Origin of the sequence: Streptomyces sp. NRRL F-2580, assembly GCF_000720115.1 — a bacterium.
Classification (GTDB): domain Bacteria; phylum Actinomycetota; class Actinomycetes; order Streptomycetales; family Streptomycetaceae; genus Streptomyces.
In genome coordinates this window covers 57378-167440 of the sequence record NZ_JOIR01000017.1, presented here as the reverse complement: position 1 = coordinate 167440, position 110063 = coordinate 57378, and the positions used below count along the sequence as shown (strand labels likewise).

The window sequence follows — 110063 nt, the reverse complement described above, 5'->3', positions numbered from 1 at the left end:
CGCCGACAGCCACTGCAGTCTCAGCTGCTCCGGCCCGCCGGGGCGACCCAGTTCACCTGCCCGCCGGTTCGCGGCGGGCAGGTGCAGCGCCGTCACCTTCGCCACCGTCGCCACCGCCCCCGCGATGCCCACGACGGCGCCTGCCGTCAGGGCCGTGCCGGCCGCGACGCCGAACGACAGGTCCGCCCCGACGGCGGCGGCCGCGGCGACCGCCGTCACGAGCGCCGCCGTCGAGGTGTTGCCGCGCCGGAAGGCCTCACCGAGCGACTCGTCTCCGGCCGCCGCCTCGTCCAGGGCCCGTACGTACGCCTCGTACTCGGGGGCCGCACTCGCGGCGAGCGCGTCCAGGGCCTCCTTGCCCCGCGCCAGCAGCGCCGCTCTGTCCACCGCCGCACCCGCCGCCTGCCCAGCCGCCTCGTCCACGGCCCGCCCCAGCAACTGCTCGGCCTCACCTCGATGGCTGTCCCGCATGGGCATCCCCCTCAGAGAGCTCCGGTCGAGTCGATCCCCAAGTGTCGTGCGTGAGGGACACGAACGCGAGGGAATCTGAGCGAGATCAGAGCTAACTGGAGTGAAAGAGACCGCAATTGACGAATGCCGAGGAGACCCGGGGAGGGCTCGTGCACTCGTACGCTGACCCGATGACAAGACGCTGGGGAACCCTGGCGCTGTGCGCTGCCGCGCTGCTGCCGGTGACGACCGGATGCCTGTCGGCGCAGCCGAAGCCGGCGCCGGGACCGGTGGACGGCTTCGCGCTCCGCTACGAACAACCGGCCGCCGCGGACCGCGCCGCACACCGCTTCCTACGGGACCGGGCCGTCGCCGACCCCGTACTCGCGGACCTCAACGCCTACCTCACCCTCCCCTACGGCGTCGCCGTCGTCGCCCGCTCCTGCTCCGGCCAGGGCACCGGCTACGACCCCGCCGCCCACCGCATCGAGCTCTGCTACGACGACCTGGCCGAGGAACGCGCACTGTTCGAACAGGCGGGCTCCCCCGCATCGGACGACCAACTCGCCGACGTCGTACGCGAGACGCTCTACCACGAGGCCGGCCACGCGCTCGTGGACGCGCTGGACCTCCCGGACAACGGCGCCCGCACCGAGGAGGACGCCGCCGACGACTTCGCCCGGCTGATGCTGCTGCGCGCCCGCCCGGAGGGCGAGGAGACCCTCCTCACCGCCGCCCGCGCCTACGACCTCGCGGCCGCCGCCGACCCCGAGCCGGACCCCGAGGACGAACACGCCCCGAACACCACCCGCGCGGAATCCCACCGCTGCGCCGTCCACGCCGAGGCCCCCACCCGCCACCCGACCCTCGCCACCCCGGCCCGCACCCCCTGCGCCACCACCTGGCCCCACACCCGCGACGCCTGGCTGAAGGACCTGCGACCCCTGCTCAGGGCGTAACCCGACCGCACATTCGCGAGTTGTGGCGAACATCGCAACAACTCTCGACAGGGAACAGCGCCATGAACGACATACCGATCGCCTCGTACGCCAGGACATCGCAGGACACGCCTCAACGCGACGCACGCGGCGTGCGCCACCAGCACCGCATCAACGAACGCACGGCCCGCGAGCACGGCTGCGTCGTGGTCGCCACGTACACGGACAACGCGCGCAACGCGACCAGGGACGACCGGGAGCGGCCCGGCTTCGACCACCTCCTCGCCGACCTCCACCGGGGCCACGCCTTCGCCGCGGGGCCGCTGCGAGGCGTCGTGGCCGTCGCGGACGACCGCCTGTACCGCAGGCCGGAGGACTTCATCCGCTTTGCACACAGGCGGTCACCCAGATCATCACGTCTCCCAGGGTGTGCGGCTTCCGCGCAAACCGAGGGCAGCTGCTGATCGACCCTGACACGGAGAGTCCGCTGGTTGGTACCTGGCACACCATCGTCACGCCTGAGCAGTGGAGAGAGGTCTGTGCGACCTTTTCGGCCGGAAGCCTCTCCATGCACGGGGGGCCGCGGATGCGGGCGGTGTGCCATCAGCGGTCCCCTCGTGGAGGCCGCAGTCGAAAGACTGCTGTTTCCCGGCGAAGGGCAGGGCCTCGTCCGGCTGCCGGAACCGATGCGCTTGCGGTGGCAGAGGGGCGAAATGGGATGCGAAGAAAAGCGGAAGGTAATCGCTTCGGTCTTCGCTCATCTGACCATCAGGCCGGGAAAGAAGGGTCGCCAGGGCTGGGACTACTCCCGCGTGACCCCGGTGTGGAAGTGGGCCGATCGAATCAAGGCCGAACCGGTGGCCTGACGGCCCCGGTAGCGAGCCGCGCGCTGGGCGGTGCGGCAGGATGGGATCATGCCGAATCGCCTCGCGAACGAGACCTCGCCGTACCTGCTCCAGCACGCCGACAACCCCGTCGACTGGTGGCCGTGGTCGCCCGAGGCCTTTGCCGAGGCGCGGGAGCGGGGGGTGCCCGTCCTGCTCAGCGTCGGCTACAGCAGCTGCCACTGGTGCCATGTGATGGCGCACGAGTCCTTCGACGACGAACTGGCCGCCGCCTACATGAACGAGCACTTCGTCAACATCAAGGTGGACCGCGAGGAGCGGCCCGATGTCGACGCCGTCTACATGGAGGCCGTGCAGGCCGCCACCGGGCAGGGTGGGTGGCCCATGACCGTCTTCCTCACCGCCGACGCCGAGCCGTTCTACTTCGGGACCTACTTCCCGCCCGAGCCCCGGCACGGGATGCCCTCCTTCATGCAGGTACTCGAAGGCGTGCGGACCGCGTGGGTGGGGCGGCGCGAGGAGGTTGCCGATGTCGCGCAGAAGATCGTACGAGACCTGGCCGGGCGGCAGTTGGACTACGGGCTGGCCGGCAGCCCCGGGCCCGAGGAGCTGGCGCAGGCGCTGCTCGGGCTGACGCGGGAGTACGACGCCGTGCGCGGCGGCTTCGGCGGGGCGCCGAAGTTCCCGCCGTCCATGGTGCTGGAGTTCCTGCTGCGCCATCACGCCCGTACCGGGTCCGAGGGCGCGCTGCAGATGGCCGCCGACACGTGCGAGGCCATGGCGCGGGGCGGGATCTACGACCAGCTCGGCGGCGGGTTCGCGCGGTACTCCGTGGACCGGGAGTGGGTCGTCCCGCACTTCGAGAAGATGCTGTACGACAACGCCCTGCTCTGCCGGGTCTACGCGCACTTGTGGCGGGCCACCGGGTCGGACCTCGCGCGCCGGGTCGCCCTGGAGACCGCCGACTTCATGGTCCGCGAACTGCGCACCGACCACGGCGGTTTCGCCTCCGCGCTCGACGCCGACAGCGAGGACCCGGTCAGCGGCGCGCACGTGGAGGGCGCGTACTACGCCTGGACGCCGGCGCAGTTGCGGGAGGTGCTGGGGGAGGACGACGCGGACCTGGCCGCCGCCTACTTCGGGGTGACGGAGGAGGGCACCTTCGAGCACGGGAAGTCCGTGCTGCAACTGCCCCAGGACGGACCCGTGGTGGAGGCGGGCAGGCTCGCCGGCATCAAGGAGCGGCTGCTGGCCGAGCGGGGCGGGCGGCCGGCGCCCGGCCGCGACGACAAGATCGTCGCCGCGTGGAACGGGCTGGCGATCGCGGCGCTCGCCGAGTGCGGGGCGTACTTCGAGCGGCCGGACCTGGTGGAGCGGGCGACCGAGGCCGCCGATCTGCTGGTGCGCGTGCACATGGACGGCAAGGCCCGGCTCGCCCGGACCAGCAAGGACGGTCAGGTCGGGTCGAACGCGGGGGTGCTGGAGGACTACGGCGACGTCGCAGAGGGCTTCCTCGCGCTGGCGTCCGTGACGGGCGAGGGCGTCTGGCTGGAGTTCGCCGGGTTCCTGGTCGACCTGGTCCTGGACCAGTTCACCGCCGAGGACGGATCCTTGTACGACACGGCGCACGACGCGGAGCGGCTCATCCGGCGGCCGCAGGATCCGACCGACACGGCCGCCCCGTCCGGCTGGACGGCCGCCGCCGGCGCGCTGCTCTCGTACGCCGCGCACACCGGGTCGCAGGCGCACCGGACGGCGGCCGAGCGGGCACTCGGGGTGGTGCACGCGCTCGGTCCGCGCGTGCCGCGTTTCATCGGGCACGGGCTGTCGGTCGCCGAGGCGCTGCTGGACGGGCCGCGCGAGGTGGCGGTCGTCGGCCGTCCGGAGGATCCCTCGCTGGCGGAGCTGCACCGGACGGCGTTGCTGGGGACGGCTCCTGGTGCGGTGGTGGCGGTGGGTCTGCCGCGTGCTGCGGACGGCAGCGGCGGTGAGTTCCCCCTTCTTGCCGAGCGCACACTCGTACGCGACCTTCCGACGGCGTATGTCTGTCGACATTTCGTCTGCGCGCGGCCTACGACGGAACCGGTCGAGCTGGGCGAGCAGTTGGGCACGGTTCGTCCCTGAACCGGTCGGAGTACCGTCAATTCCGGTTGCCGTACACCAGTTCAGAAACGTGTCATTTATCTGCGCTGCTCCTGACTGTCATGTTCACTGCCTAGTCTCGTGTCGTTGGTGAGTCGCTCCGTTCGGGAGTCACCGGGATGGCGCACTGGGGGGTGCGCGCAAGGGGGAAGCGGGAGCAGCGGGCCGGGGGGCCCGTCGTGCGCTCCCGGGGGGTTCGCTGATCGCTGCCGGGGGGCGGCGGGTCTGTGGGGGACGTTTTGTACACATCTGTGTTCATTGTTGTCATTTCGCTGGCGCTCTTCTGGATGGCCGCGTTCACGCTCTGGTGGCAGATGCACGCGTGGCGGACCCCCGAGGTGCTCGCCTCCACCCGCTTCGACCGTCCCGACGGGGAGGGTCGCCTGGCCTTCTCGCTGCTGCTGCCCGCCCGCCACGAGCAGGCGGTGCTGGAGCACACCATCGACAGGCTCCTGGAGTCGAGCCACACCGACTACGAGATCATCGTGATCGTCGGGCACGACGACCCCGAGACCGCCGCCGTCGCCGAACGGGCCGCCGCCCGCGAGCCGGCCCGCGTACGGGTCGTCGTCGATCACCACGAGACGAAGAACAAGCCGAAGGCCCTCAACACCGCCCTGCCGTCCTGCCGTGGTGACATCGTCGGAGTCTTCGACGCCGAGGACCAGGTCCACCCCCAGCTGCTCGCCCACGTCGACCACGCCTTCCGCTCCACCGGAGCCGACGTGGTCCAGGGCGGGGTCCAGCTCATCAACTTCCACTCCAGCTGGTACAGCCTGCGCAACTGCCTGGAGTACTTCTTCTGGTTCCGCTCCCGGCTGCACCTGCACGCCGAGAAGGGCTTCATCCCGCTCGGCGGCAACACCGTCTTCGTGCGCACCGAGGTGCTGCGCGAGGCCGGCGGCTGGGACCAGGACTGCCTCGCCGAGGACTGCGACCTCGGGGTGCGGCTGTCGTCGGTCGGCAAGAAGGTGGTCGTCGCGTACGACTCCGACATGGTCACCCGCGAGGAGACGCCCGGCTCGCTGGTCAGCCTGCTCAAGCAGCGCACCCGCTGGAACCAGGGGTTCCTCCAGGTGTACCGGAAGAAGGACTGGCAGCAGCTGCCGGGGCGGGGCCAGCGCTGGCTGGCCCGCTACACGTTGATGACGCCGTTCATGCAGGCCGCGTCGGGTGTGATCATCCCGCTCAACTTCGCCGTCGCGGTCTTCCTCGACGTACCGGTCGGCATCGCGATCATCACCTTCCTCCCCATGATCACGGCGATGGTGACCTTCGTCTTCGAGATCGTCGGCCTGCACGACTTCGGCCGGCAGTACGGCCTGCCCGTCCGCTTCGTGCACTACGTCAAGCTCGTCGTCGGCGGCCCGTTCTACCAGGTGATGCTCGCGGGCGCCGCGATCCGCGCGGTCTGGCGCGAGCAGCGCGGCCGCAACGAGTGGGAGCTGACGAGCCACACCGGCGCCCACCTGACGAGTGCGACCGCCGGCGCCGCAGGCCCCGCGACCGCGACCGCCGCAAGCCCCGCGAGCGCCGCAAGCGCCACGACCGCCGCAAGCCCCGCGAGCGCCACGACCGCCACCGCCGCAGTCGCCGCCTCCGCCTCCGCCTCCGCCTCCGCCGCGATCCGAGAGGACAGCCGCCAGTGACCGCCACCCTGCCCACGGCCACTGATCCCCAGCCCGAGACCCTCACCGTCCCCGCCCAGCGCAGCCCCGTCGGGGGACTCGGCGTCCGCCCCGCCGCCCCCGGCCGGCCGCTCGTGCGGTTCCGCTCCTCCCGCCCCGACCTGCTGCTGTGCGGGGCGCTGCTGCTCGTGATCCTGCTCGTCCAGGGCTGGAACATCACCCACTTCCCGACGCTGAGCGACGACGAGGGCACCTACCTCGCCCAGGCGTGGGCCGTCCAGCAGGGCGACGGCCTCGCCCACTACACGTACTGGTACGACCATCCGCCGCTCGGCTGGATCCAGGTCGCGGGCCTGACGTACCTGCCGTCCCTCTTCGTGCCCGACTGGATGACCGTCGCGCCGATGCGGTTCTCGATGCTCGCCGTCTCCGCCGCCAGTTCCGTGCTGATGTACGTCCTCGCGCGCCGGCTGTGGCTGCCGCGCTGGGCGGCCGGGCTGGCGATGGCGCTCTTCGGGCTGTCCCCGCTCTCCGTCGTCCTCCAGCGCGAGATCTTCCTCGACAACCTCGCCGTGATGTGGATGCTGCTGGCCTTCTGCCTCGCCGCGTCACCGAGCCGGCACCTGTGGCACCACTTCGGGTCCGGGCTGGCGGCCGCCACCGCCGTCCTGACCAAGGAGACGATGCTGGTGGTGCTCCCGGCGCTGCTGGTGACGATGTGGCGCCACAGTCACCGCGACACCCGCAAGTTCGCCGTCACCGGAGCCGTCACCGCCTGCGCGCTGATCGGGCTCTCGTACCCGCTGTACGCCCTCCTCAACAGCGAGCTGCTGCCCGGCACCGGCCACGTCTCGCTCGTCGACGGCATCACCTACCAGATGAGCCGCCCGGGCTCCGGTTTCATCCTCACCCCCGGCTCCGGCTCGAACGGCGTCCTGCGGTCCTGGCTCTACTACGACACGGTCCTGCCGCTCGGCGGCCTGGCCGGCGCCCTCCTGCTGCTCGCCACCGTCCGCTGGTCGGTCAGCGCCCGCGCGCTCGCCGGGCCCGCGCTGGCCGCCGTGATCCTCGGGCTCGTCGCGATGCGGCCCTCCGGCTACCTCCCGGCGATGTACGTGATCCAGGCCCTGCCGTTCCTGGCCCTGGTCCTCGCGGGCGGCGCCGCCAGCATCACGCACGCCGTGCTGCGCCGCCGCCGCTCGGCCGGGGAGCGCAGGCAGCTGGTGTGGGCGCGCCGGGTCCTGCTCTGCGTACTGGCGGCGTCCGCCGCGGTGTACGTCCTGCCGCGCTGGTACGACGGCAACCGCACCGCCCTCACCGCCGACGCCAACGCCCCGTACCGGCAGGCCGCGGCCTGGCTCGGCAGCGAGGTCGCCGAGCCGGCGGCCACCCGCGTCCTGCTCGACGACGCGCTGTGGCTGGACGCCGTCCACCGCGGCTTCGAGCCGGGGCTCGGCGCCATCTGGTTCTACAAGGCCGACCTCGACCCCGCCGTCACCAAGACACTGCCGGGCGGCTGGCGCGACATCGACTACGTGGTCTCCTCGCCCACGGTGCGCCGCGACGCGGTGGACCTGCCCACGGTGAAGGCCGCGCTGGAGCATTCGAGCGTGGTGGCCGTCTTCGGGTCGGGCGAGGACCGCATCGAGATCCGCCGGACCGACCGCGCCGACCGCACGAGTGGGAGCTGAGTCACCATGAGCGAGGACCTGTGGTCCCTCCATGCCCCGATCGATGCGGAGCTTGCCGCTCCGCAGGCCCTGACCGGCAGCGTCACCCTCATCGTCCCCACCTTCAACGAGGCGGGGAACGTAGCCGAGTTGCTGCGCCGGCTCGGTGACGCGCTCCCCGACCACCTGCCCTGCGCCGTGCTGTTCGTGGACGACTCCACGGACGACACCCCCGCCGCCATCGAGAAGGCCGCCGCCGACCATCCGTTCCCGGTCTCCGTCCTGCACCGGGAGGTGGCCGAGGGAGGCCTCGGCGGGGCCGTCGTCGAAGGGATGAAGCGGGCGGACACCGACTGGATCGTGGTCATGGACGCCGACCTCCAGCACCCGCCCCACCTGGTACCCGAGCTCGTCGGCGAGGGCGAGCGCACCGGCGCCGACCTCGTCGTCGCCTCCCGCTACCTCAGCGGCGGCAGCCGGGCCGGTCTCGCAGGGAGCTACCGGATCGCCGTCTCGCGCGGTGCGACCTGGCTGACCAAGGGGCTCTTCCCGCGCGCCCTGCGCGGCCTCAGCGACCCGATGAGCGGCTTCTTCGCCATGCGCCGCTCGGCCGTCACCGCCGAGGCCCTCCAACCCCTCGGCTACAAGATCCTGCTGGAGCTGGCGGTGCGCTGCCGCCCGGCCAAGGTCGCCGAGATCCCGTTCGTGTTCCAGGACCGCTTCTCGGGGGAGTCCAAGTCCACCGCCCGCGAGGGCATGCGCTTCCTCGCCCACCTGGCCTCGCTGCGCTCCGCGACCCCGCTGGCCCGCATGATCGGTTTCGGGCTGATCGGGCTCTCCGGTTTCGTCCCGAACCTGGCCGCGCTCCGGCTGCTCACGCACGCCGGGATGCACTACCTCCCCGCCGAGATCGTCGCCAACCAGGCGGGGGTGCTGTGGAACTTCCTCCTCATCGAGACCCTGCTCTTCCGTGACCGGCGCCGGCACCGCCACTGGGCGGACCGGGTGGGGCGGTTCGCCCTGCTGGCCAATGCCGATCTGTTGCTGCGCATCCCGTTGATCGCGGTGTTCGTCGCGCGGTTCGGGATGGAGGTGCTGCCGGCCACCGCGCTCGCGCTGGTCACCACCTTCGTCCTGCGGTTCGCGGCCACCGAGGCCCTCGTCTATCTGCCGCGCAGGTCGCGCGGTTCGCGCGGTTCGCGCACGTCACGCCAGTCCCGCACCCCCGGCGCCCCGGCCAAGGCGGGCCGCCACTCCAGGAGTTGAGCCGCACAGAAGGGATCCTTTCGATGCGTCTGACGATCCGGCGGAGGTCCGGGCGGCGGGCCGCCCTGCTCGCCGTCGGGGCGATGACCGCGGGCCTGCTGCTCACCGCACCGCAGCAGGCCACGGCCGGTCCGCCCAACCTGCTCTCCAACCCCGGCTTCGAGACGGCCGGCCCGGCCGGCGCCGACATGCCGTCCTGCTGGTCCAAGTCCGGCTGGGGCGACAACGACTTCTCCTTCGCCACCGTGGCCGAGGCGCACACCGGCACCAAGGCGATGAAGGTCTCCCTCACGCGCCGCGTGGACGGCGACCGCAAGGCCCTGGTCACCGAGAACAGCACCTGCGCCCCGACCGTCACCCCGGGGAAGCAGTACGACCTGTCCGCCTGGTACAAGTCGGACACCCCGGACGTGTCGGTGACGGTGTTCCGCCGTGACACGACGGCCGGCTGGCAGTACTGGACCGATCTGCAGAATCCGCCGGTCAGCGCCGCCTGGGCGCGTACGGAGGTCCGTACGCCGGCCGTGCCGCCCAACACCGACAAGATCGCGTGGGGGCTGTCGGTCTACGGGGTGGGCACGCTCACCACCGACGACTACGCGCTGGAGGAGGTGGGCGCGGCGCCGCCGCAGCCGGTCTGCTCGGGTACGGCGGAGGAGTGCGCCAAGGGCAAGTGGGAGGTGATCCCGGCCAAGAACCCGGTGCGTTCGATGCACGCCGTCGTCCTGAAGAACGGCAAGGTGCTGCTGATCGCCGGGTCGGGCAACGACATCGCCCAGTTCAACGCGGGCACCTTCACCTCGGCCGTCTACAACCCGGCGAACGGCACCTTCAAGACGATCCCGACGCCGGTGGACATGTTCTGCGCGGGCCATGTGCAGCTGTCGGACGGCCGGGTGCTGGTGATGAGCGGCAACAAGGGGTACCCGTCCGCCGACGGCAAGATCGGCTACCAGGGGCTGAAGGACAGCTACGTCTTCGATCCGGCGACCGAGGCCTACACGAGGACGAACGACATGAACGGCGGGCACTGGTACCCGTCGGCGACGGTCCTCGGCAACGGCGACGTGATCTCCTTCGGCGGGCTGAAGGAGGACTCCACGGGCAACGTGACCGCCGAGAAGTTCTCGGCGGCGCAGAACAAGTGGCTGCCGATGAACGAGGTCAACCAGACCTGGTCGTACTGGGGCCTGTACCCGTCGATGATCCTCATGCAGGACGGGCGGCTCTTCTACTCGGGCAGCCACACCTTCGGCAACGGCACCCAGGGCACCGGCGCCTCGATCTACGACTACGACGCCAACACCATCACCGACGTGCCGGGCCTGCGGAACAAGGACCAGCGCGACGAGTCGGCGAGCGTGCTGCTGCCCCCGGCGCAGGACCAGCGGATCCTGACCATCGGCGGCGGCAACAACGAGACCAACCCGGCCGCGAACCGGATCACCGACGTCATCGACCTGAAGAAGCCGAGCCCCGGCTACACGGCCGGCCCCGACCTCCCGCAGGGACTGGTCGACACGGGCACGGGCAAGCGGCCGCAGACCGGCGCCGAGGGCAAGATGTACGTGTCGGCGGTGCTGCTCCCGGACGGCAAGGTGCTGGAGACCGGCGGCGGGCTGCACGACCGGGCCGACCCGGTCTTCGAGGCCTCCTTCTTCGACCCGGCGACCAACACCTACCAACCGGGCCTCGCCACCGACCCGATCCCGCGGACCTACCACTCGGCGTCGTTCCTGATGCCGGACGGCCGGGTCATGTCGGTCGGCGACAACCCGGGCAACGGCACCTACAACCACAACGTGTCGATCTACACCCCGCCCTACCTGTTCAAGGGCGCCCGCCCGCAGATCACCTCGGTGATCGACACGCAGTGGGTGTACGGGGACACGCAGCGGATCACCGTCAACCGCCCCGTCGCCAAGGCGGAGCTGATCCGTCCGGCGGCGGTCACCCACTCCTCGGACCCCAACCAGCGGTTCGTGGACCTGCCGATGACCGTCAACGGGAACGACATCGACCTCAACGTGACGAGCAACCCGAACCTGGCGCCGCCCGGCTGGTACATGCTCTTCGCGGTCGACGCGAACGGCGTCCCGTCCCTCGCCACCTGGGTGCACCTGGGCGGTCCGTCGGCCCTGGCGGCCACCCAGGATCAGCCGTCCGCGCACGAGCACTCCTTCGCGGACAAGCTCGGGCCGGCCAAACAGACTGTGCCCGATGAAGAGGGGGCCAAGCGGGACTCCGTACCCGTCGCGCCCGGCGTGGCGGGCTGCGACCGGCACTACGGGACGGTCAACGTGTGCGTGCCGACCCGCTTCCCGGGCGAGGTGAAGGAGACGGCCAAGGCCCGCTGTGACTGGCTGGCCTCCCACCAGTACCCGAAGCGGCTGAAGGTCAACGGCAGCGACCCGCTGCGCCTCGACCCCGACCGCGACGGCTACGCCTGCTGAACCCAGCGGGAAGGGGCCCGGCCGCACGCTCGCGGCCGGGCCCCTTCCCCGGGCTCAGTGCGAGTAGGCGGCGAGCGAGATGCCGACGTAGTGGGCGACGAAGGCGGCCAGGGTCAGCGAGTGGAAGACCTCGTGGAAGCCGAAGAAGCGGGGGGAGGGGTTGGGCCGCTTCATGCCGTAGATGACCCCGCCCACGCTGTAGAGGAGGCCGCCGACGATCACCAGGACCAGGACGGCGATGCCGCCGGTGCGCATGAAGTCGGGCAGGAAGAAGACCGCCGCCCAGCCCATGGCGATGTAGCAGGGGGTGTAGAGCCAGCGCGGGGCGCCGACCCAGAAGACGCGGAAGGCGATGCCGGCGGCGGCCGCGATCCACACCGCCCACAGCAGGGTCCGTCCCGTGGAGGGCGGGAGCAGCAGGACGGTCAGCGGGGTGTAAGTGCCCGCGATGATCAGGAAGATGTTGGCGTGGTCGAGCCGGCGCAGGATGGCCTCGCCGCGCGGCCCCCAGGTGCCGCGGTGGTAGACCGCGCTGACGCCGAAGAGCAGGCAGGCCGTGAGGACGTAGACCCCGCAGGCCACCCGTGCCCGGGTCGAGTCGGTGAAGGCCATCAGCACCAGACCGGCGACGACCACGGCGGGGAACATCCCGAGGTGCAGCCAGCCGCGCAGCAGCGGCTTTTCCTCCAGGGCGGTCTCGGCCGCCTCCAGGGCCTCGACTACCGGTGTGGCCGCGGCGGCCGGGACGGCGGCGGGGTCAGAAGTCATGGGCGCCATGCTACCTACGGGTCCGTAGGTTTCCTTCAGTCGTCTTTACGGAAGATTGACGGACGTGGCAATGCTCACGTGAGAGGCCCTCTGGACATATGCGCACATCCACCGGATGATCAGATGAGTGCGGTCGGCACCGGATGAGCGGAGCGCGAAGCGTCCGGGTCGCAGCCCCCACGGGGCAAACACCAAACACACCCCTCAACAAGGAGCAATCGTGGCGCGCGACAACGCGGCTCCCACCATCCCGACGACTCACCAGGAGCTGATCTCCTGGGTGGACGAGATCGCAGCCCTCACCCAGCCGGACCGCGTCGTCTGGTGTGACGGCTCCGAGGCCGAGTACGAGCGCCTGTGCGAGGAGCTCGTCAGCAAGGGCACGTTCAAGAAGCTCGACGAGACGAAGCGCCCGAACTCGTACTACGCCGCCTCCGACCCCTCCGACGTCGCGCGCGTCGAGGACCGGACCTTCATCTGCTCCGAGAAGGAGGAGGACGCGGGCCCGACCAACCACTGGAAGGCTCCTTCCGAGATGAAGGAGCTCTTCGCGGGGGAGCAGGGCATCTTCCGCGGCTCCATGAAGGGCCGGACGATGTACGTCGTCCCCTTCTGCATGGGCCCCCTCGGCTCCGAGCTCTCCGCGATCGGCGTCGAGATCACCGACTCCGCCTACGTCGCGGTCGCCATGCGCACCATGACCCGCATGGGCAAGGCCGTCCTCGACGAGCTCGGCACCGACGGCTTCTTCGTCAAGGCCGTCCACACCCTCGGCGCTCCGCTCGCCGAGGGCCAGGCGGACGTGCCGTGGCCGTGCAACACCACCAAGTACATCTCGCACTTCCCGGAGACCCGCGAGATCTGGTCCTACGGATCCGGCTACGGCGGCAACGCCCTGCTCGGCAAGAAGTGCTACGCCCTGCGCATCGCGTCCGTCATGGCCCGCGACGAGGGCTGGCTCGCCGAGCACATGCTGATCCTCAAGCTCACCCCGCCGCAGGGTGAGGCTGCATCTCCGACGTACCTTGCCGCCGCGTTCCCGAGCGCCTGCGGCAAGACCAACCTGGCCATGCTGGAGCCGACCATCCCCGGCTGGACCGTCGAGACCATCGGCGACGACATCGCCTGGATGCGCTTCGGTGAGGACGGCCGCCTCTACGCGATCAACCCCGAGGCCGGCTTCTTCGGCGTCGCGCCCGGCACCGGCGAGCACACCAACGCCAACGCCATGAAGACCATGTACGCGAACACCGTCTTCACCAACGTCGCGCTCACCGACGACGGCGACGTGTGGTGGGAGGGCATGACCGAAGAGGCGCCCAAGCACCTCATCGACTGGAAGGGCAACGACTGGACTCCGGACTCCGAGACCCCGGCTGCCCACCCCAACGCCCGCTTCGCCGTCCCCGCCTCCCAGTGCCCGACGATCGCCCCCGAGTGGGAGGACCCCAAGGGCGTCCCGATCTCCGCGATCCTCTTCGGCGGCCGCCGCGCCTCCGCCGTGCCGCTGGTCACCGAGTCCTTCGACTGGAACCACGGCGTCTTCATCGGCTCGAACATCGCCTCCGAGAAGACCGCCGCCGCCGAGGGCAAGGTCGGCGAGCTGCGCCGCGACCCCTTCGCCATGCTGCCGTTCTGCGGCTACAACATGGGTGACTACATGGCCCACTGGGTCAAGGTGGCCGCGGACAAGGACCAGGCGAAGCTCCCGAAGATCTACTACGTGAACTGGTTCCGCAAGAACGACGCGGGCAAGTTCGTGTGGCCCGGCTTCGGCGAGAACAGCCGCGTCCTGAAGTGGATCGTCGAGCGCCTCGACGGCACCGCCGAGGGCGTCGAGACCCCCATCGGCATCCTGCCGACCAAGGACTCCCTCGACCTCGACGGCCTGGACCTGCCGGCCGCGGACCTCGACTTCCTCCTCACGGTCGACAAGGAGGTCTGGCGCGAGGAGGCCGCCCTGGTCCCCGAGCACCTGAACACCTACGGCGACCACACGCCGAAGGAGCTGTGGGACCAGTACCACGCCCTCGTGGAGCGCCTGGGCTGATCCAGGACGCGCCCTGAAGAAGGGCCAATGAACGTGGGAGCCCCCGACCAAGCGGCGCCCACCGCTGTGGGAGCCCCCGACCAAGCGGTTCCCACCGCTGCACCGGCCTGTCTTCAGGAGCGTCCGCGCTCCTCCAGATAGGCCGTGTGCGTCTGCTGACGGCGGGCCTCTGCTTCGCGGAGGTCCGCCGTCCGTACAGCTCCAGCAGCCCGCCCGCCGGCTCCCGGCCGCCGCCGGCAGCTCCACCTCGGCCAGGTACTCCCGCAGCCGAGCGAAGTCCCCGCGCAGTAGGTCGAGTTCCTCGCTCGGGTCGGACGGCGGCGGCGCCACCCGCTCCGGCGGGGCGATCAGCGCGCCCGCCCCGTACAGCCCGGCCACCACCACCGGCCAGTACGCGCCCGCCACCCCGGCGAGGGTCAGGCCGAGGCCCACTGGTAGCCACGGATCTCCTCGAAGGCTCCGGTCGGCGAACCTCCCCCAGCTACCGCTGGGGGGACCCCCACGCCGGTGGCGTCGAAGAGCCGCCCGCCGGTCAGTTCGGTGATGTGGGCGAGCTCCTTGCGGTCCGAGTCCCCGAAGAGCACCGCGAAGACCGGCGTCTGCCGCTGCGCCTCGGGCAGGGCCGCGTAGAAGGAGTCGAAGTGCTTGGCCCCGACGCCCTCGGTGTTCTCCCCGTCCGTCATCAGCACGATCGAGGTGAACGCGTCCGCGCCGCCCTTGCCGAGGTGCTGGTAGGCCGCCTCCAGGCTGCCGTAGACCGCCGTACCGCCGTCCGGCTCCAGCGATTCGGACTTCTCCGAGCCGATGACGCCACGCACGGTCTTCGTTGCCGTGGTTTCTGGGTGATCCTGCCCCTGGAAGGCGACGACGTAGAGCACGCCGCCGATCAGGAGGAGGCCCAGGACGATTCCCAGGATGCGTCTCACGGGTGCAGCGTGCTCGCGGAAACCCGCATTCCGCGGCGAGTTGCATGAACGTCAGGTGTCCAGGCGGTCCCACTTCGAAATGCTGTGTGAGCTCTCGGGTGCTGGTGGGCGGGGCGGCCGCCCGGGAGGATCGGGGCATGGGCGTGAGCGCGTTGAAGTGGCAGGGCTGGCTGGTCGGTCTGGTGACGCTGGCCGGACTGCTGGTGTTCGCCCCGCTGGGCCTGTACGTGTGGGCGAGCGGCGGCGAACCTCCCGGGGCGCCGCCCAGGGCGGCCCTGGAGGACGTACGGGTCACCGGGTGCCGAATCGATCCGGCGAGCCGGCGGGTGGTGGCCGCGGTGGAGGCGGCCGGGCGGGCCGAGGGCGTCGGCGCGTACATCGTCACGGTGGAGTTCCGCGACGGCGCCGAACCGGCCCCGGAGCGCCGGGCCGCACAGGCCCTGTTGAGGATCCCGGGCGTGGCCCCGGGCGCGACCGAGCACGGTGAGACGGTCGGTCCGGTGTGGCCGGTGGCGACGGTGCCGTGGTGCGGGGTCGCGGGAGCGGAGTTCGAGCGGACGCCCGACACGCCCTGAGGCGTCCGGGCCCGCGTCACCGGCCCGCGCCGTGCGGCGCGGGCCGGTGTGCGCTCAACGGGTCACTTCACCTTGACGACGACGGTGCTGCACACCTTGTCGGCGAAGGTCTGCTTCTTGGCGTCCCACAGCGGCCACAGCCAGCCGAGGTAGCAGGGGATGCCGTCCAGGATGTGCGCCAGCTTGCGCACGAAGGCCATGCCGAAGCCGAGGGTCGCGCCGTCGGCCTCCTTGTGGAGGCTGATGCCGACGACCTTCTTGCCGATCGTCTGGCCGGTGGTGCCCTCCTTGTAGATCTGGAAGAAGAACATGCCGAGGGCGTACAGCATGCCGATGAGGCCGAGCACGCCGGCCGCCGCGGAGTCGGAGTCCCCGCCGCTGATGGCCGCGCCGATGCCGGCCAGCGCGTACATCGGGCCGGCGATGATCAGGGCGTCGAGCAGGTACGCGCCGACGCGCAGGCCCCAGTGGGCCAGCGGCGGCATGCCCGCACCCGGCATACCGGGCATGCCCGGCATCCCCGGCTGCTGCGGGTAGCCGTAGGCCGGCGGCGGCGCCTGCTGCGGGTAGCCGTACTGCGGGGCCCCACCCTGCGGGGGCTGCTGCGGGTAACCGTACTGCGGCGGCACGCCCTGCGGGGCCTGCTGCGGGTAGCCGGGCTGGCCCTGCGGGGGCTGCTGGCCGTAGGGGTTGTTCGGGTCGCCGAAGCTCATCGGTGAAGTCTCTCCAGGCTGCTGAAACGGGGACGAAGCGGCGTGGAGGAGATGGACTTGTGAGCGGCCTCCCCCGTGCTGCCGCGAACTTTCAGCCCTCATCGTGTTCGGAGCACCGGGTTCTGTCCAATTCCCGCCCCTGTCACGGGCCGCGGAACCTGCGGCGGAACCTGCCGTGGGGCGTGCCGCGCGAGCGCGGTCGACACCGGAACGTGGCACCCGGTCCGGAGCCTCCGCGGCCCCGGACCGGGGCCGTCTAGAGGGCGCCGGCCAGGTCCGAGGACTTCAGGGCGGCGGTGTGCGCGTCCATGCGCTCGGCGGCGAGGATCGCGGCGGTGGTGTCGGCGCGGGACGCGGCGACGAGGAGCGCGCGGGCGGCGAGGTCGTGCGCGCGCTGGTGCAGCGCGGCGGTGTCCCCGGCCGTGCGCTGCGGCGCACGTGCGGGCTGGGACCCGCGCAGCCGGGCCACCTGGACGGCGATCTCGGCGGCGACCCCGTCGAGCCCGAGCTCGTCGGTGACGGCGAGCAGGGCCGCGAGGTGGCCGGCGAGCTGGATGTCCAGCGCTTCGCCGCGGCTGCTGTGCGGATAGTCGGACGGCGCGGCGCCCACGCGGTGGACGACCGACTTGGTGCGGATCGGCTCGTACATGAGGTGGCCTCCTGCGTGGTCAGGAGACCATCCTACATTGGATTGGTTCTAAAGTTGAGCTGAATCCTGTTGTTGGCCGTGCGTGTCCACCGCTACAGCTGGCTGTAGCCGTCGAGGAAGTTGCCGATCCGCGTCACCGCGTCGGCCAGATCGGTGGCGTTCGGCAGGGTCACGATCCGGAAGTGGTCGGGCTCGGGCCAGTTGAAGCCCGTACCGTGCACGACCATGATCTTCTCGGCCCGCAGCAGGTCGAGGACCATCTGCCGGTCGTCCTTGATCTTGTAGACCGAGGGGTCCAGCCGCGGGAAGGCGTACAGGGCGCCCTTCGGCTTCACGCAGGTGACGCCCGGGATCTGGGTGAGCATGTCGTACGCGACGTTGCGCTGCTCCAGGATCCGCCCGCCGGGCAGGACCAGGTCCTCGATCGACTGCCGGCCGCCGAGCGCGGTGGCCACGGCGTGCTGCGAGGGCATGTTCGCGCACAGGCGCATGTTGGCAAGGATCGTGAGGCCCTCGATGTAGCAGGTGGCGTGCTTCTTCGGGCCGCAGACCGCCATCCAGCCGGCCCGGTAGCCGGCGACGCGGTAGTTCTTCGAGAGGCCGTTGAAGGTCAGCGTCAGCAGGTCGGGGGCGATGGCGGCCGTGTTGTGGTGCACGGCGCCGTCGTAGAGGATCCGGTCGTAGATCTCGTCCGAACAGACGACCAGGTTGTGGCGGCGGGCGATGTCCGTCAGCCCCCGCAGCATCTCCTCGTCGTAGACCGCGCCCGTGGGATTGTTCGGGTTGATGATCACGATCGCCTTGGTGCGGTCGGTGACCTTGCGCTCGATGTCGGCGAGGTCCGGCATCCAGTCGGCCTGCTCGTCGCAGCGGTAGTGCACGGCCGTACCGCCGGCGAGGGAGACGGACGCGGTCCACAGCGGGTAGTCCGGTGCCGGGACCAGCACCTCGTCACCGTCGTCGAGCAGCGCCTGCATCGACATCTGGATCAGCTCGGAGACGCCGTTGCCGAGGTAGATGTCCTCGACGTCCAGGTCGATGCCCTTGGTCTGGTAGTGCTGCATGACCGCGCGGCGCGCGGAGAGCAGCCCCTTCGCGTCCCCGTAACCGTGGGCGTTGCCCAGGTTGCGGAGCATGTCCTCAAGGATCTCCGGCGGGCAGTCGAAGCCGAAGGCCGCGGGGTTGCCGGTGTTGAGCTTGAGGATGCGATGACCTGCTGCTTCGAGCCGCATGGCCTCTTCGAGCACGGGGCCGCGGATCTCGTAGCAGACATTGGCGAGTTTGGTTGACTGGATCACCTGCATGACGGGAGCTTACGGGCCCGGGTGCGGGCTTGACGTGCCTTTTCGAAGACAGGCCCGAAGAGCGAAATGTCCCATTTCGGGTAATGGGTGGGTGGTCGTGCGGTCCCCCCTTGGAATCCGGGGCCGCGCGCGGTTCCGACCTGCGGAATGGGTGGGGGCGGGGCCGGCGAAAAAGCGGGATGTTGCGCTCGTCACCTCGGTGGACGGGTGAGGACCGAGGGTGACGGAGCGCTCCGGCCGAGCGTCCCGGGTGAGAACGTCGGCCGAGCACCTCGGCCGAGCGTGTCGGCTGAGTACGTCGGCTGAGTACGCGCACTCATGCGGCGGGGCGGGGCGCCGTGGAGGCTGGGCGCATGAACCAGGGCGAGTGGAAGCCGCCGGACTACCGCCGGGGCACGGAGAGGGTCGGCACGGTGATCGTGGCCGCCGCGGGCGTCCTCATGGCGGCGGGGGCGATCTTCGTGGCGCTTCTCTTCTTCCTGGTGTTCCTGAACAACGGCTACTGAGGGGCGCGTGCAGTGGAGTTCGTAGTCGGTGACATGGCGATCACCACGGTCGGCACGGACGGCGACGACCGGGCGATCGAGTTCCTGGTCAGGCCGGAAGGAGCCGCGGAGGAAGGGCACTTCGCGATCTTCCGTGAGCACGATGAGGGCTGGGAGTCCGCCCGCATCACCATCGCCCCGGAGTCGGCCGCGATCCCGGTGGCGGCGGTCGAATGGGCGGTGGAGTTCGCACGCGAGTACCTGTGAGGGGTGGCGGGGTCGCGGGGCGGCGTGGCCGGGTGGGGGGCTCCCGCCCGGCCGCCCCGCGTTGTCAGTGCCCTCGCCTACCGTTCGGGACATGAAGCCGCTACGGATCATCGCCGGGGACGCGACGAGTCCCCAGGCCAAGGGGCCCAAGATCATCGCCCACCTCTGCAACGACCTCGGCGGGTGGGGGAAGGGCTTCGTGCTGGCCGTCTCGAAGCGGTGGCCCGAGCCGGAGGCCGCGTACCGGGGCTGGCACCGGGGGCGCAGCGGAAACGACTTCGGGCTGGGCGCCGTGCAGGTGGTGCGGGTCAAACCCGACACCTGGGTGGCCAACATGGTCGGGCAGCGCGGGATACGCACCGGGAGCGGAGGGCCGCCGATCCGCTACGACGCCGTGGAGCGCTGCCTCGGCGCGCTGGCCGGGCACGCCGTGGAGCTGGGCGCCGGCGTCCACATGCCGCGCATCGGGTGCGGGCTCGCGGGGGGCACGTGGTCACGCATCGAGCCGCTGATCACCCACGCGCTGTGCGCGCGGGACGTGGAAGTGACGGTTTACGACCATGCGTGAGCCCGAGGTGCCCGGGGGCGGGTCCTGGGCGGGCGCGGGTGCGGTCCACGAGGATCTGCTCGTGGCGAAGGCGCTGGTCTACGACCGCTGCGGGTTCGCGTGCTCCCGGCCGGTCGCCGAGGCGGAGAGCGCCGAGTACGGGGCGTACGCGTTCACGCTGGACGGCCTGTGCGTCACCTTCCGCGCGGCCAGGACCACCCCGACGAAGGCCGGGCAGTTCGTCACGGTGTGGAAGCGGTCCGAAGAGGGGCCGATCAGGCCCTTCGACGTGGCGGACCCCGTCGACCTCCTCGTCGTCAGCACCCGGGACGCGGACGGCTTCGGGCAGTTCGTCTTCTCGCGCGAGGTGCTCCGCCGGCGCGGCGTCCTGTCCGTGGACGGGGCGGGCGGCAAGCGCGCCTTCCGGGTCTACCCGCCATGGTCCGCGGTGGAGAGCCGGCAGGCCCGGGCGACGCAGGCGTGGCAGGCCGACTGCTTCCTGTCCGTGGGCAGCGGCGCCGAGGTCGACCTCACCCGGGCCCGGACCCTCCTTCACCCGTAGAAGGGGGGTGTCGGGGGCGGGGGCGGACGGTGGGGGCGTGGCACGATCGGCGGCATGCAGTACCGGTACGCCACCGAGGCCGACGCGCCCGCCATGGCCGAGCTCTTCGCCGCCAACCACCACGACGCCCTGACGGAGCGGCAGCGGGCGGAGCAGGGATTCGTGCAGGGCCGCTTCGACGTCGGCGCCCTGGGGGCGATGGCCCGGGCCGGGGAGCTGCTGGTCGCGGACGACCGCGGCCGGGTCGCCGGCCTGCTCGCCCTGTCGGTGGCGGCGGACCTGGCAGATCCCCCGCCGGCGGTCACGGGCCTGCTCCGCGCGCAGGACACCCTGGAGTGGGACGGACACCCCCTCGGCGAGGCGCGGTGGCTGCTCTACGGGCCGGTCGTGGTCGACGCCGCGTACCGGGGGCGCGGCGTGGCCCGGGCACTGTTCACCATGGCCGTGGCGGCGGCCTCGGAACGGGCCGACGCGGTCGTGGCGTTCATCGAGTCCGGCAACGTGCCGTCGTGGAAGGTGCACGTCGACGGCTTCGGCATGGTCCCGCTGGGCGAGTACGTCGCGGACGGACGCACGTACCACGCCGTCGCCGCGCCGACCACCTAGCCGCCGGTTGGGCCGGGGTCGACAGGGCGTCGAACGCAAGGTGCCTCGGCCCTCCGACCCCCCGACACGTTCGGCGCCCGAGGAGACGCCCCGGCGCGCGCCCGGCCCCGGCACAACCGGCCCCCTCGTGCCCGGCCCGAGCGGCGCAGCCAACCCGCCCGAGCGGCGCAGCCAACCCGCGCCACGCCGAGCGATCTTGGAGGAACGCGCTACCCCTCCAGGATCACCAGCGGGATCTCGCGGGGCCGGGCGGCCCTCTGGTCGTCCTCGAACGGCGGCCAGAGGGCCGTCATCATGTCCCAGTACATCTCCCGCTCCTCCGGCGTGGCCGTGCGCGCCGTCGCCTTGACGGTGGCCGCGCCGACCTGGAGGCGGACCTCCGGGTGTGCCGTGAGGTTCAGGTACCAGTGGGGGTGGTCCGGGGCGCCGTGGCCGGCGGCCAGGACGACGAAACGGCCCGCGTCCTCGCCGTAGATCAGCGGGGTCCGGACGGTGCGGCCGGTGTGGCGGTCCACCGTGGTGAGCAGCAGGGTGGGGACCCCGTGCCACAGGTGCCCGTCGGCGCCCGCGGTGGTCACGTACGCGCGGACGTGGTCGAGCCGTGGGCCGGGTCGCGGGTCCGTGGGGTGTTCCCAATCGACATCGAGTGCGTGCATTTACCTGTCCTTAGGGTCGTGGCCCCCTGGCGGCTAACGAGCATTAACGATTCTGGATGCGCACGACCCGTAGCGCACCCCTTCAGGTCTGGACCAAGCTCGTCGCATGGATCTGGAGCTGAGGCACCTCAAGATCGTCAGGGCCGTCGCCGACGCCGGGAGTCTGACCCGGGCCGCCACCGCCCTCGGCCTCGCGCAGCCCGCACTCAGCACGCAGCTGAAGCGGATCGAGCGTGCGCTGGGCGGGACGCTGTTCGTGCGCGGGCGGGAGGGCGTACGGGCCACCCCGCTCGGGGAGCTCGTACTGGGGCGAGCCGGGGGCCTGCGGCCCGCTCTGCCGTGGTCGGCGGCCAGGTCCACTGCCCGGCCGCGGCTTCTGCCGGGGCTCCGCCCCGGACCCCGCGCCTCAAACGCCGGCGGGGCTGGATGGTGCGGCGGGGGTGAAAGGCCGGGGCTCCGCCCCGGATGGTGTGGTGGGAGTGGGATGGTGCGAGGGGCGTGCGGACGCCCCCGGCGGGGCCGGGGGTGTCGGGGCAGCCTTGGGCGCGGATTGCCTACGGCAGGTAGTGACGCGGATTGCCTACGGCAGGTAGCGCTCGATGACCTGCGGGCCCTCCTTCTCCATCAGCTCGCGTGCCTTCGCGACCCGCTCCGGAGTCGGGTCGTGGCCGGTCACCATCACGAGGTCCTCGGGGTCGTACGGCCGTTCCCCGCCCGTGAAGAGCCGGTCCGACCGTGTGGGCTGCTCGTCGGGTTCACTGACCATCGCGTACCTCCTACGGTTTCCCCTTCCCCTGGCCCCATGGTCCGACCCCCGGCCCATGAACGCACTTCGGCGCCCTCGCCGCCGCCGGCATGACACCGGGGGAGGGGCCAACAGGCGGTTCCCGCACGGTCTGCGCCGAGCCGGGCGACTCCGGCGGCTCCCACCTCTCCGGGAGCCAGGCCCAGGGCGTGGCCTCGGGCGGCTCCGGCAACTGCTCCAGCGGCGGGACCACCTTCTTCCAGCCGCTGAACCCGATCCTGTCGGCGTACGGACTCACCCTCAAGGTCACCGGCAGCGACCCGGGCCCGGGCCCGGGCCCCGGCCCCGGCGAGCCCGAGCCGGGCGGCGCCTGGAAGGCGGGCACCGTCTACGCGGCCGGCGCCACCGTCACCCACGGCGGCGCGAGCTGCCGCTGCCTCCAGGGACACCAGGCGCAGCCCGGCTGGGAGCCGCCGAACGTCCCGGCCCTCTGGCAGCGTCTGTAGCGGAACCGGAGAATGCCGGTGCCGTGGCTGCCAAGGGGGAGTCACGGCACCTCCGCGTGCCCGGGTTCAGACGAGGACCGCGGCCAGCGTGCCGAGGGCGCCGAGTACGGTCAGCAGGCCGCAGATCGCGAGGTTCACCGCCCGGTGCTCCCAGAAGACGGCGACGAACTCCCGGATGGTGGCGCTCGGCCAGTAGTACTTCGCGGTCGGCGAGCCCACCACCTGCCCGTTGACGCCGGTCTTGCGCGCCAGCATCGCCGCCCGGAAGGCGTGGAAGTTATTGGTGACCACCACGCACCGGTAGGCCGGATCGTGCGCCTCCATGAGCTCCCGGCTGAAGCGCATGTTCTCCTCGGTCGTCGTGGACCGGTCCTCCAGCACGACGTGCTCCGCCGGCACGCCCTCCGCGATCAGCCAGTCCGCCATCGCCCGCGCCTCGGCGACCTTCTCGTCCGAGCCCTTGCCGCCCGAGACGAGCAGCACCGGCGGCCGGCCGCCCCGGGCCAGCTGGCCCTCGTAGATCTGCTGTCCCTTGCGCAGGCGCGACGCCAGCAGCGGCGGCACGCGGTCCCCGCCGACCAGGCCCGAGCCCAGCATGACCACGTGGTCGACGTCGCCGCGCACCTTGATCCGCCCGTAGAGGAAGGCGTAGCCGAGGAAGCAGAAGAAGACGAAGGAGACGTAGCCGGCCACCACGGTGAGCGTTCCGGCGATGCCGCCCAGCACGGGGGAGCCGACCACGGCGACGAGGACCAGCAGCGCGATCAGCGCGAAGATCGCGAGGCCCGCGAGCATCGACAGCAGGTTGGCCGGCCGCAGGCCCTCCTTGCGGACCATGGTCACGCCGTTGCGGACGAGGAAGACGCCCAGCGCCACGACGGCGAACGCGGGTGAGGCGAAGGCGAGCACGGCGACCGTGACGGCCGCCCAGGTGGGCAGCTTGCCCACTTGGAGGAAGAGCGCGGAGCAGGCGCTGAGGAAGGTCAGCCCCAGGAGCACGGCGTTGCTGAAGCGGCGCCGGTCCCGCCGGACGCTCGTGCAGAACGCGAGGAACAGCAGTGCGGCGAGGGCGAAGGCGACCATGCCGCCCATCGTAGGCGTCCGCTCTACCGAAGATCCCGGGCGGTGCGGCGCACGGAACGCCCGGCCAGCACGTCCGTCCGGCGTCCGTCGCGCAGGACGAAACGCCCGTCGATCAGGACGTGCGGTATGCCCGTCGGCAGCACCCGCGGCCGCTCGTACGTGGACCCGGCCGCGACCGTGCCGGGGTCGAAGAGGACGAGGTCGGCGCGGTACCCCACGCAAACCAGGCCGCGGTCGGGCAGGCGCAGGCGCGCCGCGGGGCGGCCGGCCAGGTGCGCCACGCACTCCTCCAGGGAGAGCAGGCCGAGTTCGCGGACGTAGTGGCCGAGGTAGTGCGGGAAGGTGCCGTAGGCGCGCGGGTGCGGTTTCGCGCCCTGGAGGATGCCGTCGGAACCACCGGTGTGGACGCGGTGGCGCATGATCGCCCGGACGTTCTCCTCGTGGCCGACGTGCTGGAGGACGGTCGGCGCGAGACGGTCGTCCAGCAGCAGCCGGCGGGCGGTCTCCCAGCCGTCCAGGCGCCTGCCGACGTACCCGGCGAGGGCGGGATCGGCGACGCCCGAGATCTCGACCGTCGACCAGTCGACGGGGACCCCGTGGCAGCCGTCCGCGCCCTCCACCTCCAGCGCGTGGCGGATCCGCCCGGCCTGGGCGTCGTCGCGCAGGCGGGCCAGGACCGCCTCCGGTCCGCCCTCGTTCGCCCAACTGGGCAGGAGGGCGGCGAGGGTGGTGCAGCCGGGGGTGTACGGGTAGCTGTCGAGGGTGATGTCGGCGCCCTCGGCCAGGGCCGCGTCGAGCAGGGCGAGCAGCTCGGGCGCACGGCCCTCGTTCTCGCCGAAGTTCATGGTGGCGTGGGCCAGGTGCAGGGCGCAGCCGGCCTCCCGGGCCAGCGCGACCATCTCCGCGTACGCGGCGAGCGCGCCGTGGCCGTACGAGCGGTGGTGCGGGCAGTAGTAGCCCCCGTACTCCGCCACCACCCGGCACAGTTCGGTCAGTTCGGAGCCGGAGGCGTACATGCCGGGGGTGTAGGTGAGGCCGGAGGACATGCCGACGGCGCCCTCGGCCAGGCCGTCGACGACGAGCTGCCGCATCCGGTCCAGCTCGGCCGCGGTCGCGGGGCGGTCCTCCCAGCCCAGGGCGTGGGCGCGGACGGTGCCCTGCGGGACGAGGTAGGCGGCGTTCACGGCGATGCCGTGGCCGCCGTGGGCCCGGTCCAGGCGGTCGAGGTAGCCGCCGACCGTGCGCCAGTCGAAGTCGATGTCGTCCCCGGGGCCGTTCCATCCCGCGATGGCGGCCCGCACCTCGCCCAGGGTCCGTTCGTCGGCCGGCGCGTACGACAGGCCGTCCTGGCCGAGGACTTCGAGGGTCACGCCCTGGGCGGCCTTCGCGCTGTGGTCCGGATCGCGGAGCAGGGCGAGGTCGCTGTGGGCGTGCATGTCGACGAAGCCGGGCGCGAGGGCCAGGCCGTGCGCGTCGAGGGTCCGGCGGCCCCCGGGGAGCGAGCCGATCTCGGCGATCCGGCCCTCGTGGACGCCGACGTCCGCCGTGTACGAGGGCCCGCCCGTGCCGTCGACGACGCGGGCCCCCCGGATGACCAGGTCCACCGATCCGTTCCTAGAAGAAGGTGCGGACGTAGTCGGTGACGGCGCCGTCGGCCTCCACGACCGGGATCAGCGGCCACTTCTCGAAGATCGTGCAGGGGTGGGACATGCCGAGGGCCACCCAGTCGCCGACCTGCACGTCGTCCGCCGAGTCGGTCTCCAGCCAGGCGTGCTGGTCGGACAGTTTGACCACGCGGATGCCGGTGGCGGGGCGTTCGACGCCGGTGAGAGCGTCGCGGACCAGCTCGGCCTCGGGCAGACCCAGGTCGTAGGCGATGTCGCGCTTGCCCGCGTTGACGAAGGCCTGGGTGGGGGAGGGACGGGAGACGACCTGGGTCCACAGCCGGAACGCGGGGCGCAGGCCGCCCTCTTCGGGGTGGCGGTTGAAGGGGGTGAGGCGGGTGTACCAGCCGTGGTCGTGGGAGACGTACGCGCCGGAACGGAGCAGCTTCAGGGTGGGGCGGGACAGCTCCGGGAGCGCGGCGAAGACGTCGGCGACGGCGTCGAACCAGGCGGAGCCGCCGGCGCTGACGACGATCTCCTCCAGGTCGGCGGCGAACCGGCCCGCCTTGTCGAACTCGACGGCCAGGGCGGTGAGCCGGCGCAGGTACGCGTGGACGCGGTCCGGGTCGGCCTCGGGCACCTCGGCCTCGTAGCCGCCCATGCCGACCAGCCGCAGGGTGGCGGTGGCGGCGACCGCGTCGGCGACGGCGCGGCAGTCCTCTTCGGTACGGGCCCCGGTGCGGGCGCCCTCGCCGGCGCCGAGCTCGACGACGACGTCGACGACGGCCGGGGCGTCGCGCAGGGCCCGGTCCATGAGGTGGACCCCGCGCACGGAGTCGACGTAGCAGACGAAGCGGAAGTCGGGGTCGGCGGCGAGCTCGCCCGCGACCCAGCGCAGGGCGGCCGGATCGACGAGCTCGTTGGCGAGGAAGATCCGCTGGATGCCGAAGGCGCGGTAGACGCGCGCCTGGTGGGGAACGGCCGCGGTGATGCCCCACGCGCCGTGGTCCAGCTGCCGGCGGAAGAGCTGCGGGGCCATGCAGGTCTTGCCGTGCGGGGCGAAGGCGAGGTCGTGCCGGGCGGCGTAGGCGCCGAGCACGGCGAGGTTGTGCTCCAGCGCGTCGGCGTCGAGGGTCAGGACGGGCGTGGTGAAGCCGCCGGTGTGGAGGTCCCGTCGCTGGGCGGCGAGCTGCCCGACGGTGAGGCCCTGCGTCTGGGCGTCCGGCGGGAGCCCCTTGAACCGGTGGTCGACGAGCTCGTCGGCGAGGTCCTGGACGGGGTCGCTGGCGCTGGCCATGCGGGTGCCTCCCGGGGGGTTGCGTGGTGTGCAACGGTCGTTGCGTATGCCGCTGCATGCTGTCTAACATCCCGGGTGACGGCGGGTCAACGCGCGGCGCGGCGCCGCCGCTGGGGCTCCGCCCCGGACCCCGCGCCTCGAACGCCGGCCGGGCTGGATCTGCGCCGGCGCGCGCTTTCGGGTGCGGCGCAGCCCGGAGCCCGGCGGAGCCGGGTTGGTCTGGACGCGTACGGAAGGGGACGAGCAAATGAGCCAGTCCGTGGCACGGGCACTCGCGGTCCTGCCGCTGCTCGCGAAGGGCCCCGCCCCCCTGGGGGCGGTCGCGGACGAACTCGGCGTACACAAGAGCACCGCCCTGCGCCTCCTGCGCACGCTGGACGAGCACGGCTTCGTCTACCGCCAGCCCGACGGCCGCTACCGACTGGGGTCGAAGCTCTTCGCGCTCGCCGCCGAGGCCGTCGAGAACCTCGACGTCCGGGAGATCGCGCACCCCCACCTCGTCGAGCTCAACCGGGCCACCGGCCACACCGTTCACCTCGCCCTCCACCAGGACGACGAGGTCGTGTACGTCGACAAGGTCGACAGCCGCTACCCCGTCCGCATGTACTCCCGCATCGGCAGGCCCGTCCCCCTCACGGTCGCCGCCGTCGCCAAGCTGCTCCTCGCCGACCTGCCCGAGGCCGAGCGCCGGGCCCTCGCCGAGCGGATCGAGTACCCCCGCTACACCCCCCGCTCCACCCCGGACGCCGCCGCCTTCCTCCGCGAGCTGGACCAAGTGCGCGAGCAGGGCTGGGCCACCGACCTCGGCGGGCACGAGGAGTCCCTCAACTGCCTCGGCGCGCCCGTGCACGGGCCGGACGGGCGGGTCGTCGCCGCGCTGTCCGTCTCCGCGCCCGGCGTGGTCGTCTCCGCCGAGGGGCTCCTCGAACTGCTGCCGCAGGTACTCCGTACCGCCGTCGCCATCAGCCAGGACTACTCAGGAGCACAGGAGAGAACGTGACCGCGAAGACCGCCATCACCCTCGACACCCACACCGTCCCGCCCGCGAGGTTCTCGCACGGCGTGCGCAAGGGGAACATCCTCCAGGTCGCCGGCCAGGTCGGCTTCCTCCCGCACGTCGACGGGCAGCCGCCCACCCCCGCCGGGCCGACGCTGCGCGAGCAGACCCTCCAGACGCTGGAGAACGTCCGCTCCGTCCTGGAGGCGGGCGGCGCGAGCTGGGACGACGTGATGATGATCCGCGTCTACCTCACCGACACCGGGCACTTCGCCGAGATGAACGGCATCTACAACGCCTACTTCGAGGAGCAGGGCCTGAAGGAGGTTCCCGCCGCCCGCACCACCGTCTACGTGGGCCTTCCGGCGGGGCTGCTCGTCGAGATCGACGCCCTCGCCGTCCTCGGCTGAGCCGCGGCCGGACACGCGGCCGGCACGCGGGCGGGGCGCCCCCCTGGCGGCGGGGCGCCCCGTTCACACGCGCGCTACGAGCAGTACTGCGCTTCCTTGCCGATCGAGCGGTACATGCAGTCCGCGTTCTCCAGCAGCTGGAGCACGGCGTCCTTGTTCCGCGCGGTCTCGCGGTCGATCACCTCGTCCGGCGGGTAGAAGCCGCCCCCGCCGCTCTCCGGGTACATCTCGAAGGTGTAGGCGAAGATCTTCTGGTTGCCCCACAGCCAGTCGTCGATCGTGCCGTCGGTGATGTACAGGTCGCTCGACTGCTCCGGCGTGTAGCCGTTGCTCGCCGCCATGCTCGTGCCGATCTTCTTGTAGACGGCGAGGTCGTCGGCGGTCAGGCCCGGAGCGGTGTCGTTGTAGGTCCAGCCGAAGGGCCACAGGACCAGTTCGCTGTACGTGTGGAAGTCGATCGCGGCCGTGATCTGCTGCTTGCCGCCGATCACCCGGCTGCGGACGAAGTCCGAGACGACCTTCACCTCGGGCGCCGACTCGGCGGCCGCGCCACGGTAGGTCTCGGAGCTCTTGCTGCTGCTGGAGCCGCCACAGCAGCCCCACTTGTAGTTCCAGTTCCGGTTCTCGTCCGTGCCGACGTACGAGGATCCGCTGTTGGGCTGGCGGTTCTTGCGCCAGGAGCGGTAGGAGCCGGTGGCGATGTCGTACTCGCCGCCGTCCGGGTTGAGGTCCGGGACGATCCAGATCTCGCGGCTGTTGACGGCGTTGGTGACCCGGGAGTCGGTGCCGTACTTGGAGCCGAACTCCTTGAGCAGGTAGAGCGCCATCTCGACGGTCAGGTGCTCACGGGCGTGCTGGTGGTGGGTGAAGAGCACCTCGGGCTCGGCCTCGTCGGTCGCGACGTTGTCGCTGATCTTGATGGCGATGAGGTCCCGGCCCTGGTACGACTTCCCGATCACCCGCTTGCTCATGATGCCCGGGTACTGGGCGATGCGCTGGTCGATCTCCGTGTTCATCTCGGCGTAGTTGTGGTACTTCGAGTCCGCCGAGGGGAAGTCCATCGGGCTGGCCGCGATGCCGGGCACGGAGCGGTCCGGCGGGCCGGGCAGCGCGGTCAGCCGGTAACCGAGCGCGCGCAGGTTCTTCGCCTGCATGGTGTCCGCGCTGACCACGACCGTGTGGTCGTCCACCTCGTCGATCGAGACGCCCGTACGGAGCAGGGCGGTGCGGTCGGCCGGGGTGGAGGGGCCGTGGATCCGGTACTGGACGATGGCCTCGTCCTGGGTGGCGGTGGACGGGGTGGGCGGTGGCGATGCCGTCGCGCTCATGCCGTAGGCGGGTGCGCCCAGCGCGAGCGCCAGTAGGGCCGCCGTGACGGCGGCCCTCCGGCGGGTGTGGAGCCGCATGCGTTCTCCTGGGTGGGAGTGGGGGGTAGCCGTGCGGACGCGCACAGCGTGCTCTCATGGCATGTCCCGGTCAAGGACCCGCCGTGCGGGCCGTACCGATCCGGCCACCCCCAGACGTACCGCCTACGGGAGCCCGTGGACCTTGGGACCCACCGAGTTCGACCAAGCACTACCCGCCTTGGCGTCCCAGTTGGTCGACCAGGTCATCGCACCGCGCAGCCCCGGGTAGGTCTTCGACGGCTTGAAGGACCCGCAGTTCGTCCCCCTGGCCAGGCAGTCCAGGGCGTTGTTGACGATGGTCGGGGAGACGTAGCCGCTGCCCGCGCCGCTCGGCGAGGCGGGGACGCCGATGCCCACCTGGGAGGGGTCGAGGCCGCCCTCCAGCTGGATGCAGGCGAGCGCGGTGAGGAAGTCCACCGAGCCCTGGGAGTAGACCTTGCCGTCGCAGCCGTTCATCGAGCCGCTGTTGTAGTACTGCATGTTGACGACGGTGAGGATGTCCTTGATGCCCAGCGCCGTCTTGAAGTAGCCGCCCTGCGTGGACTGCATGTCGATGGTCTGCGGGGCCATGGTGATGACCAGCGACGGGCCGGCCTTCGCGGACAGCGAGCGCAGCGCCTGCGTCATGTAGGTCGGGTTGAGGCCGTTCTCCAGGTCGATGTCGATGCCGGTGAAGCCGTACTCCTGCATCAGGGCGTACGCGGAGTTCGCGAGGTTGTTCGCGGAGGCCGAGTCGTTGACCGAGATGGTCCCCTTCTCGCCGCCGATGGAGAGGATGACCGACTTGCCGGCCGCCTTCTTCGCGGCGACGTCGGCCTTGAACTGGGCGACCGTGTAACCGCCGAGGCCGGCCGAGTCGAGGTTGAAGGCGATGGCGCCGGGCGTGGTGGTCGCGTCGGCGAAGGAGACGGCGATGATGTCGTACTGCGCGGAGACGTCGGAGATCTTCTGGACGGTCGCGCCGTTGTTGAAATTCTGCCAGTAGCCGGTCAGGGCGTGCTTGGGGACGGCCGGCCCGGGACCCGGCCCGGGGCCGGTGCCGGTCGTGGTGCCGGTGACCGGAGCGGACTTGGCGCCCTCGCCCGCGGCGTTGTACGCGCTCACCTGGAAGGAGTACGAGGTCGAGGCGGCGAGCCCGGTGATCTGGGTCGAGGCGCCGGAGGTGACGGTCTGGACGCGGACGCCGTCCTGATACACGTAGTAGCCGGCGGCCCCGCCGACCGCGTTCCACGAAAGGGTGAGAGCGCTCGCGCTCTGGCCGGAAACCGCGGTCCCCGCGGGGGCTCCCGGGACGCTCGGACCGGGGTCCGTGCCGCCGCCGCCGTCCGGTCCGAAGACGCTGAACTCGTCGACGACGTAGGCCGGCTGGCCGTACCAGCCGTGCGTGTAGACCGTGACCTGGGTGGTGCTCGGCCCGGTGGTGAAGGTGGTGGAGAGCTTCTGCCAGCCGGCGCCCGATCCGGGGGTCCAGGTGGACACGTCCTGGGTGCCGGTCCCGGTCGCGCCGAGGTAGACGTAGCTGCCCTGGACCTGCGTGCTGAGCGTGTAGGTCGAGTTCGGCTTGACTGTGACGGTCTGACTACAGCGGGCGTTGTCCTGTCCGGCCGGGGTGCCCTTGAGGGCGCCGGCTCCGGCGTACACGGGCGAGGAGACGGAGGCGCCGGTTCCGCCGGTGCAGGACCAGTTGGCGAGGCCCGACTCGAAGCCGCCGTTGCGGGCGACGTTGACGTCCGCGGCCTGTGCGGTACCGGCGGCGAGGGCCGTCAGGCCGCCCGCGGCGAGGGTGGCGGCGAGCGGGAGGACGAGGGAGCGTATGCGGTTCACGTGGGCTCCGGTGGGGGGAGGAAGGTGGTGAAGGGAGAGGGGGACCGGGTGGGGTGGGTCCGAACTCAAGGCGTGCGCTGCCAAGTTGGTCCAGACCAATCCTCGTGTCAAGAGTCTTTGCGATGTGGCTTGAAATGACTGAAGGGCCGATCCCTGTTGTCCGGGTTTCCCGCCACCTGTGACAGAGGGCGGCCGCACGGGAATCGGCAAGGCCCTGCCCCGCCTGGGGTGACGCGGATATGGTGCTGAGGCAAGGGGGAAGCTCGTCGATCGTTTGCGGTCGCGCAGTGCGTGCGCGTGCGCGGCGTCTTCGCGTCCGGCGCGCGACGGGCCCGTGGCACACGGGTGAACGTGGGGGAACGGGGGAATTCACGTGCCGACCGCCATCGCTGTCACCAGCGCCGATCTGGTACTTCCGGCCCCTGACCGGCACACGCCCGGGGCCGCCGTGCTGCACCCGCCCGAGCAGCTCGACCTGGAGGGCGCGCTCGCCGAGACCGGCGCGCTGCTGGAGCGGCACGGCCATCTCGTGGCCCTCGTGCCGCCCTGGCTCCCGCGCGCCACCGTCCAGCGGCTGCACACCGTACGCGCCATCCTGGAGACCGACCGGATCGCGCTCCTCGGCATCGATCTGCCGCCGCTGGGAACGGCTCTGCTGGTCCGTCAGCTGCGCCAGCTCAGTGTCTGCGACTTCAGCCCCGGGATCATCGCCTCCGCGGCCCGGCTGCTGTCCCACTACGTCTACGCGGGCGCCCTGCTGGGCTCGGTCGCCAAGCTCGACCGGGTCCGGGTCCCGGTCGGGCTGGGGGCGCACGCCAGGTCCTGGTCGCCGAGCGCTCAGTTCGCCGTACTGGCCCACCCGACGCCGCACCTGGCCAAGCTCGGGGCCGCCGGGGCGCAGGCCTCGGCCGCGGTGCCCGCCGGACCCGGCTTCGCCACGCAGCTCACCTTCGCCCGCGGCCAGCTCACCTCCGACTGGGTCACGGCCGAACTCGCCCCCGCCTGGCAGGTGCAGGGCGTCATGGAGAACCCGCTGCCGGCCGGCTCGCCCGGCTGGTGGGGCACCCAGAAGCTCGTCGAGTTCGCCGCCGGCATCCCGGACCTGTCCGTGCTCTACCAGCTGGTCGCCTCGGTCCGCCGCGAGCAGTGCCGCTGGTGCGGCCTCGAACTCATCGGCGACCGCTGCGGCTTCTGCGCCGCCCCGCTCACGGCCGCGCCCGCCGCGCCACCGCCCCCGGCGAGCACCGCCCGATCCAGACCCTGACCGACCGACTCCTGCGAACGAACGAAGAACGGCGAGGTAGGAAGACCGATGAACTCACGCCAGCGCCGCGGCGTCATCCTGCTGCTCCTGTCGGTCCTGTGTGCCCTGGGGGCCTTCGCCGGAGTCCTCGTGGTGATCGGCGACGTCAACTCCAAGGTCGGTGCCGAGGTCGTGGCGTACCGCGCCAAGGGCGACATAGCACCGTACAGCCCGCTCGCCGCCGGGCAGTTCGAGGAAGTGCGGATCCCCAAGCGCTGGTTGTCCGAGACCGCCGTCACCGACCTCGGCGCGCTCAAGGACAAGATCGCCCTCACCACCCTGAAGAAGGGCTCGCTGCTCCAGGCGGACATGTTCGTCGACCGTCCACAGCTCCAGCCCGGCGAGCAGGAGATCGCCATCATGATCGACGCGGCGACGGGCGTGGCCGGCAAGATCACCTCCGGCGCCAAGGTCAACATCATCGCCACCTTCAAGGGCGCCAAGGACACCGACCCCTCGCGGTCGGTGATCATCGTCGCCAACGCCCGCGTCCTGGGCGTCGGCCGGCTCACCGCCCTCGAAGCCAAGGACAGCGACCGCAAGGGCCCCGCCGAGGCGGTCCCGATCACCTTCGCCCTGAACACCAAGGACACCCAGCGCGTCGCGTACGCCGAGTCCTTCGCGGAACACGTACGCCTGGCCCTGGTGGCCCCCGGCACCGACTCGGCACCCGCCCCGGGCGACCGTACGTACACCCTCGACGGGGACAAGTGAGGCATCACGGATGACCACCCGAATCCTCCCCGCGGTCGGCGACCCGGACGCCGCGCGTGCCCTTTCCACCCTCCTCAGCCAGCTCCCGTCGGCGGAGCCGGCCGCACCGGTCCCCGATTCGACCTCGCTGCTGGACACGCTCGCCCGGCTGGCCGTCGACTCCATCGACGAACTGCCCGAGGTCGTCCTCGTCCACGAGCGCATCGGCCCGGTGCCCGCCCTGGAGCTGATCCGCGAAGTCGCCCTGCGCTTCCCGGCGGTGGGCGTCGTCCTGGTCTCCTCCGACGCCGGCCCGGCGCTCTTCTCCGCCGCCATGGACTCGGGCGCGCGCGGCCTGATCGGCCTCCCGCTCTCCTACGAGGAACTCGCCGCCCGCGTCCAGGCCGCCGCCCAGTGGTCCGTGGGCGTACGCCGCCACCTCGGCAAGGGCTCGGCCGCCGACGTGTTCACGGGGCCGGGCGGCCGCGTGGTCACGGTCACCGGAGCCAAGGGCGGGGTCGGCACCACCTTCACCGCCGTCCAGTTCGCGCTGGCCGCGGCCGCCTCGGGACGGCGTACGGCACTGGTCGACATGGACCTCCAGGCGGGGGACGTGGGCTCGTACCTCGACGTGCAGTTCCGCCGCTCGATCGCCGACCTCGCCGGGATCCAGGACATCTCCCCGCGGGTCCTCCAGGACGCCGTGTACGACGACCGCACGGGCCTGGCGCTGCTGCTGGCCCCGGCCGACGGGGAGCGGGGCGAGGAGGTCGACGACCGCGCCGCCCGGCACATCGTCGGGGCCCTGCGCAGCCGCTACGAACTCGTCGTCATCGACTGCGGCACCCAGGTGACCGGCGCGAACGCCGCCGCGGTGGAGATGGCGGACATGGCGGTGCTGGTCACCACCCCGGACGTGGTCGCGGTACGGGCGGCGAAGCGGATGGTCCGGATGTGGGAACGCCTCCAGGTGCGCAAGGCGGAGGACACCGCGATGGTCGTCAACCGCTGGAGCAAGCACACGGAGATCCAGCCCGCCCTGATCGAGAAGATCACCAAGACCCGCGCCACCCGCACCCCGGTCCCGGCCGCCTTCAAGGAACTCCAGGCGGTGGTGGACGCGGGCCGGGTCCAGGACCTCGACAACCGCTCGACGGTCAAGCAGGCCCTGTGGACGCTGGCGGGCGAACTCGGCCTCCTCGCGGCCCCGGACACCGCCGCGGCCCCCGCCGCCCCGGGCGCGGCGGTCGCCGTACGCGCCGCCGGCGCCGTGTCCCGCCTGCGCCGCGGCCGGGAGGGCTGACGGATGGCCGCCCGGAGAGGGGACCGGGGCCAGGTGGCGATCGAGTTCGTCGGCATGGTCCCGCTGATCCTGCTGCTCGTGGCGGCGGTGTGGGAGTGCGTCCTGATCGGCTACGCGTTCTCCCTGGCGGGCAACGCGGCGGACGAGGGGGCGCGGGCGGGGGCGGTGACGGGGGACGCGGCCTGCCAGGCGGCGGCGAAGGAGCACATCGGGGACGCGTGGAATCTCAAGGTGAAGTGCGGGAAGTCCGGGGACATCTACCAGGTGAAGGTCACCCTGGGGATCCCGGTCCTCTTCCCGGGCCTCGACTTCGGCGAGATCGACGGCACCGGCGGCGCGGCGTTGGAGAAGGAGGCGAAGTGACGTGAGGCGGCGCATCCGTTCCGACCGGGGGCAAGTGGCCCTGGAGTACATCGGCTTCGTGCCCATCCTGCTGTTCGTCGCACTGTGCGCGATCCAGCTCGGCTGGGTCGCGTACGTCCACGAGCAGGCGGACACCGCCGCCCGTACGGCGGCGCGCGTGGAGGCCCAGCACCCGGGACGGGGGGAGGCCGCCGGATACGCCGCCATCCGCGAAGGGCTCCCGGCGACCGTCAGCGTGCCCGGAGGGGGCGACGCGGTCACCGCGACCGTGACCATCCGCATCAACTCGATCATCCCCGGGCTGTCTCTCGAACCGGCCAGGGCAACGGCTGTCATGCCCAACGACGACCCGAAGGTGACCGGACCATGAGCCTGCGTTCCCGGGTCAACACCCCCGACGACCGGCACAGCCCCCGCGAGGACGGCCGACTGGTCTCCTCCTACCGCGCCAAGCTGCTGGAGGAGATCGACCTCGCCGAGATGTCCGCGCTCGCACCCGCCGAGCGCCGGGCGCGCCTGGAGCGCGTACTCGGCCACATCATCAGCCGCGAAGGCCCCGTACTCTCCACCGTCGAGCGCGCGCAGCTGATCCGCCGGGTCGTCGACGAGGCTCTCGGCCTCGGTGTGCTCGAACCGCTCCTCGAAGACGCCTCGATCTCCGAGATCATGGTCAACGGCCCCGACCAGATCTTCGTCGAGCGCGCCGGCCGCGTGGAGCAGCTCCCGCTCCGCTTCGCCTCGCACGAGCAGCTGATGCAGACCATCGAGCGCATCGTCTCCACCGTCAACCGCCGCGTGGACGAGGCCAATCCGATGGTCGACGCGCGCCTGCCCAGCGGCGAACGCGTCAACGTCATCATCCCGCCGCTCTCCCTGACCGGCGCGACCCTCACGATCCGGCGCTTCCCGCGGGCCTTCACCCTGCACGAGATGATCGCGCTCGGCTCCCTCGACGAGCAGATGCTGCTCCTGCTGTCCGGGCTCGTCGCCGCCAAGATGAACCTGATCGTCTCCGGCGCCACCGGCACGGGCAAGACCACCCTCCTCAACGCCCTCTCCGGCCTGATCCCGGAGGGCGAGCGCATCATCACCATCGAGGACTCGGCCGAACTCCAGCTCCAGCAGGCGCACGTGATCCGCCTCGAATCCCGCCCGCCGAACGTGGAGGGCAAGGGGCAGATCACCATCCGCGACCTCGTACGCAACTCCCTTCGCATGCGCCCCGACCGCATCATCGTCGGCGAGGTCCGCGGCGGCGAGACCCTCGACATGCTCCAGGCGATGTCCACCGGCCACGACGGCTCCCTCGCCACCGTCCACGCCAACAGCTCCTCGGACGCGCTCATGCGCCTGCAGACCCTCGCCTCCATGTCGGAGGTGGAGATCCCCTTCGAGGCCCTCCAGGACCAGATCAACAGCGCCGTCAACGTCATCGTCCAGCTGACCCGCTTCGGCGACGGCTCACGCCGCATCACGGAGATCTCCATCCTGGAATCCCACGGCCGCGAACCCTTCCGGATCACCACCGTCTGCCGCTTCGCGGCCCAGCCGATGGCGGCGGACGGGCGCGTGCACGGCTACTTCGAGTACTACCCGCTGCCGCGCCGGATCGCCGAGCGGCTCTACATGAACAACCAGCCCATCCCGCAGGCCTTCGGGGTCGCCCTGCCGGACGACCCCCTCACCACCCCGCACATCACCCGGACCGCCCTGTGAACCCACTGATCCTCCTCACCCTCGGCGCCACCCTGCTCGCGTGCGTGCTCGTCGTCGCGGGCCTCCAGGCGTACGTCGCCGGGCGCGCCCAGCGCGCCGCCCTGATCGAGCGCCTCTCGTCGAGCGGAATGCCGGAGCCCCTCGGGCGGCGGCGCCGCTTCCGGGGCGTCGACCGGCGGCTGCGCAAGACCACGCTGGGCCGCCGCATCGAGCTGAAGCTGGCGACCACCGGCCTGGACCTCACCCCGGGCGAGTTCTTCGTCTACATGCTGGGTTCGATCGCGGGCGTCTGGCTCATCGCGTCCGCCCTCCTCGCGCCGTTCTTCGGTCCGGTGGCGGGCGTGATCGGCGTCTGGGCGGCGAACGCCTTCCTCAACTGGCAGCGGGCGCGGCGCACGGAACGGTTCATCAACCAGCTCCCCGACCTGGCCCGGATCCTCGCCAACGCCACCCAGGCCGGGCTGGCCCTGCGTACGGCCATCGGCATCGCGGCCGAGGAGCTGGAGGCTCCGGCGGGCGAGGAACTCGCGCGCGTCGCCGACCGCCTCGCCGTGGGCCACTCCATCGAGGAGTCCCTCGGCGAACTCACCGAGCGCCTGCCCTCCCGCGAACTGGTCGTCCTCGTCTCCACCCTCGTCCTGTCCGCCCGCGCGGGCGGCGCCATCGTGGACAGCCTGCGCAACCTGACGGTGACGCTGGAACAGCGCAAGGAGACCCGCCGTGAGATCCGTACCCAGCTGTCCCAGGTGACGGTGACGGCGTACCTCGTCCCGTCCATCGGACTCGGCTCGCTGCTGCTCGTCGACATGATGATGCCGGGCGCGCTGGACCGGATGACGGGCGCGTTCCTCGGCCAGACGGCCGTACTCGTCGCCCTCGGCCTCTTCGCCCTGGGCTTCATCCTCATCCGCCGCCTGTCGAAGATCGACGTGTGAGGGGGCGGACGGGACGATGATCGGACTTCTGCTCGCACTGGCCGTGGCCCTGTCGGTCCTCGGCGCGTTCCACGGCATCCGCCTCTACCGAGCGGACGTGAAACTGCCCACGGACCTCGCGCTCGCCCTGGAGGTGGGCGCGACCCGCACGACGGCGGTCGGCTCCCTCGTCGACCGCATGGGCATCCGCTGGGCCCCGCTGGTACTGAGCGCGATGGGCCCGGCCCGGGTCGCCCGCAAGCGCCGCCAGATCGACATGGCGGGCAACCCGGCCGGCCTCACGATCGACCGGTACGCGGCCCGGCGGGCGGTGTACGGGGCCCTGGGCGCCCTCGGCGCCTTCTCCATGCTGATCAACGGCCAGCTGGTCGCCGCCCTGCTCATGGTGGCCTTCGGGCTCTTCTGGATCGAGGCCGGCCTGTGGTCGGCGATCAGGGTCCGCCGCGACCACATCGAGCGGACCCTGCCCGACTTCCTCGACGTGCTCGCCGTGGTGGTGAGCGCCGGGCTGGGCTTCCGGCAGGCGCTGGACCGGGTGGCGGACAAGTACGAGGGGCCGTGGGCGGACGAGATCCGCATCACGCTCCAGCAGATGGACATGGGCGTCAGCCGCCGCCAGGCCTTCGACGAACTGCGCCGCCGCAACGACAGCGAACAGGTCGCGCAGTTCGTGACGGCCCTCCAGCAGGGCGAGGAGCTCGGCTCCCCGATCGTCGACACCCTGATCGCGATCGCCGAGGACATGCGCCGTACGGACGCCCAGAACGCCCGCCGCCGGGCGGCCCGGGCCGTCCCCAAGGCGACGTTCGCCGTGACCATGTTCATGCTCCCCGGCACGCTGATCCTGCTGGTCTGCGGCTTCGTCTACGGCGCGAACGTCGACTTCGGCGCGCTGTTCGGGGGTGGCTGAGCCATGGCACGGCTGAGCGTGCTCATCGCCGACGGCAACCCGGTCGTCAGGGCGGGCCTGGCGGCGATCCTGAGCGCGGCCGGGGACCTCGACGTGACGGCGCAGGCGCAGGACGGCCGCGAGGCACTGAGCCTGACCCGCCGGCACGCCCCGGACGTGATCCTGCTGGACGTCCGGATGCCGGGCGTGGACGGGATCTCGGCGCTGCCGCACCTGGTGCAGCTGGCTCCCGTACTGATGCTGACGTACAGCAGGGAAGCCGACATCATCTGCGAGGCGCTGTCGTTGGGCGCCGGCGGCTACCTCGTACACGGCGAGTTCACGACGGACGAGCTGCTGAGGGCGGTACGGGACGCCCCACTGGGCCGCCCCCACTTCACCCCGACGGCGGCGAGCGCCCTGCTCGCGGAGCTCCGGGCCTCTTCGCATCCGCAACGAGCTGTGGCACAGTCTTCTGAGCGGATGCACAACTCTGTTGTCTTCGGGCTGAGTTCCCGGGAGGTGGAGATCATGGATCTGATCGCGTCCGGGATGAGCAACCAGCAGATCGCCGCCGCCTGCTTCATCAGCGAGAAGACGGTCAAGAACCACATCAACCGCATCTTCGCGAAGCTCCAGAGCGCCACGCGCAGCGAGGCGATAGCCCGCTGGCTGGGAACCGCCCGTCCAGGAGTGACCGGTCATGGGTAGACAGAGTGCGCAGTGGGTCCGTAATTGGGTCCCGGGACCCTTGGTTACGACTGGTGACTCGCCGTACCGTCCGCAGATCGACACCGGTACCGGCCCGGGAGGGAACCCCCATGTCACAGAACACGCTGCTGAAGGCCGCCGTGGAGGCACGGATCAGGGTGAACGGCTGGGCGGACACGGCCGTAACAAGCCTCCGCCAGCGCCACGCCAACCCCGACCGCGGCCAGACGGCCTTCGAATACCTGGGCATCATCTTGGTGGTCATCGTGATCATCGGTGCGATGATCGGTACTGGCATCGGGACATTGATCGTCGACAAGATCAAGACCCAGGTCGGGCTGATCAAGGCCGGCTGACCGGGGCAGTGGGCGCCGACGGGTCCAACGACCGAGGGCAGGCCTTCCCCATCTATGTCGTGCTCGTGGCTGGCGTGCTCTTCGCCGCGTTCGCGTTCTTCGTTGTCGGTCAAGCCGCAGTCACCCGCAGCGATGCGCAAGGTGCGGCTGACGCCGCTGCGTTGGCGGCGGCCCGAGAGGCCAGGGACTCCGCCTTCACTGATCTTGATCTTGTCGCCTTGAAGTCGGCGGACTGGGAGAAGCTCCTGAGGGGTGACCTCCTCAGTGGCAGAGGCGCCTGCGCTGCGGCGGCGAGCTTCGCGGCCAAGAACGATGCCGTGTCCGAATGTGAGCCGTCCCTTCCCCGCTTCACCGTCATGGTGACGACCAACAGGACGGTAGGAGGGTCTGTGATCCCAGGGACCGGAGGCATGAAGGGCACCGCCAGTGCCACGGCCCTGATCGAACCTCGCTGCACTTTGGGGACAGACCCTGCGCCCAATGTGACGAACCCACCCGGCGGCGATAGCACGCCAAAGCCAGACCAGCTCAAGTTTCAGTGCAAGGGGGGCGAGTCCGTCCAGCTTGACCCGCTGAAGCCTGGCTCCCTGCGCGCGCTGGCGCGAAGCTTGTTCAGCGTGCGTTTGGTCGACTGACAGCGAACCGAGAGACAAGGAAGCGGCGTAGATGAGCATTCGGCACACGGTGAGGGTCCGCGGGGGAGCCGTCGCAGCAGTTGCGGCGGTCTTGGCGCTCGCGCTGGCCGGCTGTGGCGGCGGCAACGAGAAGCCGAAGGCGAAGGAGTCGCCCAACTCGTCGGCGTCTCAGCCCCCGAACGGCTCCTCCGCCTCGGCGCCGGCAAGCAACCCGAGTGCCGCACCGACCCAGATCCTCGCCACGGTCAACGGCGAGAGCGGGGTGGTCCTGACGATCAACTCGGTGACCCGTGACGGGGGAGGATTCGTGACGATCAATGGGCAGATCAAGAACACATCCAGCCAACAGTTCGTCAAGACCGCGGCTTGGCGCGGGAGCGAGCGTGACCTCACTGGAAGCGGTGAGTCGGTGGCTGGTGCGACCCTTGTCGACAAGGCGGGGAAGAAGCGCTACTACGTGTTGCGCGACACGGACGGTCGATGCCTCTGCACCACAGGAGTGGCGGCGATTGACGCGGGTGCGACCGTACCCTTCTTCGCGCAATTCCCGGCGCCGCCGACGACCACCACTGACGTGGAGTTCAGTCTCCCTACTTTTGCTTCGGCCGTCGTCAAGATTACCGGGTGACTCGTGATCACACACCATCGCACCGTCGCCGCAACGGCCGTAGCCGGTCTCGTCATAGCCGGCGCGAACCTGATCGGGGCAAGCGCCGCGTACGCCGATGACGTGAAGCCATCCGTCCCTCCCGGCACCGAGCCGTCCGCGTCCGCCCCCGTGGCCATCGACTCCAACGCCCCCGGGCTCAAGATCCCGCAGGGTGGGACGCTCGCCCCCGTCAAGGTGCTGGACATCGCCGAGGTCGTCGAAGACCTCGGCGGGGAGCAGCGGCGGCAGGAGACGAACCAGACCGTCATGATGGCGCTGCAGTCCGAGGTGCTGTTCCCGGAGAACAGCGCCGTCTTCAACGCCCAGGCCGCCGCCCGGATCCAGGCCATCGCCGCCGAGATCAACACGCAGAAGGCCACCCGCGTACGGGTATTCGGCTTCACCGACGACCAGGGCAGCTACGAGCACGGCAAGGAGCTGTCCAAGCAGCGCGCCGACGCCGTGCAGGCCGAGCTCTCCAAGACCGTCACCAATCCCGCCGTCGTCTTCGACGTCCGCGGGTACAGCGAGGACTACCCGATCGCCGACAACAGCACCGAGGAAGGCCGCAAGAAGAACCGCCGCGTCGAGATCACCTTCCCCCGCAGCGCCGGCGGCGGCTAAGGGGCGGGCGGCATCCCGGCGTCCCTCCGTCCGCCCATTCCCTGTCGAACGTCACTCGTCCGCCCCCGCGGTATGCCTGGTCGGAGCGCCGCGCCGGAGGCGGCCGCGGGCGGCTTCCGCGATCGTTCCGAGCAGGAGCGACTGGGCCAGTACGCACAGCGCGAGCTCGGTGAGGAAGAGCCAGGTCTCGGGCTGTCCTTCCCCGCGGAACGCTCCCTCGACCAGCGCCACGAAGAAGAACAACGGGAACGCGAACAGGGCCGGCAGCACCCATATGAACCCGGGGCCCGGGGCGAACAGGGTCACTGCCGTCGCGATCGCGACCGCGACGCCGACGAGCCCGAGGTAGATCGCCGAGGCGGGGTTGGCGAAGGTCAGGCGGACGAGCGTGCGAGCGGTCATCGGTTCTCCCCGGGACGTGTGGGCTGCACCCATGGTCGGGAGGATCCGGGGGCCTGTCGTGAGTACACGTACCCAGGTCGGTGCGTGCGGAGCCGGGCCGGCGCGGCCCCCGCCCGGCGCGGCCCACCGTCGGGGCCGTTCCGGCGCGGGGGCCGCGGCGCGCGGGGCGCCCGGCCCGGCGCGCGATCAGTCGAACTGGCCAGGCTGGTAGTCGCCCGCCGGCTGCTGGACGATCACGTTCATGCGGTTGTACGTGTTGATCAGCGCGATGAGCGAGACCAGCGCGGCCAGCTGGTCCTCGTCGTAGTACTTCGCCGCGTCAGCCCAGGCCTCGTCCGTGACGCCGCCGGCCGCGTCGGCGATGCGTGTGCCCTGCTCGGTCAGCTCCAGGGCCGCCCGCTCGGCGTCGCTGAACACCTTCGCCTCACGCCAGGCCGCGACCAGGTTGAGTCGGATCGGGTCCTCCCCGGCGTGCGAGGCGTCCTTGAAGTGCATGTCGGTGCAGAATCCACAGCCGTTGATCTGGCTGGCCCGGAGCTTCACCAGCTCCTGCGTGGCGTGCGGCAGGGTCGAGTCCGAGATGACCTTGCCCGCGGAGTTGATGTACCGGGCAAACTTGGTCGCGACCGCGTTGCCGAAGAAGTTGAGACGCGCTTCCATCGTTCTCTCCTTGCCGTGTCGACCGTTACACAGCTTTGACGGAAAACGCGGCCCGGATGTGACAGCCTCGCGAACCAAGTGGATATGACCTGAGTCACACGGTCAGGAGGAGTTCCGCGATCTCCCGGGCCCGGTGAGCCGGCTCCGGGCCCGGGCTCAGTGCGGCCACCGCCGTCGCCCCCTCCGTCAGGATCAGGAGCTGGTCGGCGAGGGCCGGGTCGGCGGCTAGATCGGCCAGCAGGGCGCGGAGTTCCGCCTTGTGGACCCGCACGATCTCCGGCGCCGCCGCGCCCAGCTCCCCGTACGCGTTGAGGAACGCGCAGCCCCGGAAGTCGGGCTCGGTGAACCAGTCCGCCAGCCAGTCGAACACCGCCAGCACCCGCGCCCGAGGCTCCGCCGGTGCGAGCGCCGCCGTGCGCAGGGAGTCCAGCCAGCGCTGGTCGCGGCGTTCCAGATAGGCCGTGACCAAGGAGTCCTTCGCCGGGAAGAGCCGATACAGGCGCTTGAGGGGGACCCCGGAGGCGGTGCGGACGCGGTCCATGCCGACGGCCTGGATGCCGTGCCGGTAGAACAGCTCCTCCGCCGCGTCGAGCAGCCGGGTCCGTGCCTCTTCGTCGTCCATGAGGGCAGGGTAGCCCGTCTCCCCTTGTGGTGAGAACGATCGTTCTCGTAGAGTGGAGAACGATCGTTCTCCCTCATTCCACCCCAGAGGATCCGCCATGACGCGTCCGCCCCTGCCTCCCTTCACCGAAGAGTCCGCCCGGGCCAAGGTCCAGGCCGCCGAGGACGCCTGGAACAGCCGCGACCCCGAGCGCGTCGCCCTCGCGTACACGGAGGACTCGGTCTGGCGCAACCGCGACCGGTTCCTCGTCGGCCGCACCGAGATCCGCTCGTTCCTCGCCGACAAGTGGGAGCGCGAGCTCGACTACCGCCTGCGCAAGGAGCTGTGGGCCTTCACCGGCAACCGCATCTCGGTCCGCTTCGAGTACGAGTGGCACGACGCCACCGGCCAGTGGTGGCGCAGCCACGGCAACGAGCAGTGGGAGTTCGCCCCCGACGGCCTGATGAGCCGCCGCGAGGCCAGCATCAACGACGTCCCGATCACGACCGAGGACCGCCGCCTGCTCTGACCCGGCCACCCCCGGCGCCCGGGCCCGGTGAGTGCTCCGGCTCAGGCGCCGGGGGCGGACCTGAGTACGCCCGCCCCTTGCCGGCCCCAGCCCTGGCTGCTACGTCATCGCAGGTCAATCCCCGTGTCGCCGCCCTCTGAGCTTGCGTTCGAGAGCCCGGTATTGGTTTCGTACGAGGCGTAGGCGCGGGGAGCGCCCAGGGGGAGCGGCACAGCACATGAGTACACAGACGGATCTGCCGGCGCGCTGGCAGCAGTTGTTCGGCGAACCGGCGGCGATGCGGCTCGCGTCGGCGGACGCCCCGGGCGGTGGCAACGGTGGCGGCGGCAACGGTGGCGGTGGCAACGGTGGCGGCGGCGAGGATCTGGCCCACTCCGGCGGGCCCTGGTCCAAGGCCTCTGTCGCGGCCGGTGAGTTGCGCGTCACCACCGCGGAGGGCCTGGGCAAGATGGCGGCCGCTCACGAAGGCGTCGAGGCCGGTACGGCGGGACTCTCCGCCACCGCCGCGCTGGCCGCGGTCCGTGCTTCCTGGGAGAGGCGGGTGGCCGCCGTGCGTGACGAGTGCGGGTCGGTGCAGTCCGCCCTGCTGAACGTCGCGCGGGAGATCGGCGAGATCGACGAGAACAACAAGCTCAGGTTCTCGCACCTCGTCACGCACCAGGGTGCGTCGAAGTGACCTTGACCTGGCAGCAGTTGCGTGATGTGAAGACCCAGGAGTTCACCGAGGCGGCAGCGGCGTGGGCCGATGTCAGCACCCGGGCGGACGCGGGGCGCGACCGGATCAGCGTAGGGATGATCAAGTCGCTGGAAGACCAGAAGGGCGTGTCGGCGACGGCGGCGCGCGACCGGCTGAAGCGGGTCGACCGGAACTGCGACTTCATCCACACCGAATGCGGCCTCGTCCGCACCACGCTGAACTCTCTGGCCCACGAACTCGCCGAGGAGCAGGTGCGCCTCAAGGCGGCGCTGGAGGACGCGTCGGCCCGCGGCTTCACCGTGCATCCGGACGGATCGGTCCAGTACCCGCCCGGGGGCGAGGGCTTCCTGACCAAGGAACCCGCGCCAGGCGGCTCCGTACGGGGCGTCGACAAGCCGCTGTACCTCCAGGGCGCGCCCACCCACCCGCTGGGCAAGGCGCCGTTCCCCACCAACGCGAACCCCAACCACGGCCTCGCCCAGGAGATCGCCACCCGCATCCTGGACGCGCTGAAGGCAGCCCAGGACGTGGACTCCCGCTTCACCCGGGCGCTCAATCGCCTCAAGGCCCCGGAAGGGCTCGACGTCACGGAGGCCACCTGGGCCGACGCGGCGGGCGACGCGGCGGTCGTCCGGAAGGAGGCGGGGGACTACCTGCGCGACACCATCCCGGAGGCCAGCTCCCCGGCGGACCGGCACAGCTGGTGGCAGGGCCTGAGCGACGACCAGCGGGCCGAGCTCCTGGCCACCTATCCCGATGTGATCGGCAACCTGGACGGCGTCCCGTCCGAGGTCCGGGACGAGGCGAACCGGGACAACCTGCAGCTGCTGATCGGCAAGCTGTCGGAGCAGAGCGACGAGAAGTCCCAGACCCAGCTGGCGGGCATGCGCTCGATCGACGACCAGCTGCGGAACCCGGCGCCCAAGGACCCGCCGATGTACCTGCTGGGCATCGGCGACCAGGGCGGCGGCCGGGCCATCGTGGCCTTCGGCAATCCTGACACGTCGCGCAACGTCTCCGCGTACGTGCCCGGGCTGGGCACGGCACTGGACGCGGAGTTCGCCCGGAACGACCTCAAGCGCGCCCGCGACACGGCCATGGGAGCCCGGATACACGATGAAAGCTCCGCATCGATCGTCTGGCTCGGCTACGACGCGCCGCAGCTTCCGGCCGCGGAAGTCATCGACAATGCGGACGTGATGTTCAAGGAGCACGCCGAGAAGGGCGCGCCCGCGTACAACCAGTTCATGGCGGGGATCAGCGCCACCAACCAGAATCCCGACCCTCACGTCACGGCCATCGGCCACTCGTACGGATCGCTGACCTTGGGGCAGGCGGCGCTGCAGAGCGGTGGGATCCCGGGCGTCGACGACATCGTGCTGTTGGGCAGCCCCGGCACAGGTGCCCAGTGTGCCGACCAACTGGGTGTGGGCAAGGAGCACGTGTTCGTGGGGGCTTCCGACCACGACCCCGTGTCCATGGCCCCGAACAAGGTGGAGTCCGGGGCGATGTTGGTGGGTGCCGGAGCGGGTGCCCTTGCCGGTGGGGCGGCGGGGTCGGTCCTCGGGCCGGTCGGTGCGGCGGGTGGAGCGCTCATCGGAGGCGCCTTCGGCGGTGTCCACGGTTTCCTCGTGGGCGATGCCGTCACCGATGACAGCCAGAACTACTTCGGCACCGATCCGGCACGCAAGGAATTCGGCGCCAAGCGCTTCCTGGTCGATGATGGGCCCCTCCCCGTCATCGAAGGCAGCGGCCCCATGGACGCGCATTCCAATTACTTCAACCCGAACAGAGACCGTGTGTCCGCTGACAACATCGCGCTGATCGTCTCAGGCAAGTCCGACGCAATCGTGATCGAGGAACATCGATGAGACCCGGCCGGCGACACCCCCACATCACGCGAGCCCAACGCTCGGCAGCCTGTCTGTTGGCGCTCGCCGCCCTCGCCGGCGGCTGCGGGCTGAGCAGTGGCGGACAGGCGGACAGGAAGAGCACCATGAACATGCAAGAGGGCGCCGAGCGCGCCGATACCATCCTTCAGGACACGCTCGCCGCTGTGCAGCCCGAACTGAAGTGGAACCACGGCCCAAGCAGTGACGCCGGCTGCACCAAGGGCGTGGCCGGCGCAGCCACGGGTACAGGGTCGGTCAAGCGGATCATCACCATCATGACCATCGTCTCCGAGCAGCGCCGCGGCGCGCTCCTGGGAGTGATCGAACGTGACTGGAAGAGCCGCGGCTACAAGATCACAAGCGTCCGGAACAGCGCGGAGGCACCTGCCGTCTACGCCGAGACCCCGGAGGGCTACGTCCTCAACGTGAAGGTCGGCGGCAAGGGGCAGTTCTTCCTGGAAGCCGGCACCCCTTGCCTGACCGATTCCTCCGTCGGGCAACCCACCGGCAAGCCCAACACCCCGGACCGGAGTGGGGAGTTTCCGCAGCGTCCGGACGTTCAGGACGAGTTCTGGTCCGCCACCACGCCGGCGCCGGCGGGCAGTTGATCCTGCGCGGGCGACTCTCCGCGCAACGGGGAGAGTGCCGCCGGAGCCGGCAGGCGACGATCCCCGCGGGCGGTCAGCGGGGTGCCTGCCAGGTAGCGGGCGCAGTCGTCGCCGTCGGCCACCGGGCCGGCGCCGGGCCTGTCGGCCAGTTCGGCGCGCGGCAGGCCGAGTGCGGCGTAGGCGGACTGCGTGTGGCCCCGGCACCGGTGCCCAGCGCGCCGAACAGCTGGGGGTGCCCAAGGACCACGTGTTCGTCGGCCCTGCTGACAACGACCCCGTGTCCCAGGCCCCGAACAAGGTGGAGTCCGGGGCGATGCTGGTGGGTGGCGGAGCGGGTGCCGTCTCCGGCGGCGTGGCAGGATCGGTCCTCGGGCCGGTCGGTACCGTGGGCGGAGCGCTCATCGGAGGCATTGTCGGCGGCGCCCACGGTTTCCTCGTGGCCGATGCCGTCACCGATGACAGCCAGAACTACTTCGGTACGGATCCGTCCCACAGGGACTTCGGTGCCAATCGGTTCAAGGTGGACGACGGGCCCAGGCCCATCGTCGGGGGCGACGGCCCCATGGACGCCCACTCGAACTACTTCAACCCCACGAAGGACAGAGAGTCCGCGACCAACATCGCGCTGATCGTCGCGGGGCATGCCCAGGACATCAGCACCGAGGAACCCCGATGAAGCCGCCCCGCACCGCAGGCGCACTCCTCGCACTGGCAGCTCTCGTTGCCGGCTGCGGCCCGGGTGCCGACGACGGATCAGACAAGAGGAACGACACCGTGCAGCTGCAGCAGGGCGCCGAGCGCGCCGACGCCATCCTTCAGGAGACCCTGGCCGCCGTGCAGCCGGAACTGAAGTGGAACCACGGTCCGTCCTCGGACGCCGGTTGCACGAACGCCCTGGGCAATGCGACGGGCATGGCGGCCGCCGACCGGTCGATCGCCGTCCTGACCATCGTTTCCGAACAGCGCCGGGGTGCCCTGTTGGGCGTCATCGAGCGGGCCTGGAGGGAGCGCGGCTACAAGATCACCAGCGTGCGCAAGAGTCCGACGTTCCCCGGCATCTACGCCAGTACTCCCGACGGCTACAGCCTGGAGGTCAAGGTCGCCGGCGAGGGCCAGTTCTTCCTCGGGGCGTCCACGCCGTGCCTGGAGGACACCGGCATTCAGCAGCCCGCCTCCAAGCCCAACACCCCGGACCGGAGCGGGGAGTTTCCGCAGCGTCCGGACGTTCAGGACGAGTTCTGGTCCGCCACCACGCCTGCGCCGGCGGGCAGTTGATCCTGCGCGGGTGACTCTCCGCGCAGCGGGGAGGGTGCCGCCGGAGCCGGCAGGCGCGGATCCCCGCGGCCGGTCAGCGGGGTGCCCGCCGGGTAGCGGGCGCAGTCGGCGTGCGCGGCGACCTCGAGGCGGTCGCCCGGGTACGTCGTGAGCGAGAGGGTCCGTCCGGTGCCGGGCAGTTCGAGGCGCAACTCGGCCTGAGCGAGTCGGGGGGCGGTCTCGTAGGCGGTGACCTTCCAGCCCTGCCGGGTCAGGGCCTTCCGTGCCCGCTCGAGCGCGGGCCCCGCCTCGGCGCGTGGGACGCCCCCCAGTCCCCACGTGTCGCTCACCGCGACGACGCCGGGGGCTTGCGGCGGGTAGGCGATTGCGCGCCCGGACCAGTGGCGCATGCCCCGGAGATGGCAGTCGTCGCCCTCGGCCACCAGGCCGGCGCCCGGCCAGTCGGCCAGTTCGGCGCGCGGCAGGCCGAGTGCGGCGTAGGCGGACTGCGTGTGGTCCTCCAGCTCCCGCGCCGTCGCGGCGGGATCGGCGACCGGATACGGGGTTCCGTCCCAGATCGGGGTGAACCACCGGGCGAATCCCACCGCGGCGCCCACCACGACGGCCAGGGCCAGCCCGGCAGCCGACGCCGCGACGATCTTCCGGCGCCGTGTGGAGGCGGACGCGGGGTCGGGGCCGACGGTGGAGCCGGCGGTGGGGTCGTGGGGTCGCTGCGTCATGGCGACAGCTTCCGCCGGACGTCGGGGGAGCGCATGAGTAGCCGTACTCAACCGCCGCCTCGGCCCTGCCCAGGTGCTCGCCGCGCAGCGCGGAATGCGAACCGCGCTGCCACCGGGTTGGTCGTTACGCCTGGTGGTGGGCCTGGGTGATGAGGTCCGTGGCGACCTCCAGGGCCGCCAGGCGGGTCTCCTCCGGGTCGCCCTCCACGTGCTGGAGGAACATCATCCCGGCGTGCAGCGTGAACAGCGCGCTGACGCAGCGGACCTGGTCCGTCAGCGGCCCGTCCTGCGTGCGCAGCAGCTCCACCAGGCGGAAGAGCCGTGCCTTCACCGTCTCGCCGATGCTCAGCTCGCGCGTGGTCGCCTGGTTCTCCTGCATGAACCGGTACAGCGCCGCGCCCGCCGCCATCGCCTCGCTGTAGCGCCGCAGCACCTCGCGCTTGGTCTCCAGGGTGCGCGGCTGCTCCTCGGCCCACGTGATCAGCTCGTCGATGGGCCGGGTCAGGTCCTCGAAGAGGCTGATGATGATGTCTTCCTTGGTCTTGAAGTGGTAGTACAGCGCCGCCTTCGTGACCTCCAGCCGCTCCGCGATCTCGCGCAGCGACGTCTTCTCGTACCCCTGCTCGACGAAGAGCTCCAGTGCGACGTCCTGGATGCGCTGACGCGTGTCGCCACGGCGGCGCTGCGGACTGCTGCTGGACATGACTCTCCCCAATTACTTACTTGACGCCCGGCTAGTTACGGGTCTACCGTCCCCAGTGTAGTGAACTAGCCGGGCGGCAAGTAAGTGCCGGTGCGGGACGAAGTGCGAGTAGTAGGGCCAGGGGAGTGGACATGGTGGACACAGTCAAGCCTGCGGGGACTTCGGAGGAGGTGAAGCCGCGCAGCGTACGGGTCGTCCTCATGGCGCTCATGATCGCGATGCTGCTGGCGATGCTCGACAACATGATCATCGGTACCGCGATGCCCACGATCGTCGGCGAGCTCGGCGGCCTGGAGCACCTCTCCTGGGTGGTCACCGCGTACACGCTGGCCACCGCGGCCTCCACTCCCATCTGGGGCAAGATCGGCGACATGTACGGGCGGAAGGGTTCCTTCCTCACCTCGATCGTCATCTTCCTGATCGGCTCCGCGCTCAGCGGCATGGCCCAGGACATGGGCCAGCTGATCGGCTTCCGCGCGATCCAGGGCCTCGGCGCCGGCGGTCTGATGGTCGGCGTCATGGCGATCATCGGCGACCTGATCCCGCCCCGTGAGCGCGGCAAGTACCAGGGCATGATGGCCGGCGTGATGGCCCTCGCCATGATCGGCGGCCCGCTCGTCGGCGGCACCATCACCGACCACATGGGCTGGCGCTGGTCCTTCTACATCAACCTGCCGCTCGGCGCCGTGGCGCTCGCCATGGTGACGGCGGTGCTGCACCTGCCGAAGAAGACGGAGCCGGGGGTCCGCCCGAAGATCGACTACCTCGGCGCGGCCCTGCTGACCATCGCCATCACCTCGACCGTGCTCGTCACCACCTGGGGCGGTACCGAGTACGCCTGGGGCTCCGGCCAGGTCATCGGCCTGATCGTCGTCGGCGTGCTGTCGACCGCCGCCTTCCTCTACGCCGAGACCAAGGCCGAAGAGCCGGTCATGCCGCTGCACATCTTCCGCAGCCGCAACTTCACCCTCATGTCGGTGATCGGCTTCCTGGTCGGCTTCGCGATGTTCGGCGGCGTGCTGTACCTGCCGCTGTTCCAGCAGTCGGTCCAGGGCGCTTCTGCCACCAACTCGGGCCTGCTGCTCCTGCCGATGCTGCTCTCGATGATGGTCGTCTCGCTGATCGCGGGCCGCGTCACCACCAGCAGCGGCAAGTACAAGATCTTCCCGATCATCGGCGGAGCGCTGATGGTCGTCGGGATGTTCCTGCTCGCGACGATGGACACCGACACCACCCGCCTGGTGTCCGGGCTCTACATGGCCGTCCTCGGCGCCGGGCTCGGCTTCCTGATGCAGATCACCATGCTGGTCGCGCAGAACAGCGTCGAGATGAAGGACATGGGCGTCGCGTCGTCCTCGGCGACCCTCTTCCGTACGCTCGGCGGCTCCTTCGGCGTGGCGCTGATGGGTTCCCTCTTCACCAGCCGGGTCACGGACACCATGGCCGAGCGGCTGGGGCCGGAGGCGGCCGGGGCCGCGGGGTCCGCGCAGCTGGACGCGGCGAGCCTGGCCAAGCTGCCGGAGGTCGTGCGGGACGCCTACCAGGGGCGGGCGCGCGCCGGGGCGTCTCCTCGGGCGCCGAACGTGTCGAGGGGTCGGAGAGCGCAGCCTCGTTGCGTTCGGCACCCTGCGGGGATCACCCCGGCACACACCCGCCCCCGTCCCAACCGGCCCGGCTGCCCCGATCCCTCGGCCTCGCCGCACAAATTCAGCCCCGCCGGCGTTTGAGGCGCGGGGTCCGGGGCGGAGCCCCGATCTTTGAGCCGCACTTTCCGACCCGGGCGCACCGCCCCAGCCTCGCACTGCCGTGGGCCTGACGGTGGTTGGGGAACGGGGCTAAAGTCCCATCAGTCACTTTGGTGCCATTACATGGAATTTAAGGCCCAATTGACTGGAACTCCTCGGCGGAGCCGCACGTCCTGATCCACAGAACGCTCGCACAGTGGATGGGGAGTGGACACTTCATGAGGTTCATGGCGGGAGAGAGCAAGCAGGGCATTCGGGCAGGTGCGGTCGTCATGGCCTCGGCCGCCGCCGTCGCGGCGACCGTGTGGGGGGTGGCGACCCTGGTGGAGCCGGGCAAGGCGGCCACGCAGCAGAACGTGTCCCGGTCGACGGACCCCGCCGGCGGCGCCGGGTCGCAGCCGCAGGGGATACCCGAGGGCATCGCCCACGGGTCGGAGGCCGGGGAGAACGCCGTCAACATCACCATCGACGACGGCCCCGACCCCCGTTGGACCCCGAAGGTGCTGGAGGTCCTCCAACGGCACGACGTCAAGGCGACCTTCTGCATGGTCGGCCCGCAGGCCAAGGCCCACCCCGGCCTCGTCAAGAAGGTGGTCGCGGCCGGCCACCGGCTCTGCGACCACACCATGGACCACGACACCGCCATGGACAAGAAGTCCGTCGCCTACCAGGAGCGGCAGATCCTGGACGCGAAGGAGCTGATCGAGGAAGCCGCGGGCAGCGGCGCGAAGGTGGAGTACTACCGGGCCCCCGGCGGCGCGTTCACCCCCGACAGCCGGCGCATCGCCGCCGCGCACGGGATGCGGCCGCTCGGCTGGAACGTCGACACGAAGGACTTCGGCAAGCCCGGCACGGCCGCCGTCGTCGACGCCGTGAAGCGTGAGATCGGCAACGGCCCGACGGTCCTCTTCCACGACGGCGGAGGCAACCGCGCGCAGACCGTCGATGCCCTCGACCAGGTGCTGGACTGGCTCAAGGAGCAGGGCCGCCCCACCGGTTTCCCGGTCCGCACCACCCCCTGACACGCCGTCCGCCCGGCGAACGGGTGACGGTCGACCGTGCGCAGCCAGCCGCGTTGTTCCCTGGTCGGAACACTCGTACGCACCACCAGGAGGCTCCTGTGGCCATCGCCCCCGGCAAACTGTCCGACCCCTCGGTCGGCGCCCTCGTCGCCGCCGTCAACGCGCACGACAAGGACGCCTTCCTCGCGGTCCTCACCGCCGACGCGACCATGTCCGACGACGGCTCCGACCGCGACCTGCACGAGTGGATCGACCGGGAGATCTTCGACGCCGGCGGCCACATGGACGTCCAGTCCGAGTCCGACGGCGGCCGCACCCTGCTCGTCAACTACCGCAACGACACCTGGGGCGAGATGCGCACCACCTGGCGCTTCGTCATCGCCCCCGGCGGCGGCCGGATCAGCCGCATCGAGACCGGTCAGGCCTGAGGCCGGGCCGGCCGCCGCGTACGGCGAAGGCGCCACGGCGCTCCCGTCCGGGTGAAAGGGCACCCGGCGTCGTTCCGGCCCGCCGGAGGGTCCCGTTGGGCCGGGCATGAAGCGCACCCGCATCGCAGCCCTCGTCCTCGCCACCGCCGCGGCGGCCCTCGCCCCCGTCCTCGGCCAGCCGGCCACCGCCGCGCAGGCGCCGTACCTCCAGGACCCGGCAGGTGGCGAGAAGGACATGAAGTCGATGTGGACCAAGGACGAGGTGCACAAGGTGGAGGGGCAGTTCCGCCTCTACCCGGGGGTCCGGTACAAGACGGTCAGCCGCCCCGGCCACCCCGACGCGCCGGACTACGAGCGCCGGGTCGGCGACCCGAAGACGCTGGCGTGGCTGCCCTCGTACGAGTTCGCCTGGTCGGTGTCGGACTCGACGGTGGTGAAGAAGGCGGTGACGGTCAAGGAGGGCGCGCACCCGATCGTCGTGCGCGCCGTGCTGCGGACGGCCAAGGGGGCCGAGGTGGCGCAGGTGCGCAAGGAGCTGACGGAGAAGCCGGCGACCGGGCGCGAGAAGGTCGCGGGCGGCAAGCGGATCGCCTGTGACACCGGTGAGTACACGGTGGAGTGGTCGGTGACGCGCTCGGGCTACGGGACGCTCACGGGCACGCTGCGCTGGAACTCCAGCTGCGAGCAGTACCGGACGGCGTTCGCCGCGCACCACGGACAGCAGCGCTGACGAGTGGGGTCCGGCCGCCCCGCGCACCTTGTGGGTGCTCGGCGGGCGACTGGGCCGCGGCCTTGGATCAAGTGCCGTAGTGGCCATGGTGCCGCACGGGGTGCTCTGCGGCAGAGGCGAAAGTCCCGTGTCGAGGGTCTTTTCAGTTCTTCTTGGCGGCCTGGTTCGCCTGAGCGGCGATGTCCTCGAGGACGCCCTTCGGGTCGCCGTTCGGTTCCACGGCGCGGCCGATGTTGCGCTTGATGGTGTCGCTGACCGTCAGCCAGGTCGGATCGTTCACCGGGTAGAGCTGGGCGCCGCGCAGCGCGTCCAGGAACTGCTGGTCGTTCTTGTCCAGGCCGCCGCCGGCCGGGGTGCGCGACGCGGTGACGGTGGAGGGCAGCAGGTGGTAGCGGTCGGCGAATTCGGTCAGGTTCTTGTCCTGGTAGAGGAAGTCCAGGAACTTGGCGATCTCCTCGCGCTTCCCGTTCTGCTTGAAGGCCATCATCCAGTCGGCCACGCCGACGGCCGGCGGGTTCTCCCCGACGCCGAGGTCGTCCGAGACGGGCATGGCGGTGGTGCCGACGGTGATGCCCTTGGCGCGCGCCTCGTGGGCGAGCGACGGGTAGCCGTTGAGCATGCCGACCTCGCCGCGCAGGAAGGCGGCGAAGGCGTCGGCGCGGTTGAGCTTGGAGGGCGAGATCGGGCCGGTGAGACCGGGGGCGACCAGCTGGTCCTTGACCCAGCCCCACGTCTTGATGTTCTGATCGGAGGCCAGGGCATAGTTGCCGGCGCTGTCGGCGTAGCCGCCGCCGTTGCTCAGCTCCCAGATCATCGCCTCGGCGTGCGCCTCCTCCGGGCCGAGGGGCAGGGCGTACGGGTACGCCACGCCCTTCTCCTTGAGTGCCTTCGCGGCGGCCTTGAGGTCGGACCAGGTCTTCGGGGGCTCCTTGATGCCGGCCTTGGTGAAGAGCGCCTGGTTGTAGAAGAGGAGGCGGCTGCTCGCCACGAAGGGCAGGCCGTAGAGGGTGTTGCCGACGGAGCCGGCGTCGGCGAGCGGCTGGAGGAAATTCGCCTCGGCGGTGACCGAGAGGAGTTCGTTCGCGGGATAGAGCTGACCCTGGGCCGCGAAGTCCGAGTAAGAGCCCATGAGTGCGACATCCGGCGCCTTGCCGGCCTTGACCATACGGGAGACCTCGCGGTCGATGTCGGCCCACGGAAGGAGCGTGACGTCGACCTTGATTCCGGGGTTGGCCTCGGTGAAATCGGCCGTCATCTTGTCCCAGTAGGGCTTGGAACTGGTGGCCGGGCTGTCGCCGTATTCGGCGGCGACCAGATGCAGCGTACCGCCGTCACCTGCACTGTCTCCGGAGCCACCACATCCGGCCAGCGGCATCAACAGGCCGAGCACGACCGTGGTGGCGGTCGTGCCGAAGATTCTTCGTCGCACGGGTGTATTCCCCTGATTTTCTTTTGGATCGCGTTGTTACTTATGAGTTGCTCCGGGCTGAGGTGTATCTGGATGTGCCCGTTGGCCGGAATTCTCTCCCGACGAAGGGGTGGTTGATTGCATTGGGGGCGCAGTTGTGGTCAATGCTCCAAGTGTGGCTTTTCCGGCTGGTGTTTTCCGATATGTGATCGGCAGATCGGACGCGCGTAGACCTGCCGAAAAGCCCGTTTCCGGTCACGGAAACGGGCTGGGGTCGGGCGAGGGCCTCGACGGGCCCCGCGGCTCAGTCGGCGAACTCGCCGGCGTACGGGTCGGGCTCGCCCGTCTCCGGGTTGCGGCCCTCCTGCCAGCGCCGCTGGGCCTTGCGCCAGTGCACGAAGCTGAGGTGGCCGCCGTCCCAGAAGGTGATGCTGACGGGGCTCACGTCGAACTCGTCGGAGCAGAGCCGGTAGAGGAACTCGGCCATGCCGTACGGATACACCGCGAAGGAGTCGGCGGAGTGCCGCCCGCAGACCAGGACCGGCCACCGGTCCGGGTCGGGGTCGGAGGTGAGCCAGCACAGGATGTCCGAGCCGCCGGTGACGCCCCAGGCGATGATCGCCTCCGGGTCCACGTCGAAGGCGGCGCGGCCGCCTTCCGTCTCCCAGGCCTGCCGGGCGTTCTCGGTCTCCTCGGCCATCTCCGCCGGGTCCCACTGGAGCCCCGGCTTGGGCAGCGGCAGCAGGATGCTCGCCTCGCCGTTGATGGAACCCGCGCCGAAGCGGCCCATGAACGCGATGAAGTCGGCCGGGAACCGTGTCCCCCAGGCGGCCTCGGCCGCCTGCCAGTCGATGTCCTCGTCGGCGCCGTGCGTCGCCGGCATGATCTGCTCCAGCGCCTTGATCCGCGCGTTCTCCGTCATGCCGCTCCCCTGATGCCCCAGCTCAACCGCCCCAACCTACTGCCGCGGAGGGGTGCCGCCTAGCCGCGCGTGAGACGCCCCGGTACGTCCACCTTGACGGCGGTCCCGGGGCGCAGCCCCCAGCCGGCCATGGCTCCGGCCGCCGCCTCCAGGACGTGCCGGGAGCGGGGGCGGGGCAGCCCGAGGCGGCCCGGGGGCATGGTGACCACGGTCAGCACGCGGAGGTTCCGGTCGAGGTACGCCACGTCGATCGCGAACCGCATCCGGAAGGTGTGCACGCTCGCGGCGGGGGTCAGCAGCAGCGCGCCCTCGATCCCGTCCCGGCCGAGCAGGCCGCGGGTGCGGGCGCCGTACGAGGCGGCGACCTCCAGGGGGATGCGGGCCGCGCCGATGTGCAGGGTGCCGGGGCCGTCCTGCCAGTTCGCCATGCCGGCCAGCCTAGGGGGGTGCCGCCGCGCGGGGCATCCCCGCCCCGCCCTTCCTCCGTTCCCCGGGGCTCCGCCCCAGACCCCGCGCCTCAAGCGCCGGCGGGGCTGTCTTTCAGCCCCGGAAGCCCCGCGCGGCGGGACGCGGCGGCGCTACCGTCGGTCGCATGGGTGCCGCCTTGATCGTTCTCGCCGCCGGCTACGGCGCCACCGCGGGGTGGCTGCTGCCGCGTGCCGTGTACCGGCTCTCCGTCGCGCCGGGGGAGCCCTGGCGGGAGGGCTGCCCCCGGGGGCACCGGGTGCGGGGCTGGCTCGGCGCGGCCCGCTGCCCCGTTCCCGCGGCCGCGGGAAGGGCCCCGCACCGCTACGGGCGCCGCGCCGCCCCCCTCGCCGCCCTCGTCGGGGCGCTCTGCGCCGTGCTCGGGGCGGCCGTCGGGGCGCGGCCCGAGGTGGTGGTCTTCGCGGGGCTCGCCCCGGTGGTCGTGCTGCTCGCCCTCGTGGACCGCGCCGTGCACCGGCTGCCCGACGTACTGACCCTGCCGCTCGCGGCCGGGGCGGTGGCCCTGCTCGGGGCGGCCGCCCCGCTGCCGCGCGCCGGAGGCGACTGGCGGCTCGCGCTGCTGGGCGGCGGCGCGCTCGGAGCCGCGTACCTGTTGCTCCACCTGATCAACCCGGCCGGGATGGGCTTCGGCGACGTCAAGCTGGCGCTCTCGCTGGGGGTCGCTCTTGGGTGGTACGGGTGGGGGGTATGGGCGGCGGGGGCCTTCCTGGGCCTCCTCTACGGGGCCCTGTACGGCCTCACCCTGCTGCTGCGCGGCTCCGCGACACGCGAGCAGGCCTTCGCCTTCGGCCCCTTCATGGCGGCCGGAGCATTCACCGGAGTGCTGCTGGGTGGTTTCGGAGCGTAATCGTGGCGCGCCGATGCACGCAGCATGCTTTACGAAGGGTTATGGTGGAACCCCCCCCTCGGGCCGGTCCGTATCCCCCCCACGGACCGGCCCGTTTTTCGTTTCACCGCCCTCCCATCGGGCGGCGAGACGAACGCACAGGTCAGCCGCGCTGGGCCCAGATGTTGGTGCCGGGGGTGGACACCGCGAAGGAGTCGATCTCCTTCAACTCGGCCTCGGAGAGCGGCGCGGACGCCAGCGCGGCCACGTTCTCCTCCAGCTGCCTCACGCTGGAAGCGCCGATCAGGGCCGACGTCATGCGGTCGTCGCGCAGCACCCACTTGAGCGCCAGCTGGGCCAGCGACTGGCCGCGGCGGGACGCGATCTCGTTCAGGCCGACGAGCCGCCGGAGCACCTCGTCCGACAGCAGGTCCGGGTTGAGGGACTTGCCCTGCGCGGCGCGCGAGTCCGCCGGGATGCCCTTCAGGTACTTGGCCGTCAGCAACCCCTGCGCGAGCGGCGCGAAGGAGATGCAGCCCATGCCGGCGTCCTCCAGGGTGTCCAGCAGCCCGTCCTCCTCCGTCCAGCGGTTGATCATGGAGTACGAGGGCTGGTGGATGAGGGGGCGCACGCCCATGCCGCGCAGGATGCGCACGGCCTCGGCCGTCTGCTCCGCCGTGTACGAGGAGACGCCCACGTACAGCGCCTTGCCCTGCTGAACCGCGGACGCGAGGGCGCCCATGGTCTCCTCCAGCGGGGTCTCCGGGTCGAAGCGGTGCGAGTAGAAGATGTCGACGTAGTCCACGCCCATCCGCTTCAGCGAGGCGTCGAGCGAGCCGAGCAGGTACTTGCGGCTGCCCCACTCGCCGTACGGCCCCTCGTGCATGAAGTAGCCGGCCTTGGTGGAGAGGATCAGCTGGTCGCGGTAGGACGCGAAGTCCTGCGCGAAGATCTTCCCGAAGTTGAGCTCGGCCGAGCCGGGCGGCGGTCCGTAGTTGTTCGCCAGGTCGAAGTGGGTGACGCCGAGGTCGAAGGCCCGGCGCAGGATCGCCCGCTGGGACTCCAGGGACTTGTCGTCGCCGAAGTTGTGCCAGAGGCCGAGGGAGATCGCGGGGAGCTTGAGGCCGCTGTGGCCGGTGCGCCGGTACTCCATGGAGTCGTAGCGCGAGGGCTCTGCCCGATAGGGATTGGTATCAGTCACGTTGTCCTCCCTATCACGGACTTGTGACAGACCGAGTTGGGTACCCCATCCCGCCGCGCAGTAATGTGGCCGCCTCGGGGGAGACCGCAAATGGCACGGGGGCATTGCACGGAGGGGCTGGAAGATCGTGAAGCTGCGCGACCTGGTGTACAGGCTCTACGCACGCCGGGTGGAAGGCCGCCTCGACCATGACGCGGCGCCCAAGCACATCGGCGTCATCCTGGACGGAAACCGTCGCTGGGCGAAGGCGTCCGGAGGTACGACGGAACAGGGCCACCAGGCCGGAGCCGACAAGATCTCCGAGATGCTCGGCTGGTGCACCGAGACGGACGTCGAGGTCGTCACCCTGTGGATGCTGTCCACGGACAACCTGGACCGGCCCGAGGTCGAGCTCCGACCGCTGCTCAACATCATCGAGAACACGGTCCGGGGCCTCGCCGCGGACGGCCGCTGGCGCGTCCACCACGTCGGCAACCTCGACATCCTGCCCGCCGGGACCCAGAGCGTCCTGAAGGAGGCCGAGGAGGCCACCCACGGCGTCGACGGGATACTCGTCAACGTCGCAGTCGGCTACGGCGGTCGACAGGAGATCGCCGACGCGGTGCGCTCGCTGCTCCTGGAGCACGCGCAGAAGGGCACCTCGTTCGAGGAGCTCGCCGAGATCCTCGACATCGACCACATCGCCGAGCACCTCTACACGCGCGGCCAGCCCGACCCGGACCTCGTGATCCGCACCAGCGGCGAGCAGCGGCTGTCCGGATTCATGCTGTGGCAGAGCGCGCATTCCGAGTACTACTTCTGCGAAGTCTTCTGGCCGGCCTTCCGCAAGGTCGACTTCCTGCGGGCCCTGCGCGACTACGCGGCCCGTCACCGGCGCTACGGCACCTGACCCGCGCGGGGGCCGGCAGGCCCCCGCAGGTCCCCTCGGCCCCTTCCCTCGAACCCTTCACCAGGGATTCACCGAGCGTCCGTCATATGCCATGGCATGGCCTGGCCTGATCGGGGAATATCCCTTTCAGGTCGATGCCCGATCCACGGGTGTCGAGTCTCAGCGGACGGCATGGGGTCGTCCGCCCGGGAGGCCCTTTGCACCAGGACGCACGTGCGATGCGCACGGACGGAGTGGGAGGGCCGGAAATCGGCCCCGGCATGGGTGCCGATGACCGGTCCGGTCTTCATGGCCCGACCTCTTCCGAGGGGGTACGTCCTTCCGTGGTGACCAGCACAAAGCGCCGCCTGCCCGACAGGCGGACCTACGTCCTCGACACCAGCGTCCTGCTGGCAGACCCCAACGCGATCTCCCGCTTCGACGAGCACGAGGTCGTGCTCCCGATCGTGGTGATCACCGAGCTGGAGGCAAAGAGGCACCATCCCGAACTCGGCTACTTCGCGCGCCAGGCCCTGCGCCTGCTCGACGACTTCCGGGTTCGCAACGGTCGCCTCGACGCCGCCATCCCGCTGGGCGATCTGGGCGGCACCCTGCGTGTCGAGCTCAACCACTCCGACCCGGGTGTCCTGCCCGCCGGCTTCCGACTGGGGGACAACGACTCGCGGATCCTCGCCGTCGCCCGCAATCTGCAGGCCGAGGGCTACGACGTCACGGTGGTCTCGAAGGATCTTCCCCTGCGCATCAAGGCCTCCTCCGTGGGGCTGATCGCCGAGGAGTACCGGGCGGAGCTCGCGATCACCGATGCCGGCTGGACGGGCATGACCGAGGTCGCCCTCTCCGGGGAGCAGGTGGACCTCCTCTACTCGGAGGAGCGGCTCTACGTGCCGGAGGCCGCCGAGCTGCCCGTGCACACCGGACTGGTCCTGCAGTCCGAGCGCGGCAAGGCGCTCGGCCGGGTCACCGCGGACGGCAACGTGAAGCTCGTACGGGGCGACCGCGAGGCCTTCGGGCTGCACGGCCGCAGCGCCGAGCAGCGCATCGCGCTGGACCTCCTCCTCGACCCCGAGATCGGGATCATCTCGATGGGCGGGCGGGCCGGCACCGGAAAGTCCGCGCTGGCGCTGTGCGCCGGCCTGGAGGCGGTGCTGGAGCGGAGGCAGCATCAGAAGGTGATGGTCTTCCGGCCGCTGTACGCGGTAGGCGGCCAGGACCTCGGCTACCTGCCCGGGGACGCCGCCGAGAAGATGAGCCCCTGGGCCCAGGCGGTCTTCGACACCCTCTCGGCGGTCGCCGGGCGGGAGGTCATCGAGGAGGTGCTGAACCGCGGGATGCTGGAGGTCCTGCCGCTCACCCACATCCGCGGCCGTTCGCTGCACGACGCCTTCGTGATCGTGGACGAGGCGCAGTCGCTGGAGCGGAACGTCCTGCTGACCGTTCTGTCCCGAATCGGCGCGAATTCGCGGGTCGTTCTGACCCACGACGTGGCCCAGCGGGACAACCTTCGGGTCGGCCGGTACGACGGAGTCGTCGCCGTGGTCGAGAAGTTGAAGGGGCATCCGCTCTTCGCGCACATCACGCTCGCGAGGTCCGAGCGCTCCCCGATCGCCGCACTGGTCACTGAGATGCTCGAAACCCTCTGACCTTGACGGCCTCCGTCGGGGCAGTCGAAACGGTCAAAAACCTCATAGCGGGAAGGTGAGTTGGCGCCGCCCGGCAAAGGCCCGAGAGCCTAGCCGGGCGGCGTCGCGCTGCACAGGCCTTTGGCGAAACGGAGGGCGACATGCCAGGTGTGACCTTTCCCACGCAACGGAGAATTGCCTTGCGGTGTCGCGTTCCGGCAGAGTCTGGTTTCCGTCAGGCCCCGCATACGGCGCACTCCCCCAGACTTCGTCCGGGGGCCCCAGTACCTCCCGTGAGGTACGCGCAGCACCACAACTCCACAGTCGAATGCCGTATGCCGCCCGGAGTTACACGGAGCAGCCCCCGCGAGGGAGTTGCCCACGGGCCCGCGCCTCCAGTGACCGTAGAACCACGGAGGCCAGCGTCGAGGGGCACTTTTGCGCCCGCGCGGTCACTGCGGACGCTGCTGGAAGGACACCGTGTGAGCCGGATCTCGGTCCGGGGGTTCGCCGTGGCTTCGGCCACCGCGGTCACCACCGTCGGCGCAGTCGTGGGCGTTGCCACTGGCGACCCCACGAACGATCTCGAGACGACCGCTTCCGGCGCGACTCTCCTTGCCGAAATCCCGGTCGGCGACCAGGCGGAGGTCCAGAGCGCGTCCCTGACGCAGCAGGCCGACACCATCGCCCACGCCGCCGACGCCGATGCCAAGCGCTCGGCCGAGGAGAGCGCCCGCCTCCAGGCCGCCGAGGACGCCAAGGCCAAGAAGGCCGAGGCGCAGAAGGCCGCTGACGAGAAGGCGAAGAAGGAGCGCGACGCGAAGGCAGAGGTCGCCAGCCGCTCCGCCGCCCGCGACGCCGGCGACTTCGCCCCCCAGAGCTCCTACACGGTCGCTCAGGTCAAGGCCATCGCCCAGCAGATGGTCCCGGCCGGACAGTTCCAGTGCTTCTCGAACATCATCAACCAGGAATCCACCTGGAACTACAAGGCCGTGAACTCGTCCTCGGGCGCCTACGGTCTGGTCCAGGCGCTGCCCGGTTCGAAGATGGCCTCGGCCGGCGCGGACTGGCGCACCAACCCCGCCACGCAGATCAAGTGGGGCCTGAACTACATGAACGTCCGCTACGGCAGCCCCTGTGCCGCGTGGACGTACCACCAGGCCAACGGCTGGTACTAGAGCGCGCTCGACCTCCAGGAGCCCCGCACCGTCCTACGGTGCGGGGCTCCTCGCGTGTACGGTCTTCGAGGCGTGCCCGAACACGGGGGCGGGGGAAGGAAGCGACATGGCGAAGCGGGAAGGCTGGCTCGGCCGGCTGGGGAACAGGCTGAACCGGATGGAGGCGCGGCTCAACGAGCTGCGCGCCGAGGTCGAGGCCGAGACCGGTGGGGACCCCCGTGCTCCCGCCGCGGCCGCCCCTGCGCCGGCGGCTCCCGAACCGTCCGCCGACGCGACGGCCGCGCCCGTACCGCCCGTCGCCCCGCCCGCCCACGCTCGGCACCCGGCCGCGCCGGCCGTCCCCGAGCGCCCCGACCCGGCGAGCGTGGTCCCCTGGGGGATGCGCGTCGCCGCCGAGGCCAGCTGGCGGCTGCTGCTCCTCGCCGGGATGCTCTGGGTGCTGATGAAGGTGATCAGCGAAGTCCGGCTGGTCGTCCTCGCCTTCGCCGCCGCCATGCTCGTCACCGCGATGCTCCAGCCCTTCGTCGTCCGCCTGCGCAGGCTGGGCCTGCCGCGGGGGCTGGCCACGGCCGTCACGGCGATCCTCGGCTTCGTGGTCATCGGGCTCGTCGGCTGGTTCGTGGTCTGGCAGGTCATGGAGAACCTCGACGACCTGTCCGACCGGGTCCGCGACGGCATCAACGAGCTCAAGCTCTGGGCACTGGACAGTCCGTTCCACGTGACCGAGAAGCAGATCAACGACATCGCGAAGAACCTCAGCGAGACCATCGGCACGAACACCGAGCAGATCACCTCCGCCGGCCTGCAGGGCGTGACCGTCCTCGTCGAGGTCCTCACGGGCATACTGCTCGCGATGTTCTCGACGCTCTTCCTGCTCTACGACGGCAAGCGCATCTGGAACTGGGCACTGGGCCTCGTCCCGAACGCCGCCCGGGCCGGGGTCGCCGGGGCCGGTCCGCGGGCCTGGCGCACGCTGACCGCGTATGTGCGCGGCACGGTCATCGTCGCGCTCATCGACGCCATCTTCATCGGCCTCGGCATCTACTTCCTGGACGTGCCGATGGCGGTGCCGCTGGCCGTCTTCATCTTCCTCTTCGCCTTCATCCCGCTGGTCGGCGCGGTGGTCTCGGGTGCCCTCGCGGTGGTCGTGGCGCTCGTGACCCAGGGCGTGTGGACCGCCCTGATGGTGCTGCTGGTGGTACTGGCGGTGCAGCAGATCGAGGGGCACGTGCTGCAGCCCTTCATCCTCGGCCGCGCGGTACGGGTGCACCCGCTCGCGGTGGTGCTGTCGGTGGCCGCCGGCGGCATGGTCGCGGGCATCGGCGGTGCGGTGGTCGCCGTTCCGCTGGTGGCGGTCACCAACACGGTGGTGGGATACCTGAGGGCGTACTCGCGCGAGCACAGCCATCACGGAGCCGGCATGGCCGGTCCGGCCCCGCACGGCTCGACGGCCCTGGGCGTCGTACCCGACAGCGAGGACGGCAGGCCCTAGCCCGGACCGGTCGCAGACTGCGATGATCAAGGGCGGGTGCATGCCGGTGGCGGCGCCCAGGACTTGGGACTGCGGGGGGCAGGCATGATCACCGAGCCGGAGCTGGACGGGGCGTGGGACACGGCGCAGGCGGCGGAGGTGGCCGAGCCGCTCGCGCCGCGCGAGCGGGCGGCGGCCGCCGCCACCTCACGGCCGTGGCTGTGGGCGCTGGGCGGGGTGGTGGTGGCGTCGGCGGTGTGGGCCGGCGGGCTGTACGCCCTCGGGGACCGGATGGCGGCGCCGGCGCTCTCGTACCGGGTGACGAAGAACCTGTGCGCGGACTTCAAGGCCCAGTCGCTGAGCGGCATCACCGGAGACCTTCACAAGAGACCGGTGAACAAGGAGGTCAGCCACCCGGCTGTGGACGGGGCGACGTGCGTCCTGAACAACGTCCCCGACTACCCGGGGGACTTCTCCGTGTACGTGAACACCGAGCTGCACAAGAAGACCGACCCCGCGACGGAGTTCGGCGTACCGTCGGTCGACGACCTCGCCAATGTCGGCGACCCGCGGACCGAAGAGGTGCCGGACCTCGGCGAGCGTGCCGTGATGACGGCGTGGGCCGGTGACCAAGGGCTGAACCTCAAGGTGCTGGACGGCGGGGCGGTGTTCAGCATCCGGGTGTTCGCCACCACCTTCGCGGAGAAGGACGGCCGGCCCGCCACGGACGCCAACGCGGTCCAGGCGGCCATGGTCCAGGACATGCGCGAGCTCATGGCGGCGCTCAAGGACTAGGCCGTCTCTTTCGGATCTGGCCTGACCCGCGCCGCCTGGCACCGCACCTCGCCGTGTTGTCGGGGCACCCAAGTACGTCCAGTACTCGGGCGCCCCTCCGCCTTGCGATGCACGGCGCCAGACGACGCGGGCTTAACCGGCAAGATCCAAAAGAGACGACCTAGGGGGCGGGGATGATCACGGAGCCCGAGCTGGACGGGGAGTGGGAGCCGGTGCGGCCGGCCGAGGTCGCGCAGGACACGGCGGTGCGCGAGGCGCGGGGGCCGCGCCGGCCGTGGTGGTGGGTGGCGGCGACGGCCGTGGCCACTTCCGCGCTGTGGGCGGGCGGGCTGTACGCATACGGGGACCGGCTGAGCGAGCCGGAGATCCGCTACCGGGTCACGGACGACCTGTGCGGCCGGTTCACGGCGCCGGCCCTGGCCGGGGCGCTGGGCGGGTTCACGGATTCCGACCCGGAGCGGGGCGGCGGCCGGCATCCGGCCATGGACTGGGCGTCCTGCAGCCGCAACGGTGACCGTTCGGCCACCGTCGGGGGGTTCTTCGTGTCCGCCGTGGTCGAACTGCACAAGAAGACCGATCCGACGCCCGAGTTCGCGCTCGGCTCCCGGTACGACCGGAGCGGCGCCGACGGCGCCGGCCAGTGGGAGCCGGTCCCGGGCCTGGGGGAGCAGGCTCTCGTCAGCACCCCCGGTGGTGGCGAGGGGGTCCGGGTGAGGGTCCGTGACGGCGGCGCGGTGTTCCTCCTCGACGTGATGTTCTTCGACAGGTTCGAGGACGGAACCGATCCTCGGTCGAGCCTTTCCGCGCGGCCCGACCGGGAGGGTCTGGTGGCGGCGGCGGTCGAGGACGTGCGGGCGCTGATGGCCGCCCTGCGGAAGTGAACGCGCGGGGCCCCCGCGGCCGGAGACGGCTGCGGGGGCCCTGACGGTCGTACGCGTGACTACTCGGCGGCGAGGGCGGCCTCGGCGTCGAGGGTGACCGCGACGGCCTGGATCACCGAGGCGATCTTGAAGGCCTCCTGGATCGTCTCGCGGTCGACGCCGGCCTTGCGCAGGACCTGCTCGTGCGAGTCCAGGCACTGGCCGCAGCCGTTGATCGCGGAGACGGCGAGCGACCACAGCTCGAAGTCGACCTTCTCCACGCCCGGGTTGCCGATGACGTTCATCCGCAGGCCCGCGCGCAGCGTGCCGTACTCCGGGTCGGAGAGCAGGTGCCGCGTGCGGTAGAAGACGTTGTTCATCGCCATGACCGCGGCGGCGGACTTGGCGGCGGTGTACGCCTCCGGCGAGAGGTTCGCCTTCGCCTCGGGCTCCAGCTCACGCAGGACGCGCGGGGAGCGGGCGGCGATCGCGCAGGACAGGACGGTGCCCCACAGCTGCTGCTGCGGGAGGTCGCTGTTGCCGATGACCGAACCGAGGTTCAGCTTCAGGTCCTTGGCGAAGTCCGGTACGGCCGACTTCAGGGAGTCCAGGGACATCCGTCACTCACCGGCCAGCAGCGCGCCGGCGTCGATGGTGGCCTCGCCCTTGTTCCAGTTGCAGGGGCACAGCTCGTCGGTCTGCAGGGCGTCGAGGACCCGCAGGACCTCCTTGGGGTTACGGCCCACGGAACCGGCGGTCACCATCGAGAACTGGATCTCGTTGTTCGGGTCCACGATGAAGACGGCGCGCATCGGCAGGCCGTCCTCGCCGAGGATGCCCAGCTCGGCCGACAGCTCGCGCTTGATGTCGGACATCATCGGGAAGGGCAGGTCACGCAGGTCGGCGTGGTCCTTGCGCCAGGCGTGGTGCACGTACTCGGAGTCCAGGGAGAAGCCGAGGACCTGCGCGTCGCGGTCGGCGAACTCGTCGTTCAGCTTGCCGAAGGCGGCGATCTCGGTCGGGCACACGAAGGTGAAGTCGAGCGGCCAGGCGAAGACGACCTTCCACTTGCCCTCGTAGGTCTTGTGGTCGATCTGCGCGAACTCGGCGCCGGCCTCGAGCGAGACGCAGGCGGTCAGGTCGAAGGCCGGGAACTTGTCACCAACAGTGAGCACGCGATCTCCTTGAAACATGGAAAATGGCCCCTTTTGGGGGTTTTCCGTTGGGGTTGGACGTATCTCACATGCTGACACACCTGCATTGATTGCGGAAATAGCTAGTCTTGAGGCGGGTGATCGGAGGTACCTATCAGTGGCCGTGGGTAACAGGGGAGCGAAACAGCCGACCCTCGCACAGTTGCGCGCCTTCGCGGCGGTCGCCGAGCACCTGCACTTCCGGGACGCCGCCGCGGCCATCGGGATGAGCCAGCCGGCGCTCTCCGGAGCCGTCTCCGCGCTGGAGGAGGCCCTCGGCGTGCAGCTGCTGGAGCGCACCACCCGCAAGGTGCTGCTCTCCCCGGCCGGCGAGCGGATCGCGGCCCGCGCCCAGCTGGTCCTCGACGCGATGGGCGGGCTGCTGGAGGAGGCCGAGGCGGTACGGGCCCCCTTCACCGGGACCCTGCGGTTCGGAGTGATCCCCACGGTGGCCCCGTACCTCCTGCCGACCGTGCTCGGGCTCTTCCACCGGCGCTACCCCCGGATGGACCTCCAGGTGCACGAGGAGCAGACCGCCACGCTGCTGGAGGGTCTGGCCACCGGACGGCTGGACCTGCTCCTGCTGGCGGTGCCGCTCGGGGTCCCCGGGGTCACGGAACTGCCCGTCTTCGACGAGGACTTCGTACTGCTCGCCCCCAGGGAGCACGCGCTGGCCGGGCGCCGGGACATCCCGCTGGAGGAACTGCGGGGACTGCAGCTGCTGTTGCTCGACGAAGGGCACTGCCTGCGCGACCAGGCCCTCGACATCTGCCGGGAGGCGGGACGCACCACCGGGGCGGACGTCACGACGACCGCCGCGGGGCTCTCCACCCTCGTCCAGCTGGTCGCCGGCGGGCTGGGCGTGACGCTGTTGCCGCGCACCGCGCTGCGGCTGGAGACCGCCCGCAACGAGTACCTGTCCACCGGGTACTTCGCCGAGCCCGCTCCCTCGCGGCGGATCGCCCTGGCCATGCGCACCGGGACGGCCCGCCAGGAGGAGTTCCGGGCGATCGCCGCCGCACTGCGCGAAGCCGTACGCCCGCTCCCGGTGTGGCCCACCGACTAGGGGATCGGGGGCGTCGCGGGGAACGGGCGTACGGCTTCGCGCAGTGCGGCGCTCACTCCGTGCGCAGGCCGTCCGGGCGCATCAGGCGCAGCAGCGGCGGCAGGCTGAGCAGGGTCACCACGACCACCACGCCCGCGCCGGCCGCGGTCATCCCGAGCACCGACGCCCAGTCGATCCGGACCGGCGTGGCGGCCATGCTCATCAGGACGGTGCCCAGCCCCACGCCCGCCCCGGTGGCCAGCACCAGACCCAGCGCGATCGGCACGGCCGTCTGCCACAGCACCGACAGGCTCAGCGTGGAGCGCTTGGTGCCGAAGGCGACCAGGGACGAGAGCAGCCGCCGGCGCTCGCGCAACTGCTCCAGCTGGGAGACGAGCAGGCTTCCGCCGATCAGGACCAGCACGGCGGTGGCGCCGAAGAACAACCCCGTGCGGATCGAGGAGTAGCCGGCGGCCTGGGTGGTGTCCCGCAGCGTCATCGCCGTGACGAACGGGTCCGCCTTGAAGACGGCGTTGCGCGCGCGGTCCAGGGCGTCGTCCCCGGATTCGTCGACCTGGACGAAGATCCGCGTGTCCGGGAAGTCGCCGATCTCCTTCGGCGCCGCCGACGGGGTCACCAGCAGGCCGCTGCGCAGCTGCCCGGTGGGGTCCTCCCGGCTGGGGACCGTACGGGCGTCCGCGGGGACCTTCCACTTCGCCGGAGCGGGCCGGTCGGCCGTCCCGGAGTCGGATCCGACCCCGTCCCCGTACCCCCGGACGTTCCCGACGAACACCTCGTCGCCGGGCTTCGCCGTGGCCCCGTAGACGGCCTCCGAGGGGGAGCCGGTCAGGACGAAGGAGTCGCCCTCCTCGCAGGAGTCGAGCGTCGCGACCTCGCCCAGTGCGTCGCAGGTGCCGATGGTCACTTGGACCGTCTCCTCCGCGGGCACCCGGTGGGCGGCCTGAGCGGAGGTCAGGGGGACGGCGCGGGTGACGCCCTGCACGGCGGAGATCCGCTGCGCGAGGTCGTCCATGCGCGTCTGCGACTCGCGGTTCACCATGACCGCTACGGCGGCCCTGCCGGGGTCCTGGCCGGTGGACTTGGTGTAGTCGCCCTCGACGCTCGCGAAGAGCATCTGGAGGGCGATGGCGCCCGCGACGGCCACGGCGATGCCGTTGACGAGGCGGGCCGCGGCGCCGCTGTTGACCTGGAGCCGGCGCACGGCCAGCTGCCAGGAGACCGGGCCGGCGGACATCTTCGCGACGAAACGTTCCAGCAGCCAGGGGAGCAGCACGGTGATCCCGACCAGCAGCAGCACCACCCCTCCGGAGACCTGCCACTGGTTGAACCGGCCGTGGTCGTTGCCGCGGCCGCCCATGGGCACGAGCAGGCCGAGCCCGACCAGCGGGAGCAGCAGCCGCCACCAGATCCCCCGCCGCGCGGGCTTGGCCGTACGGACGACGCCCAGCGGCTCGATGACCACACCGCGCAGCGCGAACAGCGTGACGGCCACCGCCGCCGCGGGCACCGCGAGGGCGACCAGGACGGCGAGCCAGGGCGCCGGGTCGAGGTCGGCGGGGAAGACGCTGCGCTGCCGGAGGCTGATGCTGCCGACCAGGGAGCGGCCGACGGCGAAGAAGCCGGTGCCCAGCACCAGTCCGACCAGGGAGCCGGCCAGTGCCTCGCCGGCCGCGATCCGGCGCACCATCCTGCTGTCCGCGCCGACCAGCCGCAGCGCGGCGAGCCGCCGGTCGCGCCGCTCCCCGCCGAAGCGGACGGCGGTGGCGATGAACACGGCGACGGGCATCAGCAGGGCGACGAACGTCAGCACGACCATCAGCATGAGCACGGGGTCGAGGCCGTCGCGCTGCGCGTCGTAGCCGAAGCCGGTGACGCGCTCGACGCGGTAGTCCTCGGGGCCGTTCTTCCGGAGGGTGTCGCTGCCCAGGTAGAAGAGGAGTTCGCCGGGGCCGACCAGCCCCGGGTCGCCGACGATCTCACTGACCCGCGCGTCGAGCCGCTCGCGCAGCAGGGCGCCGTCGGAGGACTTCAGCAACGCGTCGAGGGCGGGGGAGAGGGCCATCTCGCCCGGGCCGGGGATCCGCTCCAGACCGGGCGGCAGCGGGGCGTCCGGGCCCTCGGCCCGCACCACGTGCCCCTCGATGTCCTTGTGGTGGTACGTCTGCCCGATGCGGGCGATCAGCAGGGTGTCGGGCCCGGGGGCGTCGGCCCGCTCGGAGCTCATCGTCGACCGTGCGTCGCCGCGCTCGTACCGCGCGGCGAGGGCGCCTGGGATCGCGGTGCTGATCAGCAGCAGCGCGACGCCGAGACCGACACCGACACCGGTGAGCAGGGTGCGGATCCATCCCTCGCGGCCGCCGCCGAAGGCGAAGCGGGTGCCCATGCCGAGATCGCGGGCCCAGACCCGGAGCCGGCTCATACGATCCGCTCCATGTCGCGGGACTTCCCGTCGCGCACGACGATCTCACGGTCGGAGTAGGCGGCCACGCGCGTCTCGTGCGTGACGAGCACGACGGCGGTGTTCGCGGACCGGGCGGCCTCCGTGAGCAGCTGCATGACGAGTTCGCCGTTGAGGGAGTCGAGGGCCCCGGTGGGCTCGTCGGCGAAGATCACCCGCGGGCGGGTCACCAGGGCGCGGGCGACGGCCACGCGCTGCCCCTGGCCGCCGGATATCTCGCCGGGCCGCTTGGCCCCGAGGTCCTCCACCTGGAGCTGCTCCATCCAGTGCAGGGCGGTGCGTTCGGCCTCCTTGCGCTTGACGCCGGTCAGGCGCAGCGGCAGGGCGACGTTCTCCACGCAGGTCAACTCCGGTACGAGCTGGCCGAACTGGAAGACGAAGCCGAACTCGGTGCGGCGCAGCTCGCTGCGCTCGGCGTCGTTCATGGTGGTGAGCTCGCGGCCGGCGTAGGTGATGGAGCCGGCATCGGGAGGGACGATGCCCGCGAGGCAGTGCAGCAGCGTCGACTTGCCGGAGCCGGAGGGGCCCATGACGGCGACGACCTCGCCGGGGTGGATGGAGAACTCGGCGCCGTCGAGGGCCTTGGTGGTCCCGAACGCCTTGCGCAGGTCCGTCGCGGCGAGGAGGGATCCGGCCGGGGGCATCATCGGCGGACCTCCCGCGCGAGCTGGTCGAGGCGGGCCGCGGTGAGCTCCAGCCACCGCAGGTCCGCCTCCAGGTGGAAGAGGGCGTGGTCGCAGACGAGCTGGTCGGCCATGTCGCCCTTGCGCTTGCGCTGGGTGAGGATGCGCATGAGGCGCAGGTGCTCGGCGCGCTGGGTGTCCAGCAGCTCGTCGGCGCGGCGGCCGGTGAGCAGGGCGAGGACGACCTTGGTGTAGAGGGTCGAGTGGAGGTAGGGCTCGGGCTTCTCGGGTTGGGAGAGCCAGGCCTCGACGTCGGTGATGCCGGCGTCGGTGATGGCGTACCGCTTGCGTTCGGGACCGCCGCCGCTCTCCACGCCGTCGACCTCGACGAGGCCGTTCTTCAGGAGGCGGGACATGGTCGAGTAGACCTGCCCGTAGGCGAGGGGGCGGTCGTGGCCGAACTTCTCGTCGAAGGCGCGCTTGAGGTCGTAGCCGTGGCGCGGGCCGGCCTCAAGGAGGCCCAGGAGCGTGTGACCGATGGACATGGCCGCGACTCTACACCGTGTGTATACGCGCAGTGTATAGAGGGCGGGAAAGAAGGGGCCGGACCGCGGGGAGAGCGGTCCGGCCCCGGTGCGCGGTCAGTCCGTGGACTTCGGGGGGCGCCCGCGGCGGGGGATGGGGCCGGGGCTGGAGGGGAGGCGGCCGGCCTCGGCGAGGGCGCGGCGGAGCAGGAACTCGATCTGCGCGTTCGCGCTGCGCAGCTCCTCGCCGGCCCAGCGGGCCAGCGCCTCGTACACCTGCGGATCGAGCCGCAGCAGCACCTGCTTGCGCGCCTGCCGGCCCGCCGGGCTCTGCTCGCCGCCGGGGGTCACTGGTAGAGGGTTCCCGTGTTGACCACCGGCTGGGCCGCGCGGTCGCCGCAGAGGACGACCATCAGGTTCGAGACCATGGCGGCCTTGCGCTCCGGGTCCAGGTCCACGATGTCCTCCTCCGCCAGGCGGGTCAGGGCGAGCTCGACCATGCCCACCGCGCCCTCCACGATCTGCTTGCGGGCCGCCACGACGGCGCCCGCCTGCTGGCGCTGGAGCATCGCGGAGGCGATCTCCGGAGCGTACGCGAGATGCGTGAAGCGGGACTCGATGATGTGCACCCCGGCCGCCTCGACGCGCGCGTGCAGTTCGACCGCCAGCTTCTCCGTGATCTCCTCGGCGTTCCCGCGCAGCGACAGGCCGCCCTCGTCGTGGGAGTCGTAGGGGTACTCGATGGCGATGTGCCGGACCGCCGCCTCGGTCTGGGTCTCGACGAACTCCGTGAAGTCCTCGACCTCGAAGGTGGCCCGCGCGGTGTCCTCGACGCGCCACACGACGACCGCCGCCAGCTCGATCGGGTTGCCGTAGGCGTCGTTGACCTTCAGGACGGCCGTCTCGTGGTTGCGCACCCGGGTGGAGATCTTCTCGCGCGAGGTGAGCGGGTTGACCCAGCGCAGTCCGTCGGTGCGGATCGTGCCCCGGTAGCGGCCGAACAGCTGCACGACCCGGGCCTCGCCCGGCGCCACCGTGTTCAGGCCGCTCATCGCTGTCACGGAGCCGAGGATCGTGAGCACGCCGAGGGCGATGAGCGCCGCCTTGGCCGCGACGGCCGTCGCCACCGCGCCCGCCGCGATGAGGCCGCCGCCCGCCAACAGGCCTGCCAGGCCGAGGAGTAGGGCCAGACCGCCGCCCACGCTGCGCGCGGTGAACTCCCGTACCCCGTCCGGGTTGGCGATTTGGTTCGTCATCTTTTGCCCCGTTTCTCTGGTCACGGCCGCTCGGACCGCCTAGCAAAGTGATATCACTTTTTTGCGTTGCGGCAACCCTTCGGCTTAGGTGAGCGTCGGTTCCAGTGATGTGGGTGCTGATTCTCACGTCCGAATTGACCGGTATTGGTCACGGTTGACCATCCTTTGTCACAGCCTGCGGTGTTAGCTTTCTGAGCTGACGTCGGGGGGGTAATCGAGCGGAGCGGGAGCGATGGGCCGAGCAGAAGTGCGTAAGGCGCAGCAGCGCGGTGCGGGGCGTGCGCCGAGCAGACGCGCAGGCGGCGGCAAGGGCGAGGGCGGCGCCGGCAAACGCAGCGGCATACGTCGCTTCTTCACGTGGAAGAAGATCCTCGGGACGTTCCTCGGGGGCATCCTCCTCCTCATGGCCGCGGCGATCGTCCTCTACTTCTCGGTGGACGAACCCAGCGACCCCAACAAGCAGGCCACGCTCCAGAGCAACACCTACCGGTACTCCGACGGCTCGATCATGGCCCGCACCGGTGACACGAACCGCGAGATCGTGCCGATCGACAAGATCCCCGAGGACGTCCGCACCGCCTTCATCGCGATCGAGAACAAGTCCTTCTACAGCGACCGCGGCATCGACGTCATGGGCGTGGCCCGGGGCCTGTTCAACACGGTCACCGGCAAGGGCAAGGCCGGTGGCTCGACGATCACCCAGCAGTACGTCAAGAACTACTACCTGACGCAGGACCAGTCGGCGACGCGCAAGCTCCGGGAGCTGGTGATCTCCCTCAAGGTCGACCAGCGCATGGAGAAGGACGACGTCCTCGTCGGCTACCTGAACACGAACTTCTACGGCCGCAACGCGTACGGGATCCAGGCCGCGGCCCAGGCCTTCTACGGGGTCGACGTCGACAAGCTCACGCTGGAGCAGGGCGCCTACCTCGCCGCCGTCATCCAGGCCCCCAGCCAGTACGACCTGGCGACGGCCGGCCCGAACGGCACCCGGCTGGTCAACATCCGCTTCAACGCCGTCCTCGACAACATGGTCGAGATGGGCAAGCTGGACCCGGCCAAGCGCAAGACCATGACCCTCCCGCCGCCGATCAAGCCCAAGCCCCGCCCGGGCATGGACGGCCAGAAGGGCTACCTGGTCCAGGCCGCCAACGACGAGCTGAACAAGCAGCACATCGAGGACGCCGAGATTGCGGCCGGCGGCTGGAGCATCACGCTCAACGTCGACAAGGCGAAGCAGGCGGCGCTGGAGAAGGCCGTCGACGACGAGCTGGAGTCCAAGCTCGACCGCAAGGACCCCAAGGGCCGCCCCCAGGACCAGAGCGTCCAGGCAGGCGCGACCTCCGTCGACGCGAAGACCGGAGCGATCGTCGCCATGTACGGCGGCCAGGGCCTGACGGAGAAGTCCGAGAGCAACGCCCTGCGCAAGGACTACCAGCCGGGCTCGACCTTCAAGCCGATCGTGCTCGCCTCCGCCCTGGAGAACGGGTCGAAGACCCAGGACGGCAAGCCGATCACGCCGAACTCGCTCTACGACGGCACCAGCAAGCGCCAGGTCGTCGGCAGCAAGATCCCGTTCAACCCGCAGAACCAGGACAACCTGAACTACGGCACCCCCCTGATGACGGTCCAGCAGGCGACCGACTTCTCGGTGAACTCCGTCTACGCGCAGATGATCGTGGACGTGAAGCCGCAGAACGTGAAGAAGACGGCCCTCGCACTCGGCATGGTGGACCGCGTCGAGGGCTGGCCCGAGGACAGGCCGGCCATGGCGCTCGGCACGATGACCGCGAGCACCGTGGAGATGGCCGCGGTCTACGCCAGCTTCGACAACCACGGCAAGAAGGTCACGCCGACGATCATCAAGAGCGCCGAGCACAAGGAACGCGAGTTCACGCCCCAGCAGGCCATCGGCAGTCAGGCCATCAGCCGCAAGACCGCCGACACCGTCACCAAGGTGCTCGCGGGCGTGGTCAACGACGAGGGCGGCTCCGGCAACAAGGTCAGGAGCCGCTCCTACGAGGCGGCCGGCAAGACCGGTACCAGTGAGTCGAACTTCTCCGCCTGGTTCACCGGGTACACACCCGAACTGGTCACCGTCGTGGCGATGTTCGGCGAGGAGCCGGGCACCCACACCCAGGTCACCCTGACCGGCACCGCCGGCCTGGGACGCGCGGGCGGTTCCAGCTTCCCCGCCTCGATCTGGAAGGCGTACACGCTGGCCGCGCTCAAGGGCGTGGACACCGGCGAGTTCGACGTGTCGGACGCTGACATGGGCCCCACCCAGGCGCCGTCCCGCAGCACGTCGCCGTCGCCCACGACGAGCCAGTCCTCCAGCCCGCCGGCCTCCAGCAGCAGCCCGGCGCAGTCCCCGACGACGCCGGTGACCCCCAGTACGCCGCCCACGCCGACGAAGAGCGCCACGACGCCGCCGGCGACGCCGACGACGACGCCGACCAAGACCGGCGGCCCCAAGCCGCCGGACCCGCCGCTGTTCGGCGGGAACGAGGGACGCTGACACACCGCCGCCCCGCAGCCTTCGGGCTGCGGGGCGGCGGTTTTTCGTGAGGCCAGGAGGAGACCGGTGCGCCGACCGGTCAGTTCCGGTCGTTCGCCCCCGGCAACGCGAGCTCGAACCAGACCACCTTTCCGCTGCTCAGGCGGGTCGCACCCCAGCGGCGGGCCATCCGGTTGACCAGGAACAGGCCGCGGCCGCCCTCGTCGGTGTCCCGCGCCCGGCGCTGGCGGGGCAGCTGCGGGGAGTCGTCGCCGACCTCGCAGCGCAGTACGTCCGTACGCAGCAGGCGCAGGGTCACGGGCCGCTCCGCGTACCGGACGGCGTTGGTGACCACCTCGCTCACCAGCAGCTCCAGCGAGTCGCTCAGCTCCTCCAGGCCCCACCGGGTCAGGGCACGGCGGGCGAACCGCCGGGCCCGGCCGGGAGCGGTCTCCTCCGGGTCGAGGAACCAATACGCGACGTCACTGGGCGCGATTCCGTCGAACCGGGCCGCGAGCAGCGCGATGTCGTCGTCCCGGTCACCCGGGCCGAGCATGTCCAGCACGTCGTCGCACAGGGCCTCCAGCGGCGGCGGATGGTCCAGGCCGGTCAGCTGGGCGGTGGTGGCCAGCCGCTCGCGCAGCTGCTCGATGCCGGTCCAGACGTCCCGCAGGCGCGACTCCACCAGACCGTCGGTGTAGAGCAGCAGCGTTGCCCCGGCGGGCGCGTCCAGCTCCACGGCCTCGAAGTCCACGCCGCCGACGCCGATGGGCGCGCCGGGCGGTACGCGGAGCACCTCGGCGCGGCCGCCCAGGTGCAGCAGCACCGGCGGCGGGTGGCCGGCATTGGCGATGGTGATCCGGTGCGCCACCGGGTCGTAGACGGCGTACAGGCAGGTGGCCATGCGGTCGGAGCCCAGGCGCTGCGCCTGCTCGTCCAGGTGGTGCAGGACCTCGGCGGGCGGCAGGTCCAGCTGCGCGAGGGTCTGCGCCGTGGTGCGGAGCTGGCCCATGATCGCGGCGGAGGTCATGGAGTGGCCCATGACGTCGCCGACGACGAGCGCGACCCGGCTGCCGGGCAGCGGTATGGCGTCGTACCAGTCGCCGCCGACCCGCGCCGTCTCGGCGGCGGGCAGGTAGCGGGAGGCCAGGCGCACCCCGGTGGGCTGCGGGAGGCTGTCGGGCAGCATGGTGCGCTGCAGCTCGTCGGCGATGTACGCCTCACGGCCGTACAGCACGGCCTTGTCGATGCCGAGCGCGGTGTGCGTGGCCAGTTGGGCGGCGACCAGGAGGTCGTTCTGCTCGAAGGCAGGGCGCTCCGGGCTGCGCAGGAAGACGGCGGCGCCGATCACCCGGCGGCGGCCGCGCAGCGGCGCGAGGACGGCCCGGTTGCCGCGCGGCAGCGGATGGTCCACGCCGAGCAGCTCGGGCAGCGCGGCCCGGGCGGCGGCGGAGGACCCGAAGACGGGCCGTACGCCGCGCAGCACCTCGGCGAGCGCGCCGCCGGGCCGGATCTCGCACAGCTCGGCCGCGGGCAGGTCACCCTGCGGGCCGACCAGCGGCAGCTGGCTGAAGTCGAGCTCGCCGGTGGCCCCCGCGGCCCCGGCGAGGTCCATGCCCGCGCCGATGGTGCTGCTGACGTCCGTCAGGTCGTCGATCGGCCGGAGCCGGTCGGTGCGCCGGAGCCTTAAAACGACCGGGCCGACGGGCCGCTCGTCGCCGACGGGCAGCGGATCGCGCAGGTAGACGAGGATGGCGTCCGAGAAGGTGGGCACGGTGGCCCGGCACAGGCCGAGCACGATCTCGTCGAGGTCGATGCCGCGGGCGATCCGCCGGGTGGCGGCGCCCACGAAACGCAGCCGGTCCCCTTCGCGGCGCGCGGCGGTCGCCTCTCCGGCGCCTGCTCCCGGTATGCCGCTCCCGCCGCCGTGGCGCTCGCCTCCGGCGCGGTACCCGCTGTTCTGCCCTGCGGTCCCGTCCCCACCGGGCACGGCGTCGGCTCCCGGCGCGGCCTGGGGCCGGGCGCTCTCGCCGCCGGCGGCGGCGCCCCGGCCGTCACCGCGCGGGCGGGGCGGCTCGGCGGGCTCGCCGAGCCCGGCGGCGGCGCCCGCGGCGTTGCGGGCGGCCGCGCCGTCCCGCAGCCGGACGCCGTCCTGGCCCGGCCCCTGGACCGGGTCCGAGGCGGCCGGGCCACCGGAGTCGCCCGGCGCGGGAGCCTTGCGCCGGGGCCGGGGGAGTCCCGCGGCCCCGCCCGAGCCGGCCGCGGAGCGGGCCGAGCGCGCGTCGGAGGCCGCGGCGGCCGGGCCGCCGCCCGACTCCGCGGCATGGCCTGCGTCGGCGCTCGGCGCATGCGTGCGTACGGCCTCGGCGGCCGCGATGGGCGCCTTGCCGTGGCCGGCCTCGTCCGTTCCTCCGCCGGAGGCGACGGGCTGCGGGCCCTCCTGGGAGGTGGGGTACTCCGTCACGCGTGGAATTCCGTCCGTTTGCGCTCGATGTGCGCTGCACTCAACTCGGTCAGTCGCGGTATACCCGCTCAGCGGCCCGGGCACCATCGCCCCGAGGTTCCTCTTTGGCTCTCGCCCCGCGCCGACCTCCCGTCAGCTTCCGCGTGCGGTACGACACTTGTTGATGCGCGGTCCGAACGCACCGGCCCGCGCGCGCGACCTCGCGGAGCACGATCCTACGTTTGAACCCCGGGGGCGCATCAAGGGTCTCATGAGGTCATATGCGCCGGGGTGTGGTCCCAGTCCTCCGGAAGGGCCGGAATCCTCCAGGCGGGATCCGGCCGCCAGTCCTGCCAGCCGGCGGAGAACGGAGCGCCCCATTCCTTGATCACCCCGACCGCAGCGCGCCCCGCGTGCCGGACCCGCAGCGCCTGCTGCCGGTCCATCAGGCCGGACCGCTGCGCCTGGGCGAACTCGTCCTCGTCCAGCCATTTCCAGCTGCGGTCCGGGTAGACGGCGATGTCCAGGAAGTGGTCCACGGAGTCCACCCCTCCGGCCCAGCGCGACCGAGGCTCCTCCAGGTTCACGTACCAGTTCTTGAACTGCCAGCCGTGTCCCCAGAACAGCCACACCGACCACGGGTCCCCGGGCCGGGCCAGCTTCAGCACCCCGCCGCCGAACCAGCGCGACCGTACGGTCGTCCGCGGGGCGGTGTAGCGGGTGGCGAGCGGTTCCTCGTGGACGGGGGTGCCGTCGGCCAGCACCGGCTTGACGCACTCGGTGCCCGGGGCCATCCAGACGGCCAGCAGCTCGTCGGTGTCCTGAACCACCGTCACCGGGCGGCAGATGTGCACCGGACCCTTCAGTCCCGGGGCGTGGTCGCGGTAGCGCCAGAGGATCTGTTCCCCGGGCGCCCAGCGCGTGCCCTGTGCGGGGCCCTGCGGCGCTTCCCGCGCCGAACCGCTCCCCGGCTTGAAGGTACCTGTCATGCGCAGATCTTAGGGCGGAGGCCCGCGCCCCCGCTGCGGTGCAGGTCACTGGGGGGTTGACGGGCGGGAATCGACCGGATCCGGCCCCCACCCGGGGGCCGGATCCGGCGTCTCACGGATGCGTCATGCGCAGCACGTCCAGGGCCTCGTCGAGCTGCTCCAGGGTGAGGGCGCCGCGCTCCACGTAGCCGGACTCCAGGACGACCTCCCTGATCGTCTTGCGCTCGGCGAGGGACCTCTTGGCCACCTTGGCGGCCTCCTCGTAGCCGATGTAGCGGTTGAGCGGGGTCACCACGGAGGGCGAGGACTCGGCGTATTCCCTGGCCCGCGCCTCGTTGGCGGTGATCCCGTCGACGGTGCGGTCAGCCAGCAGGCGGCTCGCGCTGCCCAGCAGCCGGATCGACTCGAGGAGGTTCCTGGCCATCACGGGGAGCATCACGTTGAGCTCGAAGTTGCCGGCCGCCCCCGCCACCGCGACGGTGGCGTCGTTCCCCATGACCTGTGCGGCGACCATCAGGACGGCCTCCGGGACCACCGGATTGACCTTCCCGGGCATGATCGAGGAGCCCGGCTGGAGATCGGGCAGATTGATTTCGGCCAAACCGGTGCGCGGTCCGGAGGCCATCCAGCGCAGGTCGTTGGAGATCTTGGTGAGCGAGACGGCGACCGTGCGGAGCATCCCGGAGGTCTCCACCAGCGCGTCCCGCGCCCCCTGGGCCTCGAAGTGGTCGCGGGCCTCGGTCAGCGGCAACCCGGTGGCGGCGGCGACCTCGGCGATCACGGCGGCGGAGAACCCGGGCGGGGTGTTGATGCCGGTGCCCACCGCGGTGCCGCCCAGCGGCAGCTCGGCGAGGCGGGGGAGGCAGGCGCGCAGCCGCTCGACGCCGTAGCGGAGCTGGGCCGCGTACCCGCCGAACTCCTGGCCCAGGGTGACCGGGGTGGCGTCCATCAGGTGGGTCCGCCCGGCCTTGACCACCTGCGCGAACTCGGCGGCCTTGCGCTCCAGCGCGGCGGCGAGGTGCTCCAGGGCGGGGATCAGCTCGCCGGTGACGGCGGCGGTGGCGGCGATGTGGATGGACGACGGGAAGACGTCGTTGGAGCTCTGTGAGGCGTTGACGTGGTCGTTGGGGTGCACCTCCCGGCCGAGGCGCTCGGTGGCGAGGGTGGCGATCACCTCGTTGGCGTTCATGTTGGACGAGGTTCCGGAGCCGGTCTGGAAGACGTCCACGGGGAAGTGGTCGTCCCAGCGGCCGTCCGCGACCTCGGCGGCGGCGGACCGGATCGCGTCGGCGACGTCCTGGTCCACCACCCCGAGCTTCGCGTTCACCGCGGCGGCGGCGGCCTTGATGCGGGCGAGCGCCTCGATGTGGGCGCGTTCCAGCCGCTGCCCGGACACGGGGAAGTTCTCCACCGCGCGCTGCGTCTGCGCGCGCCATTTGGCGTGCCGGGGCACCCGTACGTCGCCCATGGAGTCGTGCTCGATCCGGAACGCATCGGTCTGCTGATGGTCGGTCATTTTCCTGGCCTCCTCAAAAACTTGAGCAATTGTCTTGTTCGAAGTGTTCCCAACTCCCCTACCGGCCAGTAAATACCGTGGGTGTCACTGACATCCGGGGAGGCGTTCATGGCACGTGCACGTACGAAACCCATGCTCAGATCTACCTTCGCCGCCGTCGCGGCGATCGCGGCGGCCCTGGGGGGCGTCACCGCCGTCACCCCCATGGCCCAGGCGGCGACCGCCGCCGGGGCCGTCACCCCCCTCTCGCCCGAGCTGGAGGCCATCCGCGCCGCGGAGGCCACCAGGATCTACGGCGACGCCGCCATCCGCCCGCTGAACGAGCGCAAGACCGGCCTGGTCTCACTGGGCGACAGCGAGATATCGGGCGAGGGCGTGGGCAACTACGACCCCGCTACCAACACGCCGGACAACCAGTGCCACCGCTCGCCCGACTCGGCGATCCACCGCACCGGCATCCCGGCCGACCTCACCTTCAACGTGGCCTGCTCCGGCGGCTACACCGGCAACATCAGGATCGGGGGCAGCAAGCAGTACGCCGACGAGCTGGTGCAGAGCGACAGCCTGGCCGTCAAGGCCCGCAACACGAAGATCAAGATGGTGCTGCTGGTCGCCGGCGCCAACGACGACCTGCAGTTCGGCCCCGTCATGACCGACTGCGTGACCCGCTGGGTGCTCAGTCAGGGCACCTGCGAGCCCAAGTACGGGCCCGGCTGGCAGCCGCGCGTCGACGGCCTGAGGCCCAAGGTCGAGGCGACGGTCGCCGACCTCAAGACGGTCATGCGCGACGCCGGTTACGCCGACTCCGACTACAAGCTCGTCGTGATGGGCTACCCCAGCCCCATCGGCCCCGACTTCCACGACAACCCGAGCTTCCCCGGCAAGCTGCCCGGCGGCTGCGCCGGCTACGACTCCGACGCCACCTGGGGCCGCAACTACGCGGTGCCCACCTTCGAGAAGGGCATGCGCGCGGCGGCCCTCGCCTCCGGCGCCACCTACCTGGACAACTCGCGGCTCTTCCACGGGCACGAGGTGTGCATGGAGGACACCTGGGCCCGCGGCCTCTACCTCGACCTCGGGGACCACTTCCCGTGGGACGAGAACACCGCCCGCCAGTCCTTCCACCCCAACTACCGGGGCCACGGCGCCTTCGCGTCCTGTCTGACCCAGCTCTACAACTCCGGCCTGCGCGAGGCCTCCTGCGCCGACCCCGCGAGCACCGGGACGCCCGTCCTGCAGGCCGGGGCCTGGGACGACAAGTTCAAGCCCCTGAAGAACGAGGCGACCGGCAACTGCCTCGACTCCTTCGGCGGCTCCAGCGCCAACGAGACGAAGATCGTGGGCTGGGACTGCCACGGCGGCCGCAACCAGGGCTGGTGGTACGACGCCGCCCGCAAGTCCGTCCACACCGAACTGACCCAGGACCGCTGCCTCGACGCCCCCGGCGCCGACTACGGCTCCGGCACCGGCCTCATCATCTGGAACTGCCACGGCGGCGCCAACCAGCAGTTCGTCCGCGACGGCGCCACCCTGCGCCCCGCCGCCGCCCCGGGCATGTGCCTGACGGTGGCCGCCGCACACGAGCCGCTGCGCCTGCAGACCTGCAACGGATCCGCGAACCAGCGCTTCGCATAAACCGCCCCGCTCGACCCGATCACCTCACGCCCGGCCGGCGCACCCCGGCCGGGTGTATTTATGCGCGGCTTTAGCGTCGGCTTATGCGCGACTTTAGCCATGGCCGAAAACGGACTCGTCCATAACTTATCGGGGTGCCCATCCCGCATTCCATGCATACGATCCTGTGGTTGTTGCGCTTTCGGGGGTCAGACCATCCCCGAGGAGTGCCATCCAAGGGGGGATCGCTTTCATGAAGACGAAGTCCATGCGTGTCGCCGTCGCGGCGCTCGCGGCATCCGGAGCGCTGGTTCTCGCGCTGCCGTCCGCAGCCCAGGCGGAGCCCACCGCCCGGTGCTATCCGGACATGGCCTGCCTGTACTACAACTCGAACCAGGCGGGCGCTCTGGCGCAGATGTACCACATCGAGAATTACCCGGCGTACTTGTTCTCGGGGACGTTCAACCGCGGCACCGGGAACGGGGATACGGAGCTGCTCAAGAACAATGCCGCCTCGGCGGACAGTCGCTACACGCACCAGGCGGTTCGCGTTCATTTCAACAGCTGGTACAAGGGCCCCTACGACGTGGTCGAGCCCCAGACGAGGCGGAACCTCAACGCGACGTACAACAACAACGCGTCCTGGAACTACCACCCGAACGGCGTCTGAGAGCCATGGGAATGATGAGCGAAATGAACAAGAAGCGCACCCGTATTTCCCTCCTCGCGATGGCCGTGGCTTCCGGATCCGTGATGGCGGGCTACGCCGCCTCCGCCGGTACGGACGCCGGCGCCACCGCTGGTGCCGACGCGACGGCGATCGCCGGTTCCGCCCAGGTCCGCACACTGCCCATCGAGCAGTACCTGCCGACGCCGGCCGAGTTCGCGAAATTGAGTCAGGCCGGCGGGCAGCTCCAGCAGAAGTGCATGCAGGGCCTCGGCTTCGCCGCGTTCCAGGCGCCCGAGCAGGCGCCGGCCGACCCGCGCGAGACCTTCACCGACCTGCGCTACGGCACCGTGGACGCCGCCCAGGCGGCCCGATCCGGTTACAAGCCGGAGTTCGCGGCCTCCGCGCGCACGGCCAAGGCGGGCGGCGCGTCCGCGGCCGCAGCCGACGGCCCGGCCCCGTCCGGGGCGGTCGAGCCCGTGCTGAGCGACGCGGAGTGGCTCGCGATGACCGGCACCACCAAGGACGTCGGCGACAACGCCAAGGCCAAGCAGGCGGCGCCGAGCCAGGTCCAGGGCAAGGACGTCCCGCCGGGCGGCTGCATCGCCGAGTCCGCGCGCACCCTGACCGGGGGCAGCGAGAAGCTGTACGCGGACCTCGCCCAGGACATCAACGGCCAGTCCTTCAAGGAGTCCCTGAAGGACCCCCGGGTCACCAAGGCCTTCGCGTCCTGGTCCGCCTGCATGAAGGGCAAGGGGTACTCCTACAAGGACCCGATGCAGGCCAACGACGACCCGAAGTTCGCCGTGCCGACGGTCTCCGCCGAGGAGATCGCCGTCGCCAGTGCGGACGTGGCCTGCAAGAACAAGACGAAGCTGGTCGACGTCTGGCACTCGGCCGAGGCGCAGATCCAGCAGAGGATGATCGACGCCAAGGCGACCGAGATGGGCACGATCAAGAAGGCGAAGCAGACCGCTCTGAGCAAGGCCCAGGGCGCCTCCTGACCGGGGCCCGGCCCGGCTCCCGCACCCGCGGAGCCGGGCCGGAGGTCAGCGGGCCGCCTCCAGCTGTGCGCGCACCTCGCGCGGCCGGTTGGTGATCAGCGTGTCCACCCCGAGCCGCAGGCACAGTTCCACGTCCTCCGGCTCGTCCACGGTCCACACCCGCACCGACAGCCCCTTGGCCTTCAGCCGGGCCACCAGCCCCGGATCCCGGCGTACGAGGTCGATGCCCGGGCCCGCGTGCGTCGCGTACGGGGGCCGCACCGGGCGCAGCCGCCGCTCGATCAGGTAGACCGAGGTCAGGCCGGGCGCGAGCCGGTGCATCCGGGTCAGCGCGTTGCGGGAGAAGCTCATCACCTCGACCAGCCCGGCGGACCCGTCGGCGAGCCCGTACTGACGGAGCATCCGCACCAGCTCGGCCTCCAGCCGGCCGCCCGCGCGGGTCGGGTGCTTGGTCTCGACGGCCAGCCCGACGGGACGCGGCGCGGCCAGCGCCTCCCGGAGCAGGTCCTCGAAGAGCAGCACCCGGGCCCCGCGGTGCTCCTCGCCCTTCCACCCGCCGAAGTCGAGGCCGCACAGCTCCTCGTACGTCAGCGCGGAGACGACCCCCCGCCCGTCGGAGGTCCGCTCGACGCGCCGGTCGTGCACGCACACCAGCCGCTGATCGGCGGTGAGCCGCACATCGCACTCCAGCGCGTCGGCCCCGTCGGCGATGGCCTGCCGGTACGCGGCGAGAGTGTGCTCGGGGTGCTCGTGGGAGGCCCCACGATGGGCGACCACGCGAACGGCACGGTCGGTGCGGAGGTGCATCTGCGTCATGCCCCAGACGTTATCCGGATGCGTGGGACGCCCCGGTACCGGATCCTGCCCGGATGGCCGAACAGCAGATGTACCTGACGTTGCACTGCGCACCGTGCGAGGAGTGCGTCCAGGAGGACTGGCAGTTCATCCGGGACGGTGAGCTGCGCTGGGAGGGGTTCGAGCACTGTCCGCGGTACGAGGTCTACGCCTGCGACGACGGCCGGGGCGTACCGCCGCCGCGGGTCCGGGAGCGCATCGTGGCCCGGGAGGGCACGGTCCACCTGCCGGTCGGCAGGCCCGACGGGGTGCCGGTCGCGCTGCTGCGCCGGGTGTACGGGCTGAGCGTCGCCGAGGTGGTGGCCGCGCGGAAGACGGGGTACCGGGCCACCCCCGTCGAGGCCCGGTACCTGACGGGTCCGCCGCCTCGTCCTACGGCTGCGGTTGCGGGGACAGGGGGGCGGGGGTGACCTTGAAGCCGCCCTTGGTGACCTCGGTGAAGGGGGCCGGGGCCATGCAGGTGCCCACCGTGCCCTCGGTGACCGTGCCGTCCGGTTTCACGTCGACATTGGCGATGCCCCAGGAGAAGCCCACCCGGTCGGGAGCGCCGCGTTCGCCGTCCTGGACGCTGATGCCGATCCGCTTGCCGTCCCAGCCGACGTTCGAGGTGGTGACCACGGCGGTGAGGGTGGCGGTCCTGCCGCCCGTGACCAGGCAGTCCACCTCCGCCTCGGCGGTGCCGGTGAAGCCGGACTCCGTGAAGTAGTGGGAGATGGTCACCCGGCCGCGCGCGTCCGTCGGCAGGCCCTTCTCGCCCCGCGGGATCGGGAGCGGCCTGGTCCACGGGGTCGACTCGGCGTCGACGGTGAAGCGGATGTCGTCCTGGGCGGCGTACGGGTAGAGGATCGTGCCGCCCCCGTGCACGGAGGCGAGCCTCGATGCGGCCGGCGCGGCCGGCGCCGCCGGGGCGGGGGCCGCCGCGACCAGCGTGGCCACGAGGGCGGCGGCGGTACCGGCGAGGACGAGCGCGCGGGTGCGGGTGCGGTTCTTCATGCGAACTCCCGTTGCTTCGGGGCTTTTGGGTACGAGAACAGCCTCGCCGGGGCCCGCCGGCCTGCCATCTGCCGATGGGCGGACATGCCCGAGGGCCCCTCCCCCGAACGGGGGAGGGGCCCTCGGACCGTCGCGCTACAGACCCGGTCCGCGGACCGGGATGTGGGTGAACGTCGGCTCCGGCGCCGGGTTCTGGAAGAAGTCGTTGCCCTTGTCGTCGACCACGATGAAGGCCGGGAAGTCCTCCACCTCGATCTTCCAGACCGCCTCCATGCCGAGCTCCTCGTACTCCAGGACCTCGACCTTCTTGATGCAGTCCTGGGCCAGGCGCGCCGCCGGGCCGCCGATCGAGCCCAGGTAGAAGCCGCCGTGCGCACCGCACGCGTCCGTCACCTGCTGGGAGCGGTTGCCCTTGGCCAGCATGACCTTGGAGCCGCCCGCCGCCTGGAACTGCTCGACGTACGAGTCCATGCGGCCGGCCGTGGTCGGGCCGAAGGAGCCGGAGGCGTAGCCCTCGGGGGTCTTCGCGGGGCCGGCGTAGTAGACCGGGTGGTCCTTCAGGTACTGCGGCATCGGCGCGCCCGAGTCCAGCAGCTCCTTGATCTTGGCGTGCGCGATGTCGCGCGCCACGACCAGCGGGCCGGTCAGGGACAGGCGGGTCTTCACCGGGTGCTTGGTCAGCGTCGCCAGGATGTCGTCCATCGGCTGGTTCAGGTCGATGGAGACCACGTCCGCGGACTCGGCCAGGTGCGCGTCGGTCGTGTCCGGCAGGAAGCGCGCCGGGTCCGTCTCCAGCTGCTCCAGGAAGACGCCCTCGGCGGTGATCTTCGCGGTCGCCTGGCGGTCGGCCGAGCAGGACACGGCGATCGCGACGGGCAGCGAGGCGCCGTGGCGCGGGAGGCGGACCACGCGGACGTCGTGGCAGAAGTACTTGCCGCCGAACTGCGCGCCGATGCCGATCTTCTGGGTGAGCTCGAAGACCTTCTCCTCCAGGCCGAGGTCACGGAAGCCGTGGCCCGTGGCGGAGCCCTCGGTCGGCAGCTCGTCCAGGTAGTGCGCGGAGGCGTACTTCGCGGTCTTCAGGGCGTGCTCGGCGGAGGTGCCGCCGACCACGATCGCCAGGTGGTAGGGCGGGCAGGCCGCCGTACCGAGCGAGCGGATCTTCTCCTCCAGGAACTTCATCATGGAGGCCTCGTTGAGGACCGCCTTGGTCTCCTGGTAGAGGAAGGACTTGTTGGCCGAGCCGCCGCCCTTGGCCATGAAGAGGAACTTGTACGCGCCGCCGTCGGTGGCGTACAGCTCGATCTGCGCGGGCAGGTTCGAGCCGGTGTTCTTCTCCTCCCACATGGTGATCGGGGCCATCTGCGAGTAGCGCAGGTTCAGGCGGGTGTACGCGTCGTAGATGCCGCGCGACAGCGCCGCCTCGTCGCCACCCTCGGTCAGCACGTTCTGGCCGCGCTTGCCCATCACGATCGCCGTGCCCGTGTCCTGGCACATCGGCAGGACGCCGGCCGCCGCGATGTTCGCGTTCTTCAGCAGGTCCAGGGCCACGAACTTGTCGTTCGAGGAGGCCTCGGGGTCGTCGATGATCCGGCGCAGCTGCGCGAGGTGCGCGGGGCGCAGGAAGTGCTGGATGTCGTGGATGGCCTCTTCGGCCAGCTTGCGCAGCGCCTCGGGCTCGACCTTGAGGAACGTACGGCCGTCCGCCTCGAAGGTGGACACGCCCTCGGCGGTCACCAGCCGGTAGGGGGTGGTGTCCTCGCCCAGGGGCAGCAGGTCGGTGTACGCGAACTCCGGCATCGTGTGGCCAATCCTCACTCGGCAGACAGCGCTGACGACCAATTGGCAGCGCAGTTCACCAGCGTAGGACCTTCCGCGGGGGACGTGTCTGTGAGGTAAGGCTCACTCGGTAGTATCGCGATCTATCGTGTCTCGCTATGCTGGGTCCGTGGACCTGGAAAAGCACCCCGCCGCCCCCGCAGCCGCAGCCTCTCCCGCCGAGCTGCGCGCCTCCGACGCCGACCGGGACCGGATCGCGCAGATCCTCGGCGATGCCCTCGCCGAAGGCCGGCTGACCTCCGACGAGCACTCCGAGCGCCTGGACTCGCTGTACGCCCTCAAGACGGTCGGCGAGCTGGAAGGCCTCGTACGGGATCTGCCCGCACCCGGCGGCGCCCACGCCCCGTTCGCGCAAGCGGGCCCCACGCCGCCGGCCGGCGCCCCCGCCGAGACGATCGTCGCCGTGTGCAGCAGCTCCGCCCGCAAGGGCCGCTGGCGGCCGGGCGCGCACACCCGCGCGGTCTCGGTGATGGGCGACATCACCATCGACCTGACCGAGGCCGTCTTCGAGCAGCAGGTCACCGAGGTCAACGTGACCTCCGTCCTCGGCAACGTCGAGGTCCTGGTCCCCGAGAACGTCACCCTGCGCGGCTACGGCAGCGGGGTCCTCGGCAACTTCGAGGTACGCGGCGAGGGCCGCGGGGAGAGCGACCCGCAGGCGCCGGTGGTGATCGTCCGGGGCTTCGCCCTGCTCGGCAACATCGAGGCGCGGCCCAAACCGGGGGCCCGCCTGGTCGATCTGGCCCGCAAACTGCGCGAGCGCCGGGACGGCTGAAAGCCGCTCACGGCCGAGGGGCGCGTTTCGGACGAACCCCCGGCGCCCGGTGGCACCCGGTGCATAGGGGCGCGTGCAGCGGGTAGGGACAGGTGCATCGTCTCTCGCTCGCGTACCCGTCGTCAGGAGTAGACCGTGCCGCATCCGCCGCATCAGTCCCTGAAGGTTGCCGCCGTGCCGAAGCCGCGGGTGCCGGCGAGGGCTGAGGACGGCCCATGGCACGCGGAGGCGGTGTGCCGCCGGGACGAGGCGGGACTGTTCTTCGCGCCCTCCAAGGAGCCCACGGCCGCCCGGCTCTCCCGCGAGGAGGCCGCCAAACGCGTCTGTGCCCGCTGCCCGGTCATGGTCGCCTGCCGGGAGCACGCACTCCTCCAGCCCGAGCCGTACGGGGTCTGGGGCGGCCTCACCGCCGCCGAGCGCCGGGTGGTCCTGGCCCGCATGCGCCGCAGGTCGGCCGAGCTGCGCCAGGCCCCGGCGGCCGGGCCCGTCGCGGCCGCGGGCTAGGAGCCCGGGGCGCGCGCGGCCCCCGTACGAGCCGCTCGGGCACAGCGAGAGGGGCGGTCACCGCCGCACACGGTGACCGCCCCTCTCGATGTGGACGCGCGCTGGTGTCCTACTGCTGTCGTACTGCTCTCCTACTGCGCGCGGTCGAAGTCGATCGCGCTGTACGCGCGCAGCTTCGACAGCCGGTGCGTGGAGTCGATCTGCCGGATCGTGCCCGACTTCGAGCGCATGACCAGCGAGGACGTCGTCGCGGTCTCCGAGCGGTAGTGGACGCCGCGCAGCAGCTCGCCGTCGGTGATGCCGGTGGCGACGAAGAAGACGTTGTCGCCGGAGACCAGGTCGTTGGTGTGCAGGACCCGGTCCAGGTCGTGGCCCGCGTCGAGGGCCTTCTGGCGCTCGGCCTCGTCCTTCGGCCACAGCTTGCCCTGGATGGTGCCGCCGAGGCACTTGATGGCGCAGGCCGAGATGATGCCCTCGGGGGTGCCGCCGATGCCGAGGAGCAGGTCCACGCCGGTGCCCTCGCGCACCGCCATGACCGAGCCCGCGACGTCGCCGTCCGAGATGAACTTGATCCGGGCGCCCGTCTCGCGGATCTCCTTGACGATGCCCTCGTGGCGGGGGCGGTCCAGGATGATGACGGTGACGTCCTCGACGGCCATGTTCTTGGCCTTGGCGACGCGGCGGATGTTCACCGAGACGGGGGCGTTGATGTCGACGAAATCGGCGGCCTCGGGGCCGGCGACCAGCTTCTCCATGTAGAAGACCGCGGACGGGTCGAACATGGTGCCGCGGTCGGCGGCGGCGAGCACCGCGATGGCGTTCGGCATGCCCTTGGCGTTCAGGGTGGTGCCGTCGATCGGGTCCACGGCGATGTCGACCTCGGCACCGGTGCCGTCGCCGACGCGCTCGCCGTTGAAGAGCATCGGGGCTTCGTCCTTCTCGCCCTCGCCGATGACGACGACGCCGTTCATCGAGACGGTGGAGATCAGGGTCCGCATCGCGTTGACCGCGGCGCCGTCGGCGCCGAGCTTGTCGCCGCGCCCGACCCACCGGCCCGCGGCCATGGCGGCGGCCTCGGTGACCCGGACGAGTTCCAGGGCGAGGTTGCGGTCGGGGGCCTCCGGAGAGACTTCGAGCTGGGGCGGCAGGTTGTGCTCGGTCATCGGAGCGCACCTTTCTGTACGGCGACGGCCGGGAAGGGAGGGTGCTGGAACTCTATCGGTACGTCGACATATTGAGCAGGGCGGGTCACGTATGAGCGGAATATCGGTCAGGCCTTTGGCCTGAGCGGACATCTTGCGGGTCCCGGGTGGAACCTCAAGCGTCCGCCGTCCGGCGCGCCCGCGCGACCCCGGCGGTGATCGCCCCCTCGCGATGCGGGACGATGGTGCCGTGGCAGGTATGAAAGGCAAGCAGACGGTCTGGGACATGGTCCGGTCGCTGAGCGTGATCGGCGTCGTCGTCGCCGGGATCTACCTCTTCGTCCCCCATGACGACGAGGCCGATCCGACGCACGCGGTCGACTACCGGGTGGAGACGATCACGGCCCGGCGCGCGGCCCCGTATCCGGTGGCGGCCCCCGTGGGGCTCCCGGAGCAGTGGCGGGCGACGTCGGTGACGTACGAGCGCAAGAACGCCAACGCCTGGCACCTGGGCTTCCTCGACCCGGAGAAGCAGTACGTGGCGGTGGAGCAGTCCACGGACACCTCGCCCAAGTACCTGGCCCGGGTCACCCAGAGGGCGACGGCCACCGGCCAGACGCAGCAGGTCGGCGACACGGCCTGGGAGCGCTGGGACGGCGAGAAGTACGACGCGCTCGTCCGCCGGGAGCAGGGCCACGTCACGGTGGTGACGGGAACGGCCTCCTTCGAACAGCTGGGCGCGATGGCGGCGACCCTGGAGTTCAAACAGGGCGCCTAGCCCGCCGCTCTCGGCCCGTGCCGCCGGTTTCGGCCCGTGCCGCCGGTTTCGGCGCCGTGCCCCGCGCCTCAATCGCCGGCGGGGCGGAAATGCCGGTACGGGGGACGGGGGCGGTTGTGCGGGTTGGCTGCGCCGCTTGGGCGGGGTGGGGTGGGGGCCGGTTGTGCCGGGGGCGGGCGCGCGCCGGGGCGTCTCCTCGGGCGCCGAACGTGTCGAGGGGTCGGAGAGCGCAGCCTCGTTGTGTTCGGCACCCTGCGGGGATCACCCCGGCACACACCCGCCCCCGTCCCAACCGGCCCGGCTGCCCCGATCCCTCGGCCTCGCCGCGCAAATTCAGCCCCGCCGGCGTTTGAGGCGCGGTGTCCGGGGCGGAGCCCCGATCTTTGCGCCGCACCCTCTAGCTGCGCCGCACAATCCGGCCTCCGCCGCACAAACCAGCCCCTCCGGCGTTTGAGGAGCGGGGTGCGGGGCGGAGCCCCGGTCTTTGGGCCGCGCCGTCCAGCTGCGCCGCGCTACTCCGGCCTCCGCCCACCATCCGGCCCCGCCGCACAATTCAGCCCCGCCGGCGTTTGAGGCGCGGGGTGCGGGGCGGAGTCCCGGCCGGGCGGCGCAGCTGAAGGGCCGTGCCCCCGGGGGCACGGCCCTTCTCGCGTACTACGGCTACGGCCGTGTCAGACGGTGGTGACGACCTCGTCGAACGACAGGCGCGGGGAGCGCGGGAACCCGGCGTCCTCGCCCGGCTTGCCGATGTTGACGACCATCAGCGGGGTGTGGTCGGCGTCCAGGAACTCCTTCTGGATGCCGGCGAAGTCGGCGCCGGTCATCGGGCCCGCGGCCAGACCGGCGGCGCGGACGCCGACGATGAAGTACGCGGCCTGCAGGGCGGCGTTCAGTAGCGCGGACTGCTCGCGGACCGGGCGCTCGGCGAAGAAGAGGTCCTTGGCCTGCGGGAAGTGCGGCAGCAGCTGCGGGAGCTCCTCGTGGAACTCGTTGTCCGCGGAGAGGATCGCGACCAGCGGCGCGGTGGCGGTCTTCGCCGCGTTGCCCTCGGCCATGTGCTTCACGAGGCGCTCGCGGGCCTCGGGGGAGCGGACCAGCGTGATGCGCAGCGGCGTCTGGTTGAACGCGGTGGGGCCGAACTTCACCAGGTCGTAGATCGCCTGGACCTGCTCCTCGGTGACCGGCTCGTCCGAGAACGAGTTGGCCGTGCGGGCCTCGCGGAACAGCAGGTCCTGCGCGGCGGAGTCAAGAACGAGAGACATCGGAAAGCCTTCTTCCATACGGAGGTGAAGCGATGTCCCTGACTCTACGGCCCAAGTAGATGAATTTTCAACTAAATCACCCTGAGGGTGATCCGGATCACTCCTCCTCGGCCGGCTCGCGCGCCGCCAGCGCCGAGTCCAGCCGGGCCCGGGCGCCCTCCAGCCAGTGCCGGCAGACCTTCGCCAGCTCCTCGCCGCGCTCCCAGAGAGCCAGCGAGTCCTCGAGCGAGGTCCCTCCCGCCTCCAGCTTGCGGACGACCTCGATGAGCTCGTCGCGGGCCTGCTCGTATCCCAGCGCGGTCTCGGCCTCTGTCATTCCCTTTTCCACCCTATGTGTGTAGTGCAACCAGTTGGTTGCGGCCGTGTGTCGTGTTTCCGGGTGCCGCTGCCCGCCGCCCCTTACTCGGCCGGGGCGACCCGTACGGATTACTCGGCCGGGGCGACCCGTACGGAGAAGGTGCCCTCCGCCACCCGTGCGCGCAGCACCTCGTCCGCCGCGAGCTCCTGCGGCGAACGCACCACATGGCCGTCGGCCCGCTGCAGTACGGCGTACCCGCGCTCCAGGGTCGCGGCCGGGGACAGCGCCACCACCCGGGCGAGGGTGTGGGCGAGCTCAGAGTCGGCCCGGTCCAGCAGGTGCCCGAGCGTGCGCCGGCCGCGCGCCAGCAGCGCGTCCAGCTCGTCCTCCCGGATCTCCACCATCCGCTGCGGGTGGACGAAGACCGGCCGGGCGAGGGCGTGCGCGAGCCCCCGCTCCTCCCGGTCGAGCAGCCCGGTCACCGCGCGCAGCCCCCGGGCCTGCAGCTGGCGTACGCGCTCCAGCTCCTCGCCCACGTCCGGGACCACCTTCTTCGCCGCGTCCGTGGGCGTGGAGGCCCGAACGTCCGCGACCAGGTCCAGCAGCGGGGAGTCCGGCTCGTGGCCGATCGCCGAGACCACGGGCGTGCGGGCCGCCGCGACGGCGCGCACGACCTCTTCGTCGGAGAAGGGCAGCAGGTCCTCCACGCTGCCGCCGCCGCGCGCCACGATGATCACGTCGACCTCGTCCAGGGCGTCGAGCTCCTTGACCGCCCGGACCACCTGCGGCACCGCGTGGACGCCCTGGACGGCCACGTTCCGCACTTCGAAGCGGACGGCGGGCCATCGGCGGCGGGCGTTCTCCAGTACGTCGCGCTCGGCGGCTGAGGCGCGGCCGACCACCAGCCCGATCAGCTGCGGCAGGAAGGGCAGCGGCTTCTTGCGCTCCAGCGCGAAGAGCCCCTCGGAGGCCAGCGACCGCTTGAGCCGCTCCAGGCGGGCGAGGAGCTCCCCGATGCCGACGGGCCGTATCTCCGTGGCCCGCAGGGACAGCTGCCCGCGCGGGGCGTACCACTCGGGCTTGGCCAGCAGGACGACCCGCGCACCCTCCGAGACCACGTCCGCGACCTCGTCGAAGACCTGGCGGAAGCAGGTCACGCTGACCGAGATGTCGTGCGAGGGGTCGCGCAGCGTCAGGAAGACCACCCCCGCCCCCGGCCGCCGCGAGAGCTGCGTGATCTGCCCCTCCACCCACACCTGACCGAGCCGCTCGATCCAGCCCCCGATGAGCCGCGACACCTGGCCTACCGGCAGCGGCGCCTCGGCCGACGTATTCAGACCCATGCACGCAGGCTAACGGGCGCCGCTGACAGCGTCTCAGGCCCCGGGTCGGGTGTCGGGCCCCGGAGCCGCGGAATCCCCGGCCCGCCGGGTGCCCTTGGGGCACCGAGTGCGCTTGAGCCGCCGGGTGCGCGCAAGGCGCCGGGCGTGCCGGGTCCGCCGGGTGCGGGCCGGGTGCCCCCCGGCCCGCGATGCATGGCACCGGACAGCGTGGGCTCGGCCTACAAGATCCGAGCGGGGCCTCGGGTGCGCGCAAGCGCCGGGCGTGCCGGTGCGCCGGGTGCGCGAAGGGCCAAGCGTGTTTGAGCCGCCGGGTGCGCGTGAGCGCCCGGTGAGACGGGTACGTCCGGGTGCGCGTTAGGTGCCCGGCCCGTCCGGCCCACCCGGTCCGTTCGCCCCTCCCGGCCTGCCTGGCCTGCCCGCCCCGCCCGGTCCGCCTGGCCTGCCCGGCTCGCCCGGCCTGCCCGGCTCGCCTGGCCTGCCTGGCCTGCCCGGCTCGCCTGGCCTGCCTGGCCTGCCCGGCTCGCCTGGCCTGCCTGGCCTGCCCGGCTCGCCTGGCTCGCCCGGCCTGCCCGGCTCGCCTGGCTCGCCCGGCCTGCCCGGCTCGCCCGGCCTGCCTGGCCTGCCCGGCTCGCCTGGTCCGCCTGGCTTGCCTGGCCTGCCCGGCCCGCCCGGTCCGCCTGGCCTGCCTGGCCTGCCCGGCTCGCCCGGCCTGCCCGGCTCGCCTGGCCTGCCTGGCCTGCCCGGCTCGCCCGGCCTGCCTGGCCTGCCCGGCTCGCCTGGCCCGCCCGGCCTGCCTGGCCTGCCCGGCTCGCCCGGTCCGCCAGGCCTGCCAGGCCCGCCCCGCCCGTTCGGCCCGCCCCGTCGGCCGTGCTGGGCGAGGAGCACGCCCAGGCCCACCGCCAGCCACACCGCGCCCACCACCTGCGCCGTCCAGGAGGCCTCCACGATCACCGCGACGGTCACCGCCGCGCCGAGCACCGGCATGACCATGTGCTTCCACCACACCGGCGGGCCCTCCCGCCGCTTCACCACGAACCACCCCACCACCGACGCGTGCAGCAGCGTGAAGGCCACCAGCGCCCCGACGTCCACGACGGACACCAGGTGGTCCAGCCCGTCGTCGCGCCGGGCCGCCCACACGGCGGCGACCAGCGTGACGGCGGCCGCCACCAGCAGGGCGAGCCGCGGGGTGCCGTCCGAGGTCCGCGCGAGCACCCGGGGCAGCCGCCGCTCCCGGGCCATCGCGAACACCAGCCGCCCGGCCGCCGCCTGCCCCGCCAGCGCCGCGAAGGCCGCCCCGATCGCCTTGCCGGCCGCCACCAGGTCGTGCAGCCAGGTGCCGACCGAGGACTCCACCGCGTTGTAGAAGGCCGGGCCCTGGTGTCCCGGATCGGCCGCGAGCTCCGCCGCGGAGACGGGCATGAGCAGCGCCGCCAGATAGCTCTGGGCGATGAACAGCAGCCCCGCCAGCGCCAGGCAGAAGAGCACCGCCCGCGCCACCCGCTCCGAGCCCCCCGTCACCTCCTCGGCGAAGGAGGCGATGGCGTCGAAGCCGAGGTAGGACAGGACCGCCACCGACACCGCGCCCAGCACCGCGGCCGTACTGAAGCCGAGCGAGCCGTCGCCGGTCAGCGGGGACAGCCAGCCCCGCCGCGCCCCGCCCTGGACCAGCACGGTCACCGCGGTGACCAGGAAGACGAGCAGGACGAGGATCTCCAGGGCCAGCACGGCGAAGCCCACGCGCGCGGCCGCCCGTACGCCCCACAGGTTGAGCAGGGTGGTGACCACGACGGCCAGGGCCGTCCACACCCACCGGGAGACGTCCGGCACCAGCGCGTTCATCGCGATCCCCGAGAAGAGGTACGCGACCGCCGGGATCAGCAGGTAGTCGAGCATCGCCATCCATCCGGCGATCAGCCCCGGCCCCTCGCCCAGGCCCTTGCGGGCGTAGGTGAAGACCGAGCCGGCCTGCGGGGCCACCCGCACCATCTGGGCGTACGAGAAGGCCGTGAAGGCCATCGCGACGGTCGCGGCGAGGTAGACGAGCGCGACGGCGCCGTGCGACTTGGCGTCCAGGGTGCCGAAGACCCCGACGGGGGCCATGGGGGCGATGAAGAGCAGCCCGTAGACGACCAGGTCCCGGAATCCGAGGCTCCGCCGCAGCGGTCCGCCGGGGGCCCGCTCCGGTACCGGCGGCGCCGTACTGGGATCCGTACCCGACACCATCGGCCCTCCGGGGGACGCCGTGAACACGCTTGCGATCAAGTGTGGGGCGGACGGGGGACGAACGGCCTGCTGGGGACCCCCGTACGATGGAGGGCATGACTGCTGCCGCTTCCCGCCGTGTCCTGCTCGCCGCCCCGCGCGGCTACTGCGCGGGCGTCGACCGAGCCGTGATCGCTGTCGAGAAGGCTCTCGAGCAGTACGGCGCGCCGGTCTACGTCCGCCACGAGATCGTGCACAACAAGTACGTCGTCCAGACGCTGGAGAAGAAGGGTGCCATCTTCGTCGAGCGGACGGAGGAGGTGCCCGAGGGCTCCATCGTGATGTTCTCCGCGCACGGCGTGGCCCCGGTGGTGCACGAGGAGGCGGCGCGCGGCAAGCTCGCGACGATCGACGCCACCTGCCCGCTGGTCACCAAGGTGCACAAGGAAGCCATCCGGTACGCGAACGAGGACTTCGACATCCTCCTCATCGGCCACGAGGGCCACGAGGAGGTCATCGGCACCTCCGGCGAGGCCCCGGACCACATCACGATCGTCGACGGCCCGGACGACGTCGCCAAGGTCGAGGTGCGGGACGAGTCGAAGGTCGTCTGGCTGTCGCAGACCACCCTCTCGGTCGACGAGACGATGGAGACGGTCGACGCGCTGAAGACCAAGTTCCCGCTGCTCGTCTCGCCGCCCAGCGACGACATCTGCTACGCCACCTCGAACCGGCAGGCCGCCGTCAAGGCGATGGGCGCCGACTCCGACCTGGTCATCGTGGTCGGCTCGAAGAACTCCTCGAACTCCATCCGGCTGGTCGAGGTCGCGCTCGACGCGGGCGCACGCGCCGCGTACCTCGTCGACTTCGCGAGCGAGATCGACGAGGCCTGGCTGGAGGGCGTCACCACCGTCGGCCTCACCTCGGGCGCCTCGGTGCCGGAGGTCCTGGTCGAGGAGGTCCTGGAGTGGCTGGCGGCGCGCGGTTACGCGGACGTGGAGATCGTGAAAACCGCCGAGGAGTCGATCGTCTTCTCGCTGCCCAAGGAACTGCGCCGCGATCTGCGGGCCGAGGCCGCCGAACTGGTCGCCGACAAGTAACTCCTTTCGTACGGTATGGCCATGCAGATCTTTGGCGTGGACATCGGTGGATCCGGGATCAAGGGCGCTCCCGTGGACCTGGACCGTGGCGACCTGGCGCAAGAGCGCCACAAAGTACTGACACCGCAGCCGGCCATCCCCGACGGGGTGGCCGGCTGCGTCGTCGAGGTGGTGCGCCACTTCGGCTGGGACGGCCCGGTGGGGGTCACCTTCCCCGGGGTGGTCACCGGCGGCCTCATCCGCACGGCGGCCAACATGGACAAGGCGTGGGTCGGCGTCGAGGCGGCGGACCTGCTCTCGCGGCGTCTGGACGGCAGGCCGGTCACGGTCCTCAACGACGCGGACGCGGCGGGGATCGCGGAGATGGCGTACGGGGCCGGGAAGGGGCGCGACGGCACGGTCATCCTGCTCACGCTGGGCACGGGCATCGGGAGCGCCCTGTTCCGGGACGGGCGGCTGGTGCCGAACACGGAGCTCGGCCACCTGGAGCTGAAGGGCCACGACGCGGAGACGCGGGCGTCGGTGAAGGCCAAGGAGGACCACGAGCTGACCTGGGAGCGCTGGGCGCACCGGGTGCAGAAGTACCTGGAGCACGTGGAGATGCTCTTCTCCCCCGACCTCTTCATCATCGGCGGCGGCGTCAGCCGCAAGCCGGAGAAGTTCCTGCCGCTGATCGAGGGCGTGCGGGCCGAGATCGTGCCGGCGAAGCTGCAGAACAACGCGGGGATCGTGGGCGCGGCGATGGCGGCGAAGGGCCCGTAGCCGGATCCGCGCGGGCTGGCTCGGGCTGGCTCGGGCTAGGAGGTGGAGGCGGTCCGGCGGGGGAGCCGCCTCTTCCCGATCAGCACGGCCTTGCGCACGACGACGATCAGCGCGGCGACCAGCGTGCCCGCGTACAGCCAGCCGGCGTGCAGCGACAGGGCGGACACCAGCCCCATCAGCTGCCCGCCGAAGCTGCCGGAGCCGCCCGAGATGGGCCACACCCCGGCGGCGAAGGCGATGGGGGCGCTGATCGGCGCGGTGATCAGGTCGGCGGGCCGGACCCAGAGCGCGGCGGCGGCCGCGACGGGCACGAAGAGCAGCCCGTAGACGAAGAGCGAGGAGCCGAAGAGCAGCCAGCAGATCCCGGCGACGAGCACCATGGCCGCGCACGCGAACAGTCCGCCGCCGAGCCCGGTCAGCCGGGGCCGGGGCATCCGACGCACCGCCGCGGGCTGCGGGTCGCCGCCCTGGGCGGGCACGCCCGTCGGCGGCCGCCGGCGCTGGGCCGGGGGTCGCTGCGGGTGAGGGGCCGGTCGCGTCCTGTATTGCTCCACCCCACCAAACTAGGTGCCGAGGGCGCCGGATCGGCCCCCGGACACGCGTACATCGACCGCCACTCATCGGAAAGTAAACTGTCCGGTGGCCCACCTCCGGGCCGCCGCCCCCTCCAGCTACGGGAAGTCGCCAACGTGTCGCTCACGATCGGAATCGTCGGCCTGCCGAATGTCGGCAAGTCGACCCTGTTCAACGCCCTGACCAAGAACGACGTGCTGGCGGCCAACTACCCGTTCGCCACGATCGAGCCGAACGTCGGCGTCGTCGGCGTCCCGGACCAGCGCCTCGGCGTGCTGGCCGGCATCTTCGGCTCGCAGCGGATCCTCCCGGCGACGGTCGACTTCGTCGACATCGCGGGCATCGTCCGCGGCGCCTCGGAGGGCGAGGGCCTGGGCAACAAGTTCCTCGCGAACATCCGCGAGTCGGACGCCATCTGCCAGGTCATCCGCGCCTTCAAGGACGAGAACGTCGTCCACGTCGACGGCAAGGTCTCGCCGAAGGACGACATCGAGACGATCAACACCGAGCTGATCCTCGCCGACCTCCAGTCCATCGAGAAGGCGGTGCCGCGCCTGACGAAGGAGTCCCGCCTCCAGAAGGAGAAGGTCGCGGTCCTGGCCGCCGTCGAGAAGGCCCAGAAGATCCTGGAGGAGGGCCACACCCTCTTCTCCCGCGGCATCACCAAGGGCACGGAGCAGGGCGACCTCCTCCACGAGCTCCACCTCCTCACCACGAAGCCCTTCCTCTACGTCTTCAACGTGGACGAGGACGAGCTGACGGACGACGCGTTCAAGGCGGAGCAGTCCGCCCTGGTCGCCCCGGCGGAGGCGATCTTCCTGAACGCCAAGCTGGAGGCGGACCTGGTCGAGCTGGACGACGACGAAGCCCTCGAACTCCTCCAGTCGGTCGGCCAGGACGAGCCCGGCATGGCCACCCTCGGCCGCGTCGGCTTCGCCACCCTGGGCCTGCAGACCTACCTGACGGCCGGCCCGAAGGAAACCCGCGCCTGGACGATCAAGCAGGGCGCCACCGCCCCCGAAGCCGCCGGCGTGATCCACACCGACTTCCAGCGCGGCTTCATCAAGGCCGAGGTCATCTCCTTCGCGGACCTGGTCGCCTGCGGCTCGGTCGCCGAAGCCCGCTCCAAGGGCAAGGCCCGCATGGAGGGCAAGGACTACGTCATGCAGGACGGCGACGTGGTCGAATTCCGCTTCAACGTGTAGTCATGTCGTTACTTCATGCTAGGTAGTTCGTCAAGCATGCAGGTCAGGAGGGGTCGGGCTGCGGTGAGCCCGACCCCTTCGTCGTCCCCGTGCTGGATAGGTGCTGGATATTCTGACGTCGCGTCAGCGGTGGTCAGGCCCGGCCCTCGCCCCAGGCGTAGCGCGACGGGGCGCTGACCCGGGCGGGTGGGGTCGGCCCTACTCAGCGGACAGTTCGAGCATCGGCTGGAAGTCGGGGGCCTCCTCGTCTGGAACGTGCGGGAGGTATCCGTCGGGGGCGGTGCGGGCGGCGGTGGCGAGTAGGCGGTCCAGGACTTCCCGGTCGCTGGCCTGGGGGAGCCAGCGCGGCGATCCCGCGGATCAGTGCGTTGTCCGAGAGGACGGCCGGGTTGAGGGCTGCGGTGATCGCAGGGGTGAGGGGGTGCCCGGCGAGGATGTGGCGCACGGCGTCGAGAGGGACGGGGCGCTCGTAGCAGTCCTCGAAGTGGGCCTGGACGGCCTCGGGGGATCGGTCGATGAGGAGCGGGAAGGGGAAGCCGGACCCGTCCGGGTCCTTGCTGCCGGCGGGGAAAGCGATGGACGAGCCGGTGCGCCAGGCCGTGTCGTGAGTCTTCCGCCACAGGCAGGCGGTGACGCGAGGGGCGTCGATGCCCTCGTCGCGGAAGGCGGGTGCGTCCAGGAGTGGGCGCAGCGCTGCGGGCACTTCGTCGATGACACCGGGCCGGATCTGCTCGTCGTCCGTCCCGTACGGACTCATCTCCGACTCGTGGTCGAAACCGCGTATGAGCACGCCGTCCGGGGTGAAGAGGACGGAGAAGTCGTCCCCAGAGCCGTTCTCCATCAGGGCAGCCTCTGTGCCGGGGCCCAGGTGGCGTCGAAGGTGGAGCAGCAGAACCGCGGATCGTCGCCGATCGTGGCGTCCAGGACGGCCAGTGCGCGCAGATGGGCGCGGAGTTGAGCGGGGTCGGGGAGGAGGGCGGCGGTCTCGTGCACCGTGCTCATAGCGCCGTGGAAGCAGCCGGCGCTGACAATCTGGCGCGGCCCCCCGGACAATGGTGCCGCTACCTTCAGCGGATTCTGACCGATTGCAGCTGTTCCTGGCGCGGGATCAGGTGCCGTAAACGGTGGAGCGATGCCCGAGGTGCACGACCCACACCACCAGCTCACCATTGTCGATCGTGTAGACGACGCGATAGCCACCCACACGTAGGCGGCGGCGTTCGGGCTGGGACACGAGTGCGGTGGTGTTGAAGCCGAGTGGGTCGCTTTCCAGCTCGGTCAGCTTGGCCAGGATGCGGAGCGCCATGTCGCGGGGGATCTTGCGCAGCTCTGCCTGAGCTTCGGGTCGGAAGACGGTCCGGTACTCACTCACTGCGCGCCAGCGTCTCCCTCATGATGTCCTCGATCGGGATGCCGGGTACCGGGTTGGCCATGCGCTCGTCGATGATCCGGTTGATCTCGCGCTCTTCCCATTCCTGGTACTTGCGCAGTATCTCGATGGACACCACAGCAGCGACTTCCTTGCCTCGGCGTGTGATCACAGTGGGCACGTCGTCGCGGTCTGCGCGCTCCACGACTTCTGCCAGGTGAGCGCGCACGTCGCGGATGGACTCTATGGGCAGTGGCTGCGTCATGCGCCCAAGGGTACCGAGTGTCCTATGTGTACACAACGCACGCGGCGGGTCGGTGGCGCTCCATCGCTCGTGCTGGATGTGCTGGATGTACTCGCACGGTGCTGGATTGGTGCTGGATAGGATCGCCAGAAACCGTGTTTTCGCAGGTGAGCGCCCTGTGCTGAACGTTCCGCTTCAACGTCTGAGCATGTGAATGAGCACCACGTTGCCCACCGGGTAAACCTGCAGCTCAGGCGGGCCCACCTCCTCGGAGGTGGGCCCTTGGCTTTTTCCCGTGCTGGGATGGTGCCGGGATGGCTGCCCGCCCGTCAGGCACTTCTCCCTCCCGAGTGGCGCTGAGAGCGGTACGTGATGAGGTACCACTTGAGGGAAGAGGCCAGGTCGTGTCGATAACTGCGAGCGAAGCCCGCAAGGAACTCTTTCCGCTGATCAAGAAGGTCAACGAGAACCACGAGGCCATCGAGATCGTCTCGAAGCACGGCAATGCCGTGCTTGTCTCGGCCGAGGACTACGCGGCACTGCGCGAGGGCTCGTACCTGCTGCGCTCGCCGGTGAACGCCCGGCGGCTACTCAAGGCGTACGAGAACGCGCTGGCCCACGTCAATGTGTCGGAGCGCGAGCTGATCGATCCGGACTCGGCGGACGCGGGTGCGGGTGCCGCGTGAGGCTTGTCTTCGAGGATGAGGGCTGGGTGGACTACACGTCCTGGCTCAAGAACGACCGTAAGATGCTCATCCGGATCAACAAGCTCATCGAGGACGTCAGGCGTGACCCGTTCTCGGGGATCGGCAAGCCCGAACCTTTGAAGTACCACCTGCCTGGCGCGTGGTGCGGCGGATCGACGACGAGCACCGCCTCGTCTACCTGGTGACGGGCAAGGAGATCATCACCTCGCGGCTCGGTACCACTACTGACCGACCCCGCTGCCTGCCCTCCCGCGATCCCGAACTCCGGGAGAAGGCCGTCAAGTTCCTCGACCTGATGGCCAACGGCATCATCTTCTCCACCACCGTCGACATGACCGGCACACTGCGCCAGACGGCCGCCCAGGGCTGGGAGCTGAGCCCCGACGACATCGCCGCGCTCAGCCCGCACCGCAAAGACAACGGCTGCGCTTCGGCGACTGCGACACCGCCACCCTCCACATCCCGCCCGGCCCCCAGGACAGCGCGCTTCGCCTTCCAGCGGACGGCCTCTGACGATGCTCTCCTCCAAGGGTCCAGCCAAGGCAAGCCGAAACCCTGTGGAGCCCGCCTGCGCGGCGTGGAATGCTCTTGGGCGACTGCTGAAGGAAGGGAAGGTCAAAAAGGTGTACGTCCCGTCATCTGTACGAGCTCTCGATGATGATGAGCGTGAGCTCGTGGAGCTGGCACGCCGCACCATAGACGCGCATACCGACGCCGGGCCCGACGAAGACGGGATCCACACGGTGGGCGCCGCGGTCATGGCCGCCGACTACCGGATGTTCGCCGGCGTGAACCTCTACCACTTCACCGGCGGGCCCTGCGCCGAACTCGTGGCTCTGGGAGCTGCGCGGGCCCAGGGCGCCCGCCAGATGCGCTGCATCGTCGCCGTGGGAAACCACGGGCGCGGGGTCATCGGCCCGTGCGGGCGCGATCGGCAGGTCTTCGTGGACTACTACTCCACCATGCGCGTCATCGTGCCCACCCCCGCGGGGCTCAGGTCCGTGCTCGCCGCCGATCTGATGCCGCTGGCTCAGCGATGGACCCCGGAGGCGGGCATGAACGGTCTCGACCCGTTGCTCTACCAAGACCCCGAGACGGCCGGTCCCCCGATCATTCGGTTCAACCCCCGCTACCTCGAAGCCGTCCGCTCCGGCGCCAAGACCAAGACCACCCGCTTCCGGGACCCGGCGCAGCTCGGCCCGGCACGGCTGGTGTTTGAGAGCGACCCGGAAGTCGTCCTGTCGGCAGAGGTGACCGGCATCAGGCACTGCCTGGTCAGTGACCTCACCAACCGGGACGCCCAAGCTGAGGGGCTGACGACCGCAGCCGAACTCCGGGAAGCCCTCAAGGGCCACTACCCAGATCTGGCGGGAACCGACGAAGTCGACGTCATCACCTTCCAGACCAACGACGAGAAGGGCGCCGCTTAAGCCGCGGATGCGCCAACGACGGCTGGGCCTCGGCGGTCGACGCCGATCAGCCAGGCTGCGGTGAGGCGCGAGCGCCGTTCGTACCCGAGGAGGGCTTCCAGTTCCCCGTCGGTGATCGCGGTGGCGTCATTGATCAGGTGCCGGGTGAAGCGGGTGGTGTGCCACCACCGGGGCTCAGGAAGCGCCCGCCGCTCAGTACGAGGTAGCGCGGGAGGCCCGAGTACGTCCTCGTCACGTAGCTCTCGACCACATGGCCGTAGCCGATTTCCTCGGGGTGCTGGAACGGCATCGGTCACCTCTCCGGGAATAGGTCGGTACGGTCGATCCAGGTGGGGGCGACGAAGATGTTGTCGCCGACGGGGGCTTCGGAGGCTTCCAGCAGGGACCAGGTGCGGGACTCTTCGACCAGGTGCTCCCAGGGCGCGGTCCAGTCGAGTTCCCAGTCCAGGGCGGTGCCGGAGATGCCGTACGTGCGGCCGGCGTCCACCCGCCAGAACTGGGAGTAGAGAATCACCTGGGCGTAGTCGGCCAGGTGATTGATGATTTCGGTGAAGTGGGCCGAGGGCCAGCCGGGGGCGTCATCCGCGGCGGTGGCTCGTAGGCGCGCGGTGAGCGGTGGGACGACGGGGCTGCGGGCGCCGAGTTCCGTCAGGGCCCAGCGGATGCCGTCGGGCTCGGTCCAGTCCGGCGGCGTGGCCCGGTCCAGGCAGGCGCGGTAGGCGCGGCGCAGGGGCTCGACCGCGTCGTCGACCTCCAGGCTAGCCAGGGCGATCGCAGTCCACTCGCGGACGGTCGGGTCGTCGCTGTCCAGTAGGGCGATCAGGGCGGGGCCTCAGGGCGGGGCCGCAGCGTGGGTCCTCTACCTCTTCGAAGACCTCGATGGCGGTCAGCTGACCGAAGCTGCCCAGGGTGGGCAGGGCGGCGGCGATCGCGAGGGTCGCGTCACGGCCGATGCCGACCAGCCGCGAGCGAGCGCCGTACGAGGCGTCGTCGTCACCGTCGAGCTGTTGGACGAGGGCCTCGATGGGGGACGTCATGACGTTGCGGGGTGGTTGCGACGCCAGAAGGTGGGGAGCCACCAGCAGAGCACCGAGTGGTCTTCGGGCCACGGGGTGTGTTCGTCCGAGTCCCAGTCCTCGAAGGAGTCGCGCGTCGGGTCGATGGGGCGCCAGGCGGGGGCGAGCGGCTCGTCCTCGGCCGGAGGGCGGACGTACTGCCGGCCGTGCTGGTCGCAGGCGCCGAAGTCCTGGTAGTTGAGCTGGGCCTCGATCAGGGAGACCTTGTTCGCTCCGCCGTCCATGGTCGGCCAGCGGAACTGGACCTCGTCGTCCTCCCAGAAGCAGACGGGGCAGATCTCGTAGGAGCCGGGCATGGCGTCGAGCACGCGGTGCCCGCAGCAGGGACAGGGGTAGCGGTCGCTCACCTGCGCAGTCTCGTGGGAGGTCCGGCCGGTGCGCCATGGATTTCTCTGCCCCGGCACCCCCGGCCAGTCCGCCGACAGTCCGCAGGACACCCGTAAACAGTCATCGGGAGCCCACGCATGCCAACGGACTCACGTTTCTCGACGACGGCCGCGTTGTGGGCCCTCGTCCACAACCGCGGCAGGCGCACTGTTGGTCGCCCCATCGCCCCATCGCCCCATCGCCCCATCGCCGCCCTGCCTCCGCAGCGCCGGAGTCCCTTCGCCGTGGACGTGGGCCATCAGCTGTTCTCCTCGGAGCTGCCCAAGATCTACGAGTTTCGGGTGGGAGCGGACGGACCGTTCGGCCGACCGCGTGGACCCGCTCATGCGCTGGCGTCGGGGGTTGGTGTGGGGTGGATTCTTGTGGTGCAAGGTAGTTGGGATTATCTTGTGGCGCATGACAAAGGGACTGTCCGGCGCCGGTGACCAACGGCGCAGTCAGCTCCTGCGCGGGGTGCTCGACCTGTGTCTGCTCTCGTTGATCGCCGAACGGCCCAGGTACGGCTTCGAGTTCGCCGAGGCGCTCGCCGCCGGTGGGATGGAGCTCGTCAGCGACGGCAGCATCTATCCGCTGCTCGCGCGGATGGAGCGGGCGGGGCTCGTCTCCTCGTACCGGGCGCCGTCGCCCAGCGGTGGCGCACCGCGCAAGTACTACCGCCTGACCGAGGCGGGGCGTGCCGAACTGAGCGCGGGCCGGGCCGACTGGCAGGCCTTCGCCGGGGCGGTGGGCCGGATCCTGACCGGCACGGAGTCCACGGGGGACAGCACACCATGACGAACGCGCAGATACTCGCCGCCTGTCGCAGCAACTGGGAGTACCGGGGGGTCGACGGCGCCTCCCTGCGCGAGATGCTCGACGAGCTCTCCGCACACCTCGAAGACGCGGAGGCCGCCGGCCGCACCGCGCAGGACGTCGTCGGCCGGGACGTACGGGCCTTCGCCGCCTCCTGGGCGCGGGCGCGCGCCCCGCTCTCCCGGCGGGTGCCGCGCACGGTGGCCATGGCCTGCTTCGCGGCCGGCTGGCTGCTGCTGGGCGCGTACCTGATCCGGTGGACCACCGTGGTGGACGTGACCGCCGGTTTACTCGCGTTCTGGCTGGCCACCGGCACGGCCACCGTCGCCTGGGAGCTGCGGCGGGGCAGCATCGGCCTGCGCAAGAGCTGGCTGGTCGGTCTCGCCCTCGGGCTGCCGGCGGCGGTGCTCGCCTCGTGGCTGGCCGGCGACGGGGTGCTGTTCCCACTGCCGCTGTGGGCCCCGCCGCTCCTGCTGTTGCCCGGACTGCCGTACGCCGTCGCCGACGCGCGCGCCGCGAGGCGCGGCCGCCGCAAGCCCGAAGCCGAAGCCGAAGCCGAAGCCCCGGATTGAGCTGAGCAGAGCGGAAGCCCGGGCCGGGACCGGCTCACGGCCAAGGCCGTCGAGCCGATCCACAAGGCGGCCACCGCGATCACGCTCAAGCGGTACTGACGGGCCCGGCCGCCACCGCGCTCAGAGGCCGCGGACCGCGGCGACCGTGAACGTGGTGGGGGTGCCCTCCCCGGGGGACATGGGGCCGCCCTTGTCGAACTGCGAGCGGACCACCAGGGTGCGGCCCGGGGTGTGGGCGAGGGTGGTGGGGATCTGCAGTGACGGGTCCGTGATCGTACGGTTCAGCCGGGCGCGGGTGCCGTTCGCGGAGAGCTGCCAGCGGGTCAGGGTGTTGGTGGTGTTGTGCGCCACGCGCAGGGTGCCGTCGGGGGAGAGGTCCAGGCCGTCGGCGGCCTTCAGGTCGCCGCCGGTGAGGGCGACCCGGCTGACGGCGCCGGTGCGCAGGTCGATGCGGAAGAGCTCGCCCTCGACCATGTCGACGGTGAGCAGGAAGCGGCCCGCCCGGTCGGAGACGATGCCGTTGAGGCTGAAGCCGCCCGCCGGGCGGGGGCGCAGCACCGGGGTGAGGTCGTAGGCCTCGGTCAGGACGCCGCTGCCGGCGGCCAGCTGGTCCGGGGTCACGCGGTAGACCACCCCGCGCACGCTGTCGGTCAGGTACGCGGTGCCGTCCGGGGTGACGGCCAGGTCGTTGACGAAGCGGGCGGGAGCCCCCGCGGCCACCTCGAAGTGGGCGAGGCGCGCCCCGGTGGCGGTGTCGTAGACCGACACCCCCGCGGTGGAGTCCGTCACCCACAGGCGGCCGCGGGCGTCGACGCGCAGGCCGTTCGCCGTGTGCCGCCCGTCGGTGCCGGAGGGCAGGAACACCTCCGCCTCGGGCCGGCCGGGGCGGGCCCGGTAGACGGTGCCGTCCGCGTACGAGCCGACGTAGACCGCGCGGGTGCGCGGGTCCGTGGCGATGCCCTCGGGGTAGACCTTCGCGCCGGGCAGGACGAAGGCCGTGGATATCCGGCCGTCGGTCGCCTGCGCGGGTGCCGCGCCCAGGGTGAGGGCCGCGGCCAGGGCCGTGGTGAGGGCCAGGACCGTGGTGGGCGGGAACTTCTTCTGCGGTGCGCGCATGGATAGGTGTCCTCTTCTCGATGTGTGAGGACGAAGATAGGTTAGAGGTCTAATGCATGCAAGGGTCGTAGGATACGGGAATGACTTCCATGCCCCCCGAGGAGCGCATCGGTGCGCACATCAAGCGCGCCGAGCAGGCACTTCTCGCGGCGAAGAACGTTGCGTGCAAGCCGGCCGCAGTAACGGTTCCGCAGTACGCCGCACTGCTCTGGCTGGCCGAGAAGCCCGGCATCTCCGCGGCCGCGCTCGCCCGGCTGTGCGGGGTGACGCCGCCGACCATGAACACCGTCCTGAAGAACCTCCAGGAGCGCGGCCTCATCGAGCGGACCCCGCACGAATGGCACCGCAACGTGCTGGAGACCCGGCTCACCGACGAGGGGCGGGCGGTCATGGAGCTGGCGGACACCGGCGCGGTACGGGTGGAGCGGGCCCTCGCGGCCGCGTTCAGCGCGCAGGAGCGGGAGTTGCTCATCGGGCTGCTCGGGCGGTGCGCGGAAGTGCTCGACGCCCAGCGCTGAGCCCCGTGGTTCCGCCGAGGTCCCCGCCATGATTTTGCTCGGATTTGGAACTGTGCGGGGGTGTCGCGCATCAGCACTAGGGGATGCCCAGCCGTTCTGCCCTCGGGGGCAGGCAAGACCGTTCGGAGCGAGTTCGTGCACCAGTACCCGCAGCACCAGGGCTACCAGGAGCATCAGGAGCAGCAGGCGCACGCGCAGCCCAAGCGCTCCCGGCGCCGAATAGGGATCAGCGCGGTGGTCGCCCTCGCGCTCCTGCTCGGGGCCGGCGGCGGTTTCGCCGCCTGGAAGTTCGACTGGTTCTCCGGCAACGGCGAGGCGGTGAGCTTCGGCAAGAACCCGCCCCCGCCCCCGGCCGCGGAGAAGTCCGAGCCGGGCGCGCCGGCCACCCCGGCCAAGCCCTCCGGCGACCCGGACGTGCTCATGCCGACCGGCCCGAAGTCCGACTTCAAGCAGACGACCAAGCTCGACGACGGCACGATCATCGCCAAGACCCGCCTCGCGGGCGCGAAGTCCGGCTTCGAGGGCGACGTATGGGTGTGGGCGCCCAAGGAGTACGACGACCCCAAGTACGCCAAGAGCGGCTTCCCGGTCCTCATCGCGCTCCCCGGCGGCAACGGCTTCCCCGCCAACTACTGGTCCGACCGCAGCCTCGGCCTCCAGAAGGCCATCAGCGAGGGCGTCCAGGCCGGTACCAGCCTGCCGTTCATCGTGATCATGCCGGTGCTCAACCCGGACGCCAAGTACTACTACGACGGCTCCGACATCCCCGGCCAGGCCAAGATGGGCACGTGGATGGCCGAGGACGTCCCGGCCTTCGCCAAGGCCAACTTCCGTACCTACAAGTCCCGCGACGGCTGGGCCTTCATGGGCTCCTCCTCCGGCGCCTTCGTCGGCATGAAGACGGTCCTGCAGTACCCGGACCGGTTCAAGGCCGTGATCGCCAGCGGCGGCGAGATCGTTCCCGATTCCCCGCTGTGGAAGGGCCACCAGGCGGAGATGGACGCGAACAACCCCGAGAAGCTCGCGAAGAAGCTGATCGACGCCAACGGCCCCGAGGTCTACATCAACTTCCAGATCGGTACGAAGGAGAGCGGGAAGGAGCGGATGACGAAGTTCCAGCAGCAGTACGGCAAGGGACCCGTCAAGATCACCATCCGCGACATCCAGAACGGCGAGCACAACGGCTGGCACTACGTCCGGGGCATGAAGGAAGGCTCCCTGGAATGGGTCAGCAAGGTGCTGAAGGGCCCGAAGCCCGAAGCCGGCTGACCCCTGCCTCTGCCCCTGCCCAGCCCCAGCGCCCATCCCTCCGCCGCCCCCTGCCCCGGCCCCTCCGCAGGCGCCGCGTGGCCGCCGTTCGGCCGCCACGTGGTGCTCACCACGTCCCGCCCGTCCCAGGCAACCCATCCTGTCGTTCATACCTCTGTAAAGGGTGTAAGGGGGGACCGATCGGTCCGACCCGCGCTCCGAGGTGAGCGCCGGAGAAGGAACGGGACAACAACCGTGCAGCATGACCAGCAAGGCGACGGCAGCCCCATGACCAAGGGCAACAGCCGTCGCCCCCACCGCCTGCGCCTGATTCTGATCAGCAGCGGACTCGCGCTCACCCTCGTCGGGGGCGCGGCCGCGTACAAGTTCGGCCTCTTCTCCGACATAGGGGATCCGGTCTCCTTCGGGAAGGTCCAGGCCACGGCCGCCGCCGCCTCCGACGTTCCCCCGGAGGTACGCATGCCCACCGGGCCGGCGGCGCAGTTCGTCCGCACCTACCGGCTGCCCGACGGCACGCAGATCGCCCGGACCACCCTCACCGGCAAGAAGTCCGGCTTCACGGGCGACGTGTGGGTGTGGGTGCCCAAGGAGTACGACGACCCGAGGTACGCCAAGAGCGGCTTCCCGGTCCTGATCTCCCTGCCCGGCGGCCGCGGCTACCCCACGAACTACTGGGGGACCGGCCCCGGCCTCGGCCTGCAGAAGGCCGTGAGCGACGGGGCCAAGGCCGGTAAGAGCCTGCCCTTCATCCTCGTCATGCCGGTGCACAACGCCGACACCAAGCACCACTTCGACGCCTCGGACATCCCCGGAGAGCCCAAGATGGGCACCTGGATGGTCGAAGACGTCCCCGATTTCACGAAGGCCAATTTCCGGACCTTCACCTCCCGCGACGGCTGGGCCTTCATGGGCTCCTCCGCCGGCGGGTTCGGCGCCTTCAAGCACGTCCTGAAGTACCCCGACCGGTTCAAGGCCGCCATCGCGAGCGGGGTCGACATCGTCCCCGATTCCCCGCTGTGGAAGGGGAACACGCAGGCCATGGACGAGAACAACCCCGAGAAGCTCGCCGAGAAGCTGATCAAGGCGGGCGGTCCGGACGTCTACATCAACTTCCAGATCGGCACCGCGGAGAGCGGCCGAGACAAGGCCGAGAAGTTCATGAGCGACTACGGGAGGGGCCCCGTGCACACCCAGCTCCAGGTGATCCAGGATGGTGAGCACAACGGGAAGTCGTACGTGCGCGGTATGAGGGAGGGCGCTCTGGAGTGGATCAGCAAGGTGATGAAGGGACCGACACCCGAGCCCGCCGTGCGATGAGCACGGTGGTGAGGGGCGCCTCCGCGGCCGCCGCCGCGGGAATCGCGGCGGTGTTCGCCGTCGCGTTCATCAAGGCGCCCGGGGAGCGGCCCGTGCTGCCCTTCCCCACCGTCGGCGTCCTCATGGCGGGCGGCGAGCACTGGTGCACGGCGAGCGTCGTCGACAGCCCGAAGGGCAACGTCGTCGCCACCGCCGCCCACTGCGTGGCCCCCGCCGGCGAGGACGGCCGGCCGGGCGAGCTGGCCCACGACGGCCTCGCCATCGGCGAGCTCTCCTTCGCCCCCGCCTTCTCCGGCGAGGGCGCCGGCACCCAGCCCCTCGGGGTGTGGAAGGTCCGCTCGATCCACGTGGACGACCGCTGGACGAAGTGGGGCGAGGAAACCGCCGACTTCGCCTTCCTCACCATCGCGCCGGACGGCGACGGGCGCAGCGTCCAGGACGCGGTGGGCGGCCGCGCCGAGGCCCCGAAGCCCGAATGGACCTCCGGGTACGAACGGGACGTGACCGTCGTCGGCTATCCGGAATCCGAGCACAACCCGCAGAACAAGCCCGTCTCCTGCACGACGC

Annotated in this window: 117 protein-coding genes and 6 pseudogenes (2 of these 123 cut by a window edge); 71 read left to right on the top strand and 52 right to left on the bottom strand. The window is 71.1% G+C overall.

Annotated elements, in window-relative coordinates:
- Window positions 1-471 carry the 5' end (the start) of a tetratricopeptide repeat protein gene (locus IF88_RS0120515; protein ID WP_030714180.1) on the bottom strand. It extends 2814 nt beyond the left edge of the window, so 471 of the gene's 3285 nt are visible here — the first part of the coding sequence; it begins with the start codon at window positions 469-471; the stop codon falls past the left edge of the window.
- A gap of 170 nt (window positions 472-641) precedes the next feature.
- On the opposite strand from IF88_RS0120515, the gene IF88_RS42220 reads away from it, so the two are divergent.
- The 8 genes from IF88_RS42220 to IF88_RS0120480 all read left to right on the top strand — a co-directional run bounded on the left by IF88_RS42220 (window position 642) and on the right by IF88_RS0120480 (window position 11392).
- The gene (locus tag IF88_RS42220; RefSeq protein ID WP_158754474.1) at window positions 642-1409 is read left to right on the top strand and encodes a DUF4344 domain-containing metallopeptidase; all 768 of its coding nucleotides are present in this window, start codon (window positions 642-644) and stop codon (window positions 1407-1409) included.
- A gap of 62 nt (window positions 1410-1471) precedes the next feature.
- Window positions 1472-1852 carry a recombinase family protein gene (locus IF88_RS0120505; protein WP_030714174.1) on the top strand — a complete coding sequence of 127 codons (381 nt, stop codon included), beginning with the start codon at window positions 1472-1474 and terminating at the stop codon, window positions 1850-1852.
- A 153-nt stretch (window positions 1853-2005) separates the two neighbouring features.
- Entirely contained in the window at window positions 2006-2254 is a 249-nt protein-coding gene (locus tag IF88_RS46605) for a hypothetical protein (RefSeq protein ID WP_158754472.1), read from the top strand.
- Between the two features lie 48 nt (window positions 2255-2302).
- Complete coding sequence (locus IF88_RS0120500) at window positions 2303-4357, top strand: thioredoxin domain-containing protein (protein ID WP_030714171.1); 2055 nt, start codon at window positions 2303-2305, stop codon at window positions 4355-4357.
- A gap of 257 nt (window positions 4358-4614) precedes the next feature.
- The gene (locus IF88_RS0120495) at window positions 4615-6024 is read left to right on the top strand and encodes a glycosyltransferase (protein ID WP_234323614.1); all 1410 of its coding nucleotides are present in this window, start codon (window positions 4615-4617) and stop codon (window positions 6022-6024) included.
- Window positions 6021-7694, top strand: coding sequence for a phospholipid carrier-dependent glycosyltransferase (locus tag IF88_RS0120490; RefSeq protein ID WP_037806442.1), 1674 nt, complete (start codon window positions 6021-6023; stop codon window positions 7692-7694). Before IF88_RS0120495 ends, IF88_RS0120490 begins: the two co-directional genes overlap by 4 nt.
- A 6-nt stretch (window positions 7695-7700) precedes the next feature.
- Window positions 7701-8939, top strand: coding sequence for a glycosyltransferase (locus IF88_RS0120485; protein WP_078893011.1), 1239 nt, complete (start codon window positions 7701-7703; stop codon window positions 8937-8939).
- Window positions 8940-8962: 23 nt separating this feature from the next.
- A complete protein-coding gene (locus IF88_RS0120480) occupies window positions 8963-11392 on the top strand; it encodes a galactose oxidase-like domain-containing protein (RefSeq protein WP_030714160.1) in 2430 nt (809 codons plus the stop codon).
- Between the two features lie 54 nt (window positions 11393-11446).
- Here IF88_RS0120480 and trhA read toward each other — a convergent pair whose 3' ends face one another.
- On the bottom strand, window positions 11447-12169 hold the full coding sequence (gene trhA, locus IF88_RS0120475) for a PAQR family membrane homeostasis protein TrhA (RefSeq protein WP_267884505.1): 723 nt from the start codon (window positions 12167-12169) through the stop codon (window positions 11447-11449).
- 211 nt (window positions 12170-12380) lie between these two features.
- On the opposite strand from trhA, the gene IF88_RS0120470 reads away from it, so the two are divergent.
- Window positions 12381-14210 (top strand): phosphoenolpyruvate carboxykinase (GTP), encoded by a 1830-nt coding sequence (locus tag IF88_RS0120470; protein ID WP_030714154.1) that lies wholly within the window; start codon window positions 12381-12383, stop codon window positions 14208-14210.
- A 216-nt stretch (window positions 14211-14426) separates the two neighbouring features.
- Here the strand turns inward: IF88_RS0120470 and IF88_RS47950 are convergent.
- Both IF88_RS47950 and IF88_RS47310 read right to left on the bottom strand, forming a co-directional pair.
- A pseudogene (locus tag IF88_RS47950) lies at window positions 14427-14642 on the bottom strand (hypothetical protein); the annotation flags it as partial.
- Window positions 14627-15001: pseudogene (locus tag IF88_RS47310) on the bottom strand (vWA domain-containing protein); the annotation flags it as partial. The pseudogenes IF88_RS47950 and IF88_RS47310, both read right to left, overlap by 16 nt.
- A gap of 278 nt (window positions 15002-15279) precedes the next feature.
- Between IF88_RS47310 and IF88_RS0120460 the strand changes: the two are divergent.
- On the top strand, window positions 15280-15711 hold the full coding sequence (locus IF88_RS0120460) for a hypothetical protein (RefSeq protein WP_158754470.1): 432 nt from the start codon (window positions 15280-15282) through the stop codon (window positions 15709-15711).
- Between the two features lie 62 nt (window positions 15712-15773).
- Here the strand turns inward: IF88_RS0120460 and IF88_RS0120455 are convergent, their stop codons facing one another.
- The 3 genes from IF88_RS0120455 to IF88_RS0120445 form a co-directional block, all read right to left on the bottom strand.
- The gene (locus tag IF88_RS0120455; protein WP_030714146.1) at window positions 15774-16424 is read right to left on the bottom strand and encodes an RDD family protein; all 651 of its coding nucleotides are present in this window, start codon (window positions 16422-16424) and stop codon (window positions 15774-15776) included.
- A 256-nt stretch (window positions 16425-16680) separates the two neighbouring features.
- Entirely contained in the window at window positions 16681-17073 is a 393-nt protein-coding gene (locus IF88_RS0120450; protein ID WP_030714143.1) for a hypothetical protein, read from the bottom strand.
- Window positions 17074-17165: 92 nt separating this feature from the next.
- Window positions 17166-18377 (bottom strand): pyridoxal phosphate-dependent aminotransferase, encoded by a 1212-nt coding sequence (locus tag IF88_RS0120445; RefSeq protein ID WP_030714139.1) that lies wholly within the window; start codon window positions 18375-18377, stop codon window positions 17166-17168.
- Window positions 18378-18730: 353 nt separating this feature from the next.
- Between IF88_RS0120445 and IF88_RS46600 the strand changes: the two genes are divergently transcribed.
- The 5 genes from IF88_RS46600 (at window position 18731) to IF88_RS0120420 (ending at window position 20844) form a co-directional block, all read left to right on the top strand.
- Window positions 18731-18883: a hypothetical protein gene (locus tag IF88_RS46600; protein WP_158754467.1), complete on the top strand. Its 153-nt coding sequence runs from the start codon at window positions 18731-18733 to the stop codon at window positions 18881-18883.
- 12 nt (window positions 18884-18895) lie between these two features.
- Entirely contained in the window at window positions 18896-19129 is a 234-nt protein-coding gene (locus tag IF88_RS0120435) for a hypothetical protein (protein WP_030714136.1), read from the top strand.
- A 91-nt stretch (window positions 19130-19220) separates the two neighbouring features.
- Window positions 19221-19697 carry a macro domain-containing protein gene (locus IF88_RS0120430; protein ID WP_030714133.1) on the top strand — a complete coding sequence of 159 codons (477 nt, stop codon included), beginning with the start codon at window positions 19221-19223 and terminating at the stop codon, window positions 19695-19697.
- The gene (locus IF88_RS0120425; RefSeq protein WP_030714130.1) at window positions 19690-20238 is read left to right on the top strand and encodes a MepB family protein; all 549 of its coding nucleotides are present in this window, start codon (window positions 19690-19692) and stop codon (window positions 20236-20238) included. Before IF88_RS0120430 ends, IF88_RS0120425 begins: the two co-directional genes overlap by 8 nt.
- A 54-nt stretch (window positions 20239-20292) precedes the next feature.
- Window positions 20293-20844, top strand: coding sequence for a GNAT family N-acetyltransferase (locus IF88_RS0120420; protein WP_030714127.1), 552 nt, complete (start codon window positions 20293-20295; stop codon window positions 20842-20844).
- Between the two features lie 209 nt (window positions 20845-21053).
- On the opposite strand, the gene IF88_RS0120415 is transcribed toward IF88_RS0120420, so the two are convergent.
- Complete coding sequence (locus tag IF88_RS0120415) at window positions 21054-21500, bottom strand: nitroreductase/quinone reductase family protein (RefSeq protein ID WP_051837214.1); 447 nt, start codon at window positions 21498-21500, stop codon at window positions 21054-21056.
- 106 nt (window positions 21501-21606) lie between these two features.
- Here IF88_RS0120415 and IF88_RS43755 point away from each other — a divergent pair.
- Window positions 21607-21873, top strand: a pseudogene (locus IF88_RS43755) (LysR family transcriptional regulator); the annotation flags it as partial.
- A 207-nt stretch (window positions 21874-22080) separates the two neighbouring features.
- Here IF88_RS43755 and IF88_RS0120410 read toward each other — a convergent pair.
- Window positions 22081-22266 (bottom strand): hypothetical protein, encoded by a 186-nt coding sequence (locus tag IF88_RS0120410; RefSeq protein ID WP_030714122.1) that lies wholly within the window; start codon window positions 22264-22266, stop codon window positions 22081-22083.
- A 110-nt stretch (window positions 22267-22376) separates the two neighbouring features.
- Here IF88_RS0120410 and IF88_RS0120405 point away from each other — a divergent pair.
- Window positions 22377-22751 (top strand): annotated as a pseudogene (locus IF88_RS0120405) (carbohydrate-binding protein); the annotation flags it as partial.
- A gap of 66 nt (window positions 22752-22817) precedes the next feature.
- On the opposite strand, the gene IF88_RS0120400 reads toward IF88_RS0120405, so the two are convergent.
- From IF88_RS0120400 to IF88_RS0120390, 3 genes are read right to left on the bottom strand one after another with little or no spacing between them, the layout of a single operon-like run.
- Window positions 22818-23834: a YdcF family protein gene (locus tag IF88_RS0120400; protein ID WP_030714118.1), complete on the bottom strand. Its 1017-nt coding sequence runs from the start codon at window positions 23832-23834 to the stop codon at window positions 22818-22820.
- A 23-nt stretch (window positions 23835-23857) separates the two neighbouring features.
- Window positions 23858-25438 carry an N-acyl-D-amino-acid deacylase family protein gene (locus IF88_RS0120395; protein WP_030714116.1) on the bottom strand — a complete coding sequence of 527 codons (1581 nt, stop codon included), beginning with the start codon at window positions 25436-25438 and terminating at the stop codon, window positions 23858-23860.
- Between the two features lie 10 nt (window positions 25439-25448).
- The gene (locus tag IF88_RS0120390; RefSeq protein WP_030714114.1) at window positions 25449-26735 is read right to left on the bottom strand and encodes an alanine racemase; all 1287 of its coding nucleotides are present in this window, start codon (window positions 26733-26735) and stop codon (window positions 25449-25451) included.
- Between the two features lie 247 nt (window positions 26736-26982).
- Between IF88_RS0120390 and IF88_RS0120385 the strand changes: the two genes are divergently transcribed.
- The gene (locus IF88_RS0120385) at window positions 26983-27735 is read left to right on the top strand and encodes an IclR family transcriptional regulator (RefSeq protein ID WP_030714112.1); all 753 of its coding nucleotides are present in this window, start codon (window positions 26983-26985) and stop codon (window positions 27733-27735) included.
- Window positions 27732-28142 (top strand): RidA family protein, encoded by a 411-nt coding sequence (locus IF88_RS0120380; RefSeq protein ID WP_030714109.1) that lies wholly within the window; start codon window positions 27732-27734, stop codon window positions 28140-28142. The genes IF88_RS0120385 and IF88_RS0120380 overlap by 4 nt, the downstream gene beginning before the upstream one ends.
- A 74-nt stretch (window positions 28143-28216) precedes the next feature.
- Here IF88_RS0120380 and IF88_RS0120375 read toward each other — a convergent pair whose 3' ends face one another.
- Both IF88_RS0120375 and IF88_RS0120370 read right to left on the bottom strand, forming a co-directional pair.
- Window positions 28217-29548, bottom strand: a complete 1332-nt coding sequence (locus tag IF88_RS0120375) for a M14 family metallopeptidase (protein ID WP_030714106.1) — start codon at window positions 29546-29548, stop codon at window positions 28217-28219.
- A gap of 123 nt (window positions 29549-29671) precedes the next feature.
- Window positions 29672-31372, bottom strand: coding sequence for a chitinase (locus tag IF88_RS0120370; RefSeq protein WP_051837211.1), 1701 nt, complete (start codon window positions 31370-31372; stop codon window positions 29672-29674).
- Window positions 31373-31745: 373 nt separating this feature from the next.
- On the opposite strand from IF88_RS0120370, the gene IF88_RS0120365 reads away from it, so the two are divergent.
- From IF88_RS0120365 to IF88_RS0120305, 13 genes are all read left to right on the top strand, one after another.
- A complete protein-coding gene (locus IF88_RS0120365) occupies window positions 31746-32636 on the top strand; it encodes a hypothetical protein (protein WP_030714102.1) in 891 nt (296 codons plus the stop codon).
- A 48-nt stretch (window positions 32637-32684) separates the two neighbouring features.
- Complete coding sequence (gene cpaB, locus IF88_RS0120360; protein ID WP_030714100.1) at window positions 32685-33389, top strand: Flp pilus assembly protein CpaB; 705 nt, start codon at window positions 32685-32687, stop codon at window positions 33387-33389.
- A 10-nt stretch (window positions 33390-33399) separates the two neighbouring features.
- Complete coding sequence (locus tag IF88_RS0120355) at window positions 33400-34671, top strand: AAA family ATPase (protein WP_030714097.1); 1272 nt, start codon at window positions 33400-33402, stop codon at window positions 34669-34671.
- 3 nt (window positions 34672-34674) lie between these two features.
- Window positions 34675-35034 (top strand): TadE/TadG family type IV pilus assembly protein, encoded by a 360-nt coding sequence (locus IF88_RS0120350; RefSeq protein ID WP_030714093.1) that lies wholly within the window; start codon window positions 34675-34677, stop codon window positions 35032-35034.
- 1 nt (window position 35035) lies between these two features.
- On the top strand, window positions 35036-35404 hold the full coding sequence (locus IF88_RS0120345) for a TadE/TadG family type IV pilus assembly protein (protein ID WP_037806437.1): 369 nt from the start codon (window positions 35036-35038) through the stop codon (window positions 35402-35404).
- A complete protein-coding gene (locus IF88_RS0120340) occupies window positions 35401-36750 on the top strand; it encodes a CpaF family protein (protein ID WP_030714076.1) in 1350 nt (449 codons plus the stop codon). Before IF88_RS0120345 ends, IF88_RS0120340 begins: the two co-directional genes overlap by 4 nt.
- The gene (locus tag IF88_RS0120335) at window positions 36747-37685 is read left to right on the top strand and encodes a type II secretion system F family protein (RefSeq protein ID WP_030714068.1); all 939 of its coding nucleotides are present in this window, start codon (window positions 36747-36749) and stop codon (window positions 37683-37685) included. Before IF88_RS0120340 ends, IF88_RS0120335 begins: the two co-directional genes overlap by 4 nt.
- A 19-nt stretch (window positions 37686-37704) precedes the next feature.
- A complete protein-coding gene (locus IF88_RS0120330) occupies window positions 37705-38595 on the top strand; it encodes a DUF5936 domain-containing protein (RefSeq protein WP_030714066.1) in 891 nt (296 codons plus the stop codon).
- A 3-nt stretch (window positions 38596-38598) separates the two neighbouring features.
- A complete protein-coding gene (locus tag IF88_RS0120325) occupies window positions 38599-39285 on the top strand; it encodes a response regulator (protein WP_030714063.1) in 687 nt (228 codons plus the stop codon).
- A gap of 110 nt (window positions 39286-39395) precedes the next feature.
- Complete coding sequence (locus tag IF88_RS0120320; protein WP_030714061.1) at window positions 39396-39641, top strand: hypothetical protein; 246 nt, start codon at window positions 39396-39398, stop codon at window positions 39639-39641.
- 8 nt (window positions 39642-39649) lie between these two features.
- Window positions 39650-40276, top strand: coding sequence for a pilus assembly protein TadG-related protein (locus IF88_RS0120315; protein ID WP_030714059.1), 627 nt, complete (start codon window positions 39650-39652; stop codon window positions 40274-40276).
- A 31-nt stretch (window positions 40277-40307) separates the two neighbouring features.
- Complete coding sequence (locus IF88_RS0120310) at window positions 40308-40904, top strand: hypothetical protein (protein ID WP_030714057.1); 597 nt, start codon at window positions 40308-40310, stop codon at window positions 40902-40904.
- Between the two features lie 6 nt (window positions 40905-40910).
- A complete protein-coding gene (locus tag IF88_RS0120305; RefSeq protein WP_199808105.1) occupies window positions 40911-41549 on the top strand; it encodes an OmpA family protein in 639 nt (212 codons plus the stop codon).
- Window positions 41550-41600: 51 nt separating this feature from the next.
- On the opposite strand, the gene IF88_RS0120300 is transcribed toward IF88_RS0120305, so the two are convergent.
- The 3 genes from IF88_RS0120300 to IF88_RS0120290 form a co-directional block, all read right to left on the bottom strand.
- Window positions 41601-41951, bottom strand: a complete 351-nt coding sequence (locus tag IF88_RS0120300) for an SCO4225 family membrane protein (RefSeq protein ID WP_078893010.1) — start codon at window positions 41949-41951, stop codon at window positions 41601-41603.
- Window positions 41952-42137: 186 nt separating this feature from the next.
- Entirely contained in the window at window positions 42138-42611 is a 474-nt protein-coding gene (locus IF88_RS0120295; protein ID WP_030714040.1) for a carboxymuconolactone decarboxylase family protein, read from the bottom strand.
- Between the two features lie 94 nt (window positions 42612-42705).
- Window positions 42706-43233, bottom strand: coding sequence for a TetR/AcrR family transcriptional regulator (locus IF88_RS0120290; protein ID WP_030714036.1), 528 nt, complete (start codon window positions 43231-43233; stop codon window positions 42706-42708).
- A gap of 97 nt (window positions 43234-43330) precedes the next feature.
- Between IF88_RS0120290 and IF88_RS0120285 the strand changes: the two genes are divergently transcribed.
- From IF88_RS0120285 to IF88_RS0120260, 6 genes are all read left to right on the top strand, one after another.
- Window positions 43331-43741 carry a nuclear transport factor 2 family protein gene (locus IF88_RS0120285; RefSeq protein WP_030714034.1) on the top strand — a complete coding sequence of 137 codons (411 nt, stop codon included), beginning with the start codon at window positions 43331-43333 and terminating at the stop codon, window positions 43739-43741.
- A 217-nt stretch (window positions 43742-43958) separates the two neighbouring features.
- Window positions 43959-44417, top strand: coding sequence for a hypothetical protein (locus tag IF88_RS45540; RefSeq protein WP_037806435.1), 459 nt, complete (start codon window positions 43959-43961; stop codon window positions 44415-44417).
- Window positions 44414-46309 carry an alpha/beta hydrolase gene (locus IF88_RS0120275; protein WP_030714029.1) on the top strand — a complete coding sequence of 632 codons (1896 nt, stop codon included), beginning with the start codon at window positions 44414-44416 and terminating at the stop codon, window positions 46307-46309. The genes IF88_RS45540 and IF88_RS0120275 overlap by 4 nt, the downstream gene beginning before the upstream one ends.
- Before the next feature lie 125 nt (window positions 46310-46434).
- Entirely contained in the window at window positions 46435-46938 is a 504-nt protein-coding gene (locus IF88_RS0120270) for a hypothetical protein (protein WP_030714026.1), read from the top strand.
- Window positions 46939-47170: 232 nt separating this feature from the next.
- Complete coding sequence (locus IF88_RS0120265; protein WP_030714023.1) at window positions 47171-47614, top strand: hypothetical protein; 444 nt, start codon at window positions 47171-47173, stop codon at window positions 47612-47614.
- Between the two features lie 98 nt (window positions 47615-47712).
- Window positions 47713-48213 (top strand): hypothetical protein, encoded by a 501-nt coding sequence (locus IF88_RS0120260; RefSeq protein ID WP_030714022.1) that lies wholly within the window; start codon window positions 47713-47715, stop codon window positions 48211-48213.
- On the opposite strand, the gene IF88_RS0120255 is transcribed toward IF88_RS0120260, so the two are convergent.
- Both IF88_RS0120255 and IF88_RS0120250 read right to left on the bottom strand, forming a co-directional pair.
- Entirely contained in the window at window positions 48165-48932 is a 768-nt protein-coding gene (locus IF88_RS0120255; protein WP_030714020.1) for a hypothetical protein, read from the bottom strand. The genes IF88_RS0120260 and IF88_RS0120255 overlap by 49 nt on opposite strands.
- Before the next feature lie 124 nt (window positions 48933-49056).
- Complete coding sequence (locus IF88_RS0120250; RefSeq protein WP_030714018.1) at window positions 49057-49635, bottom strand: TetR/AcrR family transcriptional regulator; 579 nt, start codon at window positions 49633-49635, stop codon at window positions 49057-49059.
- Window positions 49636-49766: 131 nt separating this feature from the next.
- Here IF88_RS0120250 and IF88_RS0120245 point away from each other — a divergent pair, with 131 nt between their 5' ends.
- The 4 genes from IF88_RS0120245 (at window position 49767) to IF88_RS0120230 (ending at window position 53560) form a co-directional block, all read left to right on the top strand.
- Entirely contained in the window at window positions 49767-51362 is a 1596-nt protein-coding gene (locus tag IF88_RS0120245) for an MDR family MFS transporter (protein ID WP_234323613.1), read from the top strand.
- Between the two features lie 245 nt (window positions 51363-51607).
- On the top strand, window positions 51608-52402 hold the full coding sequence (locus IF88_RS0120240) for a polysaccharide deacetylase family protein (RefSeq protein ID WP_030714011.1): 795 nt from the start codon (window positions 51608-51610) through the stop codon (window positions 52400-52402).
- A gap of 98 nt (window positions 52403-52500) precedes the next feature.
- On the top strand, window positions 52501-52830 hold the full coding sequence (locus IF88_RS0120235; protein WP_030714009.1) for a hypothetical protein: 330 nt from the start codon (window positions 52501-52503) through the stop codon (window positions 52828-52830).
- A 106-nt stretch (window positions 52831-52936) separates the two neighbouring features.
- A complete protein-coding gene (locus IF88_RS0120230; protein WP_030714006.1) occupies window positions 52937-53560 on the top strand; it encodes a hypothetical protein in 624 nt (207 codons plus the stop codon).
- A 142-nt stretch (window positions 53561-53702) separates the two neighbouring features.
- On the opposite strand, the gene IF88_RS0120225 is transcribed toward IF88_RS0120230, so the two are convergent.
- The 3 genes from IF88_RS0120225 to IF88_RS0120215 all read right to left on the bottom strand — a co-directional run bounded on the left by IF88_RS0120225 (window position 53703) and on the right by IF88_RS0120215 (window position 56318).
- Window positions 53703-54935, bottom strand: a complete 1233-nt coding sequence (locus tag IF88_RS0120225) for an extracellular solute-binding protein (RefSeq protein WP_051837226.1) — start codon at window positions 54933-54935, stop codon at window positions 53703-53705.
- A 337-nt stretch (window positions 54936-55272) separates the two neighbouring features.
- Window positions 55273-55890 carry an SMI1/KNR4 family protein gene (locus IF88_RS0120220; protein WP_030713999.1) on the bottom strand — a complete coding sequence of 206 codons (618 nt, stop codon included), beginning with the start codon at window positions 55888-55890 and terminating at the stop codon, window positions 55273-55275.
- Between the two features lie 59 nt (window positions 55891-55949).
- On the bottom strand, window positions 55950-56318 hold the full coding sequence (locus IF88_RS0120215; protein ID WP_030713990.1) for a DUF192 domain-containing protein: 369 nt from the start codon (window positions 56316-56318) through the stop codon (window positions 55950-55952).
- Between the two features lie 164 nt (window positions 56319-56482).
- Here IF88_RS0120215 and IF88_RS0120210 point away from each other — a divergent pair, with 164 nt between their 5' ends.
- On the top strand, window positions 56483-57223 hold the full coding sequence (locus tag IF88_RS0120210; RefSeq protein ID WP_030713987.1) for a prepilin peptidase: 741 nt from the start codon (window positions 56483-56485) through the stop codon (window positions 57221-57223).
- A 142-nt stretch (window positions 57224-57365) separates the two neighbouring features.
- Here the strand turns inward: IF88_RS0120210 and mgrA are convergent, their stop codons facing one another.
- The gene (gene mgrA / locus IF88_RS0120205; protein ID WP_030713985.1) at window positions 57366-58403 is read right to left on the bottom strand and encodes an L-glyceraldehyde 3-phosphate reductase; all 1038 of its coding nucleotides are present in this window, start codon (window positions 58401-58403) and stop codon (window positions 57366-57368) included.
- 127 nt (window positions 58404-58530) lie between these two features.
- On the opposite strand from mgrA, the gene IF88_RS0120200 reads away from it, so the two are divergent.
- From IF88_RS0120200 to IF88_RS46590, 6 genes are all read left to right on the top strand, one after another.
- Complete coding sequence (locus IF88_RS0120200) at window positions 58531-59292, top strand: isoprenyl transferase (RefSeq protein WP_030713982.1); 762 nt, start codon at window positions 58531-58533, stop codon at window positions 59290-59292.
- Window positions 59293-59615: 323 nt separating this feature from the next.
- The gene (locus tag IF88_RS0120195; RefSeq protein ID WP_030713977.1) at window positions 59616-60932 is read left to right on the top strand and encodes a PhoH family protein; all 1317 of its coding nucleotides are present in this window, start codon (window positions 59616-59618) and stop codon (window positions 60930-60932) included.
- Between the two features lie 461 nt (window positions 60933-61393).
- Complete coding sequence (locus tag IF88_RS0120190; RefSeq protein ID WP_030713967.1) at window positions 61394-62089, top strand: transglycosylase SLT domain-containing protein; 696 nt, start codon at window positions 61394-61396, stop codon at window positions 62087-62089.
- Between the two features lie 106 nt (window positions 62090-62195).
- Complete coding sequence (locus IF88_RS0120185) at window positions 62196-63581, top strand: AI-2E family transporter (protein ID WP_037806432.1); 1386 nt, start codon at window positions 62196-62198, stop codon at window positions 63579-63581.
- Window positions 63582-63665: 84 nt separating this feature from the next.
- Window positions 63666-64355 (top strand): hypothetical protein, encoded by a 690-nt coding sequence (locus tag IF88_RS46595; protein WP_030713961.1) that lies wholly within the window; start codon window positions 63666-63668, stop codon window positions 64353-64355.
- A gap of 173 nt (window positions 64356-64528) precedes the next feature.
- Window positions 64529-65236: a hypothetical protein gene (locus IF88_RS46590; protein WP_030713958.1), complete on the top strand. Its 708-nt coding sequence runs from the start codon at window positions 64529-64531 to the stop codon at window positions 65234-65236.
- 59 nt (window positions 65237-65295) lie between these two features.
- On the opposite strand, the gene IF88_RS0120170 is transcribed toward IF88_RS46590, so the two are convergent.
- Entirely contained in the window at window positions 65296-65832 is a 537-nt protein-coding gene (locus IF88_RS0120170) for an alkyl hydroperoxide reductase (protein WP_030713955.1), read from the bottom strand.
- Window positions 65833-65835: 3 nt separating this feature from the next.
- Window positions 65836-66390, bottom strand: a complete 555-nt coding sequence (locus IF88_RS0120165; protein WP_030713953.1) for a peroxiredoxin — start codon at window positions 66388-66390, stop codon at window positions 65836-65838.
- A 136-nt stretch (window positions 66391-66526) separates the two neighbouring features.
- On the opposite strand from IF88_RS0120165, the gene IF88_RS0120160 reads away from it, so the two are divergent.
- Entirely contained in the window at window positions 66527-67474 is a 948-nt protein-coding gene (locus IF88_RS0120160; protein ID WP_030713950.1) for a hydrogen peroxide-inducible genes activator, read from the top strand.
- A 52-nt stretch (window positions 67475-67526) separates the two neighbouring features.
- On the opposite strand, the gene IF88_RS0120155 is transcribed toward IF88_RS0120160, so the two are convergent.
- The 5 genes from IF88_RS0120155 to IF88_RS0120135 form a co-directional block, all read right to left on the bottom strand.
- The gene (locus IF88_RS0120155; protein ID WP_030713947.1) at window positions 67527-69893 is read right to left on the bottom strand and encodes an ABC transporter permease; all 2367 of its coding nucleotides are present in this window, start codon (window positions 69891-69893) and stop codon (window positions 67527-67529) included.
- Window positions 69890-70579, bottom strand: a complete 690-nt coding sequence (locus tag IF88_RS0120150; protein ID WP_030713944.1) for an ABC transporter ATP-binding protein — start codon at window positions 70577-70579, stop codon at window positions 69890-69892. Before IF88_RS0120150 ends, IF88_RS0120155 begins: the two co-directional genes overlap by 4 nt.
- Window positions 70576-71100 carry a PadR family transcriptional regulator gene (locus tag IF88_RS0120145; RefSeq protein WP_030713941.1) on the bottom strand — a complete coding sequence of 175 codons (525 nt, stop codon included), beginning with the start codon at window positions 71098-71100 and terminating at the stop codon, window positions 70576-70578. Before IF88_RS0120145 ends, IF88_RS0120150 begins: the two co-directional genes overlap by 4 nt.
- Window positions 71101-71196: 96 nt before the next feature.
- Window positions 71197-71430, bottom strand: a complete 234-nt coding sequence (locus IF88_RS0120140) for a hypothetical protein (RefSeq protein WP_030713938.1) — start codon at window positions 71428-71430, stop codon at window positions 71197-71199.
- Window positions 71427-72335 carry an SPFH domain-containing protein gene (locus IF88_RS0120135; protein WP_030713934.1) on the bottom strand — a complete coding sequence of 303 codons (909 nt, stop codon included), beginning with the start codon at window positions 72333-72335 and terminating at the stop codon, window positions 71427-71429. The genes IF88_RS0120140 and IF88_RS0120135 overlap by 4 nt, the downstream gene beginning before the upstream one ends.
- A 232-nt stretch (window positions 72336-72567) precedes the next feature.
- Here IF88_RS0120135 and IF88_RS0120130 point away from each other — a divergent pair, with 232 nt between their 5' ends.
- Window positions 72568-74853: a transglycosylase domain-containing protein gene (locus IF88_RS0120130; RefSeq protein ID WP_030713931.1), complete on the top strand. Its 2286-nt coding sequence runs from the start codon at window positions 72568-72570 to the stop codon at window positions 74851-74853.
- A 79-nt stretch (window positions 74854-74932) separates the two neighbouring features.
- On the opposite strand, the gene IF88_RS0120125 is transcribed toward IF88_RS0120130, so the two are convergent.
- The 3 genes from IF88_RS0120125 to IF88_RS0120115 all read right to left on the bottom strand — a co-directional run bounded on the left by IF88_RS0120125 (window position 74933) and on the right by IF88_RS0120115 (window position 79780).
- On the bottom strand, window positions 74933-76972 hold the full coding sequence (locus IF88_RS0120125; protein WP_063754820.1) for a SpoIIE family protein phosphatase: 2040 nt from the start codon (window positions 76970-76972) through the stop codon (window positions 74933-74935).
- Between the two features lie 572 nt (window positions 76973-77544).
- A complete protein-coding gene (locus tag IF88_RS0120120; RefSeq protein ID WP_030713926.1) occupies window positions 77545-78264 on the bottom strand; it encodes a DUF402 domain-containing protein in 720 nt (239 codons plus the stop codon).
- Between the two features lie 112 nt (window positions 78265-78376).
- Entirely contained in the window at window positions 78377-79780 is a 1404-nt protein-coding gene (locus IF88_RS0120115; protein WP_030713923.1) for a class II fumarate hydratase, read from the bottom strand.
- Between the two features lie 108 nt (window positions 79781-79888).
- Here IF88_RS0120115 and IF88_RS0120110 point away from each other — a divergent pair, with 108 nt between their 5' ends.
- The 3 genes from IF88_RS0120110 to IF88_RS42215 all read left to right on the top strand — a co-directional run bounded on the left by IF88_RS0120110 (window position 79889) and on the right by IF88_RS42215 (window position 83065).
- Window positions 79889-81415 (top strand): ricin-type beta-trefoil lectin domain protein, encoded by a 1527-nt coding sequence (locus IF88_RS0120110; protein WP_030713920.1) that lies wholly within the window; start codon window positions 79889-79891, stop codon window positions 81413-81415.
- A 232-nt stretch (window positions 81416-81647) separates the two neighbouring features.
- Window positions 81648-82064: a hypothetical protein gene (locus IF88_RS0120105; protein WP_051837206.1), complete on the top strand. Its 417-nt coding sequence runs from the start codon at window positions 81648-81650 to the stop codon at window positions 82062-82064.
- Window positions 82065-82087: 23 nt separating this feature from the next.
- A complete protein-coding gene (locus IF88_RS42215; protein WP_051837204.1) occupies window positions 82088-83065 on the top strand; it encodes a hypothetical protein in 978 nt (325 codons plus the stop codon).
- A 45-nt stretch (window positions 83066-83110) separates the two neighbouring features.
- Here IF88_RS42215 and IF88_RS0120095 read toward each other — a convergent pair whose 3' ends face one another.
- Entirely contained in the window at window positions 83111-83872 is a 762-nt protein-coding gene (locus IF88_RS0120095) for a glycerophosphodiester phosphodiesterase family protein (RefSeq protein WP_107050584.1), read from the bottom strand.
- A 62-nt stretch (window positions 83873-83934) separates the two neighbouring features.
- Between IF88_RS0120095 and IF88_RS0120090 the strand changes: the two genes are divergently transcribed.
- Window positions 83935-84330, top strand: a complete 396-nt coding sequence (locus tag IF88_RS0120090) for a hypothetical protein (protein ID WP_030713903.1) — start codon at window positions 83935-83937, stop codon at window positions 84328-84330.
- Here IF88_RS0120090 and IF88_RS0120085 read toward each other — a convergent pair.
- On the bottom strand, window positions 84293-84913 hold the full coding sequence (locus IF88_RS0120085) for a hypothetical protein (protein ID WP_030713900.1): 621 nt from the start codon (window positions 84911-84913) through the stop codon (window positions 84293-84295). The two genes, IF88_RS0120090 and IF88_RS0120085, sit on opposite strands and share 38 nt — an antisense overlap.
- A 135-nt stretch (window positions 84914-85048) precedes the next feature.
- Window positions 85049-86713: a fumarate hydratase gene (locus IF88_RS0120080; protein WP_030713898.1), complete on the bottom strand. Its 1665-nt coding sequence runs from the start codon at window positions 86711-86713 to the stop codon at window positions 85049-85051.
- A gap of 148 nt (window positions 86714-86861) precedes the next feature.
- Between IF88_RS0120080 and IF88_RS0120075 the strand changes: the two genes are divergently transcribed.
- Together IF88_RS0120075 and IF88_RS0120070 are read left to right on the top strand one after the other, a co-directional pair.
- Window positions 86862-87527, top strand: a complete 666-nt coding sequence (locus IF88_RS0120075) for a DUF1707 SHOCT-like domain-containing protein (RefSeq protein ID WP_030713895.1) — start codon at window positions 86862-86864, stop codon at window positions 87525-87527.
- Between the two features lie 135 nt (window positions 87528-87662).
- Window positions 87663-88031, top strand: coding sequence for a WhiB family transcriptional regulator (locus IF88_RS0120070; RefSeq protein ID WP_030713891.1), 369 nt, complete (start codon window positions 87663-87665; stop codon window positions 88029-88031).
- Window positions 88032-88162: 131 nt separating this feature from the next.
- On the opposite strand, the gene glpX is transcribed toward IF88_RS0120070, so the two are convergent.
- Window positions 88163-89194, bottom strand: a complete 1032-nt coding sequence (glpX, locus tag IF88_RS0120065; protein WP_030713888.1) for a class II fructose-bisphosphatase — start codon at window positions 89192-89194, stop codon at window positions 88163-88165.
- Window positions 89195-89432: 238 nt separating this feature from the next.
- Between glpX and IF88_RS0120060 the strand changes: the two genes are divergently transcribed.
- Entirely contained in the window at window positions 89433-89951 is a 519-nt protein-coding gene (locus IF88_RS0120060; protein ID WP_234323619.1) for a DUF4245 domain-containing protein, read from the top strand.
- Between the two features lie 671 nt (window positions 89952-90622).
- Here IF88_RS0120060 and IF88_RS0120055 read toward each other — a convergent pair.
- The 4 genes and pseudogenes from IF88_RS0120055 to IF88_RS0120040 form a co-directional block, all read right to left on the bottom strand.
- Window positions 90623-91213, bottom strand: coding sequence for a malonic semialdehyde reductase (locus IF88_RS0120055; RefSeq protein ID WP_030713882.1), 591 nt, complete (start codon window positions 91211-91213; stop codon window positions 90623-90625).
- 97 nt (window positions 91214-91310) lie between these two features.
- Window positions 91311-91529, bottom strand: a complete 219-nt coding sequence (locus IF88_RS0120050) for an exodeoxyribonuclease VII small subunit (protein ID WP_030713879.1) — start codon at window positions 91527-91529, stop codon at window positions 91311-91313.
- Window positions 91530-91639: 110 nt separating this feature from the next.
- The gene (gene xseA, locus IF88_RS0120045) at window positions 91640-92854 is read right to left on the bottom strand and encodes an exodeoxyribonuclease VII large subunit (RefSeq protein WP_030713876.1); all 1215 of its coding nucleotides are present in this window, start codon (window positions 92852-92854) and stop codon (window positions 91640-91642) included.
- A gap of 846 nt (window positions 92855-93700) precedes the next feature.
- Window positions 93701-95080 (bottom strand): annotated as a pseudogene (locus IF88_RS0120040) (APC family permease); the annotation flags it as partial.
- 86 nt (window positions 95081-95166) lie between these two features.
- On the opposite strand from IF88_RS0120040, the gene IF88_RS0120035 reads away from it, so the two are divergent.
- Both IF88_RS0120035 and ppgK read left to right on the top strand, forming a co-directional pair.
- Entirely contained in the window at window positions 95167-96159 is a 993-nt protein-coding gene (locus IF88_RS0120035; protein WP_030713870.1) for a 4-hydroxy-3-methylbut-2-enyl diphosphate reductase, read from the top strand.
- A 21-nt stretch (window positions 96160-96180) separates the two neighbouring features.
- Window positions 96181-96921, top strand: coding sequence for a polyphosphate--glucose phosphotransferase (gene ppgK / locus IF88_RS0120030; protein ID WP_030713867.1), 741 nt, complete (start codon window positions 96181-96183; stop codon window positions 96919-96921).
- Between the two features lie 35 nt (window positions 96922-96956).
- Here the strand turns inward: ppgK and IF88_RS0120025 are convergent, their stop codons facing one another.
- Window positions 96957-97355 carry a DUF6542 domain-containing protein gene (locus IF88_RS0120025; protein ID WP_234323612.1) on the bottom strand — a complete coding sequence of 133 codons (399 nt, stop codon included), beginning with the start codon at window positions 97353-97355 and terminating at the stop codon, window positions 96957-96959.
- 255 nt (window positions 97356-97610) lie between these two features.
- Between IF88_RS0120025 and ychF the strand changes: the two genes are divergently transcribed.
- Window positions 97611-98699, top strand: coding sequence for a redox-regulated ATPase YchF (ychF, locus tag IF88_RS0120020; protein ID WP_030713859.1), 1089 nt, complete (start codon window positions 97611-97613; stop codon window positions 98697-98699).
- Window positions 98700-98901: 202 nt separating this feature from the next.
- On the opposite strand, the gene IF88_RS42845 is transcribed toward ychF, so the two are convergent.
- From IF88_RS42845 to IF88_RS0120005, 4 genes are all read right to left on the bottom strand, one after another.
- The gene (locus IF88_RS42845; RefSeq protein ID WP_234323611.1) at window positions 98902-99540 is read right to left on the bottom strand and encodes a hypothetical protein; all 639 of its coding nucleotides are present in this window, start codon (window positions 99538-99540) and stop codon (window positions 98902-98904) included.
- Window positions 99540-99701: a hypothetical protein gene (locus tag IF88_RS47940; protein WP_234323610.1), complete on the bottom strand. Its 162-nt coding sequence runs from the start codon at window positions 99699-99701 to the stop codon at window positions 99540-99542. Before IF88_RS47940 ends, IF88_RS42845 begins: the two co-directional genes overlap by 1 nt.
- A gap of 106 nt (window positions 99702-99807) precedes the next feature.
- The gene (locus IF88_RS0120010) at window positions 99808-100071 is read right to left on the bottom strand and encodes a type II toxin-antitoxin system RelE family toxin (RefSeq protein ID WP_030713857.1); all 264 of its coding nucleotides are present in this window, start codon (window positions 100069-100071) and stop codon (window positions 99808-99810) included.
- The gene (locus tag IF88_RS0120005) at window positions 100064-100333 is read right to left on the bottom strand and encodes a type II toxin-antitoxin system Phd/YefM family antitoxin (RefSeq protein WP_030713854.1); all 270 of its coding nucleotides are present in this window, start codon (window positions 100331-100333) and stop codon (window positions 100064-100066) included. Before IF88_RS0120005 ends, IF88_RS0120010 begins: the two co-directional genes overlap by 8 nt.
- Before the next feature lie 383 nt (window positions 100334-100716).
- Between IF88_RS0120005 and IF88_RS0120000 the strand changes: the two genes are divergently transcribed.
- From IF88_RS0120000 to IF88_RS42840, 4 genes and pseudogenes are all read left to right on the top strand, one after another.
- Entirely contained in the window at window positions 100717-100998 is a 282-nt protein-coding gene (locus tag IF88_RS0120000) for a type II toxin-antitoxin system Phd/YefM family antitoxin (RefSeq protein ID WP_030713851.1), read from the top strand.
- Window positions 100995-101247: pseudogene (locus tag IF88_RS40540) on the top strand (Txe/YoeB family addiction module toxin). The gene IF88_RS0120000 and the pseudogene IF88_RS40540 overlap by 4 nt, the downstream one beginning before the upstream one ends.
- Window positions 101248-101260: 13 nt before the next feature.
- A complete protein-coding gene (locus IF88_RS45535; RefSeq protein WP_107050577.1) occupies window positions 101261-101677 on the top strand; it encodes a Tn3 family transposase in 417 nt (138 codons plus the stop codon).
- A gap of 16 nt (window positions 101678-101693) precedes the next feature.
- Window positions 101694-102449, top strand: a complete 756-nt coding sequence (locus IF88_RS42840; RefSeq protein ID WP_037806428.1) for an ASCH domain-containing protein — start codon at window positions 101694-101696, stop codon at window positions 102447-102449.
- Here the strand turns inward: IF88_RS42840 and IF88_RS47935 are convergent.
- From IF88_RS47935 to IF88_RS0119980, 5 genes are all read right to left on the bottom strand, one after another.
- Window positions 102446-102565, bottom strand: a complete 120-nt coding sequence (locus IF88_RS47935) for a DUF6000 family protein (RefSeq protein WP_234323618.1) — start codon at window positions 102563-102565, stop codon at window positions 102446-102448. The two genes, IF88_RS42840 and IF88_RS47935, sit on opposite strands and share 4 nt — an antisense overlap.
- A gap of 17 nt (window positions 102566-102582) precedes the next feature.
- The gene (locus IF88_RS47930) at window positions 102583-102738 is read right to left on the bottom strand and encodes a hypothetical protein (RefSeq protein WP_234323623.1); all 156 of its coding nucleotides are present in this window, start codon (window positions 102736-102738) and stop codon (window positions 102583-102585) included.
- 3 nt (window positions 102739-102741) lie between these two features.
- Window positions 102742-102963 carry a hypothetical protein gene (locus tag IF88_RS47925; RefSeq protein WP_234323608.1) on the bottom strand — a complete coding sequence of 74 codons (222 nt, stop codon included), beginning with the start codon at window positions 102961-102963 and terminating at the stop codon, window positions 102742-102744.
- Between the two features lie 244 nt (window positions 102964-103207).
- A complete protein-coding gene (locus IF88_RS47920; protein ID WP_234323607.1) occupies window positions 103208-103486 on the bottom strand; it encodes a hypothetical protein in 279 nt (92 codons plus the stop codon).
- Window positions 103483-103872, bottom strand: a complete 390-nt coding sequence (locus IF88_RS0119980; RefSeq protein WP_030713845.1) for a CPCC family cysteine-rich protein — start codon at window positions 103870-103872, stop codon at window positions 103483-103485. Before IF88_RS0119980 ends, IF88_RS47920 begins: the two co-directional genes overlap by 4 nt.
- Window positions 103873-104308: 436 nt before the next feature.
- Between IF88_RS0119980 and IF88_RS0119975 the strand changes: the two genes are divergently transcribed.
- On the top strand, window positions 104309-104686 hold the full coding sequence (locus tag IF88_RS0119975; RefSeq protein WP_030713843.1) for a PadR family transcriptional regulator: 378 nt from the start codon (window positions 104309-104311) through the stop codon (window positions 104684-104686).
- Entirely contained in the window at window positions 104683-105276 is a 594-nt protein-coding gene (locus tag IF88_RS0119970; protein WP_030713840.1) for a hypothetical protein, read from the top strand. Before IF88_RS0119975 ends, IF88_RS0119970 begins: the two co-directional genes overlap by 4 nt.
- Before the next feature lie 120 nt (window positions 105277-105396).
- Here the strand turns inward: IF88_RS0119970 and IF88_RS0119965 are convergent, their stop codons facing one another.
- Window positions 105397-106392 (bottom strand): SMP-30/gluconolactonase/LRE family protein, encoded by a 996-nt coding sequence (locus tag IF88_RS0119965; RefSeq protein ID WP_030713839.1) that lies wholly within the window; start codon window positions 106390-106392, stop codon window positions 105397-105399.
- A gap of 80 nt (window positions 106393-106472) precedes the next feature.
- On the opposite strand from IF88_RS0119965, the gene IF88_RS0119960 reads away from it, so the two are divergent.
- The 4 genes from IF88_RS0119960 to IF88_RS0119945 all read left to right on the top strand — a co-directional run.
- Entirely contained in the window at window positions 106473-106910 is a 438-nt protein-coding gene (locus tag IF88_RS0119960) for a MarR family winged helix-turn-helix transcriptional regulator (protein WP_078893004.1), read from the top strand.
- Window positions 106911-107045: 135 nt separating this feature from the next.
- On the top strand, window positions 107046-108179 hold the full coding sequence (locus IF88_RS0119955; RefSeq protein ID WP_030713833.1) for an alpha/beta hydrolase: 1134 nt from the start codon (window positions 107046-107048) through the stop codon (window positions 108177-108179).
- Between the two features lie 234 nt (window positions 108180-108413).
- Window positions 108414-109496: an alpha/beta hydrolase gene (locus IF88_RS0119950; protein WP_030713830.1), complete on the top strand. Its 1083-nt coding sequence runs from the start codon at window positions 108414-108416 to the stop codon at window positions 109494-109496.
- 8 nt (window positions 109497-109504) lie between these two features.
- Window positions 109505-110063: the 5' portion of a trypsin-like serine peptidase gene (locus IF88_RS0119945; protein WP_234323606.1), read on the top strand. The gene runs 221 nt beyond the window's last position; only the first 559 of its 780 coding nucleotides appear in the window; its start codon is at window positions 109505-109507; the stop codon falls past the right edge of the window.

What these genes read in the sequence shown, in the direction of transcription:
- IF88_RS42220 (WP_158754474.1), top strand. Translation starts at nt 642, where the DNA reads ATGACAAGACGCTGGGGAACCCTGGCGCTGTGCGCTGCCGCGCTGCTG.
- IF88_RS0120505 (WP_030714174.1), top strand. Translation starts at nt 1,472, where the DNA reads ATGAACGACATACCGATCGCCTCGTACGCCAGGACATCGCAGGACACG.
- IF88_RS0120500 (WP_030714171.1), top strand. Translation starts at nt 2,303, where the DNA reads ATGCCGAATCGCCTCGCGAACGAGACCTCGCCGTACCTGCTCCAGCAC.
- IF88_RS0120485 (WP_078893011.1), top strand. Translation starts at nt 7,701, where the DNA reads ATGAGCGAGGACCTGTGGTCCCTCCATGCCCCGATCGATGCGGAGCTT.
- IF88_RS0120480 (WP_030714160.1), top strand. Translation starts at nt 8,963, where the DNA reads ATGCGTCTGACGATCCGGCGGAGGTCCGGGCGGCGGGCCGCCCTGCTC.
- trhA (WP_267884505.1), bottom strand. Translation starts at nt 12,169, where the DNA reads ATGGCGCCCATGACTTCTGACCCCGCCGCCGTCCCGGCCGCCGCGGCC.
- IF88_RS0120455 (WP_030714146.1), bottom strand. Translation starts at nt 16,424, where the DNA reads ATGAGCTTCGGCGACCCGAACAACCCCTACGGCCAGCAGCCCCCGCAG.
- IF88_RS0120450 (WP_030714143.1), bottom strand. Translation starts at nt 17,073, where the DNA reads ATGTACGAGCCGATCCGCACCAAGTCGGTCGTCCACCGCGTGGGCGCC.
- IF88_RS0120445 (WP_030714139.1), bottom strand. Translation starts at nt 18,377, where the DNA reads ATGCAGGTGATCCAGTCAACCAAACTCGCCAATGTCTGCTACGAGATC.
- IF88_RS46600 (WP_158754467.1), top strand. Translation starts at nt 18,731, where the DNA reads ATGAACCAGGGCGAGTGGAAGCCGCCGGACTACCGCCGGGGCACGGAG.
- IF88_RS0120430 (WP_030714133.1), top strand. Translation starts at nt 19,221, where the DNA reads ATGAAGCCGCTACGGATCATCGCCGGGGACGCGACGAGTCCCCAGGCC.
- IF88_RS0120425 (WP_030714130.1), top strand. Translation starts at nt 19,690, where the DNA reads ATGCGTGAGCCCGAGGTGCCCGGGGGCGGGTCCTGGGCGGGCGCGGGT.
- IF88_RS0120420 (WP_030714127.1), top strand. Translation starts at nt 20,293, where the DNA reads ATGCAGTACCGGTACGCCACCGAGGCCGACGCGCCCGCCATGGCCGAG.
- IF88_RS0120415 (WP_051837214.1), bottom strand. Translation starts at nt 21,500, where the DNA reads ATGCACGCACTCGATGTCGATTGGGAACACCCCACGGACCCGCGACCC.
- IF88_RS0120410 (WP_030714122.1), bottom strand. Translation starts at nt 22,266, where the DNA reads ATGGTCAGTGAACCCGACGAGCAGCCCACACGGTCGGACCGGCTCTTC.
- IF88_RS0120400 (WP_030714118.1), bottom strand. Translation starts at nt 23,834, where the DNA reads ATGGTCGCCTTCGCCCTCGCCGCACTGCTGTTCCTCGCGTTCTGCACG.
- IF88_RS0120390 (WP_030714114.1), bottom strand. Translation starts at nt 26,735, where the DNA reads ATGGCCAGCGCCAGCGACCCCGTCCAGGACCTCGCCGACGAGCTCGTC.
- IF88_RS0120385 (WP_030714112.1), top strand. Translation starts at nt 26,983, where the DNA reads ATGAGCCAGTCCGTGGCACGGGCACTCGCGGTCCTGCCGCTGCTCGCG.
- IF88_RS0120375 (WP_030714106.1), bottom strand. Translation starts at nt 29,548, where the DNA reads ATGCGGCTCCACACCCGCCGGAGGGCCGCCGTCACGGCGGCCCTACTG.
- cpaB (WP_030714100.1), top strand. Translation starts at nt 32,685, where the DNA reads ATGAACTCACGCCAGCGCCGCGGCGTCATCCTGCTGCTCCTGTCGGTC.
- IF88_RS0120355 (WP_030714097.1), top strand. Translation starts at nt 33,400, where the DNA reads ATGACCACCCGAATCCTCCCCGCGGTCGGCGACCCGGACGCCGCGCGT.
- IF88_RS0120350 (WP_030714093.1), top strand. Translation starts at nt 34,675, where the DNA reads ATGGCCGCCCGGAGAGGGGACCGGGGCCAGGTGGCGATCGAGTTCGTC.
- IF88_RS0120340 (WP_030714076.1), top strand. Translation starts at nt 35,401, where the DNA reads ATGAGCCTGCGTTCCCGGGTCAACACCCCCGACGACCGGCACAGCCCC.
- IF88_RS0120325 (WP_030714063.1), top strand. Translation starts at nt 38,599, where the DNA reads ATGGCACGGCTGAGCGTGCTCATCGCCGACGGCAACCCGGTCGTCAGG.
- IF88_RS0120320 (WP_030714061.1), top strand. Translation starts at nt 39,396, where the DNA reads ATGTCACAGAACACGCTGCTGAAGGCCGCCGTGGAGGCACGGATCAGG.
- IF88_RS0120310 (WP_030714057.1), top strand. Translation starts at nt 40,308, where the DNA reads ATGAGCATTCGGCACACGGTGAGGGTCCGCGGGGGAGCCGTCGCAGCA.
- IF88_RS0120300 (WP_078893010.1), bottom strand. Translation starts at nt 41,951, where the DNA reads ATGACCGCTCGCACGCTCGTCCGCCTGACCTTCGCCAACCCCGCCTCG.
- IF88_RS0120295 (WP_030714040.1), bottom strand. Translation starts at nt 42,611, where the DNA reads ATGGAAGCGCGTCTCAACTTCTTCGGCAACGCGGTCGCGACCAAGTTT.
- IF88_RS0120290 (WP_030714036.1), bottom strand. Translation starts at nt 43,233, where the DNA reads ATGGACGACGAAGAGGCACGGACCCGGCTGCTCGACGCGGCGGAGGAG.
- IF88_RS0120285 (WP_030714034.1), top strand. Translation starts at nt 43,331, where the DNA reads ATGACGCGTCCGCCCCTGCCTCCCTTCACCGAAGAGTCCGCCCGGGCC.
- IF88_RS45540 (WP_037806435.1), top strand. Translation starts at nt 43,959, where the DNA reads ATGAGTACACAGACGGATCTGCCGGCGCGCTGGCAGCAGTTGTTCGGC.
- IF88_RS0120270 (WP_030714026.1), top strand. Translation starts at nt 46,435, where the DNA reads ATGAACATGCAAGAGGGCGCCGAGCGCGCCGATACCATCCTTCAGGAC.
- IF88_RS0120255 (WP_030714020.1), bottom strand. Translation starts at nt 48,932, where the DNA reads ATGACGCAGCGACCCCACGACCCCACCGCCGGCTCCACCGTCGGCCCC.
- IF88_RS0120250 (WP_030714018.1), bottom strand. Translation starts at nt 49,635, where the DNA reads ATGTCCAGCAGCAGTCCGCAGCGCCGCCGTGGCGACACGCGTCAGCGC.
- IF88_RS0120245 (WP_234323613.1), top strand. Translation starts at nt 49,767, where the DNA reads ATGGTGGACACAGTCAAGCCTGCGGGGACTTCGGAGGAGGTGAAGCCG.
- IF88_RS0120240 (WP_030714011.1), top strand. Translation starts at nt 51,608, where the DNA reads ATGGCGGGAGAGAGCAAGCAGGGCATTCGGGCAGGTGCGGTCGTCATG.
- IF88_RS0120230 (WP_030714006.1), top strand. Translation starts at nt 52,937, where the DNA reads ATGAAGCGCACCCGCATCGCAGCCCTCGTCCTCGCCACCGCCGCGGCG.
- IF88_RS0120225 (WP_051837226.1), bottom strand. Translation starts at nt 54,935, where the DNA reads ATGCCGCTGGCCGGATGTGGTGGCTCCGGAGACAGTGCAGGTGACGGC.
- IF88_RS0120220 (WP_030713999.1), bottom strand. Translation starts at nt 55,890, where the DNA reads ATGACGGAGAACGCGCGGATCAAGGCGCTGGAGCAGATCATGCCGGCG.
- IF88_RS0120215 (WP_030713990.1), bottom strand. Translation starts at nt 56,318, where the DNA reads ATGGCGAACTGGCAGGACGGCCCCGGCACCCTGCACATCGGCGCGGCC.
- IF88_RS0120210 (WP_030713987.1), top strand. Translation starts at nt 56,483, where the DNA reads ATGGGTGCCGCCTTGATCGTTCTCGCCGCCGGCTACGGCGCCACCGCG.
- IF88_RS0120185 (WP_037806432.1), top strand. Translation starts at nt 62,196, where the DNA reads ATGGCGAAGCGGGAAGGCTGGCTCGGCCGGCTGGGGAACAGGCTGAAC.
- IF88_RS46595 (WP_030713961.1), top strand. Translation starts at nt 63,666, where the DNA reads ATGATCACCGAGCCGGAGCTGGACGGGGCGTGGGACACGGCGCAGGCG.
- IF88_RS46590 (WP_030713958.1), top strand. Translation starts at nt 64,529, where the DNA reads ATGATCACGGAGCCCGAGCTGGACGGGGAGTGGGAGCCGGTGCGGCCG.
- IF88_RS0120170 (WP_030713955.1), bottom strand. Translation starts at nt 65,832, where the DNA reads ATGTCCCTGGACTCCCTGAAGTCGGCCGTACCGGACTTCGCCAAGGAC.
- IF88_RS0120155 (WP_030713947.1), bottom strand. Translation starts at nt 69,893, where the DNA reads ATGAGCCGGCTCCGGGTCTGGGCCCGCGATCTCGGCATGGGCACCCGC.
- IF88_RS0120150 (WP_030713944.1), bottom strand. Translation starts at nt 70,579, where the DNA reads ATGATGCCCCCGGCCGGATCCCTCCTCGCCGCGACGGACCTGCGCAAG.
- IF88_RS0120145 (WP_030713941.1), bottom strand. Translation starts at nt 71,100, where the DNA reads ATGTCCATCGGTCACACGCTCCTGGGCCTCCTTGAGGCCGGCCCGCGC.
- IF88_RS0120135 (WP_030713934.1), bottom strand. Translation starts at nt 72,335, where the DNA reads ATGACGAACCAAATCGCCAACCCGGACGGGGTACGGGAGTTCACCGCG.
- IF88_RS0120130 (WP_030713931.1), top strand. Translation starts at nt 72,568, where the DNA reads ATGGGCCGAGCAGAAGTGCGTAAGGCGCAGCAGCGCGGTGCGGGGCGT.
- IF88_RS0120120 (WP_030713926.1), bottom strand. Translation starts at nt 78,264, where the DNA reads ATGACAGGTACCTTCAAGCCGGGGAGCGGTTCGGCGCGGGAAGCGCCG.
- IF88_RS0120115 (WP_030713923.1), bottom strand. Translation starts at nt 79,780, where the DNA reads ATGACCGACCATCAGCAGACCGATGCGTTCCGGATCGAGCACGACTCC.
- IF88_RS0120110 (WP_030713920.1), top strand. Translation starts at nt 79,889, where the DNA reads ATGGCACGTGCACGTACGAAACCCATGCTCAGATCTACCTTCGCCGCC.
- IF88_RS0120105 (WP_051837206.1), top strand. Translation starts at nt 81,648, where the DNA reads ATGAAGACGAAGTCCATGCGTGTCGCCGTCGCGGCGCTCGCGGCATCC.
- IF88_RS42215 (WP_051837204.1), top strand. Translation starts at nt 82,088, where the DNA reads ATGAACAAGAAGCGCACCCGTATTTCCCTCCTCGCGATGGCCGTGGCT.
- IF88_RS0120095 (WP_107050584.1), bottom strand. Translation starts at nt 83,872, where the DNA reads ATGCACCTCCGCACCGACCGTGCCGTTCGCGTGGTCGCCCATCGTGGG.
- IF88_RS0120090 (WP_030713903.1), top strand. Translation starts at nt 83,935, where the DNA reads ATGGCCGAACAGCAGATGTACCTGACGTTGCACTGCGCACCGTGCGAG.
- IF88_RS0120085 (WP_030713900.1), bottom strand. Translation starts at nt 84,913, where the DNA reads ATGAAGAACCGCACCCGCACCCGCGCGCTCGTCCTCGCCGGTACCGCC.
- IF88_RS0120080 (WP_030713898.1), bottom strand. Translation starts at nt 86,713, where the DNA reads ATGCCGGAGTTCGCGTACACCGACCTGCTGCCCCTGGGCGAGGACACC.
- glpX (WP_030713888.1), bottom strand. Translation starts at nt 89,194, where the DNA reads ATGACCGAGCACAACCTGCCGCCCCAGCTCGAAGTCTCTCCGGAGGCC.
- IF88_RS0120060 (WP_234323619.1), top strand. Translation starts at nt 89,433, where the DNA reads ATGAAAGGCAAGCAGACGGTCTGGGACATGGTCCGGTCGCTGAGCGTG.
- IF88_RS0120055 (WP_030713882.1), bottom strand. Translation starts at nt 91,213, where the DNA reads ATGTCTCTCGTTCTTGACTCCGCCGCGCAGGACCTGCTGTTCCGCGAG.
- IF88_RS0120050 (WP_030713879.1), bottom strand. Translation starts at nt 91,529, where the DNA reads ATGACAGAGGCCGAGACCGCGCTGGGATACGAGCAGGCCCGCGACGAG.
- xseA (WP_030713876.1), bottom strand. Translation starts at nt 92,854, where the DNA reads ATGGGTCTGAATACGTCGGCCGAGGCGCCGCTGCCGGTAGGCCAGGTG.
- IF88_RS0120035 (WP_030713870.1), top strand. Translation starts at nt 95,167, where the DNA reads ATGGAGGGCATGACTGCTGCCGCTTCCCGCCGTGTCCTGCTCGCCGCC.
- ppgK (WP_030713867.1), top strand. Translation starts at nt 96,181, where the DNA reads ATGCAGATCTTTGGCGTGGACATCGGTGGATCCGGGATCAAGGGCGCT.
- IF88_RS0120025 (WP_234323612.1), bottom strand. Translation starts at nt 97,355, where the DNA reads ATGCCCCGGCCCCGGCTGACCGGGCTCGGCGGCGGACTGTTCGCGTGC.
- IF88_RS42845 (WP_234323611.1), bottom strand. Translation starts at nt 99,540, where the DNA reads ATGGAGAACGGCTCTGGGGACGACTTCTCCGTCCTCTTCACCCCGGAC.
- IF88_RS47940 (WP_234323610.1), bottom strand. Translation starts at nt 99,701, where the DNA reads ATGAGCACGGTGCACGAGACCGCCGCCCTCCTCCCCGACCCCGCTCAA.
- IF88_RS0120005 (WP_030713854.1), bottom strand. Translation starts at nt 100,333, where the DNA reads ATGACGCAGCCACTGCCCATAGAGTCCATCCGCGACGTGCGCGCTCAC.
- IF88_RS47930 (WP_234323623.1), bottom strand. Translation starts at nt 102,738, where the DNA reads ATGCCGTTCCAGCACCCCGAGGAAATCGGCTACGGCCATGTGGTCGAG.
- IF88_RS47920 (WP_234323607.1), bottom strand. Translation starts at nt 103,486, where the DNA reads ATGACGTCCCCCATCGAGGCCCTCGTCCAACAGCTCGACGGTGACGAC.
- IF88_RS0119975 (WP_030713843.1), top strand. Translation starts at nt 104,309, where the DNA reads ATGACAAAGGGACTGTCCGGCGCCGGTGACCAACGGCGCAGTCAGCTC.
- IF88_RS0119970 (WP_030713840.1), top strand. Translation starts at nt 104,683, where the DNA reads ATGACGAACGCGCAGATACTCGCCGCCTGTCGCAGCAACTGGGAGTAC.
- IF88_RS0119965 (WP_030713839.1), bottom strand. Translation starts at nt 106,392, where the DNA reads ATGCGCGCACCGCAGAAGAAGTTCCCGCCCACCACGGTCCTGGCCCTC.
- IF88_RS0119960 (WP_078893004.1), top strand. Translation starts at nt 106,473, where the DNA reads ATGACTTCCATGCCCCCCGAGGAGCGCATCGGTGCGCACATCAAGCGC.